General features: G+C 59.8%; 95 protein-coding genes (1 of these 95 running past the window's edge). 45 read left to right on the forward strand and 50 right to left on the reverse strand.

All coding sequences use genetic code 11. The features are described from left to right. Positions 1-157 precede the first annotated feature (157 nt). Positions 158-535: a COG4315 family predicted lipoprotein gene (locus BM403_RS21400; RefSeq protein WP_046034833.1), complete on the reverse strand. Its 378-nt coding sequence runs from the start codon at positions 533-535 to the stop codon at positions 158-160. A 155-nt stretch (positions 536-690) separates the two neighbouring features. On the opposite strand from BM403_RS21400, the gene phoB reads away from it, so the two are divergent. The 3 genes from phoB (at position 691) to BM403_RS21415 (ending at position 4,288) form a co-directional block, all read left to right on the forward strand. Then, positions 691-1,380 (forward strand): phosphate regulon transcriptional regulator PhoB, encoded by a 690-nt coding sequence (phoB, locus tag BM403_RS21405; RefSeq protein ID WP_003176964.1) that lies wholly within the window; start codon positions 691-693, stop codon positions 1,378-1,380. Positions 1,381-1,453: 73 nt separating this feature from the next. Then, positions 1,454-2,740 carry a phosphate regulon sensor histidine kinase PhoR gene (phoR, locus tag BM403_RS21410; RefSeq protein ID WP_232504885.1) on the forward strand — a complete coding sequence of 429 codons (1,287 nt, stop codon included), beginning with the start codon at positions 1,454-1,456 and terminating at the stop codon, positions 2,738-2,740. A 207-nt stretch (positions 2,741-2,947) separates the two neighbouring features. Then, entirely contained in the window at positions 2,948-4,288 is a 1,341-nt protein-coding gene (locus BM403_RS21415; RefSeq protein WP_015886574.1) for a hemolysin family protein, read from the forward strand. A 3-nt stretch (positions 4,289-4,291) separates the two neighbouring features. Here BM403_RS21415 and BM403_RS21420 read toward each other — a convergent pair whose 3' ends face one another. The 8 genes from BM403_RS21420 to BM403_RS21455 all read right to left on the reverse strand — a co-directional run bounded on the left by BM403_RS21420 (position 4,292) and on the right by BM403_RS21455 (position 14,522). After that, the gene (locus tag BM403_RS21420) at positions 4,292-4,954 is read right to left on the reverse strand and encodes a peptidoglycan DD-metalloendopeptidase family protein (RefSeq protein ID WP_093544685.1); all 663 of its coding nucleotides are present in this window, start codon (positions 4,952-4,954) and stop codon (positions 4,292-4,294) included. A gap of 103 nt (positions 4,955-5,057) precedes the next feature. Continuing rightward, positions 5,058-5,969, reverse strand: a complete 912-nt coding sequence (locus BM403_RS21425; protein WP_015886576.1) for a response regulator — start codon at positions 5,967-5,969, stop codon at positions 5,058-5,060. Positions 5,970-6,135: 166 nt separating this feature from the next. Continuing rightward, the gene (gene phoU / locus BM403_RS21430; RefSeq protein WP_015886577.1) at positions 6,136-6,897 is read right to left on the reverse strand and encodes a phosphate signaling complex protein PhoU; all 762 of its coding nucleotides are present in this window, start codon (positions 6,895-6,897) and stop codon (positions 6,136-6,138) included. 70 nt (positions 6,898-6,967) lie between these two features. After that, entirely contained in the window at positions 6,968-7,801 is an 834-nt protein-coding gene (pstB, locus tag BM403_RS21435) for a phosphate ABC transporter ATP-binding protein PstB (RefSeq protein ID WP_015886578.1), read from the reverse strand. 66 nt (positions 7,802-7,867) lie between these two features. After that, positions 7,868-9,538 (reverse strand): phosphate ABC transporter permease PstA, encoded by a 1,671-nt coding sequence (pstA, locus tag BM403_RS21440; RefSeq protein WP_093544688.1) that lies wholly within the window; start codon positions 9,536-9,538, stop codon positions 7,868-7,870. A gap of 15 nt (positions 9,539-9,553) precedes the next feature. Continuing rightward, a complete protein-coding gene (locus tag BM403_RS21445; RefSeq protein ID WP_173390418.1) occupies positions 9,554-11,587 on the reverse strand; it encodes an ABC transporter permease subunit in 2,034 nt (677 codons plus the stop codon). Between the two features lie 384 nt (positions 11,588-11,971). After that, the gene (locus tag BM403_RS21450; protein ID WP_015886581.1) at positions 11,972-12,958 is read right to left on the reverse strand and encodes a phosphate ABC transporter substrate-binding protein PstS; all 987 of its coding nucleotides are present in this window, start codon (positions 12,956-12,958) and stop codon (positions 11,972-11,974) included. A gap of 274 nt (positions 12,959-13,232) precedes the next feature. Beyond that, positions 13,233-14,522 carry an MFS transporter gene (locus tag BM403_RS21455; protein ID WP_015886582.1) on the reverse strand — a complete coding sequence of 430 codons (1,290 nt, stop codon included), beginning with the start codon at positions 14,520-14,522 and terminating at the stop codon, positions 13,233-13,235. A gap of 406 nt (positions 14,523-14,928) precedes the next feature. Between BM403_RS21455 and BM403_RS21460 the strand changes: the two genes are divergently transcribed. Next, entirely contained in the window at positions 14,929-15,333 is a 405-nt protein-coding gene (locus BM403_RS21460; RefSeq protein WP_003176975.1) for an acyl-CoA thioesterase, read from the forward strand. A gap of 57 nt (positions 15,334-15,390) precedes the next feature. Beyond that, positions 15,391-16,290, forward strand: a complete 900-nt coding sequence (locus BM403_RS21465; protein WP_093544694.1) for a D-hexose-6-phosphate mutarotase — start codon at positions 15,391-15,393, stop codon at positions 16,288-16,290. A gap of 122 nt (positions 16,291-16,412) precedes the next feature. Here BM403_RS21465 and BM403_RS21470 read toward each other — a convergent pair whose 3' ends face one another. The 5 genes from BM403_RS21470 to BM403_RS21490 all read right to left on the reverse strand — a co-directional run bounded on the left by BM403_RS21470 (position 16,413) and on the right by BM403_RS21490 (position 20,207). Further along, positions 16,413-16,949, reverse strand: coding sequence for a DUF3299 domain-containing protein (locus BM403_RS21470; RefSeq protein ID WP_017135795.1), 537 nt, complete (start codon positions 16,947-16,949; stop codon positions 16,413-16,415). A gap of 78 nt (positions 16,950-17,027) precedes the next feature. Beyond that, positions 17,028-17,273: a GlsB/YeaQ/YmgE family stress response membrane protein gene (locus tag BM403_RS21475; RefSeq protein ID WP_015886585.1), complete on the reverse strand. Its 246-nt coding sequence runs from the start codon at positions 17,271-17,273 to the stop codon at positions 17,028-17,030. Positions 17,274-17,378: 105 nt separating this feature from the next. Next, complete coding sequence (locus BM403_RS21480; RefSeq protein ID WP_093544697.1) at positions 17,379-18,464, reverse strand: 5-(carboxyamino)imidazole ribonucleotide synthase; 1,086 nt, start codon at positions 18,462-18,464, stop codon at positions 17,379-17,381. A gap of 11 nt (positions 18,465-18,475) precedes the next feature. Then, a complete protein-coding gene (gene purE, locus BM403_RS21485; RefSeq protein ID WP_003176980.1) occupies positions 18,476-18,967 on the reverse strand; it encodes a 5-(carboxyamino)imidazole ribonucleotide mutase in 492 nt (163 codons plus the stop codon). 331 nt (positions 18,968-19,298) lie between these two features. Beyond that, a complete protein-coding gene (locus tag BM403_RS21490) occupies positions 19,299-20,207 on the reverse strand; it encodes a LysR substrate-binding domain-containing protein (protein WP_015886587.1) in 909 nt (302 codons plus the stop codon). 182 nt (positions 20,208-20,389) lie between these two features. Here BM403_RS21490 and aspA point away from each other — a divergent pair, with 182 nt between their 5' ends. From aspA to BM403_RS21525, 7 genes are all read left to right on the forward strand, one after another. Further along, entirely contained in the window at positions 20,390-21,814 is a 1,425-nt protein-coding gene (gene aspA, locus BM403_RS21495; protein WP_025854459.1) for an aspartate ammonia-lyase, read from the forward strand. Between the two features lie 392 nt (positions 21,815-22,206). Continuing rightward, entirely contained in the window at positions 22,207-23,652 is a 1,446-nt protein-coding gene (locus BM403_RS21500) for an alanine/glycine:cation symporter family protein (RefSeq protein ID WP_015886589.1), read from the forward strand. A gap of 78 nt (positions 23,653-23,730) precedes the next feature. Beyond that, complete coding sequence (locus BM403_RS21505; protein WP_093544699.1) at positions 23,731-24,711, forward strand: asparaginase; 981 nt, start codon at positions 23,731-23,733, stop codon at positions 24,709-24,711. A 50-nt stretch (positions 24,712-24,761) separates the two neighbouring features. Continuing rightward, the gene (locus BM403_RS21510; RefSeq protein WP_093544702.1) at positions 24,762-25,754 is read left to right on the forward strand and encodes an AraC family transcriptional regulator; all 993 of its coding nucleotides are present in this window, start codon (positions 24,762-24,764) and stop codon (positions 25,752-25,754) included. Between the two features lie 133 nt (positions 25,755-25,887). Beyond that, entirely contained in the window at positions 25,888-26,922 is a 1,035-nt protein-coding gene (locus BM403_RS21515) for a histone deacetylase family protein (RefSeq protein WP_093544705.1), read from the forward strand. Continuing rightward, entirely contained in the window at positions 26,919-28,010 is a 1,092-nt protein-coding gene (locus tag BM403_RS21520; protein WP_064053211.1) for a polyamine ABC transporter substrate-binding protein, read from the forward strand. The genes BM403_RS21515 and BM403_RS21520 overlap by 4 nt, the downstream gene beginning before the upstream one ends. A gap of 134 nt (positions 28,011-28,144) precedes the next feature. Then, entirely contained in the window at positions 28,145-32,815 is a 4,671-nt protein-coding gene (locus BM403_RS21525) for a dermonecrotic toxin domain-containing protein (protein WP_093544708.1), read from the forward strand. Here the strand turns inward: BM403_RS21525 and BM403_RS21530 are convergent. Then, on the reverse strand, positions 32,785-34,335 hold the full coding sequence (locus tag BM403_RS21530) for a MocR-like pyridoxine biosynthesis transcription factor PdxR (protein WP_093544711.1): 1,551 nt from the start codon (positions 34,333-34,335) through the stop codon (positions 32,785-32,787). The two genes, BM403_RS21525 and BM403_RS21530, sit on opposite strands and share 31 nt — an antisense overlap. A gap of 87 nt (positions 34,336-34,422) precedes the next feature. Here BM403_RS21530 and BM403_RS21535 point away from each other — a divergent pair, with 87 nt between their 5' ends. From BM403_RS21535 to BM403_RS21550, 4 genes are all read left to right on the forward strand, one after another. Next, positions 34,423-35,061 carry an FMN-binding negative transcriptional regulator gene (locus tag BM403_RS21535; protein ID WP_093544713.1) on the forward strand — a complete coding sequence of 213 codons (639 nt, stop codon included), beginning with the start codon at positions 34,423-34,425 and terminating at the stop codon, positions 35,059-35,061. Next, the gene (locus BM403_RS21540) at positions 35,058-35,504 is read left to right on the forward strand and encodes a GNAT family N-acetyltransferase (RefSeq protein WP_093544716.1); all 447 of its coding nucleotides are present in this window, start codon (positions 35,058-35,060) and stop codon (positions 35,502-35,504) included. Before BM403_RS21535 ends, BM403_RS21540 begins: the two co-directional genes overlap by 4 nt. A 10-nt stretch (positions 35,505-35,514) precedes the next feature. Beyond that, the gene (locus tag BM403_RS21545; RefSeq protein WP_093544719.1) at positions 35,515-36,195 is read left to right on the forward strand and encodes a GNAT family N-acetyltransferase; all 681 of its coding nucleotides are present in this window, start codon (positions 35,515-35,517) and stop codon (positions 36,193-36,195) included. A gap of 158 nt (positions 36,196-36,353) precedes the next feature. Continuing rightward, positions 36,354-37,649 (forward strand): autotransporter outer membrane beta-barrel domain-containing protein, encoded by a 1,296-nt coding sequence (locus BM403_RS21550; RefSeq protein ID WP_093544722.1) that lies wholly within the window; start codon positions 36,354-36,356, stop codon positions 37,647-37,649. Between the two features lie 76 nt (positions 37,650-37,725). On the opposite strand, the gene oadA is transcribed toward BM403_RS21550, so the two are convergent. Then, positions 37,726-39,534 (reverse strand): sodium-extruding oxaloacetate decarboxylase subunit alpha, encoded by a 1,809-nt coding sequence (gene oadA / locus BM403_RS21555; RefSeq protein ID WP_015886599.1) that lies wholly within the window; start codon positions 39,532-39,534, stop codon positions 37,726-37,728. A gap of 11 nt (positions 39,535-39,545) precedes the next feature. Beyond that, entirely contained in the window at positions 39,546-40,961 is a 1,416-nt protein-coding gene (locus BM403_RS21560) for an acetyl-CoA carboxylase biotin carboxylase subunit (RefSeq protein WP_003213442.1), read from the reverse strand. Positions 40,962-41,156: 195 nt separating this feature from the next. On the opposite strand from BM403_RS21560, the gene BM403_RS21565 reads away from it, so the two are divergent. Further along, a complete protein-coding gene (locus BM403_RS21565) occupies positions 41,157-42,131 on the forward strand; it encodes a LysR family transcriptional regulator (RefSeq protein ID WP_015886600.1) in 975 nt (324 codons plus the stop codon). Here the strand turns inward: BM403_RS21565 and BM403_RS32265 are convergent. The 3 genes from BM403_RS32265 to BM403_RS21580 all read right to left on the reverse strand — a co-directional run bounded on the left by BM403_RS32265 (position 42,061) and on the right by BM403_RS21580 (position 46,431). Beyond that, positions 42,061-42,258 carry a PA3496 family putative envelope integrity protein gene (locus BM403_RS32265; protein ID WP_079444958.1) on the reverse strand — a complete coding sequence of 66 codons (198 nt, stop codon included), beginning with the start codon at positions 42,256-42,258 and terminating at the stop codon, positions 42,061-42,063. The genes BM403_RS21565 and BM403_RS32265 overlap by 71 nt on opposite strands. A gap of 271 nt (positions 42,259-42,529) precedes the next feature. After that, positions 42,530-43,396 carry a transcriptional regulator HexR gene (gene hexR / locus BM403_RS21575; RefSeq protein ID WP_093544725.1) on the reverse strand — a complete coding sequence of 289 codons (867 nt, stop codon included), beginning with the start codon at positions 43,394-43,396 and terminating at the stop codon, positions 42,530-42,532. 158 nt (positions 43,397-43,554) lie between these two features. Continuing rightward, positions 43,555-46,431: an EAL domain-containing protein gene (locus BM403_RS21580; protein WP_043206077.1), complete on the reverse strand. Its 2,877-nt coding sequence runs from the start codon at positions 46,429-46,431 to the stop codon at positions 43,555-43,557. A gap of 247 nt (positions 46,432-46,678) precedes the next feature. Here BM403_RS21580 and uvrD point away from each other — a divergent pair, with 247 nt between their 5' ends. The 3 genes from uvrD (at position 46,679) to BM403_RS21595 (ending at position 50,512) form a co-directional block, all read left to right on the forward strand. Further along, positions 46,679-48,862: a DNA helicase II gene (uvrD, locus tag BM403_RS21585; RefSeq protein WP_015886602.1), complete on the forward strand. Its 2,184-nt coding sequence runs from the start codon at positions 46,679-46,681 to the stop codon at positions 48,860-48,862. Between the two features lie 237 nt (positions 48,863-49,099). Beyond that, positions 49,100-49,969 carry a Tim44 domain-containing protein gene (locus BM403_RS21590; protein ID WP_046035798.1) on the forward strand — a complete coding sequence of 290 codons (870 nt, stop codon included), beginning with the start codon at positions 49,100-49,102 and terminating at the stop codon, positions 49,967-49,969. A gap of 135 nt (positions 49,970-50,104) precedes the next feature. Continuing rightward, complete coding sequence (locus tag BM403_RS21595) at positions 50,105-50,512, forward strand: SMI1/KNR4 family protein (protein ID WP_028618538.1); 408 nt, start codon at positions 50,105-50,107, stop codon at positions 50,510-50,512. A gap of 194 nt (positions 50,513-50,706) precedes the next feature. On the opposite strand, the gene BM403_RS21600 is transcribed toward BM403_RS21595, so the two are convergent. After that, entirely contained in the window at positions 50,707-52,470 is a 1,764-nt protein-coding gene (locus tag BM403_RS21600) for a cation:proton antiporter (RefSeq protein WP_046035799.1), read from the reverse strand. Between the two features lie 292 nt (positions 52,471-52,762). Here BM403_RS21600 and BM403_RS21605 point away from each other — a divergent pair, with 292 nt between their 5' ends. Continuing rightward, positions 52,763-53,248: an acyl-CoA thioesterase gene (locus BM403_RS21605; protein WP_003177014.1), complete on the forward strand. Its 486-nt coding sequence runs from the start codon at positions 52,763-52,765 to the stop codon at positions 53,246-53,248. Positions 53,249-53,285: 37 nt separating this feature from the next. Here the strand turns inward: BM403_RS21605 and BM403_RS21610 are convergent, their stop codons facing one another. Continuing rightward, positions 53,286-54,314 (reverse strand): hypothetical protein, encoded by a 1,029-nt coding sequence (locus tag BM403_RS21610; protein ID WP_015886606.1) that lies wholly within the window; start codon positions 54,312-54,314, stop codon positions 53,286-53,288. A gap of 81 nt (positions 54,315-54,395) precedes the next feature. Then, complete coding sequence (pdxY, locus tag BM403_RS21615; protein ID WP_093544728.1) at positions 54,396-55,253, reverse strand: pyridoxal kinase PdxY; 858 nt, start codon at positions 55,251-55,253, stop codon at positions 54,396-54,398. A gap of 117 nt (positions 55,254-55,370) precedes the next feature. Between pdxY and BM403_RS21620 the strand changes: the two genes are divergently transcribed. Next, entirely contained in the window at positions 55,371-55,766 is a 396-nt protein-coding gene (locus BM403_RS21620; RefSeq protein ID WP_015886608.1) for a DUF3301 domain-containing protein, read from the forward strand. Here the strand turns inward: BM403_RS21620 and BM403_RS21625 are convergent. From BM403_RS21625 to dksA, 4 genes are read right to left on the reverse strand one after another with little or no spacing between them, the layout of a single operon-like run. Further along, the gene (locus BM403_RS21625; RefSeq protein WP_093544731.1) at positions 55,760-56,722 is read right to left on the reverse strand and encodes a CobW family GTP-binding protein; all 963 of its coding nucleotides are present in this window, start codon (positions 56,720-56,722) and stop codon (positions 55,760-55,762) included. The genes BM403_RS21620 and BM403_RS21625 overlap by 7 nt on opposite strands. Before the next feature lie 44 nt (positions 56,723-56,766). Further along, the gene (locus tag BM403_RS21630) at positions 56,767-57,411 is read right to left on the reverse strand and encodes a DUF1826 domain-containing protein (protein ID WP_015886610.1); all 645 of its coding nucleotides are present in this window, start codon (positions 57,409-57,411) and stop codon (positions 56,767-56,769) included. After that, on the reverse strand, positions 57,411-58,619 hold the full coding sequence (gene zigA / locus BM403_RS21635) for a zinc metallochaperone GTPase ZigA (protein WP_015886611.1): 1,209 nt from the start codon (positions 58,617-58,619) through the stop codon (positions 57,411-57,413). The genes BM403_RS21630 and zigA overlap by 1 nt, the downstream gene beginning before the upstream one ends. Before the next feature lie 27 nt (positions 58,620-58,646). Beyond that, a complete protein-coding gene (gene dksA / locus BM403_RS21640; protein WP_046035803.1) occupies positions 58,647-59,051 on the reverse strand; it encodes an RNA polymerase-binding protein DksA in 405 nt (134 codons plus the stop codon). 127 nt (positions 59,052-59,178) lie between these two features. On the opposite strand from dksA, the gene BM403_RS21645 reads away from it, so the two are divergent. After that, a complete protein-coding gene (locus BM403_RS21645; protein WP_015886613.1) occupies positions 59,179-59,547 on the forward strand; it encodes a hypothetical protein in 369 nt (122 codons plus the stop codon). Here the strand turns inward: BM403_RS21645 and BM403_RS21650 are convergent. Next, the gene (locus BM403_RS21650; protein ID WP_093544734.1) at positions 59,544-60,746 is read right to left on the reverse strand and encodes an N-acetylmuramoyl-L-alanine amidase; all 1,203 of its coding nucleotides are present in this window, start codon (positions 60,744-60,746) and stop codon (positions 59,544-59,546) included. The genes BM403_RS21645 and BM403_RS21650 overlap by 4 nt on opposite strands. 127 nt (positions 60,747-60,873) lie before the next feature. Between BM403_RS21650 and folE2 the strand changes: the two genes are divergently transcribed. Genes folE2 through BM403_RS21685 form a run of 7 tightly spaced genes read left to right on the forward strand, consistent with a single transcriptional unit; the run spans position 60,874 to position 66,499 of the window. Next, positions 60,874-61,770 (forward strand): GTP cyclohydrolase FolE2, encoded by an 897-nt coding sequence (gene folE2, locus BM403_RS21655; RefSeq protein ID WP_093544737.1) that lies wholly within the window; start codon positions 60,874-60,876, stop codon positions 61,768-61,770. Further along, positions 61,767-62,435 carry a metal ABC transporter ATP-binding protein gene (locus BM403_RS21660; protein WP_093544740.1) on the forward strand — a complete coding sequence of 223 codons (669 nt, stop codon included), beginning with the start codon at positions 61,767-61,769 and terminating at the stop codon, positions 62,433-62,435. Before folE2 ends, BM403_RS21660 begins: the two co-directional genes overlap by 4 nt. Beyond that, positions 62,435-63,301 carry a metal ABC transporter permease gene (locus BM403_RS21665; protein WP_093544743.1) on the forward strand — a complete coding sequence of 289 codons (867 nt, stop codon included), beginning with the start codon at positions 62,435-62,437 and terminating at the stop codon, positions 63,299-63,301. The genes BM403_RS21660 and BM403_RS21665 overlap by 1 nt, the downstream gene beginning before the upstream one ends. 11 nt (positions 63,302-63,312) lie before the next feature. Continuing rightward, entirely contained in the window at positions 63,313-64,191 is an 879-nt protein-coding gene (locus BM403_RS21670; protein ID WP_015886618.1) for a metal ABC transporter substrate-binding protein, read from the forward strand. Beyond that, positions 64,188-64,601, forward strand: a complete 414-nt coding sequence (gene hisI / locus BM403_RS21675; RefSeq protein WP_015886619.1) for a phosphoribosyl-AMP cyclohydrolase — start codon at positions 64,188-64,190, stop codon at positions 64,599-64,601. Before BM403_RS21670 ends, hisI begins: the two co-directional genes overlap by 4 nt. After that, a complete protein-coding gene (locus tag BM403_RS21680; protein ID WP_034110438.1) occupies positions 64,598-65,158 on the forward strand; it encodes a gamma carbonic anhydrase family protein in 561 nt (186 codons plus the stop codon). Before hisI ends, BM403_RS21680 begins: the two co-directional genes overlap by 4 nt. 3 nt (positions 65,159-65,161) lie before the next feature. Continuing rightward, a complete protein-coding gene (locus tag BM403_RS21685; RefSeq protein ID WP_093544746.1) occupies positions 65,162-66,499 on the forward strand; it encodes a dihydroorotase in 1,338 nt (445 codons plus the stop codon). Between the two features lie 10 nt (positions 66,500-66,509). Here BM403_RS21685 and BM403_RS21690 read toward each other — a convergent pair whose 3' ends face one another. Then, on the reverse strand, positions 66,510-67,031 hold the full coding sequence (locus BM403_RS21690; RefSeq protein ID WP_015886622.1) for a DUF3617 domain-containing protein: 522 nt from the start codon (positions 67,029-67,031) through the stop codon (positions 66,510-66,512). Positions 67,032-67,161: 130 nt separating this feature from the next. Here BM403_RS21690 and cls point away from each other — a divergent pair, with 130 nt between their 5' ends. Further along, on the forward strand, positions 67,162-68,601 hold the full coding sequence (gene cls, locus BM403_RS21695; protein WP_015886623.1) for a cardiolipin synthase: 1,440 nt from the start codon (positions 67,162-67,164) through the stop codon (positions 68,599-68,601). 132 nt (positions 68,602-68,733) lie between these two features. Here the strand turns inward: cls and cfaB are convergent, their stop codons facing one another. The 8 genes from cfaB to hflK (BM403_RS21735) all read right to left on the reverse strand — a co-directional run bounded on the left by cfaB (position 68,734) and on the right by hflK (BM403_RS21735) (position 77,879). Next, complete coding sequence (gene cfaB / locus BM403_RS21700; RefSeq protein ID WP_093544749.1) at positions 68,734-69,918, reverse strand: C17 cyclopropane fatty acid synthase CfaB; 1,185 nt, start codon at positions 69,916-69,918, stop codon at positions 68,734-68,736. A gap of 87 nt (positions 69,919-70,005) precedes the next feature. Continuing rightward, the gene (locus BM403_RS21705; protein WP_093544752.1) at positions 70,006-70,794 is read right to left on the reverse strand and encodes an HvfC/BufC N-terminal domain-containing protein; all 789 of its coding nucleotides are present in this window, start codon (positions 70,792-70,794) and stop codon (positions 70,006-70,008) included. Beyond that, entirely contained in the window at positions 70,785-71,630 is an 846-nt protein-coding gene (locus BM403_RS21710) for an MNIO family bufferin maturase (RefSeq protein WP_046035810.1), read from the reverse strand. The genes BM403_RS21705 and BM403_RS21710 overlap by 10 nt, the downstream gene beginning before the upstream one ends. 65 nt (positions 71,631-71,695) lie before the next feature. Continuing rightward, a complete protein-coding gene (locus BM403_RS21715) occupies positions 71,696-71,947 on the reverse strand; it encodes a BufA2 family periplasmic bufferin-type metallophore (protein WP_015886627.1) in 252 nt (83 codons plus the stop codon). Between the two features lie 117 nt (positions 71,948-72,064). Then, positions 72,065-73,951, reverse strand: a complete 1,887-nt coding sequence (locus tag BM403_RS21720; protein WP_093544755.1) for a cation-translocating P-type ATPase — start codon at positions 73,949-73,951, stop codon at positions 72,065-72,067. After that, positions 73,948-74,982, reverse strand: coding sequence for a protease modulator HflK (gene hflK, locus BM403_RS21725; RefSeq protein WP_093544758.1), 1,035 nt, complete (start codon positions 74,980-74,982; stop codon positions 73,948-73,950). Before hflK (BM403_RS21725) ends, BM403_RS21720 begins: the two co-directional genes overlap by 4 nt. Then, positions 74,979-75,962 carry a protease modulator HflC gene (gene hflC, locus BM403_RS21730; RefSeq protein WP_046035812.1) on the reverse strand — a complete coding sequence of 328 codons (984 nt, stop codon included), beginning with the start codon at positions 75,960-75,962 and terminating at the stop codon, positions 74,979-74,981. The genes hflK (BM403_RS21725) and hflC overlap by 4 nt, the downstream gene beginning before the upstream one ends. A gap of 12 nt (positions 75,963-75,974) precedes the next feature. Further along, positions 75,975-77,879, reverse strand: a complete 1,905-nt coding sequence (gene hflK, locus BM403_RS21735; protein WP_093544761.1) for a protease modulator HflK — start codon at positions 77,877-77,879, stop codon at positions 75,975-75,977. Between the two features lie 319 nt (positions 77,880-78,198). On the opposite strand from hflK (BM403_RS21735), the gene BM403_RS21740 reads away from it, so the two are divergent. The 11 genes from BM403_RS21740 to BM403_RS21790 all read left to right on the forward strand — a co-directional run bounded on the left by BM403_RS21740 (position 78,199) and on the right by BM403_RS21790 (position 95,633). After that, complete coding sequence (locus tag BM403_RS21740; protein ID WP_015886632.1) at positions 78,199-78,822, forward strand: CDP-alcohol phosphatidyltransferase family protein; 624 nt, start codon at positions 78,199-78,201, stop codon at positions 78,820-78,822. Between the two features lie 10 nt (positions 78,823-78,832). Then, positions 78,833-80,587 (forward strand): bifunctional alpha/beta hydrolase/class I SAM-dependent methyltransferase, encoded by a 1,755-nt coding sequence (locus BM403_RS21745; RefSeq protein ID WP_093544764.1) that lies wholly within the window; start codon positions 78,833-78,835, stop codon positions 80,585-80,587. 2 nt (positions 80,588-80,589) lie between these two features. Beyond that, positions 80,590-81,888 carry a phosphatase PAP2/dual specificity phosphatase family protein gene (locus BM403_RS21750; protein WP_093544767.1) on the forward strand — a complete coding sequence of 433 codons (1,299 nt, stop codon included), beginning with the start codon at positions 80,590-80,592 and terminating at the stop codon, positions 81,886-81,888. Beyond that, positions 81,878-82,321, forward strand: a complete 444-nt coding sequence (locus BM403_RS21755) for a hypothetical protein (RefSeq protein WP_046035817.1) — start codon at positions 81,878-81,880, stop codon at positions 82,319-82,321. Before BM403_RS21750 ends, BM403_RS21755 begins: the two co-directional genes overlap by 11 nt. A 9-nt stretch (positions 82,322-82,330) precedes the next feature. Continuing rightward, a complete protein-coding gene (locus BM403_RS21760) occupies positions 82,331-82,951 on the forward strand; it encodes a lysophospholipid acyltransferase family protein (protein ID WP_046035818.1) in 621 nt (206 codons plus the stop codon). Between the two features lies 1 nt (position 82,952). Then, the gene (locus tag BM403_RS21765) at positions 82,953-83,885 is read left to right on the forward strand and encodes a phosphatidate cytidylyltransferase (RefSeq protein WP_015886637.1); all 933 of its coding nucleotides are present in this window, start codon (positions 82,953-82,955) and stop codon (positions 83,883-83,885) included. Positions 83,886-84,076: 191 nt separating this feature from the next. Further along, on the forward strand, positions 84,077-89,881 hold the full coding sequence (locus BM403_RS21770) for an MG2 domain-containing protein (protein WP_093544770.1): 5,805 nt from the start codon (positions 84,077-84,079) through the stop codon (positions 89,879-89,881). Further along, complete coding sequence (gene pbpC / locus BM403_RS21775; RefSeq protein ID WP_093544773.1) at positions 89,862-92,162, forward strand: penicillin-binding protein 1C; 2,301 nt, start codon at positions 89,862-89,864, stop codon at positions 92,160-92,162. Before BM403_RS21770 ends, pbpC begins: the two co-directional genes overlap by 20 nt. 107 nt (positions 92,163-92,269) lie before the next feature. Next, the gene (locus BM403_RS21780; protein ID WP_175538092.1) at positions 92,270-93,520 is read left to right on the forward strand and encodes an ABC transporter ATP-binding protein; all 1,251 of its coding nucleotides are present in this window, start codon (positions 92,270-92,272) and stop codon (positions 93,518-93,520) included. Between the two features lie 55 nt (positions 93,521-93,575). Next, positions 93,576-94,937, forward strand: a complete 1,362-nt coding sequence (locus BM403_RS21785; RefSeq protein ID WP_256577197.1) for a polysaccharide pyruvyl transferase family protein — start codon at positions 93,576-93,578, stop codon at positions 94,935-94,937. 33 nt (positions 94,938-94,970) lie between these two features. Then, positions 94,971-95,633, forward strand: a complete 663-nt coding sequence (locus BM403_RS21790) for a 2OG-Fe(II) oxygenase (RefSeq protein WP_093544906.1) — start codon at positions 94,971-94,973, stop codon at positions 95,631-95,633. Between the two features lie 96 nt (positions 95,634-95,729). Here BM403_RS21790 and BM403_RS21795 read toward each other — a convergent pair whose 3' ends face one another. The 7 genes from BM403_RS21795 to BM403_RS21825 form a co-directional block, all read right to left on the reverse strand. Then, complete coding sequence (locus tag BM403_RS21795; protein ID WP_093544776.1) at positions 95,730-97,304, reverse strand: FAD-dependent oxidoreductase; 1,575 nt, start codon at positions 97,302-97,304, stop codon at positions 95,730-95,732. Continuing rightward, positions 97,294-98,577: an NAD-dependent epimerase/dehydratase family protein gene (locus tag BM403_RS21800; RefSeq protein ID WP_093544779.1), complete on the reverse strand. Its 1,284-nt coding sequence runs from the start codon at positions 98,575-98,577 to the stop codon at positions 97,294-97,296. The genes BM403_RS21795 and BM403_RS21800 overlap by 11 nt, the downstream gene beginning before the upstream one ends. 2 nt (positions 98,578-98,579) lie before the next feature. After that, positions 98,580-98,987, reverse strand: coding sequence for a GtrA family protein (locus BM403_RS21805; RefSeq protein WP_046035822.1), 408 nt, complete (start codon positions 98,985-98,987; stop codon positions 98,580-98,582). Continuing rightward, the gene (locus BM403_RS21810) at positions 98,984-99,775 is read right to left on the reverse strand and encodes a class I SAM-dependent methyltransferase (protein ID WP_224795813.1); all 792 of its coding nucleotides are present in this window, start codon (positions 99,773-99,775) and stop codon (positions 98,984-98,986) included. The genes BM403_RS21805 and BM403_RS21810 overlap by 4 nt, the downstream gene beginning before the upstream one ends. Positions 99,776-99,854: 79 nt before the next feature. Then, complete coding sequence (locus BM403_RS21815; RefSeq protein ID WP_093544909.1) at positions 99,855-100,880, reverse strand: glycosyltransferase family 2 protein; 1,026 nt, start codon at positions 100,878-100,880, stop codon at positions 99,855-99,857. 12 nt (positions 100,881-100,892) lie between these two features. After that, entirely contained in the window at positions 100,893-103,310 is a 2,418-nt protein-coding gene (locus BM403_RS21820) for a phospholipid carrier-dependent glycosyltransferase (protein ID WP_093544782.1), read from the reverse strand. Between the two features lie 50 nt (positions 103,311-103,360). Beyond that, positions 103,361-105,814, reverse strand: a complete 2,454-nt coding sequence (locus BM403_RS21825) for a glycosyltransferase (RefSeq protein ID WP_093544785.1) — start codon at positions 105,812-105,814, stop codon at positions 103,361-103,363. 386 nt (positions 105,815-106,200) lie between these two features. Here BM403_RS21825 and BM403_RS21830 point away from each other — a divergent pair, with 386 nt between their 5' ends. Beyond that, a complete protein-coding gene (locus BM403_RS21830; RefSeq protein ID WP_093544788.1) occupies positions 106,201-107,151 on the forward strand; it encodes a class I SAM-dependent methyltransferase in 951 nt (316 codons plus the stop codon). A 39-nt stretch (positions 107,152-107,190) separates the two neighbouring features. Here the strand turns inward: BM403_RS21830 and BM403_RS21835 are convergent, their stop codons facing one another. The 6 genes from BM403_RS21835 to BM403_RS21860 all read right to left on the reverse strand — a co-directional run bounded on the left by BM403_RS21835 (position 107,191) and on the right by BM403_RS21860 (position 113,544). After that, entirely contained in the window at positions 107,191-108,366 is a 1,176-nt protein-coding gene (locus BM403_RS21835) for a DUF4915 domain-containing protein (protein WP_052958904.1), read from the reverse strand. Positions 108,367-108,400: 34 nt separating this feature from the next. Then, a complete protein-coding gene (gene cysC / locus BM403_RS21840) occupies positions 108,401-109,009 on the reverse strand; it encodes an adenylyl-sulfate kinase (protein WP_046035827.1) in 609 nt (202 codons plus the stop codon). Between the two features lie 76 nt (positions 109,010-109,085). Beyond that, complete coding sequence (locus BM403_RS21845; protein ID WP_224795814.1) at positions 109,086-110,045, reverse strand: glycosyltransferase family protein; 960 nt, start codon at positions 110,043-110,045, stop codon at positions 109,086-109,088. 173 nt (positions 110,046-110,218) lie between these two features. Beyond that, positions 110,219-111,328 carry a non-hydrolyzing UDP-N-acetylglucosamine 2-epimerase gene (gene wecB, locus BM403_RS21850; RefSeq protein ID WP_046035829.1) on the reverse strand — a complete coding sequence of 370 codons (1,110 nt, stop codon included), beginning with the start codon at positions 111,326-111,328 and terminating at the stop codon, positions 110,219-110,221. A 121-nt stretch (positions 111,329-111,449) separates the two neighbouring features. Next, positions 111,450-112,736, reverse strand: a complete 1,287-nt coding sequence (locus BM403_RS21855) for an ABC transporter ATP-binding protein (RefSeq protein WP_093544794.1) — start codon at positions 112,734-112,736, stop codon at positions 111,450-111,452. Beyond that, positions 112,726-113,544, reverse strand: a complete 819-nt coding sequence (locus BM403_RS21860) for an ABC transporter permease (RefSeq protein WP_093544797.1) — start codon at positions 113,542-113,544, stop codon at positions 112,726-112,728. Before BM403_RS21860 ends, BM403_RS21855 begins: the two co-directional genes overlap by 11 nt. A 184-nt stretch (positions 113,545-113,728) precedes the next feature. On the opposite strand from BM403_RS21860, the gene BM403_RS21865 reads away from it, so the two are divergent. Further along, entirely contained in the window at positions 113,729-114,616 is an 888-nt protein-coding gene (locus BM403_RS21865; RefSeq protein ID WP_080943232.1) for a glycosyltransferase family 2 protein, read from the forward strand. After that, positions 114,609-115,343, forward strand: partial view of an NAD-dependent epimerase/dehydratase family protein gene (locus tag BM403_RS21870; protein ID WP_046035831.1) — the 5' portion only. The gene runs 123 nt beyond the window's last position; only the first 735 of its 858 coding nucleotides appear in the window; it begins with the start codon at positions 114,609-114,611; its stop codon lies off the right edge, out of view. The genes BM403_RS21865 and BM403_RS21870 overlap by 8 nt, the downstream gene beginning before the upstream one ends.

Raw genomic sequence — 115,343 nt, forward strand, 5'->3', positions numbered from 1 at the left:
ACCTCCTGATCATGCGTATTAACCTGTAAACCATGTCCCCGGTTAGAAATGTAAACGATGTCCCCGGTTTGTACCGGGGCAAGCCCCCTCCCACATTTGGAATGCATTCAAATGTGGGAGCGGGCTTGCTGGCAAAGGTCTCAGCGGCGCCGCAGGCTCAAGGCTTGATCACATGCCAAGCGCCACCCTTGCCATCACCGGACTTGTCACCGGCCTTTTTATCATCCTTGTAGGTGTAGACCGGCTTGCCGCCATAGGCCCACTGGCTGGTCTGGTCGTCGCGGGTGATAACCGTCCATTTGCCCATCGACTTGTCGGTGGACTCCGCCTTCAACGGCGGCCAGTTGGTCGCGCACTGGTCCTTGCACACTGACTTGCCGTCGGCATCCTTATCGAAGGTATAAAGGGTCATGCCCTTGTGGTCGACCAGCATCCCGTCTTGAGTCATCGCCGGCTCTGCCGCGAACGCCAGGGTCGGCAGCGTCAACGCCGCCGTTACCAGCAGGGCTTTCCAGGAAATTGTGCTGTACGTCATCGGAACCTTCCTTTTGTGGTTGTCAGGATTCGGACCCAAAGCGTAGCCCAGAGAGGCGCAAATTGCCCGAGCGACTAAATTACTGTCACACGACTGCAATAATTCCGTTATCTAATGCGGCGCAAGACAGTTAAATGACAAGAGGATTTTTGAGCATGGTTGGCAGGAGCATTCTGATTGTTGACGACGAAGCGCCCATCCGCGAGATGATCGCCGTTGCGTTGGAAATGGCCGGCTATGACTGCCTGGAGGCGGAGAACTCCCAGCAGGCCCATGCCATTATCGTCGACCGCAAGCCGGACCTGATCCTGCTGGACTGGATGCTGCCCGGCACCTCCGGCATCGAGCTGGCCCGCCGTCTCAAGCGGGACGAGCTGACGGGGGACATCCCGATCATCATGCTCACCGCCAAGGGCGAAGAGGACAACAAGATCCAGGGCCTGGAAGTCGGCGCGGATGACTACATCACCAAGCCGTTTTCCCCACGGGAGCTGGTTGCGCGTCTGAAGGCCGTACTGCGCCGTGCCGGGCCGACCGATGGCGAAGCCCCCATCGAAGTCGGCGGCCTGCTGCTGGACCCGATCAGCCACCGCGTGACCATCGATGGCAAGCCGGCCGAGATGGGCCCGACCGAATACCGCCTGCTGCAATTCTTCATGACCCACCAAGAGCGCGCCTATACCCGCGGCCAATTGCTGGACCAGGTGTGGGGCGGCAACGTGTATGTGGAAGAACGTACTGTCGACGTGCATATCCGCCGTCTGCGCAAAGCCTTGGGCGATGCCTACGAGAATCTGGTACAAACCGTGCGCGGCACTGGCTACCGCTTCTCCACCAAAGGCTGAGAGCCTGACTTAAACGCTGACAAGGACGCATGTTCAAGTGAATCAAAACTGGCATGGCACCCTGATCCGCCACATGCTTTTGCTGATCACCGGCTGCTTGTTGGTCGGCTTGGTCAGTGGTTACTACGGCTGGAGCCTGGCCGTCGGTATCGCCGTGTACCTGGGCTGGACCCTCAAGCAATTGCTGCGCCTGCATGAATGGCTGCGCCAGCACAAACCCGACGAAGCACCTCCCGACGGCTACGGCCTGTGGGGCGAGGTGTTCGACAGCATCTACCACCTGCAACGCCGCGACCAACGGGTGCGCGGGCGCCTGCAAGCGGTGATCGACCGGGTGCAGGAGTCGACCGCCGCGCTCAAGGACGCGGTGATCATGCTCGACAGCGACGGCAACCTGGAATGGTGGAACCGCGCCGCCGAGACCCTGCTGGGCCTCAAGACGCCCCAGGACAGCGGCCAGCCGGTGACCAACCTGGTGCGCCACCCACGCTTCAAGGAGTACTTCGAACAGGAGAACTACGAAGAGGCCCTGGAAATCCCCTCGCCCACCAATGACCGCGTACGCATCCAGCTGTACCTGACGCGCTACGGAAACAATGAACACCTGATGCTGGTACGCGACGTCACCCGCATTCACCAGCTGGAACAGATGCGCAAGGACTTCGTCGCCAACGTTTCCCACGAGCTGCGTACGCCATTGACGGTGATCTGCGGTTACCTGGAGACGCTGCTGGACAACGTCGACGAGATCAACCCGCGCTGGAGCCGCGCCCTGCAGCAAATGCAGCAGCAAGGCTCACGCATGCAGACACTGCTCAACGACCTGCTGTTGCTGGCCAAGCTGGAGGCCACCGACTACCCGTCGGATAACCACCCGGTGGCGGTGCAGAGCCTGTTGCAGACCATCAAGAACGACGCCCAGGCCCTCTCCGGCCAACGTGGGCAGCAGATCACCCTGGAAGCCGACCCGACCGTCCTGCTCAAAGGCAGCGAAGGTGAGTTGCGCAGCGCGTTTTCCAACCTGGTGTTCAACGCGGTCAAGTACACCCAGGACAAGGGCAATATCCGCATCCGCTGGTGGGCCGATGAACAGGGCGCACACTTGAGCGTGCAAGACTCCGGCATCGGCATCGACGCCAAGCACCTGCCGCGCCTGACCGAGCGGTTCTATCGCGTCGACTCCAGCCGCAATTCCAACACCGGCGGCACCGGGCTTGGCCTGGCGATCGTCAAGCATGTGCTGCTGCGCCACCGTGCACGCTTGGAAATCAGCAGTGTGCTGGGGCATGGCAGTACGTTCACCTGCCATTTTCCTCCGGGGCAGATGACGCGTTCGCGGGTGATCGGAAATGATGAATAACCCGACGTCGATACAAATCTAATGTGGGAGGGGGCCTGCCCCCTCCCACATTGGATTTGTATGGTTTTGAAGTAGGCATTCCAGGCCCCACCCGGCAGTGGGCACTAGGCAAGCGCCCCGTCAGCCGCTACATTGGCCGACTTGCGCCTGTCTTTAAGGCCCTTTCGTCACCTCTTATTGAACACACGGAACCTGCAAAACCCCATCATGGACCCTTCCCCTGGCATCACCCTCGCTACACTCTTCGCCGACTTCGGCATGATTCTTTTTGCACTGGTCCTGGTACTGCTCAACGGTTTCTTCGTTGCGGCGGAATTTGCCATGGTCAAACTGCGCTCCACGCGGGTCGAGGCCATCGCCCATACCAACGGCTGGCGCGGGCAGATCCTGCGCACCGTGCACAGCCAGCTCGACGCTTACCTGTCGGCCTGCCAGCTGGGTATCACCCTCGCCTCCCTGGGCCTGGGCTGGGTCGGTGAGCCGGCGTTTGCGCACATCCTCGAGCCGCTGCTGGGCGCCGCGGGTGTCGAGTCGCCGGAAGTGATCAAGGGCGTGTCGTTCTTCGCCGCGTTCTTCGTGATTTCCTACCTGCACATCGTGGTCGGTGAACTGGCGCCCAAGTCCTGGGCCATTCGCAAGCCCGAACTGCTGTCGCTGTGGACGGCGGTGCCGCTGTACCTGTTCTACTGGGCCATGTACCCGGCGATCTACCTGCTCAACGCCAGCGCCAACGCCATCCTGCGCATCGCCGGCCAAGGCGAGCCTGGCCCGCACCACGAACACCATTACAGCCGCGAAGAACTCAAGCTGATCCTGCACTCCAGCCGGGGCCAGGACCCGAGCGACCAAGGCATGCGCGTACTCGCCTCCGCCGTGGAAATGGGCGAGCTGGAAGTGGTGGACTGGGCCAACTCCCGGGAAGACCTGGTCACCCTGGACTTCAACGCCCCGCTCAAGGAAATCCTCGCGCTGTTCCGTCGCCATAAATTCAGCCGTTACCCGGTGTATGACGCAGTACGCAACGAGTTCGTGGGCCTTTTGCACATCAAGGACCTGCTGCTGGAACTGGCGGCCCTGGACCATATTCCTGAGTCGTTCAACTTGGCCGAGCTGACTCGCCCGCTTGAGCGTGTGTCGCGGCACATGCCGTTGTCGCAATTGCTGGAGCAGTTCCGCAAAGGCGGCGCGCATTTCGCCTTGGTGGAAGAAGCCGACGGCAAGATCATCGGCTACCTCACCATGGAAGACGTGTTGGAAGTCCTGGTGGGCGATATCCAGGACGAACACCGCAAGGCCGAGCGCGGCATCCTGGCCTACCAGCCGGGCAAGCTGCTGGTGCGTGGCGACACCCCGCTGTTCAAGGTCGAACGCCTGCTGGGAGTGGACCTGGACCACATCGAAGCCGAAACCCTGGCCGGCCTGATCTACGACACCCTCAAGCGCGTGCCGGAAGAGGAAGAGGTGCTGGAGGTTGAAGGTTTGCGGATCATCATCAAAAAGATGAAAGGGCCGAAGATCGTATTGGCCAAGGTCCTGCTGCTGGATTGACCGTCAATTGCCCAATGCAAAATTGGGCAATGCACCGACGGGTTGGTTGAACTCGTACGGGATCGACACCAATCCCGCCTCAGTGGCGCGCTGCACCACAAAATGCAGATGCGGCCCGCTGCTGTTGCCGGTATTGCCCGACAACGCCAGCGGGCTTCCTACCGCGACACGCTGCCCAACCCTGACACTGACCGAGCCTTGCTTGAGGTGCAGGTACACGCCCTCGGTACCGTCATCGTGACGCACCCGCACAAAATTCCCTGACGCATCGTTGCCCCGCCCGGCTTGCTCGTTTTCGGTTTTCACCACCATGCCGCTGCGTGCGGCGATGATCGGCGTGCCTTCGGGCATGGCGATGTCCATGGCGTAGCGGCTTTTGGCGTCGGTATGGCTGAAGGTGCCGTTGGGGCCCTGTGTCATGCGGAACGGGCCGCCGCGCCAGGGCAAGGGGTAGCGGTAGGCCTGGGGTACGTAACGGGATTTCGGCCTATCGAGTATCGGCCGTTCGACATTGCGCTCTTGGATCACGAACGCCTGGGCGCCAGGGGTTTGCCGGTCGCTGAAAAACACCACGCCATTGGCATCGGTGGATTTGTAGAGGGTCATGGCCTGGGTCGAAGTGGCGACCGTTGCCAGCCCGCAACACAGCAATAAGCGCATGAGCATGGCGTAAACCTGCCGATATGACCGGACGGGAGATTAGCAAGCAATCGTTACAGTCTGTCGTGAGCGGGCTTGCCCCGCGCGGGGCAAGCCCGCTCACTACCAATCAGGCACCCGGCACAAAATGCTTCTGCGCCGTACCCCGCGCGATCAGGCGGGAGATGTAATCGAGCTTCTGCGCATCCTGGTCGATAAACCGGAAGGTCAGTTGCAGCCAATCGCTGTCAGGCTTGGGTTCGAAGGCAACGATGGCGTGCAGGTAGCCGTTGAGACGGGCCACTTCGGCGTTATCGCCTTGTTCCAGGTCGAGCACGGCGCTTTCCAGTACCTGAGGCAGGACTTCGCCGCGACGCACCACCAGCAGCGCTTCCTTGATGCTCAGCGCCTTGATCACGCATTGCTGGGTACCACTGGACAGGCGCAATTGGCCCTGGCCACGCCCTCCTGCCGGCGCCGCCGTCGCCGCCGCTTGCACCGGCGGGCTGTTGAGCAAGCCTTTGTTGAGCGCAGGCGCGGCTGCCGCAACCGGCGCTGCACGTGCCACTTCGGGCTTGCCGCCAGTCAGGGCGCTGAGGGAATCGTTGCCAAAGGCCGAATTCATTTTGGTCGGTGCGCTGGCGACCAGGGCGTCGAGGCGGCCGATCTTGTGCAGGGCCTGCTTGACCTTGTTCAGCAACTGCTCGTTGGTGAACGGTTTGCTGACGTAGCCGGAAACCCCGGCCTGGATGGCCTGGACCACGTTTTCCTTGTCGCCACGGCTGGTCACCATCACGAACGGCATGGCTTTGAGGTGAGGTTGCTCGCGGCACCAGGTCAACAGCTCAAGCCCGGACATCTCCGGCATTTCCCAGTCGCACAGCACCAGGTCGAAGGTCTCGCGCATCAGGATGGCCTGGGCCTTTTTGCCGTTCACCGCGTCTTCAAGCTTGATCCCAGGGAAGTAGTTGCGCAGGCACTTCTTCACCAGGTCGCGGATAAACGAGGCGTCATCCACCACCAATACACTGACTTTACTCATCGACCCTTCATCCTATAAAAACTTCGGCACGCAAAACGCCTGACTGATGGCATTTTGCCAAAAACTCTGCAGTCACGTTCGGACTTTCTTTTACCCGACCTGAAAAAGTCAGGCGCCACAAACGAAAACGCCCGGCCAGAGGCCGGGCGTTAATTTCTCGGGCAACTTACTTATCGTCAGATTCGCCCGGAACATTAGGGATTTGATCAACCGAACCTTCAACTTCAGCCTTCATGCGCTTGAGGCCCATGTGCCGTACGTCGGTGCCGCGCACCAGGTAGATCACCAGTTCCGAGATATTACGCGCGTGGTCGCCGATCCGCTCCAGGGAGCGCAGCACCCAGATGATGCTCAAAACCCGCGAGATAGAGCGCGGGTCTTCCATCATGTAGGTCGCCAGCTCACGCAGGGCGGTCTTGTATTCACGGTCGATGACCTTGTCGTACTGGGCCACCGACAACGCCAGTTCGGCGTCAAAACGCGCGAATGCATCGAGGGCATCGCGCACCATGTTGCGCACCTGATCGCCGATATGGCGCACTTCCACGTAACCGCGCGGCGCTTCGCCTTCTTCGCACAGCTGAATGGCACGGCGGGCGATCTTGGTGGCTTCGTCGCCGATGCGCTCCAGGTCAATCACCGACTTGGAGATGCTGATGATCAACCGCAGGTCGGACGCCGCCGGCTGGCGACGCGCAAGAATGCGCAGGCATTCTTCGTCGATGTTGCGTTCCATCTGGTTGATCTGGTCGTCGATCTCGCGCACTTGCTGGGCCAGGCCCGAGTCGGCCTCGATCAGCGCAGTCACAGCGTCGTTGACTTGCTTCTCCACCAGCCCGCCCATCGCCAGGAGGTGGCTGCGCACTTCCTCGAGCTCGGCGTTGAACTGCGCGGAGATGTGGTGGGTAAGGCCTTCTTTGCTAATCATGTTGGCGTCCTTGGAGCGTCCGGTAAGGTGCGGAGAACCGCAGCGTCAGTGCAATCAGAACCACAGCTTCCTAGCCGTAGCGACCGGTGATGTAGTCTTCGGTCTGCTTCTTCGCCGGATTGGTGAACAGGGTATCGGTGTCGCCGAATTCCACCAGCTTGCCCATGTACATGAACGCGGTGTAGTCGGAAACCCGCGCCGCCTGTTGCATGTTGTGGGTCACGATGACGATGGTGAACTTGGACTTGAGCTCGTAGATCAACTCTTCGACTTTCAGCGTCGAGATCGGGTCGAGGGCCGAACAGGGCTCATCGAGCAACAGCACTTCCGGTTCCACCGCGATGGTACGGGCGATCACCAGACGCTGCTGCTGGCCGCCGGACAGGCCGAGCGCCGATTCGTGCAGGCGGTCCTTGACCTCGTCCCACAGGGCCGCGCCCTTGAGGGCCCACTCCACCGCTTCGTCGAGGATGCGTTTTTTGTTGATGCCCTGGATACGCAAGCCATAGACCACGTTTTCGTAGATGGTCTTGGGGAACGGGTTGGGCTTCTGGAACACCATGCCCACCCGGCGACGCAGCTCAGCCACGTCTTCGCCCTTGCGGTAGATGTTGGTGCCGTAGAGGTTGATGGCACCGTCGACGCGGCAACCGTCCACCAGGTCGTTCATGCGGTTAAAGGTGCGCAGCAGCGTGGACTTGCCGCAGCCCGACGGGCCGATAAAGGCGGTCACGCGCTGCTTGGGGATGTTCATGCTGACGTCGAACAGCGCCTGCTTTTCACCGTAGTACAGACTCAGGCCCGGCACTTCGATGGCCACGGTTTCCTGCGCCAGGCTCAGGCTCTGCTTGTCGCGACCCAGGGCAGACATGTTGATGCCGTGGGAATGGGTGTCATGTTGCATGGGAGGCTCCCTGTGCTACCAATTTTGTGTGTGGGAGGGGCAAGCCCCCTCCCACATTGAAAAGCTTTAGCTGTCTAGCGCTTTGTATTTTTCGCGCAGGTGGTTACGGATCCACACCGCCGACAAGTTGAGCGTGGCGATCACCAGCACCAGCAGCAAGGCAGTGGCGTACACCAGCGGCCGTGCGGCTTCGACGTTGGGGCTCTGGAAGCCGACGTCATAAATATGGAAGCCCAGGTGCATGATCTTCTGGTCCAGGTGCAGGTACGGGTAGTTACCGTCCAGCGGCAGCGACGGCGCCAGTTTCACCACACCCACCAACATCAGCGGCGCCACTTCACCGGCGGCGCGGGCCACGGCGAGGATCATGCCGGTCATCATCGCCGGGCTGGCCATCGGCAGCACGATCTTCCACAGCGTTTCCGCCTTGGTCGCGCCGAGTGCCAGGGAACCTTCACGCACGGTGCGGGGAATCCGCGCCAGGCCTTCTTCGGTGGCCACGATCACCACCGGCACCGCCAGCAGTGCCAGGGTCAGCGAGGCCCACAGCAGGCCCGGGGTACCGAAGGTCGGGGCCGGCAGGGCCTCGGCGAAGAACAGGCGGTCAACCGAGCCACCCAATACATACACGAAGAACCCCAGGCCGAACACGCCGTAGACGATAGCCGGTACGCCGGCCAGGTTGTTCACGGCGATACGGATGATGCGTGTCAGGGTGTTCTGCTTGGCGTATTCACGCAGGTAAACCGCTGCCAGCACGCCGAACGGGGTCACGATCATCGCCATGATCAGGGTCATCATCACGGTGCCAAAGATGGCCGGGAAGATCCCGCCTTCAGTGTTGGCTTCGCGTGGGTCGTCGCTGAGGAATTCCCAGACCTTGCTGACGTAGAAACCGATCTTGGTCATCGTGCCCATGGCGTTAGACTGGTAGGCGTGCACCACTTTGCAGATGCCGATTTCAATTTCCTTGCCGTTGCCATCGCGAGCGGTCAAAGCATCACGGTTGAACTGGGCGTGCAGGTCGGCCAGGCGCGCTTCGATGTCCTGGTAACGGGCATTCAATTCGGCGCGGTCAGCGTCCATGTCGGCCTGGGCGGCGGCGTCGAGCTTGCCTTCCAGTTCCAGTTTGCGGCCATGCAGGCGGATACGCTCCAGGCCGGCGTTGATCGCGCCGATGTCGGATTTTTCCAGGGTCTTGAGCTGGGCGGCCAGCTTGTTCACACGGTCGACACGGGCCTGCAGTTCCGGCCACGCGGCCTCGCCTTCGGCGATCACCTTGCCGTCCTGCTTCACATTGACCAGGGTGCCGTAGAAATTACCCCACTCACGCCGCTCGATGGTCATCAGGTTCGCAGGCGTGGTCTGGTCCTTGAGCCACTCGCCGACGATCCAGGTGAAGTCGTTGCCGTTCAGGTCGCGGTTACCGACCTTGATCAGCTCGCGGGTCATGAACTCCGGGCCTTGGTCCGGCACCGGCAGGCCAGCGCTTTTCAGGCGCTCGCGCGGCACTTCTTCTTTCTGCACCACTTCGCCGATGACGATATGGTTTTCCTGGCCCGGTACGTTGTAGTTGGCCTGGATCAGGTCGGCCGGCCAGAAGTGGCCCAGGCCACGTACCGCAATCACGGCCAGCAAACCAATGGTCATGATGACCGCGATGGACACCGCGCCACCGCTGATCCAGACGCCGGGGGCGCCGCTCTTGAACCATCCATTCAGGGAGTTCTGTTTCACAGACTTCTACCTTTCTTAAAGCGACGAGTATTTCTTGCGCAGACGCTGACGGATCAGCTCGGCGAGGGTGTTCATGATGAAGGTGAACAGCAGCAGCACCAGCGCCGAAAGGAACAGCACACGATAGTGGCTGCCACCGACTTCCGATTCCGGCATTTCCACCGCGACGTTCGCCGCCAGCGTGCGCAGGCCCTCGAACAGGTTCATCTCCATCACCGGGGTGTTACCGGTGGCCATCAACACGATCATGGTCTCGCCGACGGCGCGCCCCATGCCGATCATCAGCGCCGAGAAAATCCCCGGGCTGGCGGTGAGGATGACCACGCGGGTCATGGTCTGCCACGGCGTGGCGCCGAGGGCCAGGGAGCCCAGGGTCAGGCCACGCGGCACGCTGAACACGGCGTCTTCGGCGATGGAGTAGATGTTCGGGATCACCGCAAAACCCATGGCCAAACCGACCACCAGAGCATTGCGCTGGTCGTAGGTGATGCCGAGGTCGTGGGAGATCCACATGCGCATGTCGCCGCCGAAGAACCAGGTTTCCAGGTACGGGCTCATGTACAGCGAGAGCCAACCCACGAACAGGATCACCGGGATCAGGATCGCGCTTTCCCAGCCATCCGGCACCCGCAAGCGGATCGACTCAGGCAAACGGCTGAACACAAAGCCGGCCACCAGAATGCCAATCGGCAACAGCATCAGCAGGCTGAAAATGCCCGGTAGATGCCCCTCGACATACGGCGCCAGGAACAGCCCGGCGAAGAAGCCGAGGATGACCGTCGGCATCGCTTCCATCAATTCGATCACCGGCTTGACCTTGCGGCGCAGGCTCGGGGCCATGAAGTAGGCGGTGTAGATCGCGGCGGCAACGGCCAGTGGCGCAGCCAGCAGCATGGCGTAGAACGCGGCCTTCAGGGTGCCGAAGGTCAGCGGGGCCAGGCTCATCTTGGGTTCGAAGTCGGTGTTGGCGGCGGTCGATTGCCAGACGTACTTGGGCTCGTCGTAGTTTTCGTACCAGACCTTGCTCCACAGCGCGCTCCAGGACACTTCCGGGTGCGGGTTGTCGAGCAGCAACGGTTGCAGCTTGCCGCCGGCTTCCACAATCACACGGTTGGCCCGCGGCGACATGCCGTACACGCCCTGGCCGTCGACCACCGGGTCCACCAGCAGGGTGCGGTGGGCGGTGCTGTGGAATACGCCGAACTTGCCGGAAGCGTCGAGGGCGGTGAAGCCTTTGCGGCGCTCTTCGGCAGAGATTTCAATGATGGGCGTAGTGCCCATCTGGAAAGTACGGATCTGTTTGAAGCGCTGCTCGCCATCCGGATCACGGGCCATGAACCACTGGGCCAGGCCGCCTTTGGAGTTACCAATGATCAACGAGATACCACCCACCAATTGCGTACTGGCGGTGACTTCGGCGTTACCGTCTTCCAGCAGTTTGTAGCGACCGTTGAGGCTCTTGTCGCGCAGGCTGAACACATCGGCGAGGGCGCGGCCGTTGATCACATACAGCCATTGCTGGCGCGGGTCGATAAAGATCGCCTTCACCGGCTCGGTCATTTGCGGCAGTTCGACACGCTTCTGCTCGCTGGTGACTTCGCCGGTCATCATGTTTTCTTCGCGGCTCAAGGTCAGCACGTTCAGGTACGAACCGGCCGAGCCTGCAATCACCAGCGAGGTGTCAGTGGCGTTGAGGGCGACGTGCTCCAGCGGGCGGCCAGCGTCATCCAGCACGATCGGTGTTTCACCGTAGGGGTATTCGATCGCCGGAGAGATGGTTTTCTTGCCGTCCGGGTAGGACACCTTATAGGTATGGCGGAACACCAGGGACTGGCCGTTGGACAAGCCGAGGATCACCAGCGGGCTGCCCGGCTGGTCTTCACCTATGGAGACGACAGTCACGCCAGCCGGGAGCGGCAGGTCGACACGCTTGAGTTCGGCACCGGTCGTCACATCAAAGAACAACGCCTGGCCCTTGTCGGAAACCCGCATGGCGACTTGGTTCTGTTCTTCGAGCGAGATCAATAGCGGCTTGCCGGCGTCCTGCATCCAGGCGGGCGTCAGCGCCTCTTCCTTGGTCAGCGAGGCGCCCTGGAACAACGGCGCGACGACATAGGCCAGGAAGAAGAAAATCAGAGTGATGGCGCCGAGGACGGCGAGGCCGCCGACCAGCACATACCAACGGGTGAGGCGATCCTTGAGCGCGCGAATGCGGCGCTTGCGTTGCAGCTCAGGCGTATTGAAGTCAATGCGCTTGGGGGGAGAAGTCGTCGTCATGGTGGAATTGGCCAGATCATTCATGCGCACACCCTAGCGATCCTGTATGACAGAAAGATGACAGTGCAGTGACGCAACAAATCCGCCGCGAAGCAGGGCTGGCAGCGGACTAGAAAATTCGGGTGCGGAGCCGGCAGGCCGGCTCCGCAAAGGCAATCAGTTGCCTTCTTTCAGGCCCAGGTCAGCCAGCGCCTTGGCGGCGACTTTGGCTGGCAGTGGGATGTAGCCGTCTTTCACCACAACTTCTTGGCCCTGCTTCGACAGCACAAGCTTCACGAACTCAGCTTCCAGTGGGGCCAGCGGCTTGTTCGGGGCTTTGTTGACGTACACGTAGAGGAAACGCGACAGCGGGTATTTGCCGTTCAGGGCGTTTTCTTCGGTGTCTTCGATGAAGTCAGTGCTGCCTTTTTTGGCAAGGGCCACGGTCTTCACGCTGGCGGTCTTGTAGCCGATGCCCGAGTAACCGATGCCGTTCAGCGAGGAGCTGATCGACTGCACGACCGAAGCCGAGCCTGGTTGTTCGTTCACGTTTGGCTTGTAGTCGCCTTTGCACAGGGCTTCTTCTTTGAAGTAGCCGTAGGTGCCGGATACCGAGTTACGACCGAACAACTGCACCGGCTTGTTGGCCAGGTCGCCGGTCACACCCAGGTCGCCCCAGGTTTTCACGTCGGCTTTAGCGCCGCACAGACGAGTCGAAGAGAAGATCGCGTCGACTTGTTCCATGGTCAGGTGCTGGATCGGGTTGTCCTTGTGCACGAATACCGCCAGGGCATCCACGGCGACCGGGATAGCGGTTGGCTTGTAGCCGTACTTCTGCTCGAAGGCCGCCAGTTCGGTGTCCTTCATCTTGCGGCTCATCGGGCCCAGGTTGGAGGTGCCTTCAGTCAGCGCAGGTGGCGCGGTAGCGGAGCCGGCAGCTTGAATCTGAATGTTGACGTTCGGGTATTCCTTTTTGTAACCCTCGGCCCACAGGGTCATCAGGTTAGCCAGGGTATCGGAACCGACGCTGGACAAGTTGCCCGACACACCAGTGGTCTTAACGTAAGCCGGGATTGCCGGATCAACACCAGCGGCCACCGCGTTGGCGGTCGCAACGCCAGCAGCGACAAAAGTCATTGCCGCCATCAAACGTTTCAGTTTCATGCCTTGCTCCTAGCAGATAGGGATAGTTGGATCGGGGCCAAGTATCGGGAGGCCGTGTGAACACTCTATGTCCGCAATGTGACAATTAGATGAAAGGCCACTACTGAGAAGCGCAGGCTTATGAGGCGCAAAATATTGAATGAACACCGTCACTGTGGCGAGGGAGCTTGCTCCCGCTGGACTGCATAGCAGTCCCATTCTTTTGAACAAAGACCAGGGCCGCTTCGCGACCCAGCGGGAGCAAGCTCCCTCGCCACAGGGGATCGGGTTGGTGTCAGCGTCCGCGCTTCCACAGATACCCGCCCACTGCCATCCCCATCACACACAGGGCAGCTACGTAGTAGGCCGGGCCCATCGGGCTTTCCTTCATCAGCAGCGACACCGCCAACGGCGTCAGACCGCCGAACACGGCGTAGGCCACGTTGTAGGAGAACGACAAGCCACTGAAACGCACTACCGGCGGGAAGGCCTTGACCATTACATACGGCACCACACCGATGGTGCCCACGAACAAGCCGGTCAAGGTGTACAGCGGGAACAACCAGTCAGGATGTGCAAAGAGGCTGTGGTAAAGCGTCCAAGAAGTCGCGAGCAACAGCGCGCAACCGGCCACCAGTACGCGGCCAGCACCAAAGCGGTCGGCCAATGCGCCGGAGGCGATGCAGCCCAGGCTCAAGGTGACGATGGCCAGGCTGTTGGCCTGCAGCGCAACGGTCGGGCTGAAGTGATAAACCGTCTGCAGCACGGTCGGGGTCATCAGGATGACCACGACGACGCCGGCCGACAGCAGCCAGGTCAGCAGCATCGACAACACGATGGCGCCGCGGTGATCACGCAGCACGGCGCGCAATGGCAGCTCGGCGGCCAGGGTCTTGCGCTGCTGCATCTCGGCGAAGATCGGGGTTTCATGCAGCCAGCGGCGCAGGTACACCGACAGCAGGCCGAACACACCACCCAGCAGGAACGGGATACGCCAGGCGTAATCCGAGACCTGCTCCGGGCTATAAAGCGTGTTGATCGCAGTGGCCACCAGCGATCCCAGCAGGATCCCGGCAGTCAGGCCGCTGGTCAGCGTGCCGCAGGCGTAGCCGATGTGGCGTGGCGGTACGTGCTCTGAAACAAACACCCAGGCGCCCGGGACTTCACCACCGATGGCCGCGCCCTGGATGATGCGCATCAGCAGCAACAGGACTGGCGCCCACAGGCCGATCTGCGCGTAGGTTGGCAGCAGGCCCATGATCAGGGTCGGCACGGCCATCATGAAGATGCTCAGGGTGAACATCTTCTTGCGGCCCAGCAGGTCACCGAAGTGCGCCATGATGATGCCGCCCAGCGGGCGTGCTAGGTAACCGGCGGCGAAGATGCCAAAGGTCTGCATCATGCGCAGCCATTCGGGCATGTCGACGGGGAAGAAGAGTTTTCCGACCACGGTGGCGAAAAACACGAAAATGATGAAATCATAAAACTCCAGCGCCCCGCCCAAGGCAGACAGCGACAGGGTTTTGTAGTCGTTGCGGGTCAGCGGGCGCGACGGTTGCGCACTGCTTGCGGGCACGGAGGACATGGCAAGGCTTCTCTTATAGTAGTCAGCTTGATAAGGACGGCACGCCCGGGACTTGCGGCGGTCTGGCAAGATAGCAAATCGCTTGTAAAAGCACAGCGCCAGGAGAACAGTTGCGCGCAAAAGCCGCGATACAGCGCCTATTTACCGACCAAATGAGCGCCGGGAGGTCGTCGTGGCGCCAGGGTCTCGATATACTCGGCCCTTGCAAGCGCAAGACCCGCAGTCTTGAGGGGCTGCTGTGCCAAAACGTCGTTGGGTGCCGTCCAGCCGATTTGGCAGAGTTTCCCTTTAGTACGCCTTACGAGAAACGCATCACGCGGTGTATGTTGGTGCTGAAACGTTTTTTTCGAAGACGGCTATCCACTTGAAATACCCATGAAGCGTCACGGGTCAGAGGCCCCTCGGCATGATCGAACTCGAACAAGAAGATCCTATCCCGCAAGGCGACCTCGCCCTGCAAATCACCGCACTACCGCGTGAAACCAACGGTTTCGGCGATATCTTCGGCGGCTGGCTGGTCGCCCAGATGGACTTGGCCGGCACCGCCATGGCCAGCAAGGTGGCAGGTGGTCGCGTGGCCACCGTGGCTATTGATCGCATGGCGTTCCTGGTACCGGTCGCGGTCGGTGCGCAGCTGTCCTTCTATACCCAGGCCCTGGAAATCGGCCGCAGCTCGATCCAGATGATGGTCGAAGTGTGGAGCGACGACCCGCTGTCCAGCGAATGGCGCAAGGTGACAGAGGCGGTGTTTGTATTCGTCGCTATCGATGGCAGCGGCCGCACGCGTTCCGTGCCTTCACGCGCGCGTTAAACCTCGCGGGTTTTTGACGGTCAATTGCCCCATTGCCTGCCATTAAGAGTGTCTGTTATGCCTACGCCCCACGTTGAGACCGTAAAGATCGACGAACTGGACTGCTGGCGCATCCGCCACAACGGCGCCGAGCTGATGATTGCCCAGCAGGGCGCACATATATTCAGTTACGGGCGCGAGGGCGAGCAGCCGCTGATTTGGCCGAACCCTGAGGCAATGTTCAAGAAAGGCAAAGGCATTCGTACCGGCGTACCGGTGTGCTGGCCGTGGTTTGGCGTGTTTGACCGTAACCCGCAGAGCGTTAAGGCCATGCGCCAGAGCGATCAGCCGGCCGGTGCTCACGGCTTTGTGCGTACAGCACTGTGGGAATTAGCCGACACTACACTCGAAGGCGAAGCGCTGCGGGTGGACCTGCAACTACCGGTTCCCGCAGGCGGTTTCCCCGGCTGGCCCCATCAAGTCGAACTGACCCTGAGCCTGCTGCTGGACGACCAACTGCATATCCGCCTGACCAGCCATAACCGTGGTACCGAGACAGTGACACTCAGCCAGGCGCTGCACACTTACTTCGCCGTCAGCGATGTACGTAACGTGCAGGTCGAAGGGCTGGACGGTGGGGCCTATATCGACACCGCCGACGGTTGGACCGAGAAGACGCAATCCGGTCTGCTGCACTTCACCGCCGAAACCGACCGCATCTACCTCGACACGCCGTCCCAGCTGAATATTGTCGATAAAAACTGGCAGCGCCGCATTCAGCTCACTGCCGAGGGCTCTAAATCGACCGTGATCTGGAACCCCTGGACCGAACGCGCCAAGGCGTTCGACGACATGGCCGACGATGGCTGGCAGGGCATGCTGTGCATCGAGACGGCGAATGTGCTGGATGATGTGGTGAGCCTGGCCCCAGGTGAAAGCCACACCTTGGGCGTGAGCATCACCGCTGTCGCCCTGTAGGAACGCCGATCAAAATGTGGGAGGGAGCTTGCCCCCGATCGCTGTCTATCAGTAGCAAATGTGCTGACTGATCCACTGCTATCGGGGGCAAGCCCCCTCCCACATTGGTTATATGTTGCCCTTTAAAGATCGGATTCCTTTACCACCCGCACTTTCCCCGCATCCAGCGCATACGCCGCATCCGCCAGGTCGTTATTCACCTTCTCCACCTTCAACGTGCCCGTGACCCACAGCGGCGTGTAGATGTCGTCCAGCTTCAACCCCTTGGGATAGCGCACCAGCACCAACTGGTTAGGTGGCGGAGGCGGCACGTGGATGCAGGCGCCTGGGTACGGCACCAGGAAAAACAGGGTGCTGCGACCCTTGGCGTCGGTCTCCAACGGTACTGGATAGCCGCCAATTCGGATGTTCTTGCCATTCATGGCGGCCACGGTCTTGGTGGAGTACATCACCGCCGGCAAGCCTTTGCTCTGCTTCAGGCCACCTTTGTCGGTGAACGTGCCTTGGGCTTCGGGGGAGTTGTGGTCGATCTCGGGCATGGCTTCGAGGGCTTTTTGATCTGACAGCGGCATCAGGTCAAGCCAATCGGTTTCCGGCAGTTCGCCGGCGTGGGCCAGGCCAGAGCCTAGTAATAGGAGCGTAAACAGAAGACGGCGCATGGAGAGGCTCGACAAGGTTAACAGTGTCGGCATTCTAGCCCCCTGCGCCTGCGCAGCGCAGAGGGCCGTGACGCTAAATCATTTTTTTCGCAGCAGGCCGTAGATCACCAGCAGCACGATGGCGCCGATCAGCGCACCGAGGAAACCTGCGCCTTGACCTGCCTGGTAGATGCCCAGGGCCTGCCCACCGTAGGTGGCGACCAAGGAACCTGCGATACCCAGCAGGATGGTCATGATCCAGCCCATGCTGTCGTCGCCTGGCTTCAGGAAACGCGCCAGCAGGCCGACGATCAAGCCGATAAAGATGGTTCCGATGATACCCATGGCATTTCCCTCTGATTGAATTGAGCTATGCCAAAGCCTAGTCAGGCTTTGGCATCCTGCAATCAGAGGATGGCGGTCACCGAATGGTTCCCGCCGAGTCCAGGCTTATTGCTCGGCGATCAGCGCCTCGACCTTGAGGATCTGCGCTTGCAGGGTCGCGCGGTCCTTGCAACGCAGGTTGGCGTGGCCGACCTTGCGCCCGGCCTTGAAGGCCTTGCCGTAGTGATGCAGATGGCAGTCGTCGATGGCGATGACTTTTTCCACTGGCGGTACCACACCGATGAAATTGAGCATGGCGCTCTCGCCGACCTTGGCCGTGGAGCCCAATGGCAAGCCCGCCACCGCCCGCAGGTGGTTTTCGAACTGGCTGCACTCGGCGCCTTCGGTGGTCCAATGTCCGGAGTTGTGCACGCGCGGGGCGATTTCGTTGGCCTTGAGGCCACCGTCGACTTCAAAGAACTCGAACGCCATCACGCCGACGTAATCCAGTTGCTTGAGCACACGGCTGGAATAGTCTTCGGCCAAGGCCTGCAGCGGGTGGTCGGTGCTGGCCACGGACAGCTTGAGGATGCCGCTGTCGTGGGTGTTGTGCACCAACGGGTAGAAGCGGGTTTCGCCATCACGGGCACGCACGGCGATCAGCGAGACTTCGCCGGTGAACGGCACGAAGCCTTCCAACAGGCAGGCGACGCTGCCCAGCTCGGCGAAGGTGCCAACCACATCGGCAGCCGTGCGCAGGACTTTCTGGCCCTTGCCGTCATAACCCAAGGTGCGGGTTTTCAGCACGGCCGGCAGGCCGATGCTGGCGACTGCAGCATCCAGGTCTGCCTGGGACTGGATATCGGCGAAGGTCGGGGTCGGGATGCCCAGGTCCTTGAACATGCTCTTTTCGAACCAGCGGTCGCGGGCGATGCGCAAGGCTTCGGCGCTTGGGTACACCGGTACGAACTGCGACAAGAACGCAACGGTTTCGGCCGGGACGCTTTCGAACTCGAAGGTGACCAGGTCGACTTCGTCGGCCAGTTGGCGCAGGTGGTCCGGGTCACTGTAGTCAGCGCGCAGATGCTCACCCAGCGCGGCCGCGCAGGCGTCGGGCGCCGGGTCCAGGAAAGCGAAGTTCATTCCCAGCGGGGTTCCGGCCAGGGCCAGCATGCGACCCAGTTGGCCGCCACCGATTACACCGATTTTCATCGTCAACAACCTCAGGCGATACGTGGGTCTGGATTGTCCAGCACGCTGTCTGTCTGTTCAGCACGGAATTTTTTCAGCACCGCGTGGAACTGCGGGTGCTTGGCGCCCAGGATGCTGGCGGACAGCAAGGCTGCGTTAATCGCACCGGCCTTGCCGATCGCCAGGGTCGCCACCGGAATGCCCGCCGGCATCTGCACGATGGACAACAGCGAGTCCACGCCCGAGAGCATCGCCGACTGCACCGGCACGCCGAGCACCGGCAGGTGGGTCTTGGCCGCACACATGCCTGGCAGGTGCGCTGCACCACCGGCACCGGCGATGATCACCTCGATGCCACGGGATTCTGCTTCATCGGCATACTGGAACAGCAAATCCGGAGTGCGGTGGGCGGAGACCACTTTCACTTCGTAGGGAATGCCGAGTTTTTCCAGCATATCGGCGGTGTGGCTAAGGGTGGACCAATCGGACTTGGAGCCCATGATCACGCCAACCAATGCACTCATCGTCGTGCCTCTTCTCTCTGGGCGCCCACAGGCGCGTCAAAAAACAACAAGCCACGCGGGAAATCCGGCGTGGCTTGGTGTACGAATTAAGGCCGGTTGGACCGGCCGAAGGCCGCGCAGTATACCGTAATAATGCAGATAAACAGCCCCTGGAATGACCATCTGTCCAGTGGCGCAAAGCGGCGGTTTTATTGACTTAAGAGTCAGCCAAATCACCACAAAACCCTGTGGGAGGTGGCTTGCTCCCGATGACGGTGTGTCAGGCACTTATTTGTCACTGATACACCGCTATCGGGGGCAAGCCCCCTCCCACATTTGCCCGATGTTCGGCTCAGGTGGTTTGCGCCGCGCCACCTTCCAGTTTTCGCCACAACAACCGCACATTCGCCTTGCGCACCAACGCGCAGCGATACAAGCGGATCTCCAATGGCACATGCCATTGCGGACCGCCGCAGACAACCAGTTCTCCGCGAGCGAGTTCGGCGCGCACGCTCAACTGCGGCACCCAGGCAATGCCCAGGCCTTCCAACGCCATGCTCTTGAGGCTATCGGCCATGGCGGTTTCATAAACCGTCGTAAAACGCAGGGCGCGTTGGCGCAACAGTAAATGCACCGAGCGGCCGAGGAACGCGCCAGCGCTGTATGCCAGCAGCGGCACACTGCCCTCGCCTTCCAGGTCAAACAACGGTTTACCGTCGGCATCAGCGGCGCACACCGGGAGCATCTCGGTGTTGCCCAGGTGCAGGGACGGGAAGATTTCGGCGTCCATCTGCATGGCGGCGTCCGGGTCGTAGAACGCCAGCATCAGGTCACAACCCCCTTCGCGCAGGGCGTGCACGGCGTCACCGACGTTGGTGGCGACCAAGCGGGTGGCAATGTTCAGGCCCTCGTTGCGCAGTTGTGCGATCCAGCGAGGGAAGAAGCCCAGCGCCAACGAGTGAGCCGCCGCCACTTGCATGACTTCGCCCTGCCCGCCTTCCAAGTGGTGCAAATGGCGCAGCACTTCACCGAGCTGTTCCACCACGGTGCGCGCCGTGACTAAAAACAACTGCCCCGCTGCCGTCAGCTCTACCGGCGTACGCGAGCGGTTGACCAGGGTCAGGCCCAACGCGGCTTCCAGGCTGCGGATACGTCGACTGAACGCCGGCTGGGTGACGAAGCGTCGCTCGGCGGCCTGGGAAAAGCTGCGGGTCGCTGCCAGGGCACTGAAGTCTTCCAGCCATTTGCTCTCAAGGTTCATCACGTCCTCCCACGGGTACGCACCATTTTGGCACACACGCCCGCCATCATAGCTGGGTCACACTCACATTATGCCGTTTGTGCATAGGCCAGTGTTTAACAGCATTGGCCCAAAAACTTCCACAAGCCTAGCATTCGCAGCGTTCCGGCCAGTTCCGGGTCCATATCGAGATGATTTCCGTCATGTCCTCCGCTGCATCATTCCGCACAGAAAAAGACCTGCTTGGCGTACTCGAAGTACCTGCCCAAGCGTATTACGGCATCCAGACCCTGCGAGCGGTGAATAACTTCCGCCTCTCGGGCGTTCCGATTTCGCATTACCCGAAATTGGTGGTCGGCCTGGCAATGGTCAAGCAAGCGGCGGCAGATGCCAACCGCGAGCTCGGTCAGCTCAGCGAAGCCAAGCACGCTGCCATCAGCGAAGCCTGTGCCCGCTTGATCCGCGGCGACTTCCACGAAGAGTTCGTGGTGGACATGATTCAAGGCGGCGCCGGCACTTCAACCAACATGAATGCCAACGAAGTCATCGCCAACATCGCGTTGGAGGCCATGGGCCACAACAAGGGCGAGTACCAGTACCTGCACCCCAACAACGACGTGAACATGGCGCAGTCGACCAACGACGCCTACCCGACCGCGATCCGCTTGGGTCTGCTGCTGGGCCATGACGCGCTGCTGGCCAGCCTCGACAGCCTGATCCAGGCATTCGCCGCCAAGGGCGTCGAGTTCAGCCACGTGCTGAAAATGGGCCGCACCCAATTGCAAGACGCCGTGCCGATGACCCTCGGCCAGGAATTCCGCGCCTTTGCCACCACCCTCGGGGAAGACCTGGCGCGCTTGAAAACCCTGGCGCCAGAGCTGCTGACCGAAGTGAACCTGGGCGGCACCGCCATCGGTACCGGCATCAACGCCGACCCGCGTTATCAAGCCCTGGCGGTACAACGCCTGGCGGTGATCAGCGGCCAGCCGGTTGTGCCTGCCGCCGACCTGATCGAAGCCACCTCCGACATGGGCGCCTTCGTGCTGTTCTCCGGCATGCTCAAGCGCACCGCAGTGAAGCTGTCGAAGATCTGCAACGACCTGCGCCTGCTGTCCAGCGGCCCACGCACCGGCATCAATGAGATCAACCTGCCGGCGCGCCAGCCAGGCAGCTCGATCATGCCCGGCAAGGTCAACCCGGTAATCCCGGAAGCGGTTAACCAAGTTGCGTTCCAAGTGATCGGTAACGACCTGGCCCTGACCATGGCAGCCGAAGGCGGCCAACTGCAGCTGAACGTGATGGAGCCGCTGATCGCCTTCAAGATCTTCGACTCGATCCGTCTGCTGCAACGCGCCATGGACATGCTGCGCGAACACTGCATCGTAGGCATCACCGCCAACGAAGCGCGCTGCCGCGAACTGGTGGAGCACTCCATCGGCCTGGTCACCGCGCTGAACCCGTACATCGGCTATGAAAACGCCACCCGCATCGCCCGCATCGCCCTCGAAAGCGGCCGCGGCGTGCTGGAACTGGTGCGCGAAGAAGGCTTGCTCGACGACGCCATGCTCGACGACATCCTGCGCCCCGAAAACATGATCGCTCCACGCTTGGTCCCGTTGAAGGCCTAAGCGTCTGTTGCACTGCTCACCAGGCTGAGGGACTAGACACCTCTCACCTTTTGAGGGCCTGAAGGCTCGTTCTTCAGGCCCTTTTTTTTGCCCCAAGGTTGTGAAATGACGCCCATAAAAACTCCAATATCGCCCTGCAAATCCGCCGCCCCCTCAGTCGCATGGCTGAAACCTTTAATCAGCCCGAGCAGACGGATCTCGTTCGCCTAGGTATAGTGCCGCCCCTCTTCGCGTGTGCGGCCGTCGGTAACGAGGCCCAGGTACAACGCGAAACCGCATGAATAACAACCCGCAAAAGGATTGGGGTCGAACTGTCGCGCACTGCCTGGTGCGATGCGATGGCGTCGAACCGTCCTGCGTTTGCCATTAGAAAAATCAGCGAGGAACACTCCATGCTCGAAGTCATCAACGACTTCCTCTCAGGGAAAGTACTGATCGTGCTCATTGTCGGGCTCGGCGGTTATTTCACGATTCGCTCGCGTTTCGTACAGTTGCGCCACTTTTTCCACATGTTCTCAGTGTTCAAAGACAGCCTGAAGAGCAGCTCCGGCCAGCTCAGTTCGTTCCAGGCGCTGATGCTCAGCCTGGCCGGCCGCGTCGGTGCCGGTAACATCGCCGGTGTCGGCATTGCCGTGACATTGGGTGGCCCAGGTGCCGTGTTCTGGATGTGGGTCACCGCGCTGGTGGGCATGTCTTCGAGCTTTATCGAGTGCTCCCTCGGCCAGCTGTACAAACGCACTGACGCCGAAGGCACCTACCGTGGCGGCCCCGCGTATTACATCCAGCACGGCCTGCACAAGCGCTGGCTGGGTATGGTCATGGCGTTCCTGCTGCTGGTGACCTTCGGCTTTGCCTTCAACGGCCTGCAAGCCCATGCCGTGACGCACTCGCTGAACAACGCTTTCGGCCTGGACACCACCTACACCGGCCTGGCCCTCGCAGTATTGCTGGGCTTGGTGTTCATCGGCGGGATCAAGCGCATCGCTTCGATCGCCGACCTGCTGGTGCCGGTCAAGACCCTGGTCTACATCGCCGTGACCCTGTACGTGATCGTGCTGCAGTTCGACCACGTACCCGCCATGCTCGCAACCATCGTCAAGAGCGCGTTCGGCCTCGACCAGGCCTTCGGCGGCCTGGTGGGCAGCGCGATCATCATGGGTGTTAAGCGCGGCGTGTTCGCCAACGAAGCCGGTTTGGGCAGTGCGCCTAACGTGGCGGCGGTGGCGTCGGTAGAACACCCGATCGCCCAAGGCGTGGTGCAAGCGTTCAGCGTGTTCCTCGACACGTTCGTGATCTGTACCTGCACCGCCTTGCTGATCCTGCTCTCCGGTTTCTACACCCCAGGCTTCGAAGGCGACGGCATTGCCCTGACCCAGAACTCCCTGGCGGCCGTGGTCGGTGATTGGGGCCGCATGTTCATCTCGGTGGCCCTGGCGTTGTTCGTGTTCACCTCGATCATGTACAACTACTACCTCGGTGAGAGCAACCTGCGCTTCCTGGTGGGTAACAACCGCAAAGTGTTGATGGGCTATCGCGCACTGGTGCTGGTGCTGATTTTCTGGGGTTCCATCGAAAACCTGGGCACCGTGTTCGCCTTCGCCGACATCACCATGACGATGCTGGCGTTCGTTAACCTGTTCGCCCTGGCGTTCCTGTTCAAGATCGCCATGCGCATCCTGAACGACTACGACAACCAGCGCGCCGCCGGCATCAAGACCCCGGTGTTCGACTCCAGCCAGTTCCCAGACCTGGACCTGGACCGCAAGGCCTGGCCGGCCAATCCGGCAAAACCGGACGTTGCCGTCTCGGCTGAACTGAACGCTCAAGCGCAACGCTGAGCGTAGATAGATGACACGCCGCCTGGCCTTGGGCATGCTCTGGGCCCGGCGGCGTTTTTCGTTCAGGAGAGTGTTCAGATGACCCAACCAGCCCAAAACGTCATGGTGCTCTACACCGGCGGCACCATCGGCATGCAGGCCAGCGCCAACGGCCTGGCACCCGCATCCGGTTTCGAAGCGCGCATGCGCGAGCAACTGGCCCATAAGCCAGTGCCTGCGTGGCGATTCCGCGAAATGGCCCCGCTGATCGACAGCGCCAACATGACCCCGGCCTACTGGCAACAATTGCGCATCGCGGTCGTCGAGGCCGTGGAAGGCGGCTGCGACGCAGTACTGATCCTGCACGGCACCGACACCTTGGCCTACAGCGCGGCAGCCATGAGCTTTCAATTGCTGGGCTTGCCGGCGCCGGTGGTGTTCACCGGTTCCATGCTGCCCGCCGGCGTGCCCGACAGCGACGCCTGGGAAAACGTCAGCGGTGCCCTGGCAGCATTGGGCCAAGGCCTGGCGCCCGGTGTGCAGTTGTACTTCCATGGCGCACTGATGGCGCCGACCCGTTGCGCGAAGATCCGCAGCTTTGGTCGCCATCCGTTTGCAGCCTTGCAGCGCAACGGCGGCGTGGCCAAGGCCGAGGCCATTCCTGCAGCGCTGGATTATCGCCAAGCCAAAGCCCTGGCCAACGTCGGCGTGCTGCCGTTGGTGCCGGGCATCGGCGCCGGACAACTGGATGCGCTGATCGACAGCGGCCTCCAGGCGCTGGTCCTCGAATGTTTCGGCAGCGGCACCGGGCCAAGCGATAACCCGGCGTTCCTGGCCAGCCTCCAGCGTGCCCACGACCAAGGTGTGGTGGTGGTCGCGATCACCCAATGCCATGAAGGCGGCGTGGAGCTGGACGTGTACGAAGCCGGCAGCCGGTTACGCGGCGTCGGCGTACTGTCCGGTGGTGGCATGACCCGCGAAGCGGTGTTCGGCAAGCTGCAGGCCCTGCTCGGTGCGAGTCTTGCGACGCCTGAGGTCCGCCGCCTGGTGGAACTGGACCTGTGCGGCGAACTGAGCTGACCGGCATATAACTTGCTCCCCTTCCAGCCATCTCCTGGCTGGAAGCCCCCATGCTGCACTCCCACCTCACGACCCTCAACGCGGTCTCGCTGGTACTCAGTACCTTCAAGGCCGAAGGCTGGCCCGCCGAGACGCTCCTGGCCGGCAGCGGTATCTGCGCGGCGGACTTGAGCCGCGCCGACACGCGCATCGCCACGCATCAGGAGATGCAGGTGTGCGCCAATGCCGTGGCTCTGCAGCGCGATATCGGCCTGATCGTGGGGCGCCGCATGCATGTATCGTCCTACGGCATGCTCGGCTATGCCCTGCTCACGAGTGCCACTTTCGGTGACGCTTTGCGCCTGGCCCTGCGTTATCCGGCGCTGTTGGGAACACTGTTCGAGCTGAGCCTGGAGGAGGACGGCGGACGTATCTGGTTCACCGCGGGCGATTATCGCGATAACCCGGCCCTGACCGCCTTCAATGTCGAGCTGTGTCTCGGGTCGCTGAAGGTCATTTGCGACGACCTGCTCGGCCATCCACTGCCCTTGCTGGGCGCGCGCTTCGAGCACGATGCACCGGATTATCAAGCGCGCTACGCCGAGAGTTTCGACTGCCCGTTGCAGTTCCAGGCCACCGCCAATGCGTTCGCCTTTGACAAACGCTGGCTCGCCCAGCCTTTGCCGCTGGCCGACAGCGTGACCCACCAGGCCATGGCCGAGCGCTGCCGTAAACAGAACACCGAATTCACCGGGCGCGAAGCCTGGCTGGGGCGAATCCGCCAATTGCTCGCGGCGCAACTGCACGCCGCACCCGGGCTGGATGGCCTGGCCCAACAGATGAACTGTTCGCCGCGCACCCTGCGCCGACACCTGCATGACCTGGGCTGCAGCTATCAGGAACTGCTGGATGAGCTGCGTTTCGAACGCGCCAAGCAATTGCTGGCGCAAGACCAATGCCCCATCTACCGGATTGCCGAGCAGCTGGGCTTCAGCGAGACCGCCAGCTTCCGGCATGCCTTCGTGCGCTGGAGCGGCGTGGCACCGAGCCAATTTCGCGCATGACGCGCTATTGAGGGGCGAATTACGGACAGAAAATCTGGCCATATTTATCCCCTTTTGGCCGCTCTTGCCGTTCTCATAACCTCCGCCGCCAGCAAGACTGCAGGCACCGATACCTCCTGCGGAGAACAACAAGATGCTGACGATCTACTCAGACGATCACCACCTGCACCACGGCCGTTGTGAACTGATGGACGGGCAACTGATGCCCTGCTTTGAAATGCCCTCGCGCGCCGACCATGTGCTGCAGCGGGTCAAAGACCGTGAACTGGGCGCCGTCCAAGCCCCGCAGGACTTTGGCCTGGCGCCGCTGCAACGCATCCACAGCCGTGACTACCTCGACTTCTTCAAAGGTGCATGGCAACGCTGGACCGAGTTCGGCCAGGACGGCGACCTGCTGCCCTACACCTGGCCGGCCCGCACCTTGCGCCGCGTATTGCCCACCAGCCTGCACGGCCAACTCGGTTATTACAGCTTCGACGGCGGCGCCCCGATTACCGCCGGCACTTGGCAAGCCGCCTATAGCGCGGCCCAAGTGGCGCTGACGGCGCAACAAGCAATCCAGCAAGGCGCCCGCAGTGCCTTCGCCCTTTGCCGGCCACCGGGCCACCACGCCGCCAGTGACTTGATGGGCGGCTATTGCTACCTCAACAACGCCGCCATTGCGGCCCAGGCGTTTCTCGACCAGGGCCACCGAAAGGTCGCGATCCTGGACGTGGACTACCACCACGGCAACGGCACCCAATCGATCTTTTATGCGCGCAACGACGTGCTGTTCACCTCGATCCACGGCGACCCGGCGGCGGAGTTTCCATTTTTTCTCGGCTATGCCGACGAACTGGGCGACGGCGCGGGGGCAGGTTTCAATTTCAACTACCCGTTGCCCGCCGGTTCCGGCTGGGAGCGCTGGAGCGCAGCACTGGAACAGGCCTGCAACGAGATTGAACGTTATGGGGCCGACATCATTGTGGTGTCCCTCGGGGTGGACACCTTCAAGGACGACCCTATCTCGCAATTCAAACTCGACAGCCCGGATTACCTGGCAATGGGCGCACGCATCGCCCACTTGGGCAGACCCACGCTGTTTGTGATGGAAGGCGGCTACGCGGTGGAAGAAATCGGCATCAATGCCGTCAATGTTCTCGAAGGTTTTGAAGGGGCTGCCCAATGAACATGCTCAAGTCACTTATCCTCTGCGCCACCGTTATCAGCGGCGTGGCCCACGCCGAAGAAAAAACCCTGCGGGTCTATAACTGGTTCGACTACATCACGCCCAAGGCGCTGGAGGACTTCAAGGCGCAGAACCCCGCCATCAAATTGGTGTACGACATTTTCGACACCAACGAGGCGCTGGAAGCCAAGCTGCTCACCGGCAACTCCGGGTATGACGTGGTGGTGCCGTCCAACGTGTTCCTGGCCAAGCAGATCGAGGCCGGCGTATTCCAGCCGTTGGACCGCAGCCAGTTACCCAACTGGAACCACCTCGACCCCAAGCTGATGAAGCTGATCGAAGCCAACGACCCCGGTAACAAATTCGCCGTGCCCTACATGTACGGCACCATCCTGATCGGCTTTAACCCGGACAAGGTCAAGGCCGCGCTGGGCGCCGATGCGCCGGTGGACAGCTGGGACCTGATCTTCAAGGAAGAAAACATCAGCAAGCTCAAGCAATGTGGCGTCGCGCTGCTGGACTCCCCCTCGGAAATCCTGCCCCTCGCCCTGCAGCACCTGGGGCTGGACCCCAACAGCAGCAACCCCAAGGATTATGAAAAAGCCGAAGCGTTGCTGCTGAAGATCCGCCCCTCTGTCACCTACTTCCATTCCTCCAAGTACATGGCCGACATCGCCAACGGCGACATCTGCGTAGCCGTCGGTTACTCAGGCAGCTTCTCCCAGGCCGCCAACCGCGCCAAAGAGGCCAAGAACGGTGTCACCGTGGACATGCGCCTGCCCAAGGAAGGGGCACCGATCTGGTTCGACATGCTCGCCATTCCCAAAGGCGCAAAAAACCCGCAGGACGCCTACACCTTCATCAACTACTTACTGCAACCGGCCGTGATCGCGCCCATCAGCGACTTCGTCGGTTACCCCAACCCGAACAAGGACGCCACCGAGCAGGTCGACCCGTCGATTCGCAACAACCCGAACCTGTACCCGACCGAGGCGGCCATGGCCACGCTGTACACCTTGAAACCGCTGACCCGGGATGCCGAGCGCGCCAGGACCAGGGCCTGGACCAAAATCAAGTCGGGTACCTGATCGCCGAGTCCACCGCAGGGCCTGAGGGGTTGGCCTTGACTTAACTACCGCTCGCCGAGTGGGCAACATCCTTACTGTGAGAAAAACGCCGCTACGCACCCTAGCGGCCCCTTTCTTGCGGCCAGGATGCCCTTATGAATGACACTGCACTGTCCCCCAGCGCCAACGATCTGCTGACTCAACTGGCCACCGGCCCCTCCCTGCGGGAGGTCGCGGCGGCGACTTTACGATCGGCGCTGGCCGAGCTATACCCGGACCTCGATATCGACCCCAACCTGGCCATCCTGGTCACCCCTCGCTGGCAAAGCGTCAGCGGTGAGGTGGTGCCCGACCTTCCGCACCTTCAATCGCTGGCCGGCGCACTGGCGCGCAGTGCGTTGACCAACGTCGCGCTGACCTGGATCGACGGTGAGCACTATCTGATCAATCAAACCCAGGAGCAGGCAAACACCCACGTTTCCGTCCAGGTTGACCGTATCGCGCAGTTGATCAACGAGTTGGCCCCCCTGCTGTTTGTCTCCTACCAGGAACAACAGCTCGATTTCTGGAACCAAAGCGGCGGCCAGAACGGGCCACGCTGGAAGACGTTGGCCCGCACACTGCGCAACCTCTGGAATGTACACACCGTCGATGACTGGGACGACGATGAGTGCGCCATGGCCAGGAACGTTTTTCACTACCCCGAATACGCACAGCGCCAGCCCCATGACAACTATGACGCCCACGTCTACCTGATTGATATGGATGAGCAAGCGGGTAGCGTCAGCAAACACCTCAATGTGACCTCTATGGCGCTGGTGGTCGGGCAGTTGGGCACACGGGAGCTCATCCTCGGTTACTCGATTGCCACCGGCTATAAAAAATTCAGCTCGATGAAGGCGTTTGGTGAATACCTGGCGCCCCATCCCCATTTATTCGCGGGGCGCGAAATCCATTGGCGACTGTTCGAGCCATCGGGCAATTTCTTTGAGTATCAGGCCAGCAGCCTGATCAGCCTGCAAATCGAAGCGCTGCGGCACATTGCCTTTGACGATGAGGACATCAAGCCACTTTCCCCGGCGGACAGTGCGAAGAAAGAACTCCACGCGTTCACGCAACAGGATCAATCCCGGCTTGGCTGGGCTCGCGACTCCCTGCCAGGATGGTTGCAGCAGGCCTCGTCACCCGACCAGTCGGCCTATGGTCGTTACATGATGGACTTGGCGGCCTTGAACCTGCAGGAGAACGGCAAAACCTATATGGATGACATTCCCGCCGTGGGTGATTTTGCCCGCGACGCCTTGCGCACACAGATGATCAAGGACCACCCGGAGGCTGCCAACGTCAACCTGGAAAACGTGCAAATCGCCGTGACCAGCGCAGTGGTCTGGGGCACGCTGGCCGTACCCGGCCAAACCCAGACGCAAACCTTCACGCTGACCGAGCTGGCCCTGGAAAACCTGATTGCCCTGCCGTTGGGTAACAAGGTCGTGATTTACCGTAACGGGACGGTGACGCCCACCTGGATGACGGCGCAATACTTGGAAAAACTGATTACCCAGGTCGATATCGGCAAACATTATCCCGCCCTGATCAAAAGCAAATTGCTGGAGGACGCTGCGCAGTCCTTGCGCCGGCAAAAACTCTACACCGAACAATTGCGCCTGCAACTGCCCTTGCTGGCCTTGCAGTACAAGATTCGCGGTCTTCACGGCCTGACCGAACAGGGTTATCGCTACGTGTGTGCCGTGATGAACACGGAGACTGAAAAGCAGCGGGTAGACGGTTACCCGGTGGTGATCCGCCCCCTGGCCCTGTACCCCAAGCGGCGCTTGACGACAGCCGTGGATACGGTCGACAACATGTTCATCATTGGCCCCCAAGCCCCGAAAAACGGCCCTTGCCTGCTCTATCGACCACTGAGCAATGAGCCGTTGATGGAGTTCGCCTCTGAAGCCAACCTGCTCTATGAAATCAAGCAATCAGCGACCTTGCGCCAGTCGATCCTCGCCTGGTTGCCCGACAAGGAGCGCACCGCTTACGGCCAGTTCGTATTCACCGGCACCCTGCCGTCCCCCTGGGTGTTTACCAGCCTGCTCAATGACCCACTCGATGCGCTGGTGATGACAGGGCCGATCCGTTTCGGCAATGAGGTGTTGCGCAATGACTATTTCGCGACGCTGTTCAAAACTCACGCCACGGCATTGGCAAACCTGGCCGACCGCCAGTCTGTCTCCAATGCCGAGGGCCGCTGGGAAAGCTTGAAGCACATGGGCTGGCAGATCTTTACCGCGGCACTGCCATTCATGGGGAAAACCGTCGGCGCAGCGTCCTGGATCTGGCAATTGATGGATGATCTGCAACATGTAGTGGATGCCAGAGAAATAAACGAGCGACCTGCCGAGCTCTCCGCCTGGGTGGATATATTGCTGACGCTGGGCATGGTGTTGACGATGCACATCAGTACACAACGACGCCCCAGCGCGGCGATCGAAAAAGAAACCCGCGCCTCTTCCGAGCCGGGCGAGTCGTCCGAGCCCTCCAAGCATCCCAAGCCGTCAGAACCCGCCGAACCGTCCAAGCCCCCACCCGCCATGGTCCTGATACAAAAACCGACGATCACGGCAGGTGAGCTGCCGGCGGACCATCAAGGTACGCTGCATGCCAGCGGCGCGCTGACTCAGTCCCGGCGCAATCTCGGAGCGATCCTGGATGCCCTCATGGTCGAGAAGCCATCATCCCTGAGCGAACAGTACAAGGAGGACACCGCCTACAAGCACCTCTACAGCACAGGGGAACACTGGTATGCGCCGGTTGGGACTCGATGGTTTGAGGTTGATGTGGACGAAAACGATTCAGTCCTGATTGTTGATCCAAAACAGTCACAGCGAACGGGCTTTCCGCTGACCAGCAACCGTGCTGGCCAGTGGTTTATCGACATCCGGTTCCGATTGAAAGCCAGCGGGCTGCGCCGCCTGCGGCAAAAGGGTCAGCGCCTCAAGCCGCCGAAAATAAAAGACCTGCGCGAGCAGTTAAATAGCTTTGACAAGCAATTGATGCAACGGCACAGCGAGCTTGAGGCACTGCGCGAGGCCATCGCCGCAACGCCGGAGGACGCCCAGGAAGCGGCTCGAACCACCTACCTTGCCCAGGCGGACAATCACATCAAGGAACTCGACGTAACGATCTCCCAACTCAAATCGCTGAAGATCATCGACACCGTTCCCAATTACCTGGACGGGATGTACGAATACCTGACCAACCAGATTTTCGTGGCCCGCTCAGCCATCAACGAACAGTTGGACGGGTTCCAACAACAGCTACGTTCTGTCGAAGGGCACATGGACCCCGATGACGATACGCTGGCGACACTCCCCCTCAGTACCTATCAAAAAGTCTATGAGGTCACCCAGGATATGATTGAACGCCTGACGTTCATCGAGACCCCTTTAAGGGAGATGCGGGAACTCGGTGAAAGGGGTGTCAGGTTCGCCACTACTCATGGGCTCGGCCTGGCGAATGTGAGCCTCACTGACCTCAAAGCGTTCAAGATCAGCCTGAGTACCTTCCTATGCCTCAATGAGACCAAAACCGAGAGCTTGCCGGCGGCCAGGGAAGCGGTTGCGCGCATTATCGAAACCGCCGAGCTGGCAGTGCAAAGCCTGCGAGTCGCCCTGGACCCGGAGAATGAAGCCACTCAAGACCAGTTGATCGAAACCCTCGACAGCTTGGTAGACCAGTTTGCAAGCGTGGATCAGAACCTGGTGGAGTTGCCGGCCGACTTCCCCGACGACCTGCAAAAAACCCCATTGGCCAATCTGCGCAAACAAATCGATGAGTTCGCCCAAAACGCCACGCGAGAACTGACCGGCCTGCTGCGCGAACGCAAAGCCCAAACCCTGGAACCCATGCCTGGACCTTCCCGCCCCTCGTCCAGGGTCACGAAGAGAGTCATCAAGACGCATCTCAAGGGGATTGTCATCGGCGAAGAACGCCTGCCGGACGCCGAAGGCAGCACAGCGCTGGTGGAGGTAAAGGAGCCGCTGACCGGCAAGGTAATCGCCACGTTCCATGAAAAAGAGCCGGGCGTGTGGGTTGAACAACCACCCGCGGCGCGATCAACCAGCCGCACCCAGGCCCGCAACCTTAAACAGAGCACGACCCACGGCCAGGCCCTGCTGGACACGCTTGATGCCTTTATCACTCGCACGGAAGTGCTGTCCAAAGAGGCGGGATGGCTGCCCGTAACCATTGAAGAGCGTATCAGCAACCGGATCGAACAGCTGATGCACGCCAGCCAGGAGATCGAAGAAGCACTGACCCTGAGCAATCTGACAGAAAGCACCACACACCCCTCAGCAGTGCTCAACAACCGACTGGCCGCCGCGATCAGCAAGCTCCAGGGCGAACGCAAGCGCCTCCGCATCCATATGCTCAAGACACGGCCACCCACCGCGGCTCATGTCGAGCTGTTGCTCAAGGAAGGGGTGGTTACCATCAACCCACCCACCGGTGCGCGCATCAAGCTCACCGGACGTCACTCAGGTTTCCTGCAGGAGTATCCCGTGGTGGATATCCAAACCAAGAAAACGTTGTGGTATGCCCACTTTCACTACAACGCGCTGACAGGATCAGAGGAGAACTTCACCGCTGCCCACCTGAAAACCCCAGACCAACGCGGCCTGGGCGGAAAATACGAGCGCAGGAACGACGCCAGCCGCAACAATATCAGTATCTACCGCAGTGAGATCAGCCCCCAACTGGCGCGCATGCTGTTCCTTAAAAGCAAGCCACCTCAGCCGGCGGTGGAAGAGCCCCAGGCCTGACGCAAGCGCGCCAGGGCCTGGCCGATGGCAACCTCTGGCACCGCGGCAAACCCCAGCACGAGGCCCGCACGCTGGTCCGGCGGTGTGCTGGAGCCTGCCAGCCAGTAACTGCTCAGGCCGTTGATTTCGACACCAGCAGCCTTGGCCTGCTCGAGCAATTGTTGCTCACGGGCCAGGCTGGCCACGCGTACCGTAAGGTGCAGCCCTGCGGCAACGCTGGGCAGGCTGGCGACCCCGTCGAGGTCACCCGGCCACCCGGCCAGGAGTGCGTTGCGTCGGCTCAACGCCGCGCGGCGCATGCGCCGGATATGTCGCTGGAAGTGCCCGGCGGCCATGAATTCGGCCATCACGGCCTGGGTGCTGACTTCTGAATGGCGCATATCCACCGCGCGCCGCCGGGAAAAGGCGTCGACCAGGCCCGGCGGTAATACCAGGTAACCCAGGCGCAAGGCCGGAAAGGCCACCTTGCCGAACGTGCCGACGTACAGCACGCGCCCGCTGCGGTCCAGTGCCGCCAATGGCGACAGCGGCGCGCCGCTGTAGCGGTATTCACCGTCGTAATCGTCCTCGATGATCCAACCGCCCGTGCGCTCGGCCCAGGCCAGCAGTTCGAGGCGCCGCGCCAGGCTCATCACCACACCCAACGGGTACTGATGAGAGGGCGTGACATACGCCACTCGGCAATCGCCCAGGCTGTTGAGCACCTGGCAATCGATGCCTTCACTGTCCACCGGTACACCGTGCAACCGTCCGCCTGCCAAAGCGAACGCATGCCCCGCCGCACGGTAGCCAGGGTTTTCCACCGCTACCCCATCTCCCGGCTCTACCAGCAACTGTGCACAAAGGCTGATTGCCTGCTGCGCCCCACTGGTGATCACTATTTGTTCAGCGGTGCATTGCATGCCCCGTGAGCTGCGCAAGTAAGCGGCGATCAGACCGCGCAGGCGACCGTCACCCGCCGGGTCGCCATAGCACAGCAGTTCCAGGTCCGGCTTGCGCCAGAATGCCCCATTCAGCTTGGCCCATACCTCAAAGGGGAACAGATCAAAGGCCGGCACGCCCACGCGGAATGCCCGAGGCGGACCCGAGGGAGGTAAGGCCAGGTGGTTGTTTTTGACCCTGGCCAAGCCCGCGCTGTGGATAACTTCATCGTCCAGATCTTCCGGCAAATCAGCCCATTTTGTGGATAAGGCTGGGGATAAGCCTGTTGACAACCCTGTGGATACTTTTGTGGATAGTTTTTTTGCCGTAGGCAATTGAGCGACATAAGTGCCATCGCCGACCCGGCTTTCAATAAACCCCTCCGCATACAGCTGATCGTAGGCGCGTACCACACTGTTGCGGGAAATCGACAACGCCGCCGCCAGGTCACGGGTGGCGGGCAGGCGTGTGCCACTGACCAGTCGTCCATCCAGCACCCGCTGGCGCAAGGCGTCATACAGTTGGCGAGTCAGACCCTGACGGCGATCCAGCTCAATACCGGCGGGGTTGAATGACAGCGGCGCAGAGATGGGCGACATATTGGACCTATGAAATTGGTGCCAGATGGCTCTTACAACGAGCCATTAGCCTGCCTAGGATGCAGGCATTCGCCAAGGAATATTTCCATGTACACACCTCGCGCCTTCGCCCTCGACGATTTGCCCGAACTGCACCAATTGATCCAGCACACCCGCCTGGCGCAGTTAGTGACCGTGGGTGAACAAGGCCTGCAAGCCAGCCACTTGCCACTGCTGCTCAACCCCGATGAAGGTGCCAATGGCACGCTCTACGGACACCTGGCCAAGGCCAATCCTCAGTGGCGGGACCTGCAGAACGGCAGCGAAGCGCTGGTGATCTTTGCAGGCGCCGAGGCCTACATCAGCCCGGCCTTTTACCCAGCCAAAGCCGAGCACGGCAAAGTGGTGCCCACCTGGAATTACCTGGCGGTGCACGCCTATGGCAAGGCCGAGGTGTTTACCGACGCCGAGCGTTTGCTCAACGTGGTCAGCGCTCTCACTGATCGCCATGAAGGCAACCGCTCCCAGCCCTGGAAAGTCAGCGATGCCCCGGCCGATTACATTGAAAGCATGCTCAACGCCATCGTCGGCTTTGCCCTGCCGATCGAACGCCTGATCGGCAAACGCAAACTCAGCCAGAACCGCAGCCCGGCCGATATCGCCGGCGTGCGCGAAGGCCTGGCCGCCAGTAGCGACGTGCGTGACCAGACCCTCGCCCGCTTTATGCCCCAAGGAGCCTCAGAATGAGCCAGATCCACATCCGCCCAGTCACCGCCGCCGACCACGCCGCCTGGCTGCCGCTGTGGCAAGCGTATCTGACGTTCTACAACACCGAGTTGCCCGACGCCGTCACCCAAAGCACCTGGCAGCGCCTGATCGACACCACCGAGCCCACCCATTCGGCCCTGGCCTGGCAGGACGACAAGGCGGTGGGCATGGTCAACTTCATCTACCACCGCTCCAACTGGAGCATCGAGAACTCGTGCTACCTGCAGGACTTGCTGGTCGTCCCGACCCAACGTGGCACCGGCGTGGGCCGCAAGCTGATCGAATTCGTCTACACCACCGCCAAGGCTGACGGTTGCTGCAAGGTCCATTGGCTGACCCACGAGACCAACGCCACAGCGATCCAACTCTACGAACGCATTGCCGAACGTCCAGGCTTTATCCAATTTCGCAAAGGTCTTTAAGGAGCGCAGCATGACGACTTCTCTCGCCGACTGGAAAGGCGTTCAGGCGCCCACCGTTCAACGGCTGGAAGGACGGTTTATCCGTCTGGAAAAACTCGACCCCGCCCGCCATGGCGATGAGCTGTTCAACGCCCTGCAAGGCCCCGGTGCCGACCCCAAGCTGTGGGACTACCTGCCTTACGGCCCATTCCCCGAACGCAGCGTCTTCAATGATTGGCTGAACAATCACGCCGCGCACAGCGACCCGTATCTTTTCAGCGTCATCGACCGCGCAACCGGCCAGGTACAGGGCATCCTCAGCCTGATGTCGATCGTCCCGGACCACGGTCGCATCGAAATCGGCCACGTCACCTTCGGCGCCGCCATGCAGCGCTCGCCAAAAAGCACCGAAGCGGTCTACCTGCTGGCCAAGCACGCGTTCGACCAGGGTTACCGTCGCCTGGAATGGAAGTGCAACAACGCCAACGGCCGCTCCAAATACGCAGCCGAGCGGTTGGGTTTCAGTTTTGAAGGCGTGTTCCGCCAGCACACCGTGGTCAAAGGCAAGAACCGGGATACCGCGTGGTACTCGATCATCGACGCCGAATGGCCACAGGTTGCAGCGGGCTTTGAGGCGTGGTTATCGGAAGCGAACCAGCAGGGTGATGGGCAGGTGAAGTCACTGGCGCAGTGCCGGTCCCAACACCTCTGATCAATGAGGGAGCCACGCGTTGATCGCCCGCTGGCCGATGCGTTTTTAATCGCGCCGCACTAGAGAAAACTCCCGCAAACTGGGGGTCGATGACCTGACAGTTATCGCCCCGTCATCTCGCTAAATTCCCGGCCTCATTCATCAGAGGTTGGGATTTCATGCCTTTTACACCCCACAGATTCGCACTCGTCATTGCCCTTGCTCTCAGCACTGCCAGCCTTCAACCCGCGCATGCGCGTGGCGATATCGAATACAAGCCGTACCCGCATCCCTACTACGATGCGCAGCCCGATCCGTGGCCTCCTGTAGAGCCCGAGATCGAGTCAACGCCCCTCGACGGTTATCTCACCCAGAAAGCGACCTCGCGCAATGGCTTGCAAGTGGCCAAGGTGCTGGAGCCGGGATTGATTCGGTTACTGGAGTCCGGGGAACTGACGTCCGAGCAAATCAAAGCCCTTGAAAAGCTCGGTGATGGCCTCGAGAAACAACCCGGCGGCATCGGTGCCAGCCTTGAGCAACTGGCCGGCAGCCAGAACGCCAACCTCGCCGGCGCAACGCAAAACACCACACAGCACCTCAGCAACCAATTGCTCTCGACCCTGCGCACACTGCCCGCTGACGACGAAGGCCACTTCTGGATTCAAGGTGTGGGCAACGACGGCAGCCTCGACAAGCAAGGCGGCAGCGCCGGTCTGAAATATGGCATCGACGGCCTGTTGCTGGGCGCCGACTGGGCACTGGATCACGCCTGGCGCGTTGGCATCATGGGTGCAAAATCCACCAGCCATTTGAATACCCAACGCTTCTCTGGCGACCTCGACAGCTGGCACCTGGGGGGTTACGCCGTACGCCAGGACGGCCCGATAGGCCTGCGCCTGGGGGCGATCTACAGCGACCACGCGGGGCAGAACAAACGCGACGTCAACCTGCTGGACTACAAGGAGCAACTCAAGGGCAAATACAACGCCCAAAGCCAAACCCTGTTTTCCGAACTGGGCTATCAACTGGGCAGCGCGGACCTCAGCGTCGAACCCTTCGCCGGCCTCGGTTTCCAGCGCTACCACCGCGACAGTTTCAAGGAAACGGGTGGCTTGACCGCGCTGAACGTCGGCGCACAAACCCAACAAAACCTCAGCACCACCTTGGGCCTGCGCCTGGCAACGGTGTATCGGTTCGATAACCAGATCAGCCTCACCCCCCACCTCAGCACCGGCTGGAAACACCTCTACGGCGGAGTCGACAGCCAGGTCCGCCAATCCTACCGTGCCCTGCCGGGGCTGGTTGACGGTTTCACCGTCACCGGCACCTCGCTGGACCGCAATAGCCTCGACCTGCAAGCCGGGCTCGACCTCGCCTTGTCGGCACAACACACCGTCGGCCTGACCTACAGCGCGCAGGCCGGCACAAACAGTCGCAACCAGGGCTTGATGGGGCAGTGGAAGATCAGCTTCTAACCCCACCAAATTGCGCACGAAAAAAAAGGGGGGCACCTGCCCCCCCGAGGATTAAACGGTCGTGTCGAAGGCTGGATCAGCCTTCGATTTCAATCAGGATTTCGCCAGGGTTGACCCGGTCGCCCTTGGCCACATGAACGGCAGTCACCTTGCCGGCAATCGCTGCCTGCACTTCGGTTTCCATTTTCATGGCTTCGGTAATCAGCACGGCCTGGCCGGCCTTGACCACGTCACCTTCCTTGACCAGCACGTCGACGATATTGCCCGGCATCGCGGTGCTGACATGGCCAGGCTCGGTGGCGTGCTTGCGCTTGCTGCCGCCACTGCTGACGAATTCGTTGAGCGGTTCGAACACCACTTCTTCCGGCATGCCGTCGATGGACAGGTAGAAGTGGCGCTTGCCTTCGGCCTTCACGCCGACACCGGTGATGTCCACGCGGTAGCTTTCGCCGTGTACGTCGATGACGAACTCGGTCGGTACGCCTTCGCCACCGGCACGCGCCACGCCGCCGGCTTCTGGGATCGGCAACAGCACTTCAGGGGCCAAGGTGCCGGCGTCGCGCTCTTCGAGGAACTTGCGCCCGATGTCCGGGAACATGGCGTAGGTCAGCACGTCTTCTTCGGACTTGGCCAACGCGCCGATTTCACCGCGCAGTTTGGTCATTTCCGGCTTGAGCAGGTCGGCCGGGCGTACGTCGATCACTTCTTCGCTGCCGATGGCCTGGCGACGCAATTTCTCGTTCACGGTGCCCGGCGCCTTGCCGTAGCCGCCTTGCAGGTACAGCTTCACTTCGTTGGTGATGGTCTTGTAGCGCTCGCCGGCCAACACGTTGAAAAACGCCTGGGTGCCAACGATCTGAGAGGTCGGGGTGACCAGCGGCGGGAAGCCGAGGTCTTCGCGCACTCGCGGGATTTCGGCCAGCACTTCGCCCATGCGGTTGAGCGCGCCTTGCTCTTTCAATTGGTTGGCCAGGTTGGAAATCATCCCGCCCGGTACCTGGTTGACTTGCACGCGGGTGTCGACGGCGGTGAATTCGCTTTCGAACTGGTGGTACTTCTTGCGCACGGCGTAGAAGTACAGGCCAATCTCTTGCAGCAGTTCCAGGCTCAGGCCGGTATCGAACTCGCTGCCTTTAAGGGCGGCGACCATCGACTCGGTACCGGGGTGGCTGGTGCCCCAGGCGAAGCTGGAGATCGCCGTGTCGATGTGGTCGGCACCGTTCTCGATGGCCTTGAGTTGGCACATCGCGGCCAAGCCCGCCGTGTCGTGCGAGTGGATAAAGATCGGCAGGTTTTGCTCGGCTTTGAGTGCCTTGACCAGCTCGCCGGTGGCGTACGGGGTCAGCAGGCCGGCCATGTCCTTGATCGCAATCGAGTCGCAACCCATGGATTCCAACTGCTTGGCCTGGGCCACGAACGCCTCGACGGTGTGCACCGGGCTGGTGGTGTAGGCGATGGTGCCTTGGGCATGTTTGCCGGCAGCCTTCACCGCTTCGATGGCCACGCGCAGGTTACGCACGTCGTTCATGGCGTCGAAGATGCGGAATACGTCGATACCGTTGACGGCAGCCTTGGCCACGAACGCCTTGACCACGTCATCGCTGTAATGGCGATAGCCCAGCAGGTTCTGGCCACGCAGCAGCATCTGCAAGCGGGTGTTGGGCAACGCGGCGCGCAGTTTGCGCAGACGCTCCCACGGGTCCTCCTTGAGGAAGCGCACGCAGGCGTCGAAGGTCGCGCCGCCCCAGACTTCCAAGGACCAGTAGCCGACTTTGTCGAGCTTGTCGCAGATCGGCAGCATGTCGTCGGTGCGCATGCGGGTCGCCAGCAACGATTGGTGGGCGTCGCGCAGGATGGTGTCGGTTACGAAGATTTTTTTAGACATTGGAATGTTCCTCACAGGCCTGCGTGGGCGGCGATGGCGGCGGCGATGGCCAGGGCCAGCTCTTCGGGTTTGCGCTTGATCGAGTAGTTGGTCAGCTCAGGGTGGCTTTCCACGAAACTGGTGTTGAACTGGCCGCTGCGGAATTCCGGATTGCGCAGGATTTCCTGGTAGTAGGCGGCGGTGGTCTTCACGCCTTGCAGGCGCATGTCGTCCAGGGCACGCAGGCCGCGGTCCATGGCTTCCTCCCAGGTCAACGCCCACACCACCAGTTTCAGGCACATGGAGTCGTAGAACGGTGGGATGGTGTAGCCGGTATAGATCGCCGTGTCGGTACGCACGCCGGGGCCGCCGGGTGCGTAGTAACGGGTGATCTTGCCGAAGCTGGGCAGGAAGTTGTTCTTCGGGTCTTCGGCGTTGATACGGAACTGCAACGCGAAGCCACGGTGCTGGATATCTTCCTGTTTCACCGACAGCGGCAGGCCCGAGGCGATGCGGATCTGTTCGCGGACGATGTCGATCCCGGTGATTTCTTCAGTGATGGTGTGTTCCACCTGCACCCGGGTGTTCATCTCCATGAAGTACACCTCGCCCTCGGCGAGCAGGAACTCCACGGTACCGGCGTTCTCGTAGCCCACGGCCTTGGCGGCTCGCACCGACAGGTCGCCGATGTAGGCGCGCTGTTCCGGGGTCAGTTGCGGGCTTGGGGCGATTTCGATGAGCTTTTGGTTACGGCGCTGGATCGAGCAATCGCGCTCGAACAGGTGCACCACGTTGCCGAAGCTGTCACCGAGGATCTGCGCCTCGATATGCTTGGGATTGACGATGCATTTTTCCAGGAACACTTCCGCCGAACCGAACGCCTTGGTGGCCTCGGAAATCACACGGGGGAAGGCTTGTTCAAGTTCTTCACGGCTGTTGCAACGACGAATGCCGCGACCGCCACCACCGGAGGTGGCCTTGAGCATCACCGGGTAACCAATACGGTCGCCTTCGGTGAGGGCCTCAGCGATGTCGGCGACGTTGCCTTCGGTGCCCGGCGTGACCGGCACACCGGCCTTGATCATGCTGCGGCGCGCTTCGGTCTTGTCGCCCATGCGGCGGATGACTTCGGCCGAGGGACCGATGAATTTGATCCCGCGTTCGGCGCAGATGTCCGCCAGTTCGGCGTTTTCCGACAGGAACCCGTAACCGGGGTGCAGTGCATCACAGCCGGTTTCCACGGCGAGGTTCACCAGCTTGCGCGGGTTCAAGTAACCGGCCAGGGGCTCGGCACCGATGCTGTGGGCTTCGTCGGCACGCTTGACGTGCAACGCGTGGCGGTCGGCGTCGGAGTAGACCGCGACCGAGCGAATGCCCATCTCGGCGCAGGCACGCACGATTCGTACGGCAATTTCACCACGGTTGGCGATCAGGATCTTTTTTATCACTTGGAAATTCCCTTGAACCGATTGCTGCGTTCTTCGACCCTATGAATCCGGGTCGGCGCGTGACCAAATGTTTCATGACAGTCGCGAGACACACACTAAGCCCGCCAAGGGATTAACAAAAATCAATAATTATTGGGTCGTGCATAAGTAAAGACTTATAGTTGGCCGCACAGCCTGGGGCGAGAGGATTAAAAAATGCGTAAGTCATTGATGCGACTGACATTGCGTCAGTTGCAGATCTTCCATGAGGTGTGTGACTTGCGCTCCTACAGCCGCGCGGCCGAGGAAATGTCTCTCACACAACCGGCCGTTAGCCTACAAATTCGCCAGCTGGAAGAGCTGATCGGCCAGCCGTTGTTCGATTACGTCGGCAAAAAGCTCTACATGACCGAGGCCGCCGAAGCCCTGCAACGGGCCAGCCGGGATATTTTCGGGCGCCTGGAAAACCTCGATATGCAGCTCTCGGACATGCAGGGCTCGTTGCAAGGCCAACTGAAACTGGCGATTGAGTCCAGCGCCAAGTATTTCGTGCCGCACCTGTTTGCCGCCTTCAAGCGCCAGCATCCGGAAGTGCAATTGCACCTCACGGTGGTTAACCGTGCCCAGGTGATCCGCCGGCTTTCGGACAATCGCGACGACCTGGTGATCATGTCGATGGTGCCCCAGGACATGGGCTTGGAGTTCCTGCCGTTCCTTAACAACCCAATCGTTGCCGTGGCACCGCCCGACCACCCGCTCAGCCTTCAGGGACCGCTGCGCCTGCAGGACCTGGAACCTTACACACTGCTGCTGCGCGAACCGGGTTCCGGCACGCGGCTGGCTTGTGAGGAATATTTCAAGGAAAAACGCGTGCACTTCACCCAGACGGTTGAAGTCGCCTCAGCCGAGGCGCAGCGCGAATGCGTATGCGCCGGGCTGGGCGTGGCCTTGTTGACGCGTCACGCGGTCAACATGGAATTGGCCACCGGCGGGCTCAAGGAGCTGCCGGTGGAAGAGCTGCCGCTGTACCGCAGCTGGTGCCTGGTGCAGGCCAAGGCCAAGCGCCTGTCACCAGTGGCCCATGCGTTCCTGGGCTTTATCCGCAGCGAGCGGGTGCAGATCAGCGCGCTGGCTGAGCGCTTCGCTGGGCAGCCGCGGGTGCCTGCCAGTGGAGTTCCGGGTAGTCCGTGATGCTCTGGAGCAGTTGGCGCTGATCACAGCGGTCTTCGATTGCGCGACGGAACGCCATGCGGCGCTGGTCTTCCTGTTGACGACGGGTCTTGACGGAGCTGTTGCTGTCTTCGTAGGGCCGGGCCATTTGGAGTCTCCCAATGCGAGTACGGGGAGTACAGGATGGCCTTGGGGAGTTACGGTTTGGCGGCATAGGCATGACAAAAGGGTGAACATTGATCCGTGTTGAGCGGGCTTGCCCCGCGCTGGGCTGCGAAGCGGCGCCAATCCGGCCACCGCGTTCCTTCAGATAAAACGCGGTGGCCTGTTTTAGGGCCGCTTCGCGCCCCAGCGCGGGGCAAGCCCGCTCACCACAACAGCCCGCTCACCACGACAGCCCGCCACACGCAAAACTGCAATCAGTCGTCGAGGGCTTTGACGGATTTGGGCGACAGACGCAGGCTGCGCAAGCTGCGCTTGACGCTCTTGAGGTGGTTGACCAGGCTCGGCCCGCGCGCCATGGCCACGCCCATGGCCAGCACGTCGATCACCACCAAGTGAGCGATGCGCGAGGTCAGTGGCGTGTAGATCTCGGTGTCTTCATGCACATCGATGGCCAGGTTGACCGTGGACAGTTCCGCCAAGGGCGTCTGGCTGGGGCAAAGGGTGATCAACGAAGCGCCGCTCTCACGCACCAGGTTGGCGGTGATCAGCAGGTCTTTGGAGCGGCCGGACTGCGAGATGCAGATGGCGACATCGGTGGGCTTCAAGGTCACCGCCGACATGGCCTGCATGTGCGGGTCACTGTAGGCCGCTGCGGTGAGCAGCAGGCGGAAGAATTTGTGCTGGGCGTCGGCCGCCACTGCGCCGGATGCACCGAAGCCATAGAACTCAACGCGCTGGGCCTGGGACATGGCCGTCACGGCCTTCTGCAGCTCCACCGGGTCGAGCTTCTCGCGCACTTCCATCAGGGTGTGCAGGGTGGTGTCGAAGATTTTCAGGCTGAAATCGGCAACGGAATCGTCTTCATGGATCGCAAATTGCCCGAAGCTCGCACCGGCGGCCAGGCTTTGGGCCAGCTTGAGTTTCAAGTCCTGGAACCCGGAGCAACCGATGGCGCGGCAGAAACGCACGATGGTCGGCTCGCTGATGCCCACGCTGTGGGCCAAATCGGCCATGGAACTGTGCATCACAGCCGCAGGGTCAAGCAGCACGTGATCGGCAACCTTGAGTTCCGATTTGCGTAACAGGTGGCGCGACTGGGCGATATGTTGCAACAGGTTCAAAGGACAGGACTCTTGTTATGGGCAGGGCCAAGGATGTAGCAAGCTTGTAGTTATACTACAAGAATTGCCGTTTTGCCCGTCCGACGCGTCACTAAATCGCCCTGCCCGCCTTTGAATTTAAGGGCAGCCAAGTTGTAGCCACAGGGGCGACCTTGGCATCACTCAGGAAAATCTGCATTTTTCCGTAACAAATCTGCCAACCCTTCGGCCTGCATCGGCCGGCTGATCAAATAGCCCTGCACTTCGTCACACCGCTCACCGCGCAGGAAATCCAGCTGCTGCTGGTCTTCCACACCTTCTGCCACCACCTTGAGTGCCAGCCCATGGGCCATGGCGATAATTGCGCGGGTGATGGCCGCGTCTTCACGCCCCTGCCCGAGTCCACGAATAAAGGTCTGGTCGATCTTCACGTAGTCCACGGGGATACGCTTGAGGTAGCTGAGGGACGAATAACCGGTGCCAAAATCGTCGATGGCCAGCTTCACGCCCAGGTCGCGCAGTTGCTGGAAGGTGGCGATGATGTGTTCGACGCTGTCGAGTAACTGGCTTTCGGTCAGCTCCAGCTCGAGGTATTGCGGGTCCAGGCCGGTTTCCTCAAGCACTTGGCGCACCAGGCTGACCAACTTGCCTTGACGCAGTTGGTGCACCGAGAGGTTCACCGACACGCGAATCGGCGCCAGCCCCTGACGCTGCCATTCACACGCCTGCCAGCACGCCTCGCGCAGCACGAATTCGCCCAGCGGCACGATGAGGCCAGTCTCTTCGGCCAGGCCGATAAAATCCCCCGGCGGCACCATGCCCCATTGCGGATGCTCCCAGCGGATCAACGCCTCGGCCGCATTCAGCTTGCCGGTGGCCAGGCATAGCTTCGGTTGGTAGAACACTGAGAGCTGACGTTCTTCGATGGCCTTGCGCAGGTGGTTTTCCAGCTGCAAGCGCTCCAGGGTGCTGGCTTGCAAGCTGTCGGTGTAGAACTGAAAGTTATTGCCGCCCAAGTGCTTGGCGTGCTGCATGGCCATGTTCGATTGACTGACCAGCGCGGAAATCTCCCGCGCATTGTCCGGTAACAGGCTGACACCCATTGAGGCACTGACCACCAACTCATGCCCTTCCACCGTCACCGGCACCCGCAGTTTGGCCAGCAGCCGCGTGGCCACGCGCGCCAGGCTCGACAGGTTGCCATAGGCGTCGAACAACACAGCGAATTCATCCCCGGACAAACGCGCAATGGTGTCGGCCTCGGGCAAAGCGTTAATCAGGCGACGCGCCATTTTTTGCAGCAATTGGTCGGCAACTTCATGGCCGAGGCTGTCATTGAGTAACTTGAAGCGGTCGAGATTGATGTGCAGCAGCGCCAGGCTGCGCCCGCCTTGGCGTACACGCTGGTGAGCCTCGCGCAGCCGTTCGCGGAACAGCGAGCGGTTGGCCAGCCCGGTCAACTCGTCGTAATGAGTGAGGTAACGCATACGTTCTTCGGACTCACGCCGCGCCGAGAGATCGGCGAAGAAACCCACGATATGACTGACTTTTCCTCGAACATCGCGCACCACATTCAATTGCAGCCACTGCGGGTACAGCTCGCCGTTCTTGCGCGTCTCCACCAACTCGCCCTGCCACGTACCGTGGCTTAGCAACGCCTGGCGGATCACCGGAAAGTGGCGGCGGGCATCGCGGCTGCTGGGCAGCTCCACCACATTGCGGCCAATCATGTCGTCGGTTTCGAAGCCCGTGACACGGCTGAAGGCCTGGTTGACGGCAATCAGCACGTAGTCCGGGTCGAGGATCACAATGCCCTCGCTGGCGGCTTCAAAGACGGTCGACGCCAAACGCTGCTGTTCCTCCAGGGCCTTGCTGGCGCTGATATCACGGCGTGTACCGAGCATGCGCGTGACGCGGCCGCTGGGCGCACGCTCCACGGCACGGCCACGGTCTTCGATCCATACCCAGTGCCCATCGCCATGACGCACGCGGTATTCCACTTGGTAGTCCTCGCTGCGGCCCTTGAGGTGCTCCACCAGGGCACGCTTGAGCAGCGGCAGGTCTTCGGGGTGCAGGCGTGGCTTGAGGTGACCGAGCATCGCCGTGACGTACTCAGGCTCCAGGCCGAACAGCTCCTTGAGCTGGGTGTGGTGGACTTCGTCGGTTTGCAGGTTCCAGTCCCACAGGCCCAGCTCGCTGGCTTGCAGGGCCATGGCCAGGCGCGCCTCGCTTTTATTCAGCGCCAGGCTGGCAGCGTCCAGCTCCTGGCTGCGCTGTGCCACGCGGTCCTGCAGGCCGACCTGGGCTTCGCGCAGTTCCTGCTCGACCTGGCGGCGTTGTTCGACTTCGCGCACCAACTCCTGATTGAGTTGCTCGCTGCGCTGCTGTGCCTGTTGCAGATGTTCGATCAACGCCTGGTTCTGGAAGCGTCGCAGCAGCCCGCGCTGGATCAGGCGATTGACCTGCCACGCCACCAGGCTCAAGGACGCCAGCAGGATCAGGCCGAGTACGCCCCAGCCACGCTGCTGCGGGTCACCGCTCCAGAACAGGTAAATGATGGACGGCACCAGGCACGGCAAGGCGAACGACAAAAAGGCCGGCACGCTCACGGCGTAGGCCACGCTGGCCGACAGTGTCGCAGCGCCGATCAGGCCGAACACCCAGGCCTGCTGCATAAAGCTGTCCGCCGGCACCAGGGCGATGGCGGCGGTGGCCAGGGTCAGGCCGCTGACCGCCGAACCGAGCATGAACATGCGCCGCCACACCGGCTGGGCCTGGCGACTGGGCATGGCCGAATCAAACGCGGCCACTTGGATCACGCGCATCGCCACCAGGGCCAGCAGCCAGACCAACCAGATGCTGTCCAACAGGTATTGCTTGGGGTTCCAGAGCAGCCAGGCGCAGACCAGGCCATTGACCAACATCAACAGGGTCGGCAGCAGCGAGCCCTGATACAGCAGGCGTGTGCGCTCGACCGCCATCTCGGTGGCGTAGTGTTTGCGAAGAACCTGCGCGGGCGCCGCCGAGGGGCCAAACAGGTCGGTGCTGAGGGTCATAGGCAGTGTTCTTATAATGGTGAGCCCGAAACGTCGACGGAGCATACACAAGCAAACGCTTGGGCCAAACTGCTCTACGTCATAAAAACGGCATGCTCATGCGCCGCAAACTTCGGGGCCAGACGGCTTGAGCGAGACGCTGCGCGGGCTGTGGCCATTGACCAACCGGTCATCACCCTGATTGTTTTCCGTCGACCACCCGGCATTGGTATTTGCCCCACTCCCCCGTGGGCCATAGAATGCGCCGATGCGCGATGATCTCTCTCTTTTGCTGAACTCCCTCAACGATGCCCAACGCCAGGCCGTAGCCGCCCCCGTTGGCCGTCAGTTGGTCCTGGCCGGTGCTGGCTCCGGTAAAACCCGAGTGCTGGTGCACCGTATCGCCTGGTTGATCCAGGTCGAGAACGCGTCCCCGCATTCCATCCTGTCGGTGACCTTCACCAACAAGGCCGCTGCCGAGATGCGCCACCGCATCGAGCAGTTGATGGGCATCAGCCCGGCCGGCATGTGGGTAGGCACCTTCCACGGCCTGGCGCACCGCCTGTTGCGGGCGCACTGGCAGGAAGCGGGCCTGAGCCAGACCTTCCAGATTCTCGACAGCGATGACCAGCAACGCTTGGTCAAGCGGGTGATCCGCGAACTGGGGCTCGACGAACAGCGCTGGCCGGCGCGCCAGGCCCAATGGTTTATCAACGGCCAGAAAGACGAAGGCCTGCGCCCGCAGCACATCCAGGCCAGCGGCGATTTGTTCCTGGCCACCATGCGCAGCATTTATGAAGCCTACGAGGCCGCGTGCGTACGCGCCGGGGTGATCGACTTCTCCGAGCTGCTGCTGCGCGCCCTCGACCTGTGGCGCGACAACCCGGGTTTGCTGGCCCATTACCAGAAACGCTTCCGCCACATTCTGGTGGACGAGTTCCAGGACACCAACGCCGTGCAGTACGCCTGGTTGCGCCTGCTGGCCAAAGGTGGCGACAGCCTGATGGTGGTGGGCGACGACGATCAGTCGATCTACGGCTGGCGTGGCGCGAAAATCGAGAACATCTACCAGTATTCCGAAGACTTCCCGGACGCCGTCACCATCCGCCTGGAGCAGAACTACCGCTCCACCGCCGGTATCCTCAAGGCGGCCAACGCCTTGATCGCCAACAACACCGGGCGCCTGGGCAAAGAGCTGTGGACCGACGGTGGCGAAGGCGAAGCCATCAACTTGTACGCCGCGTTCAACGAGCACGATGAAGCGCGCTACGTAGTGGAAACCATCGAAAGTGCACTGAAAACCGGCCTGGCGCGCAGCGATATCGCCATTTTGTATCGCTCCAACGCCCAATCGCGGGTCTTGGAAGAAGCCTTGCTGCGCGAACGCATCCCGTACCGCATCTACGGTGGCCAGCGCTTCTTCGAGCGTGCCGAGATCAAGAACGCCATGGCCTACCTGCGCTTGCTGGAAGGCCGCGGCAACGATGCGGCGCTGGAGCGGGTGATCAACATCCCGGCCCGTGGCATTGGCGAAAAGACTGTCGAAGCCATTCGCGACCACGCGCGCCATGCCGATGTGTCGATGTGGGAAGCCATGCGCTTGCTGATCGCCAATAAAGGCCTGACCGGCCGCGCCGCCGGGGCGCTGGGTGTGTTTGTCGAACTGATCGAGAACCTCGCCGCCAAGTGCGCGGAAATGCCTCTGCACTTGATGACCCAGACCGTGATCGAGCAGTCCGGGCTGATTGCCTACCACGAAGCGGAAAAGGGCGAGAAAGGCCAGGCCCGGGTAGAAAACCTTGAGGAACTGGTCAGCGCCGCCCGTGCGTTCGAAAACACCGAGGAAGACGAAGAGCTGACCCCGCTCGCCGCTTTCCTCGGCCATGCGTCGCTGGAAGCCGGCGATACCCAGGCCGATGAGCATGAAGACAGCATCCAGTTGATGACCTTGCACAGCGCCAAGGGCCTGGAGTTCCCGTACGTGTTCCTGGTGGGCATGGAAGAAGGCCTGTTCCCGCACAAGATGAGCCTGGAAGAGCCGGGCCGTCTTGAGGAGGAGCGCCGCCTGGCCTACGTGGGCATCACCCGCGCGATGCAGAACCTGGTGATGACCTACGCCGAGACCCGACGCCTGTACGGCAGCGAGACCTACAACAAGGTGTCGCGTTTCGTACGTGAAGTGCCGAAGGGGCTGATCCAGGAAGTGCGCTTGTCCAACAGCGTCAGCCGCCCGTTCGGCGGAGGTCAGCAGCAGAACTCCAGCAGTATGTTCGCCGGTTCCGAGATTCCGGAAACCCAGTTCAGCCTTGGCCAGCAGGTCAGGCATTCGGTGTTCGGCGAAGGCGTGATCCTCAACTTCGAAGGCGCCGGTGCCCAGGCGCGGGTGCAGGTGAATTTCGCCGAAGGCAGCAAGTGGCTGATGATGGGTTACGCGAAGCTCGAAGCCATCTGACTGTGGCGAGGGAGCTTGCTCCCTCACCCCAACCAGCCCCTCTCATGAAACACTGCGTTACATGAAGATGATGGGCCCGCCCTTGTTTTAGACGAGCGCGGGCCAATATCTGTAATAAGTCCTACAGACCATTCTGAATCGGTCCTACGCAAAAGCCCGAAACATTATGTCGCTAGCCACTGTCACTACACCTGTGCAACATGGCGCGCGTGCAATCCACAAATGGGAATTCCCTTTATGAAACGTTTTCTTAGCATCGCCATGGCGTTGTGCATCGGCCTGACGATGAGCATCGACGCCAACGCCAAGCGCTTTGGTGGCGGCAAAAGCATGGGCTCGGCACCGACTCACCAGACCAGCCAAATGGCCCCATCCGCCGGTGCCGGCGGTGCTGCGGCTACCGCAGGCGCAGCCGGTGCTGCAGGCGCCGCTGCCAAGGCTGGCGGTGCTTCGCGCTGGTTGGGCCCTCTGGCCGGTATCGCCGCCGGTGGCCTGCTCGCTTCCATGTTCATGGGCGGCGGCTTCCAGGGCATGCAGATCTTCGACATCCTGATCATGGCGGTCATCGCCTTCCTGATCTTCCGCTTCATCGCTGCCCGTCGCCGCAAGCAGCAGGAGCATCTGGCTCCCGCTGGCGCGCCAATGCAGCGTGAAGTGTTCGAGCAAAAACCAGCCATGGGTTCGATCTTCGGTGGTTCGGCAGCGCCTGCTGCGGCCCGTCCGGTGATCAACGCACCGGCCTGGTTCAACGAAGAGCGTTTCGTCGAAGCGGCCCGCAGCCACTTCCAGTCCCTGCAGCAGCATTGGGACGCCAACGAAATGGACAAGATCTCCGAGTTCGTGACCCCGCAACTGCTGGAGTTCCTCAAGCGCGAACGTGCCGACCTGGGCGACGCGTTCCAGTCGACCTACATCGACGACCTGCGCGTACAGCTGGAAGGTGTGGATGATCGCGCCGACAAGACCATCGCCACCCTGACTTTCAGCGGTGTATCGAAGACTTCGCGCTTCGACCAGGGCGAAGTGTTCAGCGAAAGCTGGAACATGGAACGTGCCCAGGGCGACAACCAGCCTTGGCTGGTCGCCGGTATCCGCCAGAACGGCTGATCCCTGCGCGCTTAGCAAGCAGATACAAAAAACCCCGGACCTGTCCGGGGTTTTCTATTTCACGGTTGCACTTATAGCGAGCTACTGTATAAAACGCCCCTATAAACCGCGCCATCTAGCAAGAGGATCCCGGCCGTGGAAGAAATCATCGAACAATTGCGTGAAGCCAACGAACCGGTTCCGGTTCCGCTGGAACTGCCTGACGAAGACCAACTGGTGGAAATCGAGGAACAACTGTTCATCGACATCCCGTTTGTCTTCCGTGAATTTTTGCTGACCGTCAGCGATGTGGTGTACGGCAGCCTGGAGCCGGTGACCGTCACCGACCCGCAATCCCATACCTACCTGCCGGACGTGGCCGCCAACGCCTGGGATGCCGGTGTTGATCGCAGCCTGATCCCTATCTGCCAGGACGGCGACGACTACTATTGCGTCGAAGAAGACGGCACCGTGGTGCTGTGGTCCGGCGAAGAAGAAATCGTCACCGAGGAAACCTGGGAATCCGTGTGGCACTGGGCGCGGGACGTCTGGCTGGAAAGCTGACCGGGCTTGCTGTAGTGAGCGGGCTTTGTGGTGAGCGGGCTTGCCCCGCGCTGGGCTGCGTAGCAGCCCCATAGCCTCACATCGCCAAACCTGAAAGAACGCGTCGCCTGGACCGGGCCTGCTACGCAGCCCAGCGCGAGCAAGCTCGCTCACCACAAAAAAGCTCGCTCACCACAGTAAGTGGCCCGCCCACTTTAGTGCTCCGGCGTATCCTTGTGGTTATCCAGGGTCTCCAGCAAGGCGACCTGCATCCGCGTATGCACGCGGATGAACCACCGCCAGAGCACGGCCGCCACCGCTGCCGTGACGACGGCGATCAGCACCAGCAACTTGTTGGTCGGCAGGATACTGGCCGACAAGGCGGCCAATAGCAGGAAGATCACCAGCAGCGAGAGGATCGGGATCAGTTCCGCGATCACCCTTCGTACACGCTGGGTGTGTCGCCCAGCCATTTCCGGCTTCACGCTCATCTCCGCCAGCAGCATCGACAGCGCCTTGAGCTTGCGGTACGCCGCGATCAGGAATGGCAGCGACAACAGCAACGCCCCGCCCCAGATCAGCGCCTTCTGCCAGCTTGGATCGCTGATCCAGCCCTCCAGATACCCACCGATGCGCGCCGCAAAAAAGCTGCCGGCAAAGAAGATCGCGATCACCAGCGCCAGGTTTACCCCCACTTGCAGGATGATCTTGCGGATCATCGACGCCAACATGGCGCCCTCGCCCTGAGGCTGGATGCTGCGCAACCATTCGCCGTACATGCCGAACACCCGGCTCATGCGCTTGGGCATGATTGCCGCAATCTTCAGCGACAGCGGGTCAGCGCCGCGAATCAAGTACGGCGTGAGCAGCGTGGTAATCGCTGAAACCGCCACGGCGACGGGATAAAGGAAATCACTGGTCACCTGCAGCGTCATCCCCAGCGCCGCGATGATGAAGGAAAACTCACCAATTTGTGACAGCCCCATCCCCACGCGCAATGAGGTCCGGCCATCATTGCCAGCGATAAATGCCCCCAAGCCGCAGGACAGCATCTTGCCGAGCACCACCGCCACGGTGATCACCGCAATCGGCCAGGCGTATTGCAGCAGGATCTGGGGGTCGATCATCAAGCCAATGGCCACAAAGAAGATGGCGCTGAACATGTCGCGAACCGGCTCGATCAGGCGCTCGATCTTAATCAACTGTCGGGACTCGGCCATGATTGCGCCGATCAGGAACGCGCCCAGCACCATGCTGTATTCCAGCTTGACCACCAGCAGGCAGAAACCGAAACACAAGCCCAGTACGGTGATCAGCAACATCTCGTTGCTTTCGAACTTGGCCACGTAAGCCAATAGCCTCGGCACCAGCAAAATACCGATGACCAGCGCAACGATCATGAACAGCGAGAGCTTGCCGACCGTGGAAAACACCTCGCCGGAGCTGACCGTACCGCTGACGGCGATGCTCGACAGCAAGGCGATGATGCCGATGCCGAGGATGTCTTCCACAATCAGTACGCCAAAAATCAGCTGGGCGAAGCGCTGGTTTTTCATCTTCAGGTCGTTAAGCGCCTTGACGATGATGGTGGTGGAGGAAATCGCCAGGATTGCGCCGAGGAACAGCGAGTCCATGGTGTTCCAGTCAAACCAGCGGCCAATCTCGTAGCCGATCCAGATCATCAGGATGATTTCCAGGAAGGCTGCGATAAACGCCGTGGCGCCGACCTTGAACAGCTTGCGCAGGCTGAACTCCAGGCCCAGGCAGAACATCAGGAAGATCACCCCCAGCTCGGCGAGGGTCTTGATGGTGTCTTCGTCGTGAATCAGGCCGAAAGGTGGGGTGTGGGGGCCAATGATGAACCCGGCGACGATGTAGCCCAGCACCACTGGCTGCTTGAGGCGGTGAAACAGGATGGTGACAACCCCTGCCACCAGCATGATCACGGCCAAGTCCTGGATAAAGCTGATGGCGTGCATGGCGAGGGGCTCCTTGAGGGTACTGGCGCTTTTCCCACTTCCGCCCGCGCCTTTGAAATATCGCAAAGTGCGGAAGGAAAAGTCTGCCTTGATCGTAAGAAATGCCCTGAGACGGGCTTTTGAAGGTTAACACCGCGACTTCCGCCGGAAAGCCGGTGCAATATATGGAAACAGATCGGAGAGCGCGTGACGGCAAGGCGCCTACCGGCGTCCCGTTATGGATGGCGCTGTAAAGATTCCAGCACCCGCAGAGGTGCGCCCCCAACCAATGCCTACAACCCGTGAGTGTGCTATGGAACCCGGAAACGCCCAGCTGTCGATGACGGTATTGATGACCCCTGATATGGCCAACTTCTCAGGCAATGTCCACGGCGGCACACTGCTCAAGTACCTCGACGAAGTGGCCTACGCCTGCGCGAGCCGTTATGCCGGCCGCTATGTCGTCACCTTGTCGGTAGACCAGGTGATCTTTCGCGAGCCGATCCATGTCGGTGAGCTGGTGACGTTCCTCGCATCGGTCAACTACACCGGCAACACGTCGATGGAAGTGGGCATCAAGGTGGTGACCGAGAACATCCGCGAACGCTCGGTGCGCCATACCAACAGTTGCTTCTTCACCATGGTGGCCGTGGACGACCAGCGAAAACCGGCCGCCGTGCCACCGCTGCAACCTCACAATAGCGAAGACAAGCGCCGGTTCGTGCAGGCCCAGCAGCGCCGGCAGATCCGTCAGGAGCTGGAAAAGCGCTATCAGGAAATCAAGGCAGACGCGCTATAGGCCATGCCCCCCCGTGTAGGAGCGAGCAAGCCCGCTCCTACAACCTCCAGCACCCATCGTAGTGGGCACACACATCAAAGCGCTGATCCAACTGGCTCATGCGCTCCATGTGATGGTTCACGATGTCCACCATCACGGCTTTGCTGGTGTTCGTGTAGTACTGCGCCATCAACTTGTCGTTAGCCTTGACGCGCTCGACAACGGCGGCGTCCGTCGGGTTCTGCCATTGCTCCAGAATCGCATCTTCGGTGCCGCTCAGGCGCATGCGGTAAACCCGCTCATAAAGCTCCAGCGTACGCGCCTTGCGGCCAGCCATTTCCTGATTCACCCGTGCATAGTTCTGACGGAACTGAACCCAATAGGCCTCAGGTGGCGTGAATGTGCCTAATTTCGCCTTGCGCTCGGCGATCGCCTCTTCGGTAGCTTGCGGGCGCTGCGCGGTGTCAGGCTCCATCAACGTGATGAGCTGCATATGGGTTTCAACGATTGCGTTGATCAACGCGGTACGGTGTGGCGTAGCCGGGATCACCTTACCGAATATCGGGCTCTTGCCCGCGCACGACGGCATACCGTTCTCGAATATCGGCTGGGGGATGCGCACATCCTTGCCATCCGAGCGCGTCAGGCGCTGAAACGAGGTCGTGCACATGCCCCGTTCCATGTCGAAGGTCACTTCATACTCTTCCCCGGCCTTTGGCGTGATGCTCATTGATTTGCCGCAGACATAGCTGCCGCCATTGGTGTTGATCATCAGCATGGTTTCTTTGCCGGGTGCCAGCTTGAACTCCAGCAAGCCTCTGGCCTTGACCGGTGGGGGCACAGACATGCCGACACGCCGCCGGGTATCGACCAAGAAAATATTGTTGAGCATGCCAGTGGTCTGGCCCATGCAGTGCTCAGCGTCGTAGACGTCGATGGTGGTATTGGACGTATTAGAGATGAAGCGCAGTTTGGCGGCATCAGCCTCAGTGGCATCAGGGTAAGTGCCGTTCACACTGCAACCGGCCAGCAACGACGTCAGCACCAGGGCGGTCAGCGCCCGCGGCGAAGGGAATACGAGGGACATGGATCTTCCTTGAAAGCACAGTGGACTAGAAGGCGCCCGATAGTACCGGACGCCCTTTGCCTGGCTCAATCAGGAAAATTCCTACAGCTCGATGGGTGTCGCTTCGAAACGTACGCGAGGGTGGGCGATGCGATCCTGAGCCCGCACCAACTCCAGCTCGTAACTGGCGCAAGCCTGGGTTTCCAGCAGCACTTCGTGTACGGCGGCGGCGGTGAATTCGAAGGCGGCCAACAGAACGCGCGCCAGGAACAGGCCCGAGGTCAAATCGCCGACGCCCACCGGCTGACGCGGAAACGCCAACAGCGGCCGGCGCAGGTGCCAGCTGCCTTCGGCGGTCACCAGCAGCATTTCGAAACCATCCGGCAACTTGCCGGGGTAATCCAAATGCTTGACCAATACAGCCTTCGGCCCGCGCGCCAGCAACGCCTTGGCCATGGCCAGGCAATCGAACAGCGATTGCGGCTTGCGCCCGGCAAAACTGTCCAGTTCCAACTGGTTGGGGCACAGGAAGTCGGCCATTGCCGCGGCTTCGTCCAGCAGGAAATCGCTGACTTCCTGGGGCACGATGCAGCCCTTTTCCGGATGGCCCATCACCGGGTCGCACAGATACAAAGCCTTGGGGTTGATGGCCTTGATGCGCGCCACGCCGGTCAGGATCGCCCGGCCCTGATCCGCACTGCCCAGGTAGCCGGACAAAATCGCGTCGCAGTTGCCCAACTCGCCGATCGCGGCGATGCCTTCCACCAACGCCGGAATCTGCTGCGGCGCCAACACTTCACCCGCCCACTGGCCATACTGGGTGTGGTTGGAGAACTGCACGGTGTTCAGCGGCCACACGTTCACCCCGACGCGCTGCATGGGGAACACGGCGGCGCTGTTTCCGGCGTGGCCGAAGACCACATGAGACTGGATCGCAAGCAAATGAGGTGTGCGTTTCATGCGGGGGATTTCCGTAAAGCCGTTGAAATTCTGGCCGCGCAGTATGCGACTAAAAGCAGCCTATACGACAGACCGGCGACACAGTTAAGCTGCTCTCACTTTGTTGGAGTCTTTCGCATGCTGACCCTGGGAAACATCTTCGTGTTGATGCTGCTGGCGACCGGTGCCGCCTGGGTGTGGCACAACCACGGCCTGCGCGAGCGCGCGCTGGAGCGGGTCAAGCAGCATTGCGCCAAGCTCGACATTGAACTGCTCGACGGTGCGGTGGCGCTCAAGCGGATCGGGTTTGTGAAGGATGCCAATGGCCGGCGGCGCCTGGCACGTATCTACAACTTTGAATTCACCGTCACCGGCGAAACCCGCCACCCAGGGACCATCACCCAATTCGGCGCCCACAGTGCGCAGATCGAACTGGCGCCCTACCCGTTCGAGATCAAGACACCACTGCCCAGCGCCGAAGTGATCGAGCTGAGCCAGTGGCGACAGGACCACGGCACCAAGAACCGTCAGTAACGACAGGCCGCCAGTGCGGTCTGCAATGCCGCCACGTCCTGTGGGTCGCTGAAAATCAATTCGATACGCGAATCGCGCCGCCATTCGCTGGTTTGCCAGGCGAGCGGGCTGTTATCCACAGCGTTGGCCGACAACCAGCCTTCGGCGCTGTGGATAACCAGCTTGGCGCGGCGCCACTCAAGGCTTGCCAGCCAATGATGCAGGCGCTGGGCATCGAATTGCTGGCTCGGGTGCCAGCGCCAACCGATGCTCCAGCCGCCCTCTTGTTCCTGGCTCAGGCAGATCGGTTGCGCGGGATCGCTCCAAATGGCCGGCATCTGCGCCAGCCCCTTGGGTACTTCGAAGTTATCCACAGCCGCAGCCGCCTGTGCGTTCAGCCCTGGCAACTGGGCCAGCGGCAAATGCGCCTGCCGGGTCCAGTAAAACGGGCAATCCGGTAACTGCTGTTCAATGGCGTGGCGCTGCGCGGCGTCCAGCGCTTCCTCCTTGTTCAATACCAGCAGCCCGGCACTCGCCAAGGCTTCCTGCTGCGCCGACGGCAAGGGTTTACCCGCCGCCAGCGCCTGGGCATCCAACACCAGCACACAGGGCTGCACTGCCAACACGTTCTGCCACGGCGCCTCTCGCAACTGCTTGAGCAATTGCGCCGGATGGCCCAGGCCTGACGGTTCGATAAACAACCGATCGGGTTTAGCCTTACGCAACAAACGCCCAAGTCCTACCTGGAACGGCGCGCCATTCACACAGCACAGGCAGCCGCCAGCGACTTCGCCCAAGGCAATGCCGTCGTCATCCTGAGTGAGCAAGGCGGCGTCCAGGCCGATCTGCCCGAACTCGTTGATCAGCACGGCCCAGCGCTCGTTGGCTGGGCGCTGGGCGAGCAGGTGCTTGATGAGGCTGGTCTTGCCGGCGCCCAACGGCCCGGCAATCACATGAGTGGGAATGTTCTGCAGCATGAGGAGCATCGTTCAGACCGTGTAGAGCGTTTGATCCTACGCGGTTATGCGAGCCAATCCAGTGTCAGGATCAAGCGGCGTTCGTCAGCCTTGAGTGCGGGCGAACGGTGAATCAGGCCATGGCCTTCATTGCCATGCCACTTGGTGCCCTTGAGCAGGGCGACTTCCCCGCACTGGAGCTGCTCGATTCGGTCGCTGGGTTCGGCGTCCGGCTGGCTCAACTGGCGACGGTCCATCACGCCTTCACGCAACCACTGGCTGCCGATCCCGGCATAGGTGGTGATCAGCCGCACCGGCACATGGTCGACGTGAAAACGCGGGCACATGGCTTTATCCAACAGGCGCAAGCGCACGCCGATACGCTTGGCACCCAGCAAACAGGCAAACGCGCTGACCAGCCAAGACACATCGGCGATAAAGCCTTCGTAGCCTTCCAGGTCGCGGCAACTGGACGCCAGCCCCTGCAAGTCGGGCGCGGCGTCTTCGTTATTGAGCTCAATCACCCTGGAATCGGCCAACGGCTCATTGAGCGCTACCAGCAAGGCGCCGAACTCGGCGATGTGCAGGGGCAACTGGCGCTGCCACACCGCCAGGTTGACGCCGTCTTCAAGGATGTCGGACAGCGCCAGCGGAGTTTCACCACGGGTCTGGCGAATCACGGGACGCAGGGGAATAACCGGGGCCAGCATCAGGCGGCTGCCTCCTCATACCAAGGGCCAAAGGGATCGGCCAGCAGGCGCCAGCCTTCGACGCCCAGGGCCATTTCTTCATCGTCGAGCAGGCAGGCGTCCAGCTCGGCGCGCAGCTGGGTGAAGTCGATGTTCTGCCCGATAAACACCAGTTCCTGGCGACAGTCACCGGTGCTCAGTTGCCAGTTGCCCATGATCGCCGCGACGCTTTCCTCATCCTGGGGCCACTGGCTTTTTGGCACAAAGCGCCACCAGCGACCGGCAAACCCATGGCGCATCAAGCCGCCCGCCTGAGACCAACTGCCTGCATCCTGGTGCTTGCTGGCCAGCCAGAAAAAGCCCTTGGAGCGCAGCAGTTTGCCGTTGACCCACGGACGGTCGATAAAGTCGAAAAAGCGCTGGGGATGAAAGGGGCGGCGCGCACGGTAAGCGGTGGAGGCGATGCCGTACTCTTCGGTTTCCGGCACATGTTCACCCCGCAACGCCTGCAACCAGCCCGGGGCCTGCGCGGCGCGTTCAAAGTCGAATCGGCCAGTGTTGAGGATCTTGTTCAGCGGTACTTCGCCCATCACCATCGGGATGATTTCCGCCTGGGCGTTGAGGCGCTCAAGGATTGCCATCAACTCTTCACGCTCGCGGCTGCTGATAAGGTCGATCTTGCTGATAAGGATCACGTCGGCGAATTCGATCTGCTCGATCAGCAGGTCGGTGATGGAGCGTTCGTCTTCTTCACCCAGGGTTTCACCCCGGGAGGCGAGGCTTTCGGCGGCCTGGTAGTCGAGCAGGAAGTTCATGCCGTCGACCACCGTGACCATGGTATCCAGACGTGCGATGTCGGCCAGGCTTTGCTCGTTTTCGTCGCGGAAGGTGAAGGTTTCAGCCACCGGCAAGGGCTCGGAGATGCCGGTGGACTCGATCAGCAGGTAATCGAACCGACCTTCCTTGGCGAGTTTTCCGACTTCCTCCAGCAAGTCTTCCCGCAAGGTGCAGCAGATGCAGCCGTTGCTCATCTCCACCAGTTTTTCTTCAGCGCGGTTGAGGGTGACGTCGCGCTGGACTTCGCTGCCGTCGATGTTGATTTCGCTCATGTCGTTGACGATCACCGCCACCCGCAGGTTTTCGCGGTTGCGCAGGACGTAATTGAGCAGCGTGCTTTTACCGGCGCCGAGAAAGCCGGACAACACAGTAACGGGGAGACGGTTGGGCATCAGGTATTCCTCATCAAGGGTGGCCGGTCAAACTGCCCGTTTATGGCGTTCGCGCAGCTCTTCACGTTCTTTGGCTTCGATACAGAGTGTCGCGGTGGGACGTAGCAGCAGGCGTTGCAGGCCGATGGGCTCACCCGTATCGCGACACCAGCCGTATTCGCCGCGAGCCAGTAATTCGAGGGCATCGTCGATCTTGTCCAACAGCTTCTTTTCCCGTTCCAGCAGACGCAGCTGCCACTGGCGCTGCTCTTCGGCGCTGCCGACATCGGCCGGGTCGCTGTTGGTTTCCTGCTCGCGCAGTGCCAGGAACTCGGCGTCGATACGCACTTGCAGCTCATGGCGCTGGGTCAGCAGCAACTCACGGAAGAAACCTTGTTGGGCTTCGTTCATGTAGTCGGCGGGCGGCTGGGCCAGCAGGTCTTGTTTGGTCATGGGGAGCGGGTCACGGGTCAGGCTGTGCTTAGATGTTATAGTATAACAGTGCAAATAAGCCAATCCCCTCTTGCTCACCACGACGAAGGGCGCAATGCTTGAATACTTCCCTGCCTCGAGAAGCCCGATGAAATATTTGCTGTGCGCCCTGTTATTGGCTGCGGCAGGACCTGCCTGTGCCCAAGCGCCGAGCCTGCTGGCCAACTGCACGCGCAGCGCCAACCTGCTCGCATGCGTCGACCCACTGGGCAATGCCTACAGCGTGGCGACGGTCGGCAGCACCACGTATTTGCGTGGGTATGAGGTAATCGGCAAACGCTACTGGGCACAGACCAACAGCCGCTACGGGCAGCTGACGTTCTTTACCGGGTTGGCGTCGGACGGTGAGGCGTGGGTCGGCTATACACGGCGCGTGGGCTGGACCACCCTTAACCGGTTTTCCAGTTCGGGTGGCGCCAGCGCCAAATTCACCTGCAGCCGCATCACCGGCTGTTAGACCTGGGCGCTCTTCTGTTCCTGCACCCATGCCATGTAGCTGTTCATCGGCGGGTTCTTCTGGAAGTATTTTTTCAGGCCTTCGAACAGGCCATCGGCAACCGCCTGTTGATGCCGCGCGGTGACCAGGCGCGCACTGTCACGCGCATTGGAGATAAACCCGGTCTCCACCAGGATCGACGGCACGTCCGGTGACTTCAGCACCGCGAAACCCGCTTGCTCCACGCGCTTCTGATGCAAGCTGGTGATGCCCTCCAGGCTGCCCAGGATCGAGCTGCCGAGTTGCAGGCTGGAGGCGATGGTGGCGTTCATCGACATATCCAGAATCACCCCGGCCAACATCGGGTCCTTGTCCTTCAGATTGAGCAGACGGGTGGCGCCGAGCAGATCGGCACCGTTTTCTCGTTGCGCCATGAAGCGTGCGGTGGCTGACGTCGCACCGCCTTCGGACAACGCATACACCGAAGCACCCGACGCGGTGATGCGCGGCGCCGCATCCGCATGCACCGAGATAAACATGTCGGCATTGTGCTTGTGGGCGATCTCCACCCGTTTGCGCAGCGGCACGAAGAAGTCGTCGTTGCGCACCAACTTCACGTCAAAACCCTTCTCGCGCTTCAGGCGTTTGGCCAACAGCTGAGCGATGGACAACACCACGTCTTTTTCGCGCTGGCCCTTGGAGCCGACTGCGCCGGGGTCCTTGCCGCCGTGGCCGGGATCGACCACCACGATGATGTCGCGCTTGGGGTGCGCCTTATCCACCAGGGGCTTGGGCTCCGACGCTATTTGACGAGGCGCCAGGGTGGCGCTGGTCAGATCCAGCACCAGACGATGACCCTGCCCATCCTGGGGCGGCAACACAAAGCTGTTGAGCTGCATCGGCGCAGCCAGGTCGAGCACGATGCGCGTGTCGCCCTTGCCGAAATGCCCCGAGCGGATCGAGGTGATCCCGCTGTTCGTCAACGCCAGCTGAGAGAAATCACCACTGAGCCCGGCGCCGCTCAGGTCGATGATCAAGCGCTCCGGCGCGCTCAGGGTGAAGGTCTTGTACTGCACCGGGCCGCTGAGGTCGAACACCAGCCGCAGCTTGTCGTCAGAGCGCCACAGGCGGGCGTTGCGTATCTGTGTGGCGTGGGCCGAAAACGGCAAGGTGAAAAGAGGGCTGGCCAGAAGCAGGTTAAGGAGCTGACGTCTGTGCATACAAATACCGCAAATAAAGGAGCGTCCCTACTCGACATGACTGAAAAAAGACAGGAGCAGAATATTCATCGTCGACTCTATTGTTATACTATAACATGTCAAATCATTTCCAACGATGGACCTGCTCATGAATGCGCTGACTCTGCCGGATATCGCCGCGCAGGCTTCACGCCAAGCCTTGCCACTCGACTGGGTGGGGATGTGCGGCATCGCCCTGCCGATCCTTATCGACGGCCAACGCCTGACCGCCACCGCCGATGCCGGCGTGAGCCTGGACGACGGCGCCGCCCGTGGCATTCATATGTCACGCCTGTACCTGGCGCTGGAGATGCTCGACCAGCAGCCGCTTACGCCTGCACTTCTGCGTAATGTACTGCAGCGTTTTCTCGACAGTCATGAAGGTTTATCTAATAACGCCTACCTGCGTATCCACACCGATCTACTCCTCAAACGCCCGGCGCTGGTCAGCCCACTGGCCGGTTGGAAACGCTATCCGGTGAGCATCGAAGCGCGTCTGGAAAACCAGATGTTCCACGTGGAACTAAAAATTGACGTTACTTATTCCTCAACCTGCCCTTGCTCTGCTGCACTCGCCAGGCAGTTGATTCAGCAGCAATTTCTTGATGACTTCGGCGACACACCGTTGCGGCATGAGGACGTGTTGACCTGGCTCGGCAGCGCCAACGGCATCGTCGCCACGCCCCACAGTCAGCGCAGCAGCGCGCAACTGTTGATCACATTGGACGGTGACCAAGCCGGCCTGCCCATCAATGACCTGATCGACAACGTCGAAGCCGCTCTCGGCACCGCCGTACAAACCGCCGTAAAACGTGCGGACGAACAAGCCTTCGCCCTGGCCAACGGGCAGAACTTGATGTTCTGCGAAGACGCCGCCCGCCGCCTGAACCTCGCCTTGAAACGCTCGGATGCCGTCAAAGCCTTCCACCTGAAAGTGATCCATGCCGAAAGCCTGCACGCGCACGATGCCGTGGCTGAAAGCCGCTGGACGAGAAACCCTGCATGATCACCTGCACCGCTTTGCGCTGGGGCGCCCCCGGCCAACCGCTGACACCAGCCATAGATCTCACCCTGGAACAAGGCAGCCTCACCGGCATCATCGGCGCCAACGGCTCCGGTAAAAGCAGCCTGCTCAAAGTCATCGCCGGCCTGCAAAAGCCCTTGGCAGGTAAAGTCTCGGTGGATGTTCCACGCCGTGGCGGCCTGTCGTTTCTGCCTCAGCAACAGCACCTGGACCGTCAGTTCCCCATCAGCCTGCAAGAACTGGTCGCCGCCGGATTCTGGGGTACCCAACTCACCCCGCAACAACGCAGCCAGCGCCTTGAAGCGGTGCTTGAAGACTGGTGCCTCAGCGGCCTGGAGCACCGCCCGTTGATGGCCTTGTCCGGTGGCGAATTGCAGCGCGCCCTGCTCGCCCGCATGAGCCTGGCCGAAGCGCCGGTGTTGTTGCTCGACGAACCCCACGCCGCGCTGGATGAAGAAGGCCAAGCGCTGTGCTGGAAACACATCCATGCCTGGCACGACCAAGGCCGCACGCTGATTGTTGTCTGCCATGACCTCGCATCCGTTCGCCATCACACCCAGCAAGTGGTGCAGATCAAAAACACCGGCTGCGTCTTCGGGCCCAGTAAAGAACTGATCCGCCCGCAACCCCACATGCAGGTGGCCTGATGCACTTTGCCGCCCACCTGTGGATGCCCTTCGTCGACTTCGTCTTTATGCGCCGCGCGCTGATCGGCGGCCTGGTGCTCGCCGGCAGCACTGCGCCGCTGGGGGTGTTTCTGATCCTGCGGCGCATGAGCCTGATCGGTGACGCTGTGGCCCACGGCATCCTGCCCGGCGCTGCCCTTGGCTTCTGGTTCGCCGGCCTGAGCCTGCCGGCCCTGACCATCGGCGGCCTCGGCGCCGGTCTGAGCATGGCCGGCCTGTCCGCCTGGATCACCCGCCGCACCGGTCTGCGTGAAGACGCCAGCCTCGCCGCCATCTACCCCATCTCCCTCGCCGCCGGTGTACTGATCCTCGGCATCGCCGGCAAGCGCCTGGACCTGTTACACCTGCTGTTCGGCTCCGCCCTGGCCGTCGACGAAACCACCCTCACCGGCATGCTCTGGGTCTCCGGTTTCAGCCTGATCGCGATGGCCGCGATCTATAAACCGTTGCTGCTGGACACCCTCGATCCGTTGTTCCTGCAAACCGTCAGCCGCCTCGGCCCGCTCGCCCATGGGTTGTTCCTGACCTTGGTGGTGCTGAACCTGGTGATCGGTTTCCAGGCGATCGGCGCCTTGATGGTGGTGGGCTTGATGATGTTGCCCGCCATCGCTTCACGCTTCTGGAGCCGGCGCCTGCCGGTATTGATCGCAGTATCGGCAGTGCTGGGATGCCTGTCGGTATGGCTGGGTTTGTTGCTGTCGTTCTACTACTCGTTGCCGAGCGGCCCGGCCATCGTGCTGGTGGCGGGCGCCGGGTATCTGCTGTCCGTGGTCTTCGGTCCGGTGCACGGCTTGCTGCGCCGCCCGCCCTTGCTGTCATCCCAATGAGGTGTTTCCCGATGCGCGCTCTACTCGTGCTGTTCAGTCTAATCCTGTCGTTATCGACGGCTCAGGCCGCAGACAAGCTCCAGGTGGTTACCAGCTTCAGCATCCTGGATGACATCACCCACCAGATCGGTGGCGATCACATCCAGATCAGCAACATGGTCGGCCCCGACGCCGATGCCCATACCTACGAACCGACACCCGACGACGCCAAGGCGCTGCTCAAGGCCAAGGTCATCATCAAGAACGGCCTGGGCTTCGAACCCTGGCTGGACCGCCTGGTGACCAGCACCGAAACCAAGGCCACGGTCGTCACCGCCAGCAAAGGCGTGATCTCCCACACCATGGAAGAGGACGGCGAAACCATCCCCGACCCACACGCCTGGCACAACCTGGCCAACGCCGAAATCTACGTGAACAACATCACTAAGGCGCTGGTGGCCGCCGACCCGGCCAACAAGGCTGACTACCTGCGCAACAGCCAGGCCTACCTCAAGGAAATCTACCGCCTGCTCGCCGAGGCCAAGACCAAGTTCGGCGCGTTGCCACCAGGCAACCGCCGCATCGTCACCTCCCATGACGCCTTCGGCTACCTGGGCCAGGCATATGGCATCGAGTTCCTCGCGCCTCAAGGCCTGTCCACCGAACGTGAGCCGTCCGCTGCCGAAGTCGCCGCGCTGATCACTCAGATTCGCAAAGATAAAGTCAAAGCCGTGTTCATGGAAAACATCAAGGATTCGCGCCTGCTCAAGCAGATCGCTGACGAAAGCGGCGCGCAGATCGGCGGCACGCTGTATTCCGACGCCCTCGCCGCAGAAGGCCCGGCCAGCACCTTTACCGGCCTGTTCGAATACAACCTCAACACGCTGTGCGCGGCGTTGAGCAAGCCATGAACTTGAGCATGCTCGACCTGGAAGGGGCTGCCGTCGGCAGTCGCTTTCCACTCGAACAGGTGCTGGATGCCCTGCCGTGGAACAGCGATGGCTTGGTGGCCGCCATCGCTCAGCAACATGGCAGCGGCGAAGTCTTGATGCTGGCCTGGATGAACCGCCGGGCCCTCAACGAAACCCTGCTCACCGGGCAAGTCTGCTACTGGTCGCGCTCGCGCCAGCAGTTATGGCGCAAGGGCGAAAGCTCGGGCAACTGGCAGCAGTTGGTGGAGGCGCGCCTGGATTGCGACGGCGATGCGGTACTGCTGATCGTCAACCAACTGGGCCCGGCGTGTCACACCGGCCGCCCCACCTGTTTCTATAACGCCATCGACGGCGACCACGTCTACATCATTACGGAGCCCGCTGCATGATCCGCAAAAACCCTTCCGGCGATCTGCCGGTCATTGCCGAATCGGCCTACGTCGACAAAACCGCGATCATCTGCGGCAAGGTCATCATCGGCGAGAACGTCTTCGTCGGCCCCTACGCCGTCATCCGTGCCGATGAAGTCGATGCCAGCGGCGCCATGGACCCGATCACCATCGGCGCCAACTCCAATATCCAGGACGGGGTGGTCATCCACTCCAAGTCCGGCGCGGCGGTCACCATCGGCGAATTCACCTCCATTGCCCATCGTTCCATCGTGCACGGCCCCTGCACCGTCGGCGACCGTGTGTTCATCGGTTTTAACAGCGTGCTGTTCAACTGCGCCGTGGGCGACGGCTGCGTGGTGCGTCACAACTCGGTGGTCGACGGTCGCGATTTGCCCGCCGCCTTCTACGTGCCCTCCACCACCCGCATCGGGCCCAACACCGACTTGTCGCAATACCCGCCGGTGAGTGTGAGCGCCTCGGAGTTTTCCGAAGACGTGGCACGCACCAATGTCGATCTGGTGCGCGGCTACAAAGCCCTGCAAAACGAGTTCTGAACCATGAGCCGCTTGCTGATTCGCAATGCCCGCCTGGTGAACGAAGGCCAGGAATTCGACGCCGATGTGCTGGTCGCCAACGGCCGTATCGAGAAGATCGCCAGCAGCATCGAGGGCTGCGACGCGCCCTTGGCCATCGACGCCCAGGGCCAATGGCTGCTGCCGGGCATGATCGATGACCAGGTGCACTTTCGCGACCCCGGCGCGCCGGACAAAGGCAGCTTTTACAGCGAATCCCGGGCGGCCGTGGCCGGCGGTATCACCAGCGTCATGGATATGCCCAACACCCAACCCGCTACGCTGACCTTGCAAGCCCTGGCCGATAAAAAGCGTCGCGCGGGCCTGCATTCGGTGGCCAACTATGGCTTTCACTTTGGCGTGAGCAACGACAACCTCGACCTCGTCGCAGCGCTGGACCCGCGGGAAGTGGCCGGCGTCAAAGTGTTCATGGGGGCCTCGACCGGCAATATGCTGGTGGATGATCCACGGGTTCTGGAGCGGTTATTCGCTGAAGTGCCGACCCTCCTGCTGGCCCACTGCGAACATACGCCGAGTATCCAGGCCAATGAACAACGCCTGCGTGAGCGCTTTGGCGACAATATTCCTGCCGTGGCCCATCCGCTGATTCGCGATGCCGAAGCGTGCTATCGATCGTCCTCTCTGGCCGTGGAATTGGCCCAGCGCCACGGCACACGCCTGCATGTGCTGCACCTGACCAGCGCCCGCGAGCTGGTGTTGTTCGAAGACAAGCCTCTGGCGCAAAAGCGCATCACGGCCGAGGTCTGCGTGCACCATTTGCTGTTCGATGACCGCGATTATCATCGGCTCGGTCATCAGATCAAATGCAACCCGGCAATCAAGACACGCGCCGACCGCGACGCGCTGCGCCAAGCCTTGTTGAGTGATCGTCTGGATGTGATTGGCACTGACCACGCGCCGCATACCTGGGCGCAAAAACAGTTGGGCTATCGCGAAGCGCCGTCGGGTTTACCCCTGGTGCAGCACGCGCTGCCGGCGTTGTTGGAGCTGGTCGCCGATGGGCTGCTACCGCTGACGACCCTGGTGGCGAAAACCAGTCACCGCGTGGCCGACCTGTTCGCCATCCCGGATCGGGGTTATCTACGCGAAGGGTATTGGGCCGACCTGGTGTTGATCAAACCGGAGCCCGAAGGCAAACCCGTCAGCAGCGAGCCGATCCTGGCGCGCTGCGGCTGGACGCCTTTTGCCGAGCGCAGCTTTCGCCACAGCGTCAGCACCACGCTGGTCTCCGGCCACCTGGCTTGGCACAACGGCCAGGTGGTCGACAGTTGCCAGGGCTTGCCCCTGCATTTCCTGCGTTAGGCGGCCTGCGTTAAGCGCGAGGCTTGACCGTCCCGCAATCGTTACCCAGCCACTGGGCATGGCTGTCCAGGCTGCCCTTCTGCTGAATACCGGTGGCATTGAAGGTGCCGTTGACGGTGGTGGTGAATTCTTTCTGGCTCTGGAAAGTAGCGACGCCGGTGCCCTGGGCTTTCGGGCAACTGAAGCGGAATTTCCACTGGTTACCGGTCTTGTCGGTGACTTCCTGTTTGCAGCCCGATTGCGGGTCGGTCAGGGGGATCGAATCGGACGCGACCTGCGCCGGTGTCAGGCACACCTGCACGCCTTTGCCGGCCATGGTGATGCCTTGTTTTTCCAGCATGGCGCGCTGTTCAGGGGTCATCTGTTGCTTGAGTTGACCGAGGATCAGCGACAGGTCCGGCAGGTCCTGGTTGTCGACCTTCATATTGCTGGTGGTCAATTCCCACAAGCCCGGCGCCAGCATCTGCGCCTGTGCTGCCACGGGCAGCGACAAACCAATAACCATGGCTAAACCAAGCAGACGAGCATTCATCGGGTAACTCCTGGGCAATTGTTGGCGTTAGACGCCGCGAAGGCGCCAGTGTTGCACGGCAAATAAAATAGCGACATTCGTCAGCGAACATGGTCTGTTAGGCACTCGATTGCCTGGAGTACCGTCGTCCATGGATTTTTTTGGCCCGCACCTGCTCGCCTACTTCATCGCCACGCTGCACTTTCTCGGGACACTCGCCGCGATCCACGCGGTGCTGACCGTCAGGACCGCCCAAGGCTCGATCGCCTGGGCCTTGTCGCTGATGTTCATGCCGTACCTCACGTTGATCCCCTACCTGATTTTCGGCCGCAGCACGTTCGACGCCTACATCCAGGCCCGTCGCCAGGCCAATCAGGAAATGCACACCGCCATCACCGCGCTGAACTGGCGGCCTTGGGTCGAGGAAGCGCTGGCCGCACGTAACTCCAGCGCCTACGCCTCCCTGCGCGCCATGCCCAAGCTGGGCCGCATGCCGTGCCTGGCCAACAATGAAGTGCATTTATTGATCAATGGCGATGCCACGTTCAGCGCGATCTTCGAGGCGATTCGCAACGCCAGGACAGCCGTGCTTTTCCAGTTCTTCATCATTCATGACGACGAGCTTGGCAGACAGTTACATGCCTTGTTGAAGGAAAAGTCCGCCGAAGGCGTAGCCATTTACGTGTTGTATGACCGCATCGGCAGCCATGCCCTGCCCCATCGCTACGTGCAATCCCTGCGCGACGCCGGTGTACAGGTCAAGGCGTTCGCCACCCGCAGCGGCTGGCTCAATCGCTTCCAGGTCAACTTCCGTAACCACCGCAAAATCGTGGTGGTGGACGGCATTACCGGGTTTGTCGGCGGGCATAACGTCGGCGATGAATACCTGGGCAAGAAGCCCCCGCTGGCGCCGTGGCGCGATACCCATGTGCAGGTCACCGGCCCGGTAGTGGCGTGCTTGCAGGAGTCGTTTGCCGAAGACTGGTTCTGGGCCGCGCGCGAGTTGCCACCATTGATCCTGCCGGACGCCTACCCCGAGGATGGCGTGCTCTGCCAATTACTCGCCAGCGGCCCGGCCGACCCGTATGAAACCTGCTCACTGTTCTTCGTCGAAGCCATCCACGCGGCGACCGAGCGCGTGTGGATCACCAGCCCGTATTTCATCCCCGACGAAGCCGTGTTTGCCGCGCTGCGCCTGGCGGTGTTGCGGGGAGTGGACGTGCGCCTGCTGCTGCCCTCGCGGCCCGACCACCGCATCGTCTACGCCGCCTCCAGCCTTTACGCGATCGAAGCGGTGCGCGCCGGCGTGCGGGTGTTCCGCTATACGCCGGGCTTTCTGCATCAGAAGGTGGTGTTGGTGGACAGTGAAATCAGCGCCATCGGCAGTGCCAACATGGACAACCGTTCATTCCGGCTGAATTTCGAAGTGATGTTGCTGACGGTCGACGAAGCCTTCGCCAAAGAAGTTGAGCACATGCTGCTCGACGACTTTGCCCTGGCCCATGAGGTCAGCCAGGAAGAAAGCCGCGAAACCCGCCGCCTGCAACAACTGGGCATGCGGGTCGCGCGTTTGATATCACCGATTCTCTGACAAACGACGCGGTGAACTATGTGGGAGGGGACTTGCCCCCGATAGCGGAGGATCAGTGCCTGATGGCTAGCTGACACACCGTCATCGGGGGCAAGCCCCCTCCCACATTTGGATCTCCAACAGTGTTGAAATTCAGCGGTAGATATCTTCCCGCGTCCACGGCAGTTCATGGCTGCCATCGGCATGGGGTTTCACCGCCAGTATCTGGTGCAGGTTGATCCAGCCCCGTGCAAACGCGTACGCGCAACCGGCCAGGTACAGCCGCCAAATACGCAACGCTTGCTCCGGCACCATCGTCGCTGCCGCTTCTAGGTTGTCTTCCAGGCGCTCGCTCCAGTGGTCCAGCGTGCGCGCGTAGTGCAGGCGCAGGCTTTCGACGTCGACCACCTCCAGCCCGACTTCACTGATCTCGGCGGTCATCATCGCCAGGTGCGGCAGCTCGCCGTTGGGGAACACATAACGCTCGATAAACTCCCCGGCGCCACGGCCTACCGGGCGGCCATCGGTGTGCTTGGCGGTAATGCCATGGTTCATCACCAGGCCGCCTTCGCGCACGGCGCCGTACAATGTCTTGCAGTACTCCGCCAGGTTGGCGTGGCCGACGTGTTCGAACATGCCCACGCTCACGACTTTGTCGAAACGACCGTCTTGCGGCAGGTCACGGTAGTCGAGCAGTTGCAGGTCCACCTGGTCTTCCAGGCCTTCGGCTTTCACCCGTTCCCGGGCCAGCGCCAACTGCTCCTTGCTCAGGGTGATGCCAAACACTCTGACTCCAAACTCTCGTGCCGCAAACCGTGCCAGCCCGCCCCAGCCACAGCCGACGTCGAGCAGATACTCGCCCGGCTGCAGCCGCAGTTTGCGGCACAGGTGGCGAAATTTGTCTTGTTGGGCCTGGTCGATGGATTCGCTGCCGGTTTCGAAGTAACCGCAGGAGTACGCCATGTCCTGATCCAGCCATAGCTGGTAGAACTCGTTGGACAGGTCGTAATGGTAGGAAATGGCTGCTGCGTCAGTGGCCTTGTCGTGGATCGAGCGCACCGGACGACTCACCTCGTCATCCTCGATCAGGGCGTGGCTCAATTCGTCACAGACCCGGATGACCTCGGAAATGGAGCCTTCCAGCTCCAATTTTCCCTCCACGAAGGCTTCGCCCAGTGAATCGAGCGTTGGATGTGTCAGCTGGGACACGACCGTGGGGTCCTTCACCACGATGGTCACACTGGGCTCGGGGCCCAAGTTGAATTCATGGCCGTCCCAGAGTCGAAGACGCAGCGGTAGCTGAAGATTCTGTAAGGCCGGTGGAAGTTGCGCGAGCATGAGTAATCCCCCCTTGTTTCAGACGTCTGCTGTGAGGGTAGACCATCCCAAGACAAAGTAGGAGGCTATCGATTTGATAGCGCTCTCCTATGGGGCTCGGCGCTCGAGCAAACCGTCCTGGACCCACTGTTTCAGCCACGTAACGGCCTGCAGTGGCGCACCCTCTGCGTAACTGACTGCCAACGCTGCGCACAGTTCGGCAAAGTTCCAGCCGGTCGTCACCATCCCCGCCAGGGCGCAGGCCTCTTCAGGCTCAAGGCTACGGTAATGGCACACATTCTGATGACGCCATACAAGGCAGACTTCGGTCGGAGCCAATGCCTGGCTGGCGGGAAAGGCTGACGCGTCCTTACTCGCACGCCAGATCGCTACGGTATTGAAATGGCACAGCAGCAGCTGCACCGACGGCGCCAGGGTCACCTGCAACAGCGGCCACGCTTCGGGCGGCAACACCGCCATCTCATTCAGCGTCAGCGGTTCGCCCTGCGGCGCATCAAACGCCAGGGTAAACGCCCATTCCAAACGCGCCAGTTCCGCCAGCGGCGCACTTTGCTCCGCCACCAGATGCTCAAGGATAAACGCCGGGAAACGCTCCCCCAGCCAACGCAGACTGTAGTGGGCCGAGGTATAACGGCGCACAAAGGCCTCGGTCAGCGTTGCAAACTCATCATCACCCAACCAATAGCGGATGGCATTGAAGTCATGCCGCAAAACCTCCTGCAACCGCGAGATATAGGCGTTGTGGTAAATCGCCAGGCCCGAATCCACATCCAGCGTCGGCCCGCCCAGCAGGGTGGCCGCGAAGTCACTGTTGGCCACTGGCGTTTCGGACAACAGGTGCTGCTCGAAGGCCAACTGCCAATCGGTCAGGCGCATAACGTTCTCCTGGCCAACGCCATGGCCCCCAGTTCACGGGCCTTGCTCAGTTCGGTGAGCAGATCTTCAAAGGGTGGAAAATGGTCGTCGCGCTCCAGTAGCGTCGATACGGGCCCCAGGTGCTCAAGCGTCTGCTGATAGAGCGCCCACACCGGATCGCATACCGGGTGGTCATGGGTGTCGACCACGTAGTCGCCATAGTCCATATGCCCCGCCAGGTGCAGTTGGCGGATGCTCTGCGGTGGCAGGTTGCGGATAAACGTCCAGGCATCGAAGCCATGGTTGCGCGAGCTGACATACACGTTGTTGACGTCAAGTAACAACTGGCACCCTGTCAGATGCGCCAGGGCGTTGAGGAATTCCCACTCAGTGAATTCGTCCGCCTTGGAGCGCACATAACTGGAGACGTTTTCCAGTACCAGCGGGCGCTGCAACGCGTCCTGCACTTGGCGCACGCGGGCGGCCACGTGGTAGAGACTTTCTTCGGTGTAAGGCAGCGGCAGCAGGTCGTGCAATTGGTGCGCGCTGCCGCGACTCCAGCACAGGTGATCAGACACCCACGCCGGGCGGATTCGCTCGGCGAGCTGTTTGATTTGCTTCAGGTAATCGGTATCGAGGGCATGGGGACCACCGATGGACAGGGACACGCCGTGCATCACCAGGGGATAACGCTCGGCGATCGCGTCCAGGTAGTACAAGGCTTTACCGCCCTGGACCAGGTAATTCTCAGAGATCACCTCGAACCAATCCACAGCCGGCGATTGTTCAAGGATCTGTTCGTAGTATTCGTTGCGTAAACCCAGGCCGTAACCCAGGAAGGGAAGAGACGTGGCCATCATGGACTCCTGCAAACGTGTCCGCAGCGGCGGGGAACGTCGCTGCGGTTGCACTCGGCTTCTACTTACTCGCCGACTTTACCGCCGGCGGCGTCGCAGGCAGCCTGGGTCATGGCCTTGAAACCGTGGCCCTTGCAGACAGCCTGGCCTTTGCAGGCGTTTTCAGCGGTCTTGCAGTCGTTCATGCCTTTGCAGGAAGTCACGCCGTAGCAATGAACGGTAGCGCCGGCGGCCTGTGCCTGGGTAGCGACACCGGCGAACAGAGTGGCGGCAGCGATAGCCAGGGCAGCACCGGACATAGCATTCTTGATGTTCATTGTGTAGTCCTCATCGATCAGTAGGTGGGTCGGTCTGAACGAATTGCTCAGTCTCGACACACCACTAGAGTGAGGTCCCCCAACGGCGTTACAGCATTCCCCAAAAATTTCTGAACATTAATCTTCTAGCTTTAACAGTGGCTCCTGAAAGCGCAGCAAACGCCCGGCATTCCCCAGTACCAGCAAGGTGCTGAAGTTGTGCAGCACCGCCGCGATCATGGCGCCGGCCGCACCCAACCAGCCAAACGCGGCAAACACGACAATTGCCAAGGTCCAGCCCAGGCCGATGATCACGTTGACCTGCAACGTCTGCCGACACTGACGGCTCAAGCGCACACAGGTACCCAGGCGCCGCAGGTCGCTGCCGATCAACACCACATCCGCCGACGCCAAGGCAATATCCGCCCCGCCCGCGCCCATGGCCACACCGACCACGCCCGCCTTGAGCGCGAGCGAATCGTTGATGCCATCCCCTACCACCATCGGCCGGAAGCCGCTGCCGATCTCGCCCAGCACGCGGTTGAGCTTGTCTTCCGGCAAGGCCTGGGCTTCGACATCGCTGATGCCCACCTCCAGCGCCAGGCTGTCAGCCACGCTCTGGCGGTCGCCGGTGAGCAACAGTTGGCGGCCGAGGCCAAGGTCACGCAGCTCTTGCAGCGCTTGGCGCGCTTCCGGCTTGACGCTATCGGCCAGCAACAGCCAAGCGAGAAACACCCCGTTCAGCGCCAACCCGGCGATGGGGCCATCGTGATTCGGGACGGCGGTGGTGAGGATACCCAGTTGCTCGAACAACTCCGGCCGCCCCAAGGCCGCTTCACCCTGCTCGGTCTGCGCCACGACACCCAGGCCCTGGCGCTCGCGAATATCCGTCAACGCCAGCATCTGTTCCTGCGTCGCCAACCCCGCCAATGCCCGGCTGACCGGGTGGCTGCTGGCGGAGCCCAAGCTGGCCGCCAGGTTCAGCAACACCTGCCGGTCCGGCGCCGTGGTGTCGATGGCGTGCAGCCGCAAGGTGCCAAAAGTCAGGGTGCCCGTCTTGTCGACCACCAACGAGGTCAGGTCCGCCAGCTCTTCAAGGAACGCCGAGCTGCGAATCAGGATGCCATGCCGCGCCGCCACGGCGATCCCGGCAATCGCCGTGGCCGGCGCCGACAGCACCAACGCACACGGACACGCCGCCACCAGCACCGCGAGCATCGCCTGGGCGTCGTTGGTCACAAACCAGGTGACCGCCGCCAGCAGCAACACCAGCACCATATAGCTGCCGGCATACCGCTCCAGCAGCCGCGTGATCGGCGGCTTGGAGCGCTCGGCGTTCTGCATCAGCGCGATGACTTTGCCCAGGGTCGACTCATTGCCGGTGCGGGTCACCTCAAGACGCAGCAGGCCGTCGAGGTTGATCGCCCCGCCAAACACCTGCACGCCCACACTCGCTTCCAGCGGCACCGACTCGCCGGTGATCGGCGCGGTGTCCAGGCTCGCCTGCCCCGATAGCACCACACCGTCGGCGGGCACGCGGTCACCGGCGCGCACTTCGACGATATCGCCAGTATTCAGCGTGCTGTTATCCACTTCGATAATGCTGCCGTCAGCCTGCACCAGCCGCGCATGGCTGCGGGTCAGTTTGCCCAGGGCATGGATCGCCTCCTGGGAACCGATCACGCTGCGCTCTTCCAGCACATGGCCAAAGATCATGATGATCGGCAGCAGCGCGGCGGTCAGCAGATCACCCGTGGCCCAGGCGCCGAGCATGGCCAGGGCGATCAGTTGGTCGGTGATCCCGTGCAGGCTGGGGAACCGCAGGCTGTACCAGGCCGAACGCATCACCGGCACGGCCACCAAGAGCGACGCGACGCCCAGCAGCAATTGGCTCACGCCGGTCTGGTCAGGCGCCAGCCAGCGCCATATCAGGCCCAACACCAGCAAGCCCAAGGCGAGCATGGCCAGGGTCAATTGCCGGGCAGCGCTGCGCTGCTCGGCGGAGGTCAGCATAGGTGCGCTCATTGTTCGGCTCCCTGGATGATCAAGCGGGAGTCGTCTTTAGGATCGACCGTGGTCACGGAGCCGGCCTGGCCGAGAATCTTCGGCAGGCGCTCGCGGTACAGGCGCAACATCAGGCCCGGGTCTTTTACCTGGGCCAGGCCGGCGACCGTGGCGGTTTGCGCCTGGGCATTGGCCAGGCGTTCGCTGGCCTGGGCGTGGGCGACTTGCACCAGGCGATCGGCCTGCTGAGTGGCGGTCTGGGTGAGTTTTTCCGCGTCGTTACGGGCATTGGCCACGGCTTTATCGGCCTGCTGGCTGGCGGTCAACACCGCATTGAACGCGTTCACCGCCGGGCCTGGCAGGCTCGATTGCACATCCACGCGGGTGACCTGGATACCCAATCCCAACCCGGTGGACGTCAACTCCGCCAAGCGTTTATTGATGCCTTGCACCAAGTCGCCGCGCAGCCGTTCGCGGCGTTCAGCAGCGCCGTTATCAGTACCGATCAATTCCGGCCTTGCCACCAAAATCGTGTCCAGGTCCCGCGCCGCCGTGAGGGCAACCGCGCTGCGGGTCACGAGTCGATCCAAGGCAGGCAACACATGCTCGCCCTGCAGCACAAACGCATAAGGTTCGGTGACTTTGTAAAACACCCGCACATCCAGTTGCACCACGCCGGCATCGCCGGTCAGCAGGTAACCGGAACCGGCCAATGCATCACTCAACGGCGTGGCAAACGTGGCCACGCGGTCGGCCTGGACCGCCGCGTCAGAACGCAGCAGGTTCTCCACCCTGCGCTCGATCACGCGGTCAGCGGCCGGCAACAGCACCACCTGCTCGAACGGCTGCGGCCAGGCCAGCAACAGCCCGGCATTCTGGATACGGTCGAGGGCGCCGAAATGCAGGACCACCGCACGGTTCTGCGGGTCGATCTGGCGCACATTGGAAAATGCCCAGGCCAGCGCGGCCAGCACGGTCACCGCGTACAACGCCAGGAATGTCAGGCGTCCGGCCTGGATCCATGGGCTGTCCGGGCTGTCACGCTCGGTCATGGCTGGACATCCTTCGGCCCGTCCACCAAGGCGCGGAACGGCGCAGCGTCGGTGCGCAGGATGATCTTGGTGCCCGGCGTGACCACGGTGCCCAGGGTATCCAGGGAGCGCAGCAGGTTATACAGCTGCGGGTTGCCGGCATAGGCACGGCCATAGATCTGCGCGGCCTCGACCCGCGATTGCGCTTCGATATCGGCGGCTTTCACCGTGGCATCCGCCTGCACGATGCGTGCATCGCGCTCGGCAGCGGAGCGGATCTGCGCCGCCTCACGCTTGCCCACGGCGGTGCGCTCGGTGGCGATGGTTTCCCGCTCGGCGCGCATGCGGTCGACGGTGGCGGTGAGGGTCACCGACGGCAAGGTCAGCCGTTCGATACCGATTTGGGCCACGCGCACGCCGTAGGTCGTGAGCAATTGTTGATCAATCTGCTGGCGCAACTGCGCTTCGAAATCAGCGATGCGCACTTGGCTGGCATCGGTGTTGATCAGGCTCGACAGGTCGAAGCTGGCCGCCGTGGTTTCCAGCGCCGAACCCACGAAGGTACGAATCTGCCGCGCCGCTTCGTCCGGCTGGTTCTGCACGGCGCGCATGAAGCGCTGCACATTGTCCGCATCGCCTTGTACCTGCCACGCCACGTACGCCTGCACGATGATGCGCAGGCCATCACGGGTGCCCACATCCTGCAAACCGCTGGAAGTGGTGCGCAGGCGCAGATCCACCGGGATCGCCGCTTCGAACGGCGCCGGCCAACGCCAGCCCAGGCCCGGTTCCAGCAGCACCCGCGAGGGGTTGCCGAAGCGGGTAATCACCGTGGCCTCGCCGGACCGCACTTGCACCAGGCTGGCGGCGGCGACCGCAAACAGCACCAGCAACAGCGCCCAGGCCATGCGGCGCCACGGGAATGGGCCGGCGGCTTGTTCGTCACCGTGATGATGGTGGTGGCCATGGTGATGACCGTGATCATGAGAATGAGCGCTCAACAGACCGACTCCTTATTGAACGGCTTTACGCGGCACCGAGGGATCGGCCGGCAAGGTAAAAGAACGCAGATCGATCGTCGGCGCGCTATCGGCGCCCAGGCGATGATCCAGAATGAGCAGCTTGGCGTGGGCCAGGCCTTGGCTGAGTTGGCCGAGGTATTGCTCCAGCACGAACGCCTGCCCGGCCGTGGCGTAGGCCTTTTGTTCGGCGGCGAAACGCAGGTCGGCGGCTTGGGCACCGGCATTCACTTCCCGCGCGGTGGCCTGGGCCTGATCACGCGCAGTGCTGGCTTGCAGCAGCGCCTGGTTGGTTTGCTCACTGGCTGCACCGCGCTCGCGGGAGATCAGGGCCTGGGCGCCGATCTGCGCGGCTTGCACGCCGTGATAAGCATTGGCGGCACCGGCCGGTGGGTGGATCGCCTCGACCACGGTCGCGAGGATTTCCACGCCGCTGTCGAGTGTTTGCAGGTCCGCCTGCACGGCGCGGCCGATCTCGTCGGCCAGGCGGGTGCGTTGTTCGCCGAGCAACTCATCAAGGGTGCGCGAGGCAAAGTCGTGCACTAGGATGCGACTGGCGGTGCTGCGGATCAGGGTCGGCACATCCGCGCTGTTGTAGGTGGCGGCCAGCGCGGCCTGATCGGTGAGGCCGATGCGGTAGACGAAGCGCACATCCATATTGACGATCTGGAAGCTCTGCTTGTCGCCGCTGCTGCTGGCGATCACTTGGGATTTGTCATTCACATGGCTGGCGTCCCACAACCGGTTGGCAATCAACGGCGGCGGGCCTTCGGCGGGGGCGAGTTCCGGGGCGGCGGCTTCACTGACACTGGTGGCCAACTCATGCACCACGCCGTTTTCCACGCTGATGACACGCCCCAACGGCCACGGTAAGCCCGCATGCAGACCGGGGCCGAACACCTCGACGGGTTTACCGAAGCGCTCATAAATCCCACGGCCTTGCAGGGGCACTTCGTGCACACCGGTGAGCGCCCAGCCTACCGCGAGAACCACCAGCAACACCGGCAGAAACGCCCGGCGCATGTAGGTAAACGCCCAGATCTGGCGCAGGTCGATGCCGAAGCGGTTGTGCAATTCATGCTGCAACGCGAGCAAAGGTTGCGGCGGCCAACGCAGCAGTCCGGCGATAAAACTTTGCGCCATCAGGCGGGGCTCGAGCCGTGGCTGGCGCGGGCTGAACAGCGACAGCACGGCCCTTAATAGAAACTCCAGCGCGACCAATGCCGGCAGCAGGCCGATCAGTGCCGCCAGGCGCAACGGCCACACCGACGCCGCACCCGCAAACAGCAGGCACACCGCACTGACCACCAGGCAGATGATCGCCACCCGGCTCAACTGCGCCAGTTGCGAGGCTTCCGGCCATTGCGCGGCGGTTTCCTGAGCGAGGCGACGCTCGAACACCAACAGGCCAAACGCCAAGGCCAGCGCCAGCGCGGCACCGATGCTTGCCGATTGACCGATCGGTGCGGCGGGTAACGCCAGGTTCCAGAATTCGATAATGCTGACCAGCGCCAACAGCGACCAACCGCCAAGCCACAACACCGGCGCGCCGATCTGTTGGCCAAAACGCTCAACCAGGCGTGCGTAGCGGCCCGTGTCTTCGACCTGCACTTCAACCGCCGGTGCCTCCAACGCCTGGGCGCGCCAATCGGCCACCCACCACGCCGATTGCAACCCGGCCACCAGCAGCAGCAACGCCGACGCACAGTTGATCAGTACCACCGGCCAGATCGACAGCGGCGCAAACAGCGCGACAAACAGCGCCAACACCCAACCGGCAACGCCCAGCACCGTCAGGCTGATACCGGCCTGGCGCAATCGACGGGCATGGAACAGCCCCTGTTGAAAACGCGGAAGGCCTTCCACCGAAGCGCCGTCAGCTTCCAGATCCACTTGCATCCACTCAACGCCTGCTTGTACATAATTCGTTACGATATAACACGATGCGTGAAATTTTTGTTCGAAAAACCTCGCTTTAAGCGGCACACCGTTACCCTGTGGGAGGGGGCTTGCCCCCGATAGCAGTGTGTCAGCCAACACCGGTTTCAACTGGCCCATCGCCATCGGGGGCAAGCCCCCTCCCACATTTGATCTACCGCACCGTCAAGATCGTGACTAAACCCCCATAAACACGCGCCATCACTGGTGCAAGCCACATTTAATCGGCACACTCCAAAACAGTTTTTCGCGGGCCCACGGACAAGGAAGCGTCACCCCCATGATTTCGATCTATCAGCTCAAGCCGCGCTTTCAAAACCTGCTGCGTCCTCTTGTGCAGCGCCTCTACGACAACGGCACCACCGCCAACCAGATCACCGTGCTGGCCGGCGTGGTTTCCCTGCTGGTCGGCCTGTTAATCGCCAGCTTCGCCCAACACCTCTGGCTGTTTGCGCTGATTCCGCTGTGGATGATCCTGCGCATGGCCCTCAACGCCATCGACGGCATGCTCGCCCGAGAATTCGGCCAGCAGTCACGCCTGGGCGCCTACCTCAATGAACTCTGCGATGTGATCGCCGACAGCGCGCTGATCCTGCCGTTTGCGCTGATCCCCGGTGTGAGCCTGGCGCCCGTGCTGCTGGTGGCGTTGCTGGCGGTGTTCAGTGAATACGCCGGGGTGCTGGGGCCGATGGTGGGTGCATCGCGCCGCTACGACGGGCCGATGGGCAAAAGTGATCGCGCCTTCGTACTCGGCGTACTGGCCACCGGCGTTGCGCTGGGCTGGCTGGGCGCCGGTTGGGTCGACGGGGTGATGTGGCTGGTCGCCGCCCTGCTCGCCTACACCCTGTTCAATCGGGTGCGCCAAGGCCTCAACGAACAACAAGATACTTCCCCTTCTGCATAAGGATTTTGCGATGCGCGAACAGCAAGAGCACACCTTCAGTACCCATGATGGCGTCGAGCTTTTCTACCGGCACTGGCCGGCTGCCGCTCCAGCAGACGGTGAGCCACGCAAGGCGATTGTGTTGTTCCATCGCGGCCATGAGCATTCGGGGCGTATCGCCCATCTGGTCGATGAACTGAACCTGCCGCAGTTCGACTTCTTCGCCTGGGACGCCCGTGGTCACGGCCAGTCCCCCGGCGAGCGTGGTGACAGCCCCAGCTTCGCCACCAGCGCCCGTGATGTGCAGACCTTTTGCGACCACATCGGCACCACCTATGGCATCGAGGAAGAGCACTTAGCTGTCATCGCCCAAAGCGTCGGTGCGGTGATTGCTGCGACCTGGGTGCACGATTACGCGCCGAAAATCCGCGCGTTGGTGCTTGCCTCCCCCGCCTTCAAGGTCAAGCTGTACGTGCCGTTCGCGCGGCCGGGCCTGGCGCTGATGCGCAAGTTTCGCGGCAACTTTTTCGTCAACAGCTACGTCAAGGCCAAGTTCCTCAGCCATGACCCGGAACGCGTAGCCTCCTACGACAGTGACCCGCTGATCACCAAGGCGATCTCGGTGAATGTGCTGCTCGGCCTGTATGAAGCGGCTGACCGGGTAGTAGCCGATGCCCAGGCGATCCAGGTGCCGACTCAACTGCTGGTTTCGGGCTCGGACTTTGTGGTGCATCGCAAACCCCAGCAGCAATTTTTCGACCGCCTTGGCAGCCTGAAAAAAGAGCTGCATATCCTCCCCGGTTTCTTCCACGACACCCTCGGCGAACGCGACCGCGCCACCGCCGTGAACAGCGCCCGGCGCTTTATCCTGCAGAATTTCGAACATCCGCTGGACCGCGCCTCGCTGTTGGATGCGGACAAACTGGGCGCCACCTGCGCCGAATCCGAAGCCCTCGCCGCGCCACTGCCGCGCAATTCCCTGCGCGACCTGTACTGGCGCCTGACCCGCGCCAGCATGGGCCTGGGCAAGAACCTGTCGGACGGGGTGAAGCTGGGCTTCGATACCGGTTTCGACTCCGGCAGCACCCTGGACTACGTGTACCGCAACACCCCCACCGGCAAGGGCGGGCTGGGGCGGATGATCGACACCAACTACCTCAACTCCATCGGCTGGCGCGGCATCCGCCAACGCAAGCTGAACGTCGAGGAACTGCTGCGCCTGGCCATGGCCACGTTGCGGGATGAACAGCGTGAAGTGCGCATCGTCGACATCGCTGCCGGCCACGGTCGCTACATTCTTGAAGCCTTGCAGGGCGTGTCACCGCTGCCGGAATCGATCCTGCTACGCGACTACAGCGACATCAACGTGCGCGACGGTGGTGCACTGATCCGTGAGAAAGGCCTTGGGGATATCGCGCAGTTCGTCAAAGGTGATGCGTTCGACCGCCTGGATCTGGCGGCGCTGGACCCAAAACCGACGCTGGTGGTGGTGTCCGGGTTATATGAATTGTTCGCCGATAACGCCATGGTCGGCGGCTCATTGGCCGGACTGGCCGAAGCCGTGGAGCCGGGTGGCTACCTCGTCTACACCGGCCAACCGTGGCACCCGCAGTTGGAACTGATCGCCCGGGCGCTGACCAGCCATCGCCAGGGCCAGGCCTGGGTGATGCGCCGGCGCAGCCAGGCGGAAATGGACCAACTGGTGGAAGCCGCCGGTTTCCGCAAGATCACCCAGCGTGTGGATGAGTGGGGCATTTTCACCGTGTCCCTGGCACAGAAGATCTGAACATGCGCGAACCCGGCTTGTTGAAACCAGCGGTCCTCTGGCTGCTGCTGTTGGCGCCGCTGTTTTTCAGCACTTACGGCTTTGCCACGTGGGTGACCAGCCAGCGCAGCGACGTCGGCACGCTGGTGTTCGGCTGGGAAACCCATATGCCGTTCTGGGCATGGACCATCGTGCCCTACTGGTCCATCGACCTGCTCTACGGGTTTTCCCTGCTACTGCCCAATAGTCGGCATGAGTTGAAACAGCATGCGCTGCGGCTGCTGTCAGCCCAGGTCATTGCGGTCAGCTGCTTCCTGATCTGGCCGTTGCGCTTCACCTTCGAACGGCCGGAACTGGACGGCGTATTCGGCTGGCTGTTCGCCGTGCTGGCGGGCTTCGATAAACCGTTCAACCAGGCGCCATCGCTGCATATCGCGCTGCTGGTGATCCTGTGGGTCATGTATCAGCGCCATACCCAAGGCGTGTGGCGTTGGCTGGTGCATGGCTGGTTCGCCTTGATCGGTATTTCGGTGCTGACCACTTATCAACATCACTTTATCGACTTACCCACAGGCGCCCTCGCCGGGTGGATATGTGTGTGGCTCTGGCCGGTGGAGCACCCAAACCCACTGTTGAACGCGCGGCTAACGCGGGACCCCAAGCGCAGGGGGTTGGGCATACGCTACGGGCTGGGTGCTCTGGTACTGGGCATTCTTGCCTTGGTGTTGGGCGGTGGTTGGCTGTGGATACTGTGGCCGGCGGTGTCTCTTGCGTTGATCAACGCCAATTACGGGGCGCTGGGCGCTTCGGGTTTCCAGAAACGCGCCGATGGCCAACTGACGCCCGCCGCGCGCTGGCTGTATGCGCCGTATCTGGCGGCCGCATGGATCAACTCACGCCTGTGGACGCGCAAACATCCACAACCCGACCTGATTGTGGATAACGTCTGGCTTGGTCGAATTCCTACGACAAGCGAGCAGTCGCCCTTCAAGGCCATCGTCGATCTCTGTGCTGAATTGCCGATGAATCCACAGGGCCGCGCCTATCAATGCATCCCCGTGCTGGACCTGATCGCCCCCACGCCCGACGAATGCCTGCAAGCTGCGCACGCTATCGAGCGGCTGCGCGCCAATGGGCCCTTGCTGGTGTGCTGCGCCCTCGGCTACTCACGCAGCGCAACGGCCGTCGCCGCCTGGTTACTGCACTCAGGGCGCGCCGCGACGGTAGAGCATGCGCTGACTATCATTCGTACAGCGCGGGCCGATGTGGTCCTGCACCCCGCACACCGTCAAGCGTTGGAGGGTTTGCCCCATGCCGGCTGATATGGAACTCCAGGTGGTCGCCAGCCTATTGCGACGTGGCCGTTCGCTGGATCAGTTATCCACAGGCCTGACCTTGGTCGGCGTGTTGTTCGGCTTGGCGCAACTGCTGATGGCGAGTGTCGCGCCGATCTGCCTGCTGCTGAGCCTGTGGATGATTATCCTCGGGCTGCTGCAAAAGTACTGGGCGCTGCGCGTGGCCTTCGATGCTGACCTGTTCGCCCTGCTGGCCCGTGACATCGAGCGCACCGCAGACCTCGACCAGGCCCTGCAAACCCTCGGCCTGCAGTCGCCCAAGCGTGCCGGCCGGCCTTGGACCGAGCGTCGTCGCGGCGCGCTCAAACTGTTGCGCAAACAAGCCTGGCTACTCGGCGCGCAAGCGCTGCTGACCCTGGGCGTGATCCTCGCCAGCCCTTGGCTGCCTTTCGCCGGATAAGGAACCCCCATGTTCGAACCCGTGGTCGCCACGCTGATTACCTCTATGGCCCGCACCGTCACAGGAGCGCGCAGCCTGTGGCTGGGGTGCGCGCCGGTGCCGGTGCAACGCATCTATTTTGCCAACCACAGCAGCCACGGCGACTTTGTGTTGCTGTGGGCGTCACTGCCGCAGAACCTGCGCAAATTCACGCGCCCGGTGGCCGGCAGCGATTACTGGAATAAAAGCGCCTTGCGCCGCTACATCATCAACCGCGTGTTCAACGGCGTGTTGATCGACCGCGAACGCAAGGACCCTGGGGATAACCCGTTGCAGCCGATGCTTAACGCCCTGGAAAGCGGCGACTCGCTGATCATCTTCCCCGAAGGCACGCGCAATCTCGAAGACGGCCTGCTGCCGTTCAAAAGCGGCTTGTATCACCTGGCCAACAGTTACCCACAGGCCGAATTGATCCCGGTGTGGATCGCCAATCTCAACCGGGTCATGCCCAAGGGCCGCGTGTTGCCGTTGCCTCTGCTGTGCACCACCAGCTTCGGCGCGCCGCTGCAATTGGAAGACGGCGAAGACAAAGCCGCCTTCCTCGCCCGCACCCGCGATGCCCTGCTCGCCCTTGCCCCGGAGCATGTCTGACATGGATAGCCAAACCCTGATGTTGTTCGGCGGCATCGGCGCGATCCTGGTGCTCGCCTCGTTGATCGGCCTGATCCTCAAGCTGCGCACCCGTGGCACGCCCAACGCGGTGGTCGAAAACCTCAATGCCCGCATCAACGCCTGGTGGGTGATGGTGGTGGTGATCGGCATCGCCTTCTGGCTCGGCACCGCCGCAGTGATCCTGCTGTTCTACGCGGTGTCGTTCTACGCCCTGCGCGAATTCCTCACCCTCACGCCCACCCGCCGCAGCGACTACCCGGCACTGGTGGCCGCGTTCTACCTGGCCTTGCCGCTGCAATACCTGCTCATCTACGCCGACTGGTACGGGCTGTTCTCGATCTTCATCCCGGTGTACGTGTTCCTGCTGCTGCCAATCCTTGCCTCCCTCGGCGGCGACAGCACCCACTTCCTGGAGCGCGCCTCGAAGGTGCAGTGGGGCCTGATGATCGCGGTGTTCTGCGTGTCCTTCGTGCCCGCCCTGCTGACCCTCGACATCCCCGGCTACGAGGGCCGCAACCTGCTGCTGATCGCCTACCTGGTAATCGTGGTGCAACTGTCCGACGTGCTGCAGTACGTGTGCGGCAAGCTGTTCGGCAAACACAAGATCGCACCCAACCTGTCACCCTCGAAGACGGTGGAAGGGTTCGTCGGCGGGATTCTGCTCTCGTCCCTGATCGGCGCAGCACTGTGGTGGACCACACCGTTCAACCCGTGGCAGTCGTTCTTGATTGCGCTGCTGATCAACCTGCTCGGGTTTGCCGGCGGCATCGTGATGTCGGCGATCAAGCGCGATCGCGGCGTCAAAGACTGGGGGCATATGATCGAAGGGCACGGCGGGATGCTGGATCGGCTGGACTCGGTGTGCTTCGCCGCGCCCATCTTCTTCCACCTCGTGCGCTACTGGTGGACCTGAGGTCACCGCTCTAAAGCCAAATGACGATCAACATGTGGGAGGGGGCTTGCCCCCGATGACGGTGTGTCAGACAACATAGTGGTAGCTGACTCGCTCTTACATGCAACACGCCTAGCGGGGCGGCGAATCGCGTCATCTTTTGTATCAAAGACGCGTGTAAGATACGCCGCACTTAGCCAGGGATGCTCACCATGTTCGATTCGTTCAAAGCGATCAGCCGCCGCATTGTCGGTGCGTTATTGACTGTGGTGGGGGCCGTCTTTGGCCAATGGCATCCGCCGGTCTGGCTGCGTGCCATCGGCCGTGGGCTGGCGAACCTGGGCAGCAAAGCCCGCGCTTATCCACGTCAAACCGGTGCCGGTTTATTAGGGCTGGTCTTGCTGGCCGCCGCCGGCTTCTATGGCTGGCACTGGTATTCCAACCTGCCGCAGCCGCATACCGCGAGCTATTCGCTGCACAAACCGAACCTCACCGATTACACCCAGCAAACACCGGTTGTGGATAACTTGCAGGTGCGTTTCGGCGAGTCCGTGGCCCCGCTGGCGGCCATCGGCAAGCCGGTCACCGAGGGCATCACCCTCAAACCCGCGGTCGCGGGCACCTGGCGCTGGGCGGATGACCGCAGCCTGTTGTTCGTACCGGAAAAAGACTGGCCCATCGACGCTCATTACACCGTCGACCTGGCAAAGAAAAACCTGCTGGCCGACGGCGTGTTGCTGGACCAATACAGCACGCAGTTTTCCACCCAACCGTTCCGCGCCACCCTGGCGCAAAACGAGCTGTACCAGGACCCGTCCAATCCGACACTGAAACAGCTGGTGGCGACCTTCCATTTTTCCCACCCGGTGGATGAAGACAGCCTACGCAAGCGCGTCACAGTAACCCTCGGGAAAGGCCTGGCCTACCGCGACGCCCAGTTGCCCAACCGCCCGGAAATCACCTTCGACGAGAAAAAACTCAACGCCTACGTACGCTCCGCCGCCCTGGCTACCCCACTGGAAAGCACGCCGGTCAGCGCCAAACTCGACGAAGGCATCAAGGCCCGCGACGGCGGCAACGCCAGCGCCGCCCCACTGGTGGCGGAAGTCACCGTGCCCGGTCGCTATCGCCTGACCTTCACCGGGGCCGAAGTCAGCTTTGTCGACAACGCACGTGGCGAGCCGGAGCCGGTGCTGATGTTCAGCAGCTCCAGCGCCGTGGCCGACGAAACCATTGCCGGTAAGGTCCAGGCCTGGTTGCTGCCGGAAAAAGCCCAGGACGACACGCGTCCCTACGACAGCAACGACATTGATGACGCCCTGCTCGCCCGCAGCACCAAGGTCAACCTGACCCACGTGCCCAGCGTCGAACCGCTGAATACCTTGCACGCCTTCAAGTTCAAGGCCCCGGCAGGCCGTGCGGTGTATGTACGCGTGCCCGCCAACCTGGAAGCCATCGGCGGCTATCTGGCGAAGAATCCTACGGCGTCGCTGATCAGCATGCCGGCGTACCCGCGCACCCTTCAGTTCCTGTCTGACGGCGCCTTGCTCAGCCTCAACGGTGAAAAACGCCTGGGCTTTATGGCCCGTGGTGTACCCGGCGCCCATGTAGAAATCGCCCGCTTGCTGCCCAACCAGCTGCAACACCTGGTGGACCAGAGCAGCGGCAGCTTTGCCCGGCCGAATTTCGGCAATGAGTATTTCGATCGCATGGTCGAGCGTCAGTCGTTGGATATCCCGCTGTCATCCAATGACCCGGCGAAAACCGTCTACGACAATGTCGACCTCAGCCGCTACCTCACCGCCAATGGCGGCCGGCGCGGCATTTTCGTGCTCAAGCTCAGCCCGCAGGATGACCCGGCCCCGCGCACGTTCGAGTACGACCGCAGCAGCACCAGCGACCTGCGTTTTATCGTGGTGACGGACTTGGGCATCATCGCCAAGCGTTCCAGCGATGGCAGCCACGATGTGTATGTGCAGTCCATCGGCAATGGTTCGCCAGTCGCCGACGCGCAAGTCGACATCATCGGCCGCAACGGTTTGCCGGTGAGCAGCGGCCACACTGACGGCGAAGGCCACGCGCATTTCGCCAAGCTCGATGAACTGCGCCGTGAGAAAACGCCGCTGATGTATGTGGTCACTCGCGGCAATGACCAGTCGTTCCTGCCGATCGCCCGCCAGTCCCAGCAGTTGGATTTGTCGCGTTTCGACGTAGGCGGTTTGGAAGAGGACGGCGCGATTGATCGCCTCAGCGCCTACCTGTTTACCGACCGTGGCCTGTACCGGCCGGGCGAAACGGCACATCTGGGCATGATTGTGCGCAGCGGCAACTGGAAGGGCGCACTGCAAGGCTTGCCGGTGGAGCTGCAAATCACCGACCCGCGCGGGCTGGAGGTGATTCGCCAGCCGCTGAAGCTGTCCGCCAGCGGTTTTGAGACCTTTGATTTCCCCAGCAGCGAAGTCGCCCCCGCCGGGGAGTACACCGCGACCCTGCAGTTGATTGGCGAAAAGCAAACCCGCACCGACCTGGGCAGCGTCAACTTCAAGGTCCGCGACTTCGAGCCGGACCGCATGAAGGTCAGCTTGAGCCTGCATGACACGCCTGTTCAGGGTTGGATTCCACCGGACCAGGTGGTGGCCAAGGTCACCGCCATGCACCTATTCGGCGCTCCGGCATCAGGGCGTCGTGTCACCGCGAAGATGTCCCTGAGCCCGACGCTCGCAGCGTTTGACCGTTACCCGGATTACCGTTTCCGCCTCAACGATGCCCTGGAAGAGGCCAGCACCGAAGACCTGGCCGAAACCACCGTCGACGACAACGGCCAGGCCGTGCTCGACCTCAACCTGCAACGCTTCGCCAACAGCACCTACCGCCTGCAGGTGATGACCCAGGTGTTCGAGGCCGAAGGCGGCCGTAATGTCGCGGCGCAAAGTGCCTTGCTGGTGTCGTCCGCACCTTATCTGGTCGGTGTGAAAAGTCAGGATTCGCTGTCGTACGTCGCCAAGGATGCGCCGCGCCAGGTGCAATGGCTGGCCGTCGCGCCGGACCTTACGCCGGTGGCGGTGGACGGCCTGACCAGCGAAGTGGTCGAACACCGTTATGTGTCGGTGCTGGTGAAACAGTCCAACGGCACCTACAAGTACGAGTCGCGCATCAAGAACATCAGCCAGCCCGCCTCGCCGCTGGCGATGACGAAAGAAGGCGCCAAGCAGACGTTGAACACGTCAGCGCCGGGCGATTTCACCCTGCAACTGAAAGACGCCAACGGCAACCTGCTCAACCAGATCGACTACAGCGTGGCCGGACGTGGCAACACGTCGCGCTCGCTGGAACGCAATGCCGAACTGCAATTGCGCCTGGATAAACGCAGTTACGCCACCGGTGATGAGATCGCCATCAGCATTCGTGCCCCGTATACCGGTGCCGGCTTGATCACCATCGAACGCGACAAGGTCTACACCCAGCAATGGTTCAAAGCCGACAGCACCAACAGCGTGCAGCACATCCGCGTACCTGCGGGGCTTGAGGGCAATGCCTACGTCAACGTGCAGTTTGTGCGCGATATGGGTTCGGCCGAGGTGTACATGAGTCCGCTGTCCTACGGCGTGGTGCCGTTCAGCATCAACCTGGATGCCCGACGCATGGCATTGAAGGTTGAAGGCCCTGCGAAGATTGAGCCGGGGCAGACGCTGGATATCAAGGTCAACGCTGACCGTCCGGGCCGCGCGGTGGTGTACGCGGTAGACGAAGGCATCCTGCAAGTGGCGCGCTACCAGACGCCGGACCCGCTGGGCTTCTTCTTCCAGAAGCGTGCGCTGGAGGTCGGCACCAGTCAGATCCTTGACCTGATCCTGCCGGAATTCAGCCGCCTGCTCAGTGGGGCAGCGCCCGGTGGCGATACGGAAGGCGCCCTGGCCAATCATCTCAACCCGTTCAAGCGTAAACATCATCCGCCGGTGGCTTGGTGGTCCGGGCTGGTGGACTTACCGGCCGGTGAAACCGTGCTGCATTACCAGGTGCCGGACAGTTTCAACGGCAAGCTGCACCTGTTCGCGGTGGCAGTGGACAGCGACAGTGTCGGCGTCAGCGAAGCCAATACCGAGGTGCGCGGGCCGATCGTGATCACGCCAAACGTGCCGGCCTTTGTGGCGCCGGGGGATGTGTTCAACGTCAGCGCCGGGGTGTTCAGTAACCTCGACGCGGCGGCGGACGTGAAGTTTGAAGTGCAGACCAGCGCTGGCCTGGTTGTGCAGGGCGACAAGGGCAATACCTTGTCGCTGCAACCGCGCAAGGAAGGCACAGCCGAGTTCAAGATCAAGGTCGGCGACACCCTCGGCTCGGCAGACCTGCGTTTTGTCGCAGTGCTGCCGGACGGCAAACGTATCCAGGTGGCGGAAACCACCTCGATCCGCCCTCTGAGCGAACATCGCGTTGCCCTGAGCCTGGGCCGCTTCGACAGCGCCAGCAAGGAGCTCAAACCCACTCGCGAGCTGTTCAGCCAACTGCGCGACGTGCAACTGGGCGTGGCCGCCTCGCCGCTGGTATGGGCCAACGGCCTCAAGCATTACCTGGATGACTACGGCTACGCCTGCACCGAGCAACTGGTGTCCAAGGCCATGCCGGCATTGATCTGGGGCGGCAATGCACCCGAGGCCGAACAAGCCTTCGGCAGCGCGGTACGCATGCTGCGCCAACGCCAGAACCAGGCCGGCGGCTTTGGTTTGTGGGCGGCCAACCCGGACGTGGCACCGTACGCCAGCCTCTACGCCACCGACTTCCTCATCGAAGCCAAGGAACGCGGGTTGCCAGTGCCGGAGGACCTGCTGGTGCGCTCGAATGCGTATCTGACAGACCTGGCCAATGGTCCTAGCGAAGGCCTGTCGGAATTGCGCAACCGTGCCTACGCCAGTTACCTGTTGAGCCGTCAGGGGATTCTGGTAAGTGGTGCATTGAGCGATATCCGCGAACGCTACGAAAGCTACTTCAAGGACAGCTGGCAGAACGACTTGGGCGCCGCTTACCTGGCGGCCAGTTACAAGCTGCTCAAGCAGGATCGCCAGGCCGATACGCTGTTCCGCAAAATCCCATGGCGTTCGCTTGTGGATAAGTGGGACAGCGATGGCCTGTATTACGACCCGCTGGTGCACGACGCCGAACACCTGCACCTGCTGGCGCGCCACTTCCCTGAGCTGATGGACGATGTGCCTACGGCGTTGCTGGATAAACTCGGCAAGCGCCTCAACGAACAGCGTTACAACTCGCTGTCGGCGGCCCTGTTGCTGCGCGCGCTGGACAACTACGGCCAGCGTGCGCAAAACGACATGACCCTCAAGGCCACCGCTTGGCTGGGTGACAAGCAACAGCAATTGCTGGAGATGGCCGGTCAGCCGCCGCGCGCCGCCGTGCCGGGCAACACGCAAAAACTGGTGATGGAAAAATCTGACGGTCCGGCCGCGTTCTACATGCTCAGCGAAGCCGGTTTCGACAAGGGCGCCAAGCTCAAGCCGATCAATAACGGGCTGGAAATCATCCACGAATACCTCGACCTCAAGGGCGAGCCGGTGAGCAAGGTCGCCGTGGGTGATGAGTTCCTGGTGCGCCTGCGCCTGCGGGCTACCGACCGCGATCAGGTGCAGCAAGTGGCCGTGGTCGACCTGCTGCCCGGTGGCGTCGAGCCTGTGTATAACTTGCCGCCGGAGCCGGAAGCCGCCAGCAGCGAGGAAAGTGAGGGTGAAGAGTCCGAGTACGTCGAAGAAGACAGCCAGGAAGAACAAAGCTGGCAAGCGCCCATCGGTGAAACCGAACTGAGCAACTGGCAGCCGGAGTATGTGGACGTGCGTGATGATCGGGTGGTGTTGTACGGCACCGCACTGCGTGATGTCGGCACGTTCGTGTACCGCGTGCGCGCCACCAACGCCGGTACCTTCAACACGCCACCGGCCTACGCCGAAGGCATGTACGAAACCACCCTGCAAGGGCGCGGCAAAGTAGGCCAGCTTGAAATTACCAAGCCTTAAACGCCTGACGCCGCCGCTGCTCGCAGCGGTGGTGGTGCTGGCGGGGTTGCGGCTGTGGCCCCATGCCCCGCTCGAGCAGACTGTGACCTCATCGCGGGTGGTACTGGCCGACGACGGTTCGCTGCTGCGCATGACGTTGGCGGATGACGGGCAATACCGCTTATGGCTACCGCTGGAGCGGATCTCTCCTTCACTGGTCGAAGCCTTGTTGCTCAAGGAAGACCGCAATTTCTACTGGCACCCGGGGATCAATCCCCCGGCATTGCTGCGCGCCGCCATGGCCACCTACAGCGGTGGCCAGCGCCAGGGCGGCTCGACCTTGAGCATGCAATTGGCACGGCGCTTGTGGGACCTGAACACACGCCAGGTGCCAGGCAAATTGCAGCAGATGGCGTTGGCGCTGTGGCTGGAAGCACGCTACAGCAAGCACGACATCCTGGAGGCCTACCTGAACCTGGCGCCCATGGGCGGCAATATCGAAGGGGCCGAGGCGGCGAGTCGTATCTATTTCGGCAAGTCGGCGGCGCAGCTGTCGTTGTCCGAGGCGCTGGCGCTGGCGGTGATTCCCCAGCAGCCAGGCCGGCGCGCACGCTTCGGGCCGTCGCTGCAAAACGCCCGCCTGCGCTTGATGAACGACTGGCGCGAGACTTATCCACAAGACCCGCGTAATGACAGTCTGCTGCAATTGCCCCTCGAAGCGCGCAACCGCCAGCAGATCCCGTTCCTGGCACCGCACCTGAGTGAACAGCTGCTGGCCTCCCAGGTCGGTAATGAACTGAACAGCACCCTCAACCTGCCGTTGCAACAATTGCTCGAACGCCTGATCACCGGCTTTATCGCCGAGCGACGCAGTACGGGTGTGGAAAACGCCACGGCGATCCTGATCGACAGCCGCGACCAGAGCGTCAAAGCGCTGGTGGGTTCGGCGGATTACTTATCCACAGGCATCCACGGGCAGGTCAACGGCGTGCTGTCGCGACGCTCGCCCGGTTCCACGCTCAAACCGTTTCTGTATGGGCTTGCGCTCGATCAAGGGGTGATCCACCCCATGAGCATCCTCAAAGACCTGCCGAGTAACTTCGGCTACTTCCAGCCAGAAAACTTCGACGGCAGTTTTGTCGGCCCGCTGACAGCGCGAGATGCCCTGATCCGTAGTCGCAACATCCCGGCAGTGTGGCTGGCCAGCCAAGTCAAGTCGCCGTCCTTGTACGGGCTGCTGCAACGCGCCGGAATCAAAGGCCTGCGCGACGAAAGCCATTACGGCCTGGCCTTGGCCCTGGGTGGCGGTGAGATGACCCCGGAAGAACTGGCGCAGCTGTATGTGATGCTGGCTGGCGATGGGCACCTGCGCCCGTTGCGCTATGTGCAGGAACAGCCCCAGACCACGGGCGCCCCACTGCTCACGCCCCAGGCGGCCTTTATGGTGCGCGACATGCTGCGGCGCAACCCACGCCCGGATGGCCTGCCGGGCCGTCACTGGCGCACCGCGTGGAAAACCGGCACCTCCTGGGGCTTTCACGATGCGTGGAGCGCCGGCCTGGTCGGCCCCTATGTGTTGGTGGTGTGGGTGGGTAACTTCGACGGCCGACCGAACCCGGCGTTTATCGGTGCCAAGACCGCTGCGCCGCTGTTCTTCCGCATCGCCGACGCCCTGCCCCTGGCCTTACCCACGGTGGTGATCAAGCCTGACAAGCCGCCCGCTGGACTGGTGCGCATCGACGTCTGCGCCGCCTCCGGTGAACTGCCCAACCGCTGGTGCCCGCAAACCCGCAAGACCTGGTACATCCCCGGCGTGTCGCCGATTCGCGTGTCCAACCTGCACCGCCCGGTGCTGATCGACACCCGCACCGGCAAGGCCGCATGCCCGCCGTTCGAGGCGCAATACACCCGCGAAGAAGTCTTCGAATTCTGGCCCAGCGACGTGCAACGTCTGTACCGCGCCGCCGGACTGCCAAGGCGCACACCGCCCAACGTGATGAAAAACTGCCAGCCCAACCGCCTCAGTGATTCAAGCGAAGCACCGCAGATCCGTTCGCCGTTGACCCAGGTGAGCTATCAGTTGCGCCTGTCCCAGCCGCAGGAAAGCATCCCGCTGAATGCCAACGCCGCCAGCGATGCGGCGATGCTGTATTGGTTTGCTGATCAAACCTTGATCGGCCAAGGCCCGCCGCAAACCACGCTGAACTGGCGGCCGGGCAAGTCGGGGGAATATAGGTTGCGGGTTACGGATGATCAGGGGCGCAGTGCGGGTCGGGGGTTGAAGGTGGAGTTTGTGCCGTGATGAGGCGCCCCGCTTTTGCGAATGCTCTTTCATGACTGCTACCGGATGCCCCGTACCGTCCTTTTAAAGGCTAGTCTGTTCGAAGAGACTTACAAAAGGACTTATCAATGTCGCCTGATATAGCCATCAGTGCCGAAGGGCTGAGCAAGTGCTATCAGATTTATGATGCCCCGAAGGACCGCCTGCTCCAGATGGTGATGCGCGGCAGGAAACGGTATTACCGAGAGTTTTGGGCCCTTGACGATGTTTCGCTGACGGTCGCCAGAGGTGAGACCGTCGGGATCATCGGTCGCAATGGAAGTGGCAAATCTACGTTGCTGCAACTCATTTGCGGAACCCTGATGCCAACCCGTGGCACGGTTCGCGGGCAGGGCCGAATTGCCGCGTTGCTTGAGCTGGGGGCAGGCTTCAACCCGGAGTTTACCGGCAGGGAAAACGTCTATATGAACGCGGCCGTGCTGGGCCTGAGCCGTGCCGAGATCGACACCCGTTTCGCCGAAATTGCCGCTTTCGCCAATATTGGCGACTTTATCGACCAACCTATCAAAATCTACTCCAGCGGGATGATGGTGCGATTAGCCTTCGCGGTTTCGGTCTGTGTAGAGCCCGATATTCTGATCGTCGATGAAGCACTCTCGGTAGGCGATGCGTCTTTCCAGTTCAAATGCCTGAACCGCCTGGAAGATTTGACTGCGAAGGGCACCACGCTGTTGTTCGTGTCCCATGACATGAGCATGGTCAAACGCTTTTGTCATCGCGTCATTTATTTACGCCAAGGCCGAGTCATTGCCAGCGGGGCACCCGACGAAATGGCGGAGTTGTATCTGCTCGACATGCGCGACGAGCAACGCCAATGGGCCAGCGGCGGCGAAATCCCGGTAATGCGAAAACTATTTATGGGAGCCCATGAGGGCATTGCCTTCGGTACCAAAGAAGGGCACATCCTTTCTGCCTGCTTTACCAATACGCAGGAGATGTCATCGAGTTACATGCACGGCGACGAAATCGAGATGCATGTCGAGGTATTGCTCCATGAGGCCATCACCCGTCCCAACATCAGTTTCACCATCCAGGAAGCGAAACTGCTGGTAATCGGAGGGGAAAACTTCGCACTACAGCCGGGCCCCGCCGAAAACGGATGGCGCCATGCAGCGATCACTGTGCGCTTTGCGGCCAACCTTTGTGCCGGACGCTACCATGTCACCCTGAAACTGCTGCAGGGCGAAGCTGAGCACACCTCGCAACTCATAGAGAAGCAGGTAGCACCGTTGGCATTTGACATGCTGCCGAATCAGAAGAGCTTTCTGGGTTTGGTTGACCTTGGCCTGGAACGTGCCAGGCATAACGTCAATGAATGACTAAGCTCCCTAATGGACTAAGCAGTAGCGGAATCATGGAGAAAGGACTTTGGCAGTGTTCATAAAAGATCCCGCTTGGCAGGTCGCGATATTCGGTACCTTCGATGTAGAGAACTACGGTGATCTATTGTTTCCCGTTATCGCGCAAGCGCAACTGACCCAACGATTAGGCGCGGTCGAGTTACACCGTTTTTCATACAATGCGAAAAGCCCACCCCATTGGCCTTATACCGTCACCTCGGTAAACGATCTTCCTGAGGTGGCCGCGCAACTCGACGGCGTTCTTATCGGCGGTGGCTTCATTATCCGTTTCGATAAGGTGGTCGCCCACGGCTACATGCCTCCGAATTCAGGTATCCATCATCCCACGGGCTACTGGCTATCGCCGGCGCTGATTGCCCATCAGCATGGAGTCCCGGTGATCTGGAACGCCCCGGGGATGCATTGCAACGATATTCCCGAGTGGGGCAAGCCGTTGCTCAAAATGGCGTTGGAGTACAGCCCATGCATACGAGTGCGCGACGAACCTTCACGGAAAAGCCTGAACGGCCTCAGCCCTGCCGCCGATATCCAAGTGCTGCCGGACACAGCCTTCGGCCTGCCGGACTTGATCGACGAGCAACATCCCAGTAAGGCTTTCGCCGAGTTGCGTGAAGCTTATGGGCTAGATAAACCGTATATCGTGATCCAGCCGATTCATGTGGTCGAACCACTGTTGCAGCTGTTCGAGAAACATCCGCAGGTGCTTTCCGGCTATCGGCTGCTGGTTCTTCCAATAGGCCCGGTATTGGGCGACCACCCACTGTTAGTGTCCAGCCGTATTCCCGGCACGCTCACCCTGCCCTTCTGGCCAGCCCCATTATTGCTGGCAGAAATCCTCGGCCACGCTCAAGCAGTCATAGGCCATAGCTACCACTTGGCTATCAGTGCATTGGTATTTGGCGTTCCGGTGTTTTCCACTGCTGACCTGGGTACTGGCAAATACACCGCGTTGGCGAATATGGCTCAGATGCACGCCCTTCCACAGGCAGAGGAACTGACGGAGCACTGGTTCCGCTCGCGCTTAGGCAAACGTGAGCCAAGCGCTGCGATAACGGCGATGAGGGTCGAGCTGGCCAGCTATTGGGACCACGTTGCGACCATCATCACCCAAGGGAAGACCACGGCTTGCGAAGGTCTCAATCGATTCTGGCAGTATCTGCCTACTCTGCTGGAAAACGGCAATCCCTCCCCTGCGCCATCGATCGCCGCGTCAACACCTACGCTCGATTTCTTGAACATCGAGCTCAACGCCCGGCAACAACAGATCTACCAGCTCACCGAGCAGCTCACCGCAATGCAGAACTCGAACAGCTATAAACTCACAGCACCACTGCGCTCACTGCGACGTGGTCTCAGCAAATGGAGGGCCCAATAAGTGCGACCTATCCTGAACTTGTCGGCGCTCAGAATGGGCTCGCTGGAAACCGCCCCCTATTCCTGGGCCGAAATAACCAATCTGTATTCCGCAGAGGATGCCGCCGCGCTCGCGGCTACTTATCCCCATGATCACTTCAAGACTGTCACCGGTTATGGCGGCGAAAAGAACTATGACTACGAGGCCCGTGCCCTGCTGCCCATGGGTGGCGACGCTATTGCCTACGAGTCGGAACTGAGCGAAGCCTGGCGGCGCCTGGCCAGGGACCTGTGCAGTGCAGCCTACCGCGACGCTCTTGGCGCCCTGACTGATCAGGATCTGAGACAGGCCCCCATGGAGGTCAACGTGTTTCACTACGGCGCAGGGGCGAGCTTAGGCCCGCATCCCGACTTACCGGATAAGCGCGTTACCCATATTCTCTATTTCAACGAGTCCTGGGATCCCGCCTATGGTGGGTGCCTGAACATTCTGCGCGGCAAGGACCCCGAGGCAGTGGTGGCACTGGTCGAGCCTCTGGTGGGAAATTCTGCCGTGCTGGTACGTTCGGACCATTCCTGGCACGCAGTCTCACCCGTCGTACCCAGCCAGACCGTCTCACGCAGAAGCGTGACGGTCACCTTTTACCAGCAAGGCTCCCGGAGCTCGATGTGGCCTGAGGGTGACAACACACCCCTGCACCGCTACCCGGTCGACTGATCAGGAAGGGGCTTGAGGGATAGCGAAGGCTATAAACACCTAAAAGCCCCGCACCTGCGACGCCGTCTCGGGACGCAGGTGCTGCTGACGGTGCCCTTACTGCAGTTGTGTCACGAGGGAACGTCCGATGCGGTCCGCGTTCGCCATGATTGTCAACGTGTGAGATTTTTCGGTAAGGCTGGGCAGGCAGGCGCCGTCCACAACATGTACGCCAGGCAGCCCCTCCACTTGGCCCAAAACATCCGTTTGACCGATCCTAGGGTTCGAATGCATGGGGAGGGTTCCAGCGTAGTGGATGTCCGCTCCGGGTTTGGCGCAGGTAAAGCTCATGGGCATCAGAACCGCCCCCATTTTCCAGTAGATGCGACGCAGCTTCGCCTCTGCAGCGCTCATAAGCGCCGGCACCTCTGGCTGGAAGTCTCCACTGATCTTCAATGAACCATCAGCATTCAAGACTGCCGTGTTTTTGGACAAATGACCGGGCAGAAAGACATTGCCGACAAGACAGGCACTCAGCAGATTGTTCAATAACTCAATGCTGTATCGCTTGCCCATTGGCATTCGGTTGACAAATTCGGTCATGGGCAAGCCCGTCGTACTGAACGTTGAGCCAAAAGCCGTAGCGCTCTCCGTCAGCTTGAGCGCAAACGATAGCTGACCCAATCCGAATGCTGGCACTCTAGGGGCACCGAGCAATTTCGGTAGCCATAGCAAAAACGCTGCTGTCGGCGACGAGAGCAAAGGCAATGGGCCTGAATGATTCAAATGCTTAAGGGCTATCCGGGTCGTGGCCAGTGTGCCAGCGGCTAGCAATAAACGTGTACCCGAGTAGCGTTGCAAGGAACAGGGGTCGGTAACGGTCCAGGCCCCATCGTGTTTCAGCAAATCATCGACCAAAAAACCTTGAACGTGCCGAAAGCCTGGGTACTGCTTGAGTTTCGAGAGCTCTTGCGACGCACTGTACAGCGCCTGATTTTGACAGTTCCACAAACAGTTTCCCGATAGATCACAGGCTTGACGCTCTCCAATAGGCTGGCTCAAAACCGCCACTCTGGAACGACCTAGTCGAAACCCCAGATCAGGAAAAGTGTGCGACTGGCGAGTGTAGTTATCCAGCAGTCGCTGGTGCAGCCTGTCCAATGGCAAGGGCGGCTGCGACCATTCATCCAGACCAAAGTAGCTGGAAAGATCATCCTCGACCTGACCGCTGATACCCATCCGGCGCGAGACTGTTTCATAAGACTTCTCCAGCTCGCGGTAGTCGATGGGAAGGCTGGAAAACTCACTGGCGGGCAGCCGCGCGACCCCGCAGCCCCAGGCATTCGAAAGCCCGCCGGTTGCCAATGATCCTACACCGATGAAATTATCGGTTTTAATGCGATTGCCCGCGCTGAACCCCTTGAAGACATGAGCATGAGCAGGCGTTTTGAGCTTGGGGGAGATTGCGTCCAACTGATTCAACGCATGGAAATCTTCGCCGATCATCCATTTCCACTGATGCTCATCGTTCATTCTGCTCGCCAGAAATGGACGCTGCGGTACTGCCGATGAGCCTGCATCGCGCTGAGCATCCACCATGAGGACCTTCAGGCCCGCTTTAACCAACGGATAGGCTGCCGAGGTACCTGCGGGCCCACTGCCGACAATGATCACATCAAACTCAGACGTCACGTGCAGGCTCACTGTTCAGAAACAGCCGACAAACGAAGGGGCGGACCACCAGCTTCGGGATATGCCACGCAAGCTCTTTAACCAAGGTAAATCCCAATGCTGCTATCGCGCAGGCAAAGCTGCGAGGCTGCACCGTGCCGATAAAGGTCGTGGCTCCCTGGGTGCTGGCTTCGGCGATGCTGAGCGCAACCTGGAGGCGCCAGGACAGCTCCTTACCCTGAGGCGTCTTCAAGATATTCGGATTATCCAAGAGGGTCAGTAGTATCGGCCAGCGCACCAACAAGCGTGACGCCATGATTGAGCACGTTTTGTTCGCCCGCTCCAGTACCCTCACGTACCGACTGATCAAGCTGATGCGAGCTGGTTTTTTTAGTAAGTAACTCAACAGTACAACCGCTTCCTGAATGAGCAATCGCCGTTGGCCATGACCAGAGCGATGCATACCATGACTAATGGGCCGCAACTCAATGCCCAGTTTCGTCAGGGAACTCTCAGTATTCATGAGTGGCAGATTGATCAGTGAAAAAATTCGCTCCAGCCCCAACCGGGTACTGATTGTTTGCCCGAGCAGCAATACAAGCGCCCTGAGTAAGACCACGGGCACCGGAAATGGAAAGCGGATGGCTTGAACCCGATAAAGAGCTATCGATTTGAGAAAGTGGGTGAAGGTAATAGGTTGTACCGCGCCGACATTGAAAATTTCGCCGTTGATATCGTCGCGATCCACTACAGCCAAAATCGACACTGCCAGATCGTCGACATGAATAGGCTGGATGCGAGGCGCCGGCATAAAAACCGGAAAAAATGGGAACTGGCGTACCGACTTTGCCAACACCCCAAAGAGCCCGAACTCCGGGCCGCCATACACCTGCCCAGGACGAATCACGCTGCCTCCGGCAGCCAACACAGCCTGCTCGATACGCCATTTTGTTAAGCCATAAACGCTGGACGCCGCAGGATCAGCCGTCTGGCTAGAGATAAAAATAAACTTGGCTGAGGCTTGATGGGCACTTTGGATCAGTGCTTGAGCCGCCTGTACCTCATCATCTGCACTCATGTGAGCACCCGTAGAGGTGTCGGCCGCCAGATGAATAATAGCTTTTGCACCTGAAGGGCAATCAGGGGCGGGGCCGAGTAAGTCATAGGGGACCCATGAATAGGCCGTAGAGCAGGGTCGACGCGTAGCGCAGATAACGTCGAACCCGCGTGTGGACGCCAAAGCTGTCAATTGCTGTCCGATATAGCCTGTCGCCCCGGTAATGAGTAGCTTCATTGCTATAGGCCTTTGGCTTGATCAGAGGAGGCAGGATCATGCTTGTCGGAATGAAATACGAACAACTTACTCACCCAGTAAGTCATCAGCACGCACGCCACGTCAGAGATAAATTTCAACGCGGTCGGGCTATCAACAAAATGCATTCCCACGCCCAGCAATGCCGATGCCATTGGAATATTGATAGCGAGCAGCGAAAAATAGCGTAACGCCTGGGACTGACGACTGCGGTGGGTCGACTGGAACGTGAAGTGACGATGCAGAAAAAACGCAAAGACCCCAGCTATCACTTTACCGGCAACATTGGAGAGCACCGGTTGATCGTTGAATAGCGACAGTAGCAACAAAAAAGAGCCCATATCCAGCGCGTAAGCCATGACTTGAATGGCGCCATACCGAATAAAGGTCAAGACTTTCTCCTGATAACCACGATGTGATGAAGCCCGAGCAAGCGTCTCACCGGATAAAGCAATTTTTCAGTCAATTTTATCAAGGGGATTAAGAGGTCAGGCAGCAATTGCCGGAAATTTAGTCCTCCCGAAATAAGGTATCGGGGATAATTGCTGCACACTTCTTCAGCGACGATCTCCAAGTCCGGGTACTTGAGCTCAAAGACGTCTCTGTCACGAACAAAAACGATATAGCTAAGCGCTTGGTTGGCGCCGTTCATGGGCCCTGCTGACGGGGTTTCCCAAGTAGGGAAACGCTTGTCGAACCCTTCGGACGTGAACAGACGCTTATAGATGAAAGACGCCAGACACCCGTGGTAAGGCTCGATCAAAATAGCCCCACCACCTGGCTTGAGCGTTCTTTGAAGCTCCGCGAAAAACCGATCAGGGTGCGGAAAATGATGAAAACAATTTTGACCATAAAAAGCCCTGACCGAGCCGTCCTCCAGGCTCATTGCCTCAGCGTTCAATGCCCTGTCCAATTGCTCGGTAAAAACGATATCCGTAGCAAGCACTTCAGGATACGAATTACGCATCGGAGCAATACCCGCGCCTAACTCAATCTCCAAGCCTTCGACGTTGAAGTAACGATCTGCCAAACGATGAAACGAGTGATGAAACTCGAAAAAAACCTCCCGAAGCATTCGCTTGCGCTCCAGTATTTTCTCGTGCAATTCAAGACGTTCGAGGCCGTCTACATCAAATTCATTAAGCGATGGCTCCGATAAAAGCTCTCTCAGTGTCTTCACTGTTTTATTCTCGCAATGGTATTTCTTTTACGACCGAAAAATCCCGGACTGCGATACAGAACGAGCACTTATAGACGCTTTAATCAATGCGCTTTTTTTCCCCACGCGCAAGACGCTCTCGGCGTTTCCTATGACGAGGGCGAGTGGGTACAGTCGCGATATCGTATCCTAGAAACGCCAGGATTAGCTGTATGCCCGCGAGTATCGGAAGAGCACTCAGCATGACTGTCCCGGCTGGGGTTGGAATTCCACTGTTCATTGATTGCAACCAGTGATACCCACCAAAAACAATACCAAAAACAATCATAATTATGCCGCTCGGCAACTCTAAAGATGCCAGAGACATATTTCTTAAATAATAATTATAAAACAGCCTTTTAATGAAGTTCCTAGCATGTTTGATCAGAAACTCGCCGACGATACTGGATATTTTTAGATTACTGACTTCCTCGGCATATTTCGCTTCCATTGGAACATCCACCACAACCGCTCTTAGCGTATTCAATCGGAACAATATATCTGTTTCAAAAAAATAGCGCTGACTTATTCTATCAATCGGTAACAACGTTGCTACATCTCGGTGAATGGCCGTATAGCCGTTAGTGGGATCAAAAAGATCCCAGTAACCCGTTGAAAGTTTTGCCATTAATGACAAGATAGCGTTACCAAAAACACGCAGTCTCGGCATCGACCGCACCTGCTCCAAATCAAAAAAACGATTGCCCTTCGTATAATCTGCCTCTCCCGCCAAAATCGGGTAGACAAATAACGGGATCAAGCCGGGATCCATCTGACCGTCCCCGTCAACTTTGACGATGATGCTCGCACCATCGGTAATGGCTGCTTTATAGCCGGTCATTACCGCACCGCCGACCCCTTTATTCGACTCATGCCTCAGCACAATGACGCGAGGATCAGTAAGGTGGGCTTGCACATAGTTGCCGGAACCGTCTGGGCAGGCGTCATCCACGACATAAATGCGCCAGACTTCAGCACCTATGTCGTTGATGACCTCCAGAATGTGCGCCGTCACCTTGTAGCAAGGAATAACAACCGCAATAAGGTCTTCGTCTTCTTCGCTGCATGGTTCTACTTGTGAGTTCACGTAGGTCACCGTTTATTGCTTGAACGAAACAGACTTGAACACCAGCGGTTCTTCTGTGTGGCCCGAAGCATATATGATTGCCGTCGTCGCCTGTGCTGGAGCGGTCACGGTCATTTCATGACTCTGCCAATCACTGCTGCAGGTGTAGACCTGTATGTTTGTACTGATAAACGCACCTTGAGCGTCGTGCCAGTTGACCTGAATACGCCCTTGCGTAACCCCCGCGGAACAGCGGACAGACACACTATTCTTGTAACTTCGGCCCGCCTCTACTGTTACAGCTTGGGTCGCGGGTTCCTTTACATTCACGCTGAATATTTTTTGCGAATCATCATAAGCTGAAGGCGAAGCTAAACTCCACCCTTCCGCCGATAACAGCTCACTGTTCTTCAACATTTCCAGAGTGTACCGAGTGGTATCATTGTATCGTCGCAACTCTATCCCGCTCAGCGTAACGACCGGAAGTGAAATATGCAGGAGTAACTGTAGCTTTTCTGCTGTCAATCGAGTCGGATCTATAATCAACCAGTCGACTTTTCTTTGCCGAAAAAGCTCAGATAATTGACGCCCTGTTTTTACTGAATCAACGTCAGCCAGCCATCGCATATTGTACCAAGACGCATAAAGCGCGTCGCTTTTAAGCCCCGCGACAAGCGGGCTGGCAAAAACTGCAACAGGACGCTGTGATGAGTTTAAAATATTTAAAATTTCCACCAGCTTTAGAATCGGCATATGATCATTTAAATAATCGTCACGCCCTTGCTTACTAAGTACTGCATCCGGTAAAAGCTGCCCATAATAAGTGGACGATTGAATAAACCATATATTAAAGAAAACTAAAAGACCTCCAAGTGCTCCTCCCAATATCTTTATCAATTTTGGTGTATTTGAGAAAGGTAAAACAATCACTGCACACACGATCGCAAAAGAGGGAAATACGTAGCGTAGATAGGCAGTAGAGTAATAGGTGGCGATCATCGCGCCGATGCCGATTAATAAAATACCCAGCGCCCTACGATGATTTCGAAATAAAAGAATAACCGCTACCGCGGGAATGAGCAGCCACTGAAAACCAGCGGAGCCTGCCCTGCCTTCAATAAAGCGTTCAGACGCAAACGTCATTGCATATAGGGTTTTCCACGAAAAGCCCTTATCAAAAAGCGCCGGCGCTTGAAAGTCAGAGAGAGGAAACCTTGACGAGTGAAAAACCGTGTTAAAAAAAGGAAATATCGGATTTCCCGTTATGTACCAAGAAAACGCATACGGTATAGCGCCGGCGATCAAAAAGAGTAGCGTGCCCACGAGCAGCCAAGGAACCAGCCCACGCTTTGCCCAGGCCTTGTGTTGGAATAACATTGAAATTAACAGAACCGGGAGAATGCTGAGTGTTACCGCCTTGGTAGCGATGGCAAAGCCTAACAAGGTGCCCGCCAACACTAGGTTAACAAACCCCTCTCGATGATTCTGTGTGCCGTCCGACATTCTCAAAATCGAAAAGATCGCCGCTAGCGTGAACGCCGTCCACACCGACTCGATGAATAGGCTGGTTGCTTCGGAAAACACTAATGGGGTCGACAGGAAAATCAGTACTGCCCAACGGGACTGACCGCGGCTTCCCCCGGCCCAGATTACAAACTCACGAATTTGCCAGGCAACAATGAGTATAAAAAACGTATTGGTCAGGCGTGCCGCTGTTTCCCCGGCCAGCATATATACCAGGCTGTAAATCCAATCGCCGAGCATTGGCCACAGTGCCCAAATATAGGTATCTACATCAAACCCCCACTGATGGCGTTCCAGGAGATGAGCAGGGATAAACAAATGCATGGCCAGAGCGTCATGGCCCACTTCGGGCATGAAAGCGATGACCACGTACAGGGCAGCCAGGCTGCAAACAGCCAGATCGAGAGTACGGGCAACAATTGAAGGTGATTGATCGGTCGCGACTGCTTGGCAGAGCTGGAGGATAAGCGATCGCACATGCTGCCAATTGATGAGGAAGGGCAGTGACAACAACGCCGTATATGACGCCGGGTAGTTAATGGGGAAATGGGCCGCAAGCCCGACCATCGTTCCCAATATCCCGGCCCCGAGGAGTAGGTGCAGGGACCATTCGCCGGGTTTCCAGCGCCCAAGAATCTTATGGCCTAACAACGTCGATGACACGCTGAATAAAAGAACTGTCAGTAACGGCCACACTTGGCCACACGCGACGGTGACCGTCACAATCAAACCCGCCCCCACTATCAGAGGGGACATCTTGCACACTGTCGAAATGACCGCAGCGCCTATTGCAAATAACGCGATAAACTTGATGCTATTGTCCACAATCGGAAAGTTAAGGGACAAAAAGCCTGGCAGGCTAACGACCACGGTGGCTAATACAACAACTGCTATGATGAGTAACTGGACGGGTTTTCTAAACAACATGAAGCCTCTCTTATAAATCGTAGATTCAACAGAGCTCACCGGAGTATTGTTTAAACATCACGGTATCGATGGGGTGTCCAGGCCCCCCACTTACTCTCATAAATTGCTTTGTTTTTTTCAAAAAGCAGTTGTTTTTTTTCAGCCCCCAACTTATTGAATGACGCTGATAAGTGATGGTGCACAAACACATCTTCAGCGCACACCACCCGCATGCCGTTCAGTTGAACCCTACGGCAATAGTCATCGTCCTCAAAAAAACCTAATCCGTAGTCTTCACACAACCCGCCGATTTGCTCATAGCATTGACGCGTCAGCATCACGCAGAAGAATGCCAAGGTATTTATTTCGAACCATTGGCCCATCTGGTTACGCGTAATACGCCTTGCTTCAGCGTGCATTTCGCCAAGCTGGGTATAGTGTGTAGCAATGCGAGCTTCATTACCGATGTTATTGGTCACCGGGCCGATAATACCAATATCGTCGTTATCTAACAGATGGCGCATCAGGCCTTTTACCCAGCCTGCAGTGACCACCGTATCGTTGTTCAGCATCACCAGATAGTCTCCGGTCGCCGCCGCCAGCCCCACGTTATTGCCAGCCGCGAACCCCTTATTATCCTTATTGAGAATAATGGTGCGGCCTGGACCAGCAGTAACCCAGCCCGTCAGAAAAGCCGGTGTATCGTCACTGGAGTTATTGTCGACGACAATTATCTCCAGGTTGGAGTAACCACTTTTATTGACTAGGCTATCCAGACACGCCTTGGTAAGTTCCAGATTGTTATACGTCAACACGATGACGCTGACTTTCGGCATGGGCAAATTGTCAATGGCCTCACGTAAGGCGACAGCTCGATGTGTCCAGGTTTGGTTCTGGGCGAATTGTTGGCGAGACTGACGCGCCGAGTCATGCTCAGCAGGCTGCTTGAGTGCATCTCTAATGGCGGTAACAAAGTCCGTCGGATTTTCAGCAGTCTTGACCAAGCCATCGAAATGATCCAACTCTGGTAACTTTACCGACACCACAGGCTTACCTGCACTTAGATACTCGTAGGCCTTCACGGGATTTGTTGCCAATGTCAGGGGAATGACTTTGAACGGCAGAAGGCATACATCCATTGCATGAAGATAGTAGGGTAGCGACGTATATAGAACTTCCCCTGGCAGAAGTACATTCGGACAACCTTTGAAGTATTTCTTCGCGTTAACCGTATCGCAACCGATCAGCAAGACCAAACAGTGGGGAAATGCCTCGGCCACTTGCTTGACCAGTTCAAGGTCAAACCATTCAGCAATCGCACCATAGTAACCAATGATTTTTCGGCTCTGAGCATCTCGGTAAATGTGGTCAGGTGGGGTACAGAAAGCACTGTACTCTGCGGCATTGCGGATCACCGTGACGTTTTTGTTCTCCCGTTTGCCGTGATTCTCAATCCAAGTTGACGTGGCGACCAATAGATCAGCTCGGCGCATCAACGTTTTTTCAAGGTCCAGCAATTCTTGAGCAACGTTTCCAAACCCCTCGTGATGGTCCATGCAGTCGTAAACCAAGGTGGAGTTGGGAATACATCGTGCGACCGGGAACCAATAGGCGTGCTGCACAATACTGTGCAGCGCCGAGACATTCGCCCACTGCAGCAACTTCGACACACCTTCGCGCAGTTGTTTTATTGCGTCAGTACTGGGAGGCGCATGGTAGATGGGCGGGGCCCCAGCCACATTCAACCGGACCTGAAATAATCCGTTCACCCCTTCGAGGGGCTCGACTTCGAAGCCCGGGATGTCGCTATCAATGAAGTTGTTCGAAATGTAGAACGTCGCCTGGCCGCTGCGGGCCAGCTCTTTGGCCAAGTTCTGTGGGCGCTGGATACGGAAATGCCAGTCGATGACGCCAAAGATGAACGCGGCGTCCTGATTTTCAAAGTCGAGGCCTACGCTGTCCGCTGGCATTGCCATTAACTCTGACAATGGCTGGCTATCCACTAACATACTGTTGCCTTTGAGCCAGCCACGAACCCTATGGGCCCACCTGCGCTTGCGGTTGGGCGCAAACGGAAGACGCGCGTAAATATAACGAGCCGAATTGAACAGAAATTTGCGTACCAGATAGCGCAGAGGTGCTCGATCCATCGCGGTTGCCCAATCGGAAAGACTCAATAGCTCGGCTTGTTTTGAGGCGAGCTGGACTTGTTGACTTTCATTTTTTTCTGACAGAACCTCTATTTCGGATATCTGCGCCTGCAGGGCCATCTCCGTTTCGTGGAGTTTGTGCGATAAGACTTGAATCTGTTGCAGGTCGCGGGCCATCTTCTCGACTAACTGGTTTAACTCGACATTACGGGCCGATAGGCGCTCATTCGACCTTTCTTTCTCCGCGTGCAATAAACCAATAATCTGGTCTCTACTTTCAATATCCCTGAGCAATTGCACGCTTTCGTTCGACTTGAGCTCTACAGCGAAGGTCAGCTTGTCCATACGCTCAAGCAAGCGATCAATCTGTTCCATTCGTTCATATCCCTTTGGCGAAACGGTTGGCCCCGAGCTCCGTGAATAAGGTCAATCAGCGCGATGATTTTGTCACATGTACATTCTGCCAATTTCTGGGCTAGGGTATCCCACTGGCGCTGACCCGCGAATTGAAACAGGTCAGCGGGAAGATATCATGGCAGCTTACGCCCAAGTTGATGACACTGACTATACGGTCAGTAACAATAGTCCGTTATATTCATCAGGTTTCATGAAATAGCCACTTTTTGTGACTCTCAATCTTGGCACTTTGCCATCATGCAGCAGGTCGACTGGATAAGTTACAGTTTGAATTGAAATTAATGTGCTTTGCTGGCGAATGCGTTCATTGTACTGCCCTAAATGGCTCGGAACGGGAATTCTAAATGATGGCGAAAATAACGGATAAAGAGTTCAATGCAGCATTACCCGTGATGCAAAAGCTTCTATGGGCAGATCCACAGGACAGGGAAAGGCTTCAAAATCAAGGCCTTAACATTACTCCCAGCAACTTTTATTCCAGCACCCCCTCGATTTCTGAAATTAAAACCTCTTATGAATATTATGAGCCGGAACCGCCTTATTTAGACTGCGGCCTCTTCGATAATGAAGCATTGCAGGCCAACCTTATCGAGCTGATTCCCTATTCGGATGAATTCGCCCCTGCTGAAATGGGAGACCAAGATACCTGCACCTCCTATTTCTGGAAAAATGGTCAATTCACTTGCACCGATGCCACCGCCTATTACGCTTTTGTAAGAAGTATCCGACCGAAAAATATTGTTGAAATCGGAAGCGGATTTTCATCGTTGATTGCCTTGGAAGCATTGAATAAAAATAAAGTCGGTCGACTGCGCTGTATCGAACCATTTCCAAGACCGTTCATCACCTCCCTTGCCGATAAAGGAACACTTGATTTACAGGCAATACGCGCTCAAGACTTGACCGCCGAAATGTTGAATTCCTGCCTGGAAGATGGCGATATCCTATTTATCGATTCGACACATACCGTAAAAACAGGCAGTGATTGTCTGCATATTTACCTTCGGCTGCTGCCGAAAATAACCAAGAAAATCTATGTGCATGTTCACGATGTTTTTCTGCCCTTCGGCCTTCCACAACGGTGGTTGATCGATCATCAAATCTATTGGACGGAGCAATATCTTCTCTTGGCGTTGATGATCGATAACCCGCGCACCAGGCTTTTGTTCGGAAGTGCATATCACCAGCACTTCAGCAATGACCTGTTGACCGAACTCATGCGAGGTCGAGCGGCCAATGGCGGTGCCAGTTTTTGGTTTGAATTCGATGGCCGCCTGCAAACACCTGAGTATTAAGCCTGGGTGATGCTTTCCCTGCACAATCGACGAACAGGGTTAACACCTGAACCACTGCCCGAGCGCTCTGAGTGGCAGCGTCCAGCGCCACGACCGACTGTCGAGCAGTGAACGGGTAGCTCGTTCATTCACTTCCAACTGCGTATCCCGCTCTGCCAGTGCGACGCGAAACCGCCCGAGTTGTTGCGTGATATCCGCCACCAGCACCTGAGCCGCCCTAAGCTCCTGCTCTTTCTGCTGGATCGTATCTGACAACTGCAGCAGTACGGAAAGCTCCGGCTGGGGGTCAATGATCAGATTGAGTCTGCCGTTCTGGTTTTTCAGTTCTTGGATCTGTTCATCTCGTTTATTGATCATCTGTCGATAATCAAGGGCTGCACGCTGGCTGACACCCGCGAGGATCGAAGGGAGCGCCTTTATATCGTCAGTGGCCAGAACTGAATAGATTTCCGCTATCGGGAGCGCCATGCGCCCCAACTCCTCCCAGCTTTGAAGGTCCAGCGCCACCAGATTTGCATTACCAAGGGAGCTGCATTCGATGTTTCGCGAACGGCTCAAGCCTATGTAGAGGACGTTGCCCTGGATGCAGATGCCCCGTGTGTAGCCGTCTAATCGCTTGCTTCGTAACAAGGTGGCGCTGCTGTCGTATTCCCGTAACTCCATGAGCTCGGAGTTGGCGAGCAGGAGATTGTCGCCAAACGGGACCAGGCTATGGGGTTGTGACAACCCATCAATCAAGCGCTCTCCGGTATGCAAATCCCGAACAAACCCGGATCGGGCGGTGCGCCCCTTGTATTCACGGTGCAGGCAGAAGTCACCAAAGGCACTGAAAATGATGCGCCGCCCCCAAAGCGCAAGACAGTTAATGTGTTGCGCGTCAGTTTCGCCCGGGAATGTCCAACGATTCACGATGGCTGAGTGTTCATCCAATTGCAGAATTTCGTTCGCACTCGTCCCCACGGCATAACAAGAAGAATCGACGATCAATACGTCATGAATATCGTGAATGGATTCCCCTGTTTTCTCCGAAGTCTGGCTCCCCTTGTAGTAAACCAGGCCCTCGGGTTGAAAACCTCTTAAAAACCTTCCGTCCTTCAGACTGATACCGGTGGTGTTGAGGTCGTCCAGACGGAACACCTGACGATGGTGAATAAATAGCAACCCCCCACCATTGGGCGAAGAAACGAGCAGGTTTTCGAACAGTGCATCAGGCATGCTTAATATGTCCCTGGGCCGGGCAGTGGTTCGTTCATGAGGAGGCGTAACCGGGGTCTATTAGAACGAGCAACTGATTGATCGCCTCAACCAGCTTCGATTTGTTCGTATCAATACTCAGATCAGGACGCTCCGGCGCTTCATAAGGTGACGAGATGCCTGTGAACTCCGGTAGCAGTCCCGCTCTCGCCTTGCCATACATCCCTTTTGGGTCGCGGGCCTCGCATACGGCCAGCGAAGTGCTGACATACACCTCACGAAAGTTGCCAGCCCCTATGATTTCGCGTGCCCGCTGACGGTCATGATTAAACGGTGATATCAAGGCCGCGATAATGATCATGCCGGAAGCGTTCATCAGCTTGGCCACTTCCGCGACCCTACGGATGTTTTCCGCCCGATCCTGTGGACTGAAGCCAATATCGTTACAGAGCCCATGACGCACGTTGTCGCCATCCAGCACAAAGCACAGACGCCCCCTATCCATCAATGCCCGTTCGAGTGCATAGGCCAGGGTCGACTTCCCGGAAGCGCTTAGCCCTGTGAGCCAAATTGTCAGAGGCTTCTGGCCTAACAGTTGGCCGCGCTCTTCAGCACAAACCTGGCTGCCATGCGGTACCAGGAGGTTCGGTAGTTCATTTTTCATGAAATTACTCAATCCCGTTGCAGTGCGTAAACAGTTTAGGAGGTGTGCAATCACGTCCGAGAGGTGCCACGGAGGCTCATTGCGACTGTAGGTCGGACAGGGTTGGAGCACTCCGGGCTTTCCTCAGCAGCTGGGTCGCAGAAAAACGGGTGCCCCACAGGTTGTCCTGCCGAAATTGCTGAATGCTTGAAAGATCACTTCGGCAGGCGAGGGCCTCTTGGGCGGTTTGACGCAAGTCGGCACCCTGGTCCACTACCCAGACACCAGGCTCCTGCCCGCGATGAGCCATTTCGCCGAATCGCGTTGAAATGACGGGCAATCCAAGCGCTCGGTATTCGTAGTATTTGATAGGGTCGACAGACGCAGTTAACCGACTGAGCTTGAATGGGATCAATCCGACGGAAAACGCCGCCATGGCGGCTATGGCGTCGGCATGGGCATGCTCGGGGCATAGTTCGATATTCTCAGGCAACGCACCCGGCATGGTCGTGAACAGGGGGCCGATCAAGCGAACCTGGTTTCCCGGATTGGCACGGGCCAGCGCGATGACCAAATCCCAATCGAACCACTGACCTATTGTGCCGACATAGCCCAATACTTGTTGCTTTACCCCAAGATCAAGGCTCTCGAACGGCGCCAGGCTCTGAATGTCGCAGGCATTGCGGGCCAACTCCAAGTCGCCTGTCATGCCCTTGAGCTTGTCGTGCAGCGCCGTTGAAGACACTAGAACTCTGGATACCCGGCGAACAAGCTGCTCTTGACGGCGCTCCATAGATCGCCGTGAGATGCCTTGATAAAACGCAGGGAAATCGTCCATTGCGTCATAGATAGCATCGCTATCCGGAAACTGCGCCAGCAGTTGCAGAGCCAACTCTGAGGGCTTTCCCACCACAAACATGCAAGGCGCGCCTGCGCAAAAACCTGCCGTTTGTTTGAACACGCTACGCCACAGGTGCTTGAGTAAGAGTGTGGAACCGGGAATAGGCTCGATCGGTAGGGTACGAGGCCTACAAACGGTCAGCCAGGATGGCGTCATAACGCTGTCCTGATCAGTCACGATGGACCTGCGCCTGATGTCGCTAAACGAAGGCAAACGTGTAGGGTAAGGATCAATCCAGAGTACGGGTTCGCCAGTCTGGTCATGGTACCAATTGACGAAATGATGGGAGCGCTGGCTGAAGCTGGCCCACGGCACCGGTGACAGATAGATTAATCGCATTGTTGGAAGTATTGCCGTAACACACCAACGATACGCGCAGCAGAGTTGCCGTCGCCGTAGGGCGAAACCCCACGAGCCATGCGCTGGTAAGCCTGGGGATCATCCAACAAATGTTGTGCCTCTTCAATGATAGTGTCCCGGTTGGCGCCCACGAGCTTGACCACACCAAGATCCACCGCTTCCGGCCGTTCGGTCTCCTCCCTGAGCACAAGGACCGGCTTGCCCAGCGCCGGAGCTTCCTCTTGCACACCACCGGAATCACTGATGATCAAGTAAGAGCGCTTCATAGCGGCGATAAATGGCGCGTAATCCAGGGGTGCGCACAATAGGATGTTTTGCGTCTGACCGAGCAGCCGGTACGCGACATCCTTGACGTTAGGGTTAGGGTGGACCGGGTAGAGGATCTGGATATCCGCATTCCGGTCGGCAAGAATCTTGAGCGCCTGGCAGATATTCTGGAATGGCTCGCCGAAGTTTTCACGACGATGGGCAGTCACCAGTATGAGGCGCTTGCTCGCGTCCAGCTCGATATCCAACGGTAAGGTTTGCGCAGCGGTTATCAGCAACGCATCAATCACGGTATTGCCGCTCATCGTGATATGGGATGCGGGGATGCCTTCGCGCAAAAGGTTATCTACGGCCCCTTGTGTTGGGGCAAAATGCCATCGAGTTAATTTGCCGGCAATGACCCGGTTGGCTTCCTCCGGGAACGGGTTGTGAATATCCCCGGTACGAAGGCCCGCTTCGACATGACCAAACGCGATACGTCTATAAAAACAGGCCAACGCAGCACTCATTACGGTGGTCGTGTCGCCCTGCGCCAGGACGACATCCGGTTTCTCGGACTCCAAAACCTTGTCGAGCTCAACCAAGAGCCGTGCGGTCAATGCCGTCAAGGATTGGTTGGGTCGCATGATGTCCAAATCGAGATCGGGAACAATTTTAAAGAACTTGAGTACTTGATCGAGCATGCCTCGGTGTTGGGCGGTGGCCAGCACGCGGCACTCGATATTCTTTTCTGCCCGCAAAGCAGTGATGACAGGTGCCATCTTGATAGCTTCGGGACGTGTACCAACGATGCAAAGTACCTTGCGGGTCATGCTTTTGATTCCCTATCGTTGTATCGCAAGTAACACCCTAACGGGTCCCTGACGACCCGACTAGCCAGACAGCATGTAGGACTTATCTGTTTGTTTTGACAGACAATTCCTACCGATAAACTCAACGTGCCCGATGAAGGCTGAAGTCAGTGTCAAAATAAATCATTGTGCTGATATCTTTCTGACACGTAACACCGAAAACGATGGCATTGATGATTCGATCTGCCTGCGTCAACTGCGACGCTCCTTCCTGCACATAGGACGCTCCGACACTGAAGGAGTATTGTCCTGGATGAAGGAAAGGGATCTGAACCCTCGCTTCAACCGTAATACGCTCACCTGCGTACATGAATTGCTCGGCAGTCATGCCTTCAAGTCGAGTATTGGTTGCAGCGATTTCTTCGCCCTTGAAGTTTCTGACGATGTAGCCGAATACCAATCGATCAGTCGAAGTAAGGTCGGTGTTGGAAACGGTGAATCGCAGGATGACCTCAGACCCACCCTGCACTTCCTCGATCGGCACCCTGTGCTTGTCATACAAGCGTGCGCCGATGACCTGACAGCGCTGGTCTCCGAGACGCCTGTCGATGTTGGCAATTGTCTCCTCGTCGTCGGAAGCCAAACTAGGCGCATGAACCGGCGTATTGGCCGGGACGGCAAGCACAACGGGTAACTCAAACAGCCAGTGCAAATAGTCATCGACGACTTCCTGCGAGCTACCAATACGGCGAATCCGGCCTTGATCGAGCCATATGGCCCGGTCACAGAAACGCTTAACCAGCGTACTGTCATGGGTCACCAGCAATATCGAGGTACCACGCTCCTGCAACTGGTGCAGACGGTCCATACATCGATGGACGAAATAAGCATCCCCCACTGCCAGCGCCTCATCAACGATGAGTATTTCCGGATCGATGTTAGCTTGGATCGCAAAAGCCAGCCGTACAAACATTCCACTGGAATAACTTTTTACAGGCTGGTCAATATACTCGCCAATTTCAGCAAATGCTTCGATTGCCGCATATCCATCATCTATTTCAGCCGTACTCAGCCCAAGTAATGCACCATTGAGATAAATGTTCTCACGGCCAGTAAATTCAGGGTTGAATCCAGAGCCCAACTCCAATAATGCAGCAATACGTCCATGGGTAACAATATGGCCGCTGGTCGGATTAAGTGTGCCGCAGATCATCTGCAAAAGTGTCGATTTGCCACTACCGTTACGCCCAATGATACCTACAGTTTCACCCTTTTTTATTTCGAAGCTGATGTTATCGAGCACCGGAAATATCTTGAAGTACTGTTTACGCGCCCCAGAAAAGATTTGCCACAATCGATGGGCTGGCTTTTCATAAATATGGTAGCGTTTGCTGAGTTGTTCAACTCGAATGCTGACTTCAGACGACATCGGCAAATCCCTTGCGTGTTTTCTGAAACCAGGCAAATCCCGCCCAGGCAACTATCATTGATATGGCGGTGTAAATGACCAAGCTGCTCCAATGGGGGACATGACCCCAAAACAGTACGCTACGGGCCATCTCCACAGGCAATGTTAAAGGGTTCAGTTGTAAAACAGCGGCATAACCTTCAGGGAGCGCGGAAAGAGGATAGAAAATCGGGGATAAGAAGAGCATGGCAGTGGTAATTATGCCAACCACTTGGCCAATATCGCGCAAGTACACGCTTAACGATGCAAGAAACCAGCTGATGCCCAGCGTCAGCAGACCAAGGGGCAGCAGCACCAGTGGAAGCAGTAAAACCGTCACATGAGGGATCCCAAATAAGGCGACGTAGAACACCAGCCATGCCAATAGGCTCACCGCCGTGTGAAATAAGGCTGCCCCCAGCGAAACAATGGGCAGTATTTCCAGGGGGAAAACAATTTTTTTGACGTAATTGGTATTCGCCAATATCAGGCCAGGTGCCCGATTCACGCACTCGGAAAAAAGATTGAATGTCAAAAGACCTGCGAATAATACCAGTGCGAACTCACTTTTGGAGTCAGAGCCACCGGACCAGCGGGCTTTAAATACGACACTGAAGACGAAGGTATAAACCAGAAGCATGAATACAGGGATGAAGAATGACCAGAAGATACCTAACATCGACCCTTTGTAGCGTCCCACAATTTCTCTGTGAATCAACGCTTTAGTCAAATGTCGGTGGACGAAAAGGCTTCTTATCATTGCTGCTGGAGATAAGCTGAACGACTGCATCTTTTATTCAATCCTTGATCTAGTTCGATTGCATGCCCTAGTTCGGGACGCTTATGAAGAATGGATCGATATAAGTTTTCTGATGTTACATTGATATCAAAGGGCCAGACATCTATTGAAAAAGTCCCAGAGCGTAGCATTGTCTGACGAGTTAATCACATGCATAGGCAAGGATGATTGTGATGTGATTATCGTCAACTATAACGCCGGCGTATTTCTCGTGAGCTGTGTGGACTCCGCATTTGCGGCCGGCGCTTCAAAAGTGATTGTCGTGGACAACAACTCCCACGATGACAGCCTGAAATCCATCGAAGAGCCGCAGCGCGCTGATAATTCATTATTGATTATTCGAAACTCAGCCAATCTCGGTTTTGCCGCAGGGTGCAATATCGGAACTCACTACTCCACCGCACCCAATATTTTTTTCCTGAACCCCGACTGTGTACTGGCAAACGACGCGCTGGGCTGCCTGCTCAAGGCTTTAAACAGCTCGACTTCTGTTGGCATGGTAGGCGGTTTTTTATGTAACCCCGATGGCAGTGAACAAGCTGGAGGGCGCCGAGTTTTCCCTACACCTCAACGGGCGCTACTGCGGGCGTTCGGAATGTCGAGACTGACTCGTTTTTTCCCCGCAGCATTTGCAGACTTCTTGCTGCACGAGGATCCCATCCCTTGTGCGCCCATAGAGGTCGAAGCGATTTCCGGTGCCTGTATGCTCGTCAAGCGTGAGGCAATGGAGCGCGTAGGCCTGTGGGATGAAGCCTACTTCTTGCATTGCGAGGATCTTGACTGGTGCATGCGATTTAATCGCAGTGGCTGGAAGGTGTTGTTTGTACCGTCCGCTCAGGTAATGCATGCCTACGGAGCCTGCAGTAAAGATCACCCCTACTTCATTGAATGGCACAAACACCGTGGGATGCTGATCTTCTATCGCAAATTTTTCCGCCACCAATACCCGGTGTCCCTATGGGCTGGAGTCGTTGTTGGGGTCTGGGCGCGATTCAGCATGGTCATCGCTCGCCAGGCATTCATCCATCTACGTCATTTCATAACGGCGAAAAAGAATGCCTGATTCATTGGTAGGAATACTGGGCGGCACCAGTTTGCTGGGCGAACGCATGCTTCCTTTGCTGACACAAGCAGGTTGTACCGTCAGCGCGTTGACACGCGGCAAGCTTCCGGCCTCGTCCTCTCATATTGAATGGTGTCATGCAGAACACTGGCAAGGGCTTGAACTGGATGCATTGCTATCGTTCGCGCCTATTTGGGTACTGTCCGGGTATCTGGAGCGACTTGCCATCGGCAAGCTCAAGCGTATTGTTGTCTTGTCCTCTACCAGTCGATACACCAAGGGGCAGTCGTCTGACCCGCAGGAACGCGTGTTGGTGCAACGCTTGATAGTTGCGGAAAATCACGTCCAGGCTTGGGCAAAGGAGCGAGGGATAGACTGGGTCATTCTTCGGCCCACTATGATTTATGGTTTTGGCCAAGATAAAAACGTCGCCGAAATAGCAAAGTTCATTCGCACACTGCGCTTCTTTCCACTGATAGGCGGTGGCATGGGCTTGCGACAACCCGTTCACGCAGACGATGTGGTTCAAGCATGCGTGGCAGCATTGGCACCTGCGGCCAGGTGTGGCGACTATAACCTGTCGGGTAGCGAGACCCTTCCCTACCGCGACATGGTCATCCGGATATTCCAGGCCCAGGAACTACCGGTGCGCATGCTGCCTGTGCCGGCGTTTTTTTTACGCCTGGCTATCAACCTGATGCGGGGTCTTCCACGTTACCGTCATTTG

Origin of the sequence: Pseudomonas sp. OV546, assembly GCF_900116845.1 — a bacterium.
Classification (GTDB): Bacteria; Pseudomonadota; Gammaproteobacteria; order Pseudomonadales; family Pseudomonadaceae; genus Aquipseudomonas; species Aquipseudomonas petroselini.

What these genes read in the sequence shown, in the direction of transcription:
- BM403_RS21460 (WP_003176975.1), top strand. Translation starts at nt 14,929, where the DNA reads ATGATCGAACTCGAACAAGAAGATCCTATCCCGCAAGGCGACCTCGCC.
- BM403_RS21400 (WP_046034833.1), bottom strand. Translation starts at nt 535, where the DNA reads ATGACGTACAGCACAATTTCCTGGAAAGCCCTGCTGGTAACGGCGGCG.
- BM403_RS21710 (WP_046035810.1), bottom strand. Translation starts at nt 71,630, where the DNA reads ATGGCCACGTCTCTTCCCTTCCTGGGTTACGGCCTGGGTTTACGCAAC.
- cysC (WP_046035827.1), bottom strand. Translation starts at nt 109,009, where the DNA reads ATGAAAAATGAACTACCGAACCTCCTGGTACCGCATGGCAGCCAGGTT.
- phoR (WP_232504885.1), top strand. Translation starts at nt 1,454, where the DNA reads ATGCTTTTGCTGATCACCGGCTGCTTGTTGGTCGGCTTGGTCAGTGGT.
- BM403_RS21540 (WP_093544716.1), top strand. Translation starts at nt 35,058, where the DNA reads ATGAGCCAGATCCACATCCGCCCAGTCACCGCCGCCGACCACGCCGCC.
- BM403_RS21610 (WP_015886606.1), bottom strand. Translation starts at nt 54,314, where the DNA reads ATGTCCCTCGTATTCCCTTCGCCGCGGGCGCTGACCGCCCTGGTGCTG.
- BM403_RS21590 (WP_046035798.1), top strand. Translation starts at nt 49,100, where the DNA reads ATGAAACGTTTTCTTAGCATCGCCATGGCGTTGTGCATCGGCCTGACG.
- BM403_RS21755 (WP_046035817.1), top strand. Translation starts at nt 81,878, where the DNA reads ATGCCGGCTGATATGGAACTCCAGGTGGTCGCCAGCCTATTGCGACGT.
- BM403_RS21745 (WP_093544764.1), top strand. Translation starts at nt 78,833, where the DNA reads ATGCGCGAACAGCAAGAGCACACCTTCAGTACCCATGATGGCGTCGAG.
- BM403_RS21605 (WP_003177014.1), top strand. Translation starts at nt 52,763, where the DNA reads ATGGAACCCGGAAACGCCCAGCTGTCGATGACGGTATTGATGACCCCT.
- BM403_RS21535 (WP_093544713.1), top strand. Translation starts at nt 34,423, where the DNA reads ATGTACACACCTCGCGCCTTCGCCCTCGACGATTTGCCCGAACTGCAC.
- BM403_RS21760 (WP_046035818.1), top strand. Translation starts at nt 82,331, where the DNA reads ATGTTCGAACCCGTGGTCGCCACGCTGATTACCTCTATGGCCCGCACC.
- folE2 (WP_093544737.1), top strand. Translation starts at nt 60,874, where the DNA reads ATGAATGCGCTGACTCTGCCGGATATCGCCGCGCAGGCTTCACGCCAA.
- BM403_RS21420 (WP_093544685.1), bottom strand. Translation starts at nt 4,954, where the DNA reads ATGCTCATGCGCTTATTGCTGTGTTGCGGGCTGGCAACGGTCGCCACT.
- BM403_RS21790 (WP_093544906.1), top strand. Translation starts at nt 94,971, where the DNA reads ATGGGCTCGCTGGAAACCGCCCCCTATTCCTGGGCCGAAATAACCAAT.
- BM403_RS21525 (WP_093544708.1), top strand. Translation starts at nt 28,145, where the DNA reads ATGAATGACACTGCACTGTCCCCCAGCGCCAACGATCTGCTGACTCAA.
- BM403_RS21415 (WP_015886574.1), top strand. Translation starts at nt 2,948, where the DNA reads ATGGACCCTTCCCCTGGCATCACCCTCGCTACACTCTTCGCCGACTTC.
- BM403_RS21425 (WP_015886576.1), bottom strand. Translation starts at nt 5,969, where the DNA reads ATGAGTAAAGTCAGTGTATTGGTGGTGGATGACGCCTCGTTTATCCGC.
- BM403_RS21645 (WP_015886613.1), top strand. Translation starts at nt 59,179, where the DNA reads ATGAAATATTTGCTGTGCGCCCTGTTATTGGCTGCGGCAGGACCTGCC.
- BM403_RS21450 (WP_015886581.1), bottom strand. Translation starts at nt 12,958, where the DNA reads ATGAAACTGAAACGTTTGATGGCGGCAATGACTTTTGTCGCTGCTGGC.
- BM403_RS21470 (WP_017135795.1), bottom strand. Translation starts at nt 16,949, where the DNA reads ATGCGCCGTCTTCTGTTTACGCTCCTATTACTAGGCTCTGGCCTGGCC.
- zigA (WP_015886611.1), bottom strand. Translation starts at nt 58,619, where the DNA reads ATGCCCAACCGTCTCCCCGTTACTGTGTTGTCCGGCTTTCTCGGCGCC.
- BM403_RS21660 (WP_093544740.1), top strand. Translation starts at nt 61,767, where the DNA reads ATGATCACCTGCACCGCTTTGCGCTGGGGCGCCCCCGGCCAACCGCTG.
- BM403_RS21800 (WP_093544779.1), bottom strand. Translation starts at nt 98,577, where the DNA reads ATGAAGCTACTCATTACCGGGGCGACAGGCTATATCGGACAGCAATTG.
- BM403_RS21480 (WP_093544697.1), bottom strand. Translation starts at nt 18,464, where the DNA reads ATGAAAATCGGTGTAATCGGTGGCGGCCAACTGGGTCGCATGCTGGCC.
- BM403_RS21690 (WP_015886622.1), bottom strand. Translation starts at nt 67,031, where the DNA reads ATGAATGCTCGTCTGCTTGGTTTAGCCATGGTTATTGGTTTGTCGCTG.
- BM403_RS21835 (WP_052958904.1), bottom strand. Translation starts at nt 108,366, where the DNA reads ATGCCTGATGCACTGTTCGAAAACCTGCTCGTTTCTTCGCCCAATGGT.
- BM403_RS21765 (WP_015886637.1), top strand. Translation starts at nt 82,953, where the DNA reads ATGGATAGCCAAACCCTGATGTTGTTCGGCGGCATCGGCGCGATCCTG.
- BM403_RS21715 (WP_015886627.1), bottom strand. Translation starts at nt 71,947, where the DNA reads ATGAACATCAAGAATGCTATGTCCGGTGCTGCCCTGGCTATCGCTGCC.
- BM403_RS21770 (WP_093544770.1), top strand. Translation starts at nt 84,077, where the DNA reads ATGTTCGATTCGTTCAAAGCGATCAGCCGCCGCATTGTCGGTGCGTTA.
- phoB (WP_003176964.1), top strand. Translation starts at nt 691, where the DNA reads ATGGTTGGCAGGAGCATTCTGATTGTTGACGACGAAGCGCCCATCCGC.
- BM403_RS21650 (WP_093544734.1), bottom strand. Translation starts at nt 60,746, where the DNA reads ATGCACAGACGTCAGCTCCTTAACCTGCTTCTGGCCAGCCCTCTTTTC.
- cfaB (WP_093544749.1), bottom strand. Translation starts at nt 69,918, where the DNA reads ATGCTCGCGCAACTTCCACCGGCCTTACAGAATCTTCAGCTACCGCTG.
- BM403_RS21780 (WP_175538092.1), top strand. Translation starts at nt 92,270, where the DNA reads ATGTCGCCTGATATAGCCATCAGTGCCGAAGGGCTGAGCAAGTGCTAT.
- dksA (WP_046035803.1), bottom strand. Translation starts at nt 59,051, where the DNA reads ATGACCAAACAAGACCTGCTGGCCCAGCCGCCCGCCGACTACATGAAC.
- purE (WP_003176980.1), bottom strand. Translation starts at nt 18,967, where the DNA reads ATGAGTGCATTGGTTGGCGTGATCATGGGCTCCAAGTCCGATTGGTCC.
- hisI (WP_015886619.1), top strand. Translation starts at nt 64,188, where the DNA reads ATGAACTTGAGCATGCTCGACCTGGAAGGGGCTGCCGTCGGCAGTCGC.
- BM403_RS21505 (WP_093544699.1), top strand. Translation starts at nt 23,731, where the DNA reads ATGACCCAACCAGCCCAAAACGTCATGGTGCTCTACACCGGCGGCACC.
- BM403_RS21680 (WP_034110438.1), top strand. Translation starts at nt 64,598, where the DNA reads ATGATCCGCAAAAACCCTTCCGGCGATCTGCCGGTCATTGCCGAATCG.
- BM403_RS32265 (WP_079444958.1), bottom strand. Translation starts at nt 42,258, where the DNA reads ATGGCCCGGCCCTACGAAGACAGCAACAGCTCCGTCAAGACCCGTCGT.
- BM403_RS21445 (WP_173390418.1), bottom strand. Translation starts at nt 11,587, where the DNA reads ATGCAGGACGCCGGCAAGCCGCTATTGATCTCGCTCGAAGAACAGAAC.
- BM403_RS21855 (WP_093544794.1), bottom strand. Translation starts at nt 112,736, where the DNA reads ATGTCGTCTGAAGTCAGCATTCGAGTTGAACAACTCAGCAAACGCTAC.
- BM403_RS21490 (WP_015886587.1), bottom strand. Translation starts at nt 20,207, where the DNA reads ATGAACCTTGAGAGCAAATGGCTGGAAGACTTCAGTGCCCTGGCAGCG.
- BM403_RS21530 (WP_093544711.1), bottom strand. Translation starts at nt 34,335, where the DNA reads ATGTCGCCCATCTCTGCGCCGCTGTCATTCAACCCCGCCGGTATTGAG.
- BM403_RS21600 (WP_046035799.1), bottom strand. Translation starts at nt 52,470, where the DNA reads ATGCACGCCATCAGCTTTATCCAGGACTTGGCCGTGATCATGCTGGTG.
- BM403_RS21625 (WP_093544731.1), bottom strand. Translation starts at nt 56,722, where the DNA reads ATGCTGCAGAACATTCCCACTCATGTGATTGCCGGGCCGTTGGGCGCC.
- pdxY (WP_093544728.1), bottom strand. Translation starts at nt 55,253, where the DNA reads ATGAAACGCACACCTCATTTGCTTGCGATCCAGTCTCATGTGGTCTTC.
- BM403_RS21455 (WP_015886582.1), bottom strand. Translation starts at nt 14,522, where the DNA reads ATGTCCTCCGTGCCCGCAAGCAGTGCGCAACCGTCGCGCCCGCTGACC.
- hflK (WP_093544758.1), bottom strand. Translation starts at nt 74,982, where the DNA reads ATGACCGAGCGTGACAGCCCGGACAGCCCATGGATCCAGGCCGGACGC.
- BM403_RS21565 (WP_015886600.1), top strand. Translation starts at nt 41,157, where the DNA reads ATGCGTAAGTCATTGATGCGACTGACATTGCGTCAGTTGCAGATCTTC.
- BM403_RS21670 (WP_015886618.1), top strand. Translation starts at nt 63,313, where the DNA reads ATGCGCGCTCTACTCGTGCTGTTCAGTCTAATCCTGTCGTTATCGACG.
- cls (WP_015886623.1), top strand. Translation starts at nt 67,162, where the DNA reads ATGGATTTTTTTGGCCCGCACCTGCTCGCCTACTTCATCGCCACGCTG.
- BM403_RS21845 (WP_224795814.1), bottom strand. Translation starts at nt 110,045, where the DNA reads ATGACGCCATCCTGGCTGACCGTTTGTAGGCCTCGTACCCTACCGATC.
- pstB (WP_015886578.1), bottom strand. Translation starts at nt 7,801, where the DNA reads ATGCAACATGACACCCATTCCCACGGCATCAACATGTCTGCCCTGGGT.
- uvrD (WP_015886602.1), top strand. Translation starts at nt 46,679, where the DNA reads ATGCGCGATGATCTCTCTCTTTTGCTGAACTCCCTCAACGATGCCCAA.
- BM403_RS21515 (WP_093544705.1), top strand. Translation starts at nt 25,888, where the DNA reads ATGCTGACGATCTACTCAGACGATCACCACCTGCACCACGGCCGTTGT.
- BM403_RS21750 (WP_093544767.1), top strand. Translation starts at nt 80,590, where the DNA reads ATGCGCGAACCCGGCTTGTTGAAACCAGCGGTCCTCTGGCTGCTGCTG.
- BM403_RS21665 (WP_093544743.1), top strand. Translation starts at nt 62,435, where the DNA reads ATGCACTTTGCCGCCCACCTGTGGATGCCCTTCGTCGACTTCGTCTTT.
- oadA (WP_015886599.1), bottom strand. Translation starts at nt 39,534, where the DNA reads ATGTCTAAAAAAATCTTCGTAACCGACACCATCCTGCGCGACGCCCAC.
- hflK (WP_093544761.1), bottom strand. Translation starts at nt 77,879, where the DNA reads ATGCAAGTGGATCTGGAAGCTGACGGCGCTTCGGTGGAAGGCCTTCCG.
- BM403_RS21630 (WP_015886610.1), bottom strand. Translation starts at nt 57,411, where the DNA reads ATGCTGGCCCCGGTTATTCCCCTGCGTCCCGTGATTCGCCAGACCCGT.
- BM403_RS21705 (WP_093544752.1), bottom strand. Translation starts at nt 70,794, where the DNA reads ATGCGCCTGACCGATTGGCAGTTGGCCTTCGAGCAGCACCTGTTGTCC.
- BM403_RS21475 (WP_015886585.1), bottom strand. Translation starts at nt 17,273, where the DNA reads ATGGGTATCATCGGAACCATCTTTATCGGCTTGATCGTCGGCCTGCTG.
- BM403_RS21510 (WP_093544702.1), top strand. Translation starts at nt 24,762, where the DNA reads ATGCTGCACTCCCACCTCACGACCCTCAACGCGGTCTCGCTGGTACTC.
- BM403_RS21520 (WP_064053211.1), top strand. Translation starts at nt 26,919, where the DNA reads ATGAACATGCTCAAGTCACTTATCCTCTGCGCCACCGTTATCAGCGGC.
- BM403_RS21620 (WP_015886608.1), top strand. Translation starts at nt 55,371, where the DNA reads ATGCTGACCCTGGGAAACATCTTCGTGTTGATGCTGCTGGCGACCGGT.
- BM403_RS21500 (WP_015886589.1), top strand. Translation starts at nt 22,207, where the DNA reads ATGCTCGAAGTCATCAACGACTTCCTCTCAGGGAAAGTACTGATCGTG.
- BM403_RS21545 (WP_093544719.1), top strand. Translation starts at nt 35,515, where the DNA reads ATGACGACTTCTCTCGCCGACTGGAAAGGCGTTCAGGCGCCCACCGTT.
- BM403_RS21830 (WP_093544788.1), top strand. Translation starts at nt 106,201, where the DNA reads ATGATGGCGAAAATAACGGATAAAGAGTTCAATGCAGCATTACCCGTG.
- phoU (WP_015886577.1), bottom strand. Translation starts at nt 6,897, where the DNA reads ATGATTAGCAAAGAAGGCCTTACCCACCACATCTCCGCGCAGTTCAAC.
- aspA (WP_025854459.1), top strand. Translation starts at nt 20,390, where the DNA reads ATGTCCTCCGCTGCATCATTCCGCACAGAAAAAGACCTGCTTGGCGTA.
- wecB (WP_046035829.1), bottom strand. Translation starts at nt 111,328, where the DNA reads ATGACCCGCAAGGTACTTTGCATCGTTGGTACACGTCCCGAAGCTATC.
- BM403_RS21860 (WP_093544797.1), bottom strand. Translation starts at nt 113,544, where the DNA reads ATGCAGTCGTTCAGCTTATCTCCAGCAGCAATGATAAGAAGCCTTTTC.
- BM403_RS21720 (WP_093544755.1), bottom strand. Translation starts at nt 73,951, where the DNA reads ATGAGCGCACCTATGCTGACCTCCGCCGAGCAGCGCAGCGCTGCCCGG.
- BM403_RS21580 (WP_043206077.1), bottom strand. Translation starts at nt 46,431, where the DNA reads ATGACCCTCAGCACCGACCTGTTTGGCCCCTCGGCGGCGCCCGCGCAG.
- BM403_RS21685 (WP_093544746.1), top strand. Translation starts at nt 65,162, where the DNA reads ATGAGCCGCTTGCTGATTCGCAATGCCCGCCTGGTGAACGAAGGCCAG.
- BM403_RS21820 (WP_093544782.1), bottom strand. Translation starts at nt 103,310, where the DNA reads ATGTTGTTTAGAAAACCCGTCCAGTTACTCATCATAGCAGTTGTTGTA.
- BM403_RS21825 (WP_093544785.1), bottom strand. Translation starts at nt 105,814, where the DNA reads ATGGAACAGATTGATCGCTTGCTTGAGCGTATGGACAAGCTGACCTTC.
- BM403_RS21550 (WP_093544722.1), top strand. Translation starts at nt 36,354, where the DNA reads ATGCCTTTTACACCCCACAGATTCGCACTCGTCATTGCCCTTGCTCTC.
- BM403_RS21465 (WP_093544694.1), top strand. Translation starts at nt 15,391, where the DNA reads ATGCCTACGCCCCACGTTGAGACCGTAAAGATCGACGAACTGGACTGC.
- BM403_RS21740 (WP_015886632.1), top strand. Translation starts at nt 78,199, where the DNA reads ATGATTTCGATCTATCAGCTCAAGCCGCGCTTTCAAAACCTGCTGCGT.